Source organism: Catenuloplanes japonicus (genome assembly GCF_000717135.1).
In the GTDB taxonomy this organism is placed as follows: Bacteria; Actinomycetota; Actinomycetes; order Mycobacteriales; family Micromonosporaceae; genus Catenuloplanes; species Catenuloplanes japonicus.
Window position 1 is genome coordinate 56,640 of the sequence record NZ_JNXY01000022.1, and the last position, 106,975, is coordinate 163,614.

The following is a 106,975-nucleotide window of genomic DNA, read 5'->3' on the forward strand; positions in this document are numbered from 1 at the left end:
TGCCGCGTACGGATACCCCGGGTACGGCTGACCACCGGCAGGCTGCCCCGGCGCGGGCGGATAGTCCGCCGGCCCGGCCACGTGCTGCGGCGCCGCCGGAGGCGTCCCGCCCGGTCCGTCCACAGGCGGTGTCACGCCCGGTCCGTCCACGGGCGGCTCGGACCCGGGCCGCTGCCACACGGAGTCGTAGCCCCCGCCCTGCGGCTGTTCGGTCACGCCTCTGTTCTCCTCCCACTGTCCCCGCGATCGCCGCGGGGCCACCCGTGCGTCGAGGGCGCCCGCCGAGCATGGCACAGCGGACCGCGCTCGTGTCAGTCGATGCCCGGCCCGAAGTCCTGCAGCGGCGCGGTGGCCACGTTGAAGATCGCGATGACCAGCGCCGCGACCAGCGCGCAGATCGCGAACGTGATGCCGATCCAGGCGAGCGCGGTGCCGCGGCGGATCCACAGTGCCCCGGTCAGGTAGCCGCCGGACGCATACGCCTCACGCTCCGCCTCCCGGGCCAGCATCAGCGCGATCACGCCCGGCACCAGGCCGCCGACCAGCGGGCCGGTGAACAGCGCGATCAGCCCGAGCGCGAACACGGTCGGCGCCTTGGTGGAGCGCACCGGCTCCGGGTCGAGCGGATGCCGCCCGGGGCCGACCGTCAACGGCTGAGGAAAGCTCATGGGTCCCATCATCCCTCGCGATCACCGTGCAAAACACCGAAGGCGGGGACGCGTGGTGCGTCCCCGCCTTCGGCGGTAGTTCAACTGACTAGATCAGCAGCTCAGCGGTACGACCCGAAGTCGAAGTCGTCGAGCGGCACGGCCTGCCCGCTGGCCGGCCCGAAACCGTAGTCGGTCTCCGGGTAACCGGTCATCGAGTAGACCTTGGCCTTCGCCTCCTCGGTCGGCTCGACCCGGACCGCGCGGTACTTGGAGATACCGGTACCGGCCGGGATGAGCTTACCGATGATCACGTTCTCCTTCAGGCCCACGAGCGAGTCGCTGCGCGAGTTGATCGCCGCGTCGGTGAGGACGCGGGTCGTCTCCTGGAAGGAGGCCGCCGACAGCCACGAGTCCGTGGCCAGCGACGCCTTCGTGATGCCCATGAGCTGGGGACGGCCGGCGGCCGGCTCCCCGCCCTCGGCGACCAGGCGGCGGTTCTCCGACTCGAAGAGCGCGCGGTCGACCAGCAGGCCCGGCAGGAACTCGGTGGAGCCCGAGTCGATGACGGTGACCCGCTTGAGCATCTGGCGAATGATGATCTCGATGTGCTTGTCGTGGATCAGCACACCCTGCGAGCGGTAGACCTCTTGGACCTCGGAGGTCAGGTGGACCTGGACCGCGCGCGGGCCGAGGATGCGGAGCAGCTCGTGCGGGTCGATGGTGCCCTCGGTGAGCTTCTCGCCGACCATCACGTGCTCGCCGTCCTGGCGACGGAGCTTCGACCGCTTCGAGATCTTGTCGTAGACGATCTCTTCGCTGCCGTCGTCCGGCACCACGATGATCTTGCGAACGCGCTCGCCGTCCTCGATCCGGACGCGACCGGGAGTGTCCGCGATCGGCGCCTTGCCCTTGGGCACGCGCGCCTCGAAGATCTCCTGGACACGCGGCAGACCCTGGGTGATGTCCTCACCCGCGACACCACCGGTGTGGAAGGTACGCATCGTCAGCTGCGTGCCGGGCTCACCGATGGACTGGGCCGCGATGATGCCGACGGCCTCGCCGACGTCCACGGTCTTGCCGGTCGGCAGCGAACGGCCGTAGCAGGCCGCGCAGACGCCCAGCTTCGACTCGCAGGTCAGCACGGAGCGCACCCGGACCGACTCGACGCCGGCCGCGTGCAGCTTGTCGACCATGATCGAGTTGATGTCCTCGCCGCGCGTGGCCACCACGGCGCCGTCCGGGCCGGTGATCGTGTCGGCCAGCGTACGGGCGTGCACACCGGTCTCGGCGTGCTCGTGGATGACCAGCGAGCCGTCCGGGAGCCGGTCGGAGACCTGCATCGGGATGGCGCGCTCGGTGCCGCAGTCCTCCTCGCGGATGATCACGTCCTGCGAGACGTCCACCAGACGACGGGTCAGGTAACCCGAGTCGGCGGTACGCAGGGCCGTGTCGGCGAGACCCTTGCGGGCACCGTGCGTGGAGATGAAGTACTCCAGCACGGACAGACCCTCACGGTACGAGGCCTTGATCGGGCGCGGGATGATCTCGCCCTTGGGGTTGGCCACCAGACCACGGATCGCGGCGATCTGCCGGAGCTGGAGCAGGTTACCGCGGGCACCCGAGTTGATCATGACCCAGAGCGGGTTGTCCTGCGGGAGTGCGGTGTCCATCTCCTTGGCGACCTCGTTGGTCGCCTTGGTCCAGATCTCGATCAGCTCGCCGCGGCGCTCCTCGGCGGTCATGAGACCACGCTGGTACTGCTTGTCGATCTGCGCGGCCTCCTTCTCGTACCGCTCCAGGATCGCCGGCTTGCCGGGCGGCGGGACGACGTCGCCCATACCGATGGTCACGCCGGACCAGGTCGCCCAGTGGAAACCGGACTCCTTCAGCGCGTCCAGCGTCGCCGCCAGCGTCACCTTCGGGAAGCGCTCGGCGAGGTCGTTGACGATCGCCGAGAGCTGACCCTTGCGGATCTCGTAGTTGACGTAGCGGTACCCCACCGGCAGCGTCTCGTTGAAGAGGACGCGGCCCAGCGTGGTCTCGACCAGCAGCTGCTGACCGGGCTCCCAGTCCTCCGGCGCGACCCACTTCTCGGCCTTGGCACCGTTGTCCACGCTGATCACGTCGTGCAGACGGATCCGGACCGGAGCGCCGAGCCCGAGCTCGCCGTTGTCGAAGGCCATCCGCGCCTCGGCGTCCGAGCTGAACACCCGGCCCGCACCCTTGCCCTCGGGGCGCAGGTGGGTCAGGTGGTACAGACCGATGACCATGTCCTGGGTGGGCATGGTGACCGGCTTGCCGTCGGACGGCTTGAGGATGTTGTTCGAGGACAGCATCAGGATCCGCGCCTCGGCCTGGGCCTCGGCGGACAGCGGCACGTGGACCGCCATCTGGTCACCGTCGAAGTCCGCGTTGAACGCGGTGCAGACGAGCGGGTGGATCTGGATGGCCTTGCCCTCGACCAGCCGCGGCTCGAAGGCCTGGATGCCGAGACGGTGCAGCGTCGGCGCACGGTTCAGCAGAACCGGGTGCTCCGTGATGACCTCGTCCAGCACGTCCCACACGACCGGGCGCTGACGCTCGACCATGCGCTTGGCCGACTTGATGTTCTGCGCGTGGTTCAGGTCCACCAGGCGCTTCATCACGAACGGCTTGAACAGCTCCAGCGCCATCATGCGCGGCAGGCCACACTGGTGCAGCTTGAGCTGCGGGCCCACGACGATGACGGAACGACCGGAGTAGTCCACGCGCTTGCCGAGCAGGTTCTGGCGGAACCGGCCCTGCTTGCCCTTGAGCATGTCGGACAGCGACTTCAGCGGGCGGTTACCCGGGCCGGTGACCGGCCGGCCGCGGCGGCCGTTGTCGAACAGCGCGTCGACGGCCTCCTGCAGCATCCGCTTCTCGTTGTTCACGATGATCTCGGGAGCGCCCAGGTCGATCAGGCGCTTGAGCCGGTTGTTCCGGTTGATCACGCGGCGGTACAGGTCGTTCAGGTCGGAGGTCGCGAAACGGCCACCGTCCAGCTGCACCATCGGACGCAGGTCCGGCGGAATGACCGGGACGCAGTCCAGCACCATGCCGAGCGGCGAGTTGCGGGTGTTCAGGAACGCCGCCACGACCTTGAGCCGCTTGAGCGCCCGGATCTTCCGCTGGCCCTTGCCGCTGCGGATGATCTCCCGCAGGTTCTCCGCCTCGGCGTCGAGGTCGAGACCCTCGAGGAGGGCCTTGATCGCCTCGGCGCCCATGCCGCCGGTGAAGTACTCACCGAAGCGGTCACGCAGCTCGCGGTAGAGCAGCTCGTCCGTGACCAGCTGCTTCTTGTCCAGCTTGCGGAAGGTGTCGAGCACCTCGTCCAGCCGGTCGATCTCACGCTGCGCACGGTCGCGGATCTGGCGCATCTCGCGCTCGCCGGACTCCTTGACCTTGCGGCGCACGTCGGCCTTGGCGCCCTCGGCCTCCAGCTCGGCCAGGTCCTGCTCGAGCTTGGCGGCGCGCTTCTCGATCTCCGAGTCGCGGCTGTTCTCCGACTGGCGCTTCTCCGCGAAGATCTCGTTCTCGATCGTCGAGAGGTCACGGTGACGCGCCTCGGTGTCGACGCTCGTGATCACGTACGACGCGAAGTAAATGATCTTCTCAAGGTCCTTCGGCGCCAGGTCCAGAAGGTAACCGAGCCGGCTCGGGACGCCCTTGAAGTACCAGATGTGGGTCACCGAAGCGGCCAGCTCGATGTGACCCATGCGCTCACGACGGACCTTGGACCGGGTCACCTCGACGCCGCAGCGCTCACAGATGATGCCCTTGAACCGGACCCGCTTGTACTTGCCGCAGTAGCACTCCCAGTCCCGCTGAGGACCGAAGATCTTCTCGCAGAAGAGTCCGTCCTTCTCGGGCTTCAGAGTGCGGTAGTTGATCGTCTCAGGCTTCTTGACCTCACCGTGCGACCACTGCCGGATGTCGTCGGCGGTGGCCAGCCCGATGCGGAGCTCGTCGAAGAAGTTGACGTCGAGCACGTTATATATCCCTCGTGTCGTGTCTTTAAGGCTAGTTGGGCTCCGGCCTGGGCCTCGGTTCGGCCGAGAGCGGTAGCTGAGTGGACCGGGGGCGGCGAACCGCCCCCGGTCCGGAACCTCAGACTTCCTCGACGCTGCTCGGCTCGCGCCGGGACAGGTCGATACCTAGCTCCTCCGCAGCGCGGAACACCTCGTCGTCCGTCTCACGCATCTCCAGGGCCACGCCATCGCTGGAGAGCACCTCGACGTTCAGGCACAGCGACTGCAGTTCCTTGAGAAGCACCTTGAAGGACTCCGGGATACCGGGCTCCGGGATGTTCTCGCCCTTGACGATGGCCTCGTAGACCTTCACGCGGCCGAGCACGTCGTCGGACTTGATCGTCAGCAGCTCCTGCAGGGCGTAAGCGGCCCCGTAGGCCTGCATGGCCCAGCACTCCATCTCGCCGAAACGCTGGCCACCGAACTGCGCCTTACCACCCAGCGGCTGCTGCGTGATCATCGAGTACGGGCCGGTCGAACGAGCGTGGATCTTGTCGTCGACCAGGTGGTTCAGCTTCAGGATGTAGACGTAGCCCACCGAGATGGCGTCCGGGATCGGCTCGCCGGAGCGGCCGTCGAACAGCTTCGCCTTGCCGGAGCTGCCGATCAGCTGCGTGCCGTCGCGGTTCGGCAGCGTGCTGGCGAGGAGACCGTGGATCTCGTCCTCGCGGGCACCGTCGAAGACCGGCGTCGCCACGTTCGTGTTCGGCTCGCTGACGTGCGCGTCGATCGAGCGCAGCTGGCGCTTCCACTCCGCGTCGTCGCCCTCGACCTTCCACCCGGTCTTGGCCACCCACCCGAGGTGGGTCTCCAGGACCTGGCCGATGTTCATACGCGACGGCACACCCAGCGGGTTGAGCACGATGTCGACCGGCGTGCCGTCCTCAAGGAACGGCATGTCCTCGACGGGCAGGATCTTGGAGATGACGCCCTTGTTGCCGTGCCGGCCCGCGAGCTTGTCACCGTCCTGGATCTTGCGCTTCTGGGCCACGTACACCCGGACCAGCTCGTTCACGCCCGGGGGCAGCTCGTCGCCGTCCTCACGCGAGAACGTGCGGACGCCGATGACCGTGCCGGTCTCGCCGTGCGGCACCTTCAGCGAGGTGTCCCGGACCTCCCGGGCCTTCTCACCGAAGATCGCACGGAGCAGGCGCTCCTCCGGCGTCAGCTCCGTCTCGCCCTTCGGCGTGACCTTGCCGACCAGGATGTCGCCGGGGACGACCTCGGCACCGATCCGGATGATGCCCCGCTCGTCCAGGTCCGCCAGCATTTCCTCGCTGACGTTCGGGATGTCGCGGGTGATCTCCTCCGGGCCGAGCTTGGTGTCCCGCGCGTCGACCTCGTGCTCCTCGATGTGGATCGAGGTGAGCACGTCCTGCTGCACGAGGCGCTGCGACAGGATGATCGCGTCCTCGTAGTTGTGACCCTCCCAGGTCATGAACGCGACCAGGAGGTTCCGGCCGAGGGCCATCTCGCCCTCGTCCGTGCACGGACCGTCCGCGATGACCTGGCCGGCCTCGACCCGGTCACCCTCGAACACGGTCGGCTTCTGGTTGACGCAGGAGCCGGCGTTCGAGCGACGGAACTTGTGCAGCAGGTAGGTGCGACGGTGACCGTCGTCCTGGTGGACCGTGATGTAGTCGGCGCACAGGTCCTCGACCAGACCGCCGACCTCGGCCACGACCACGTCGCCGGCGTCGACGGCGGCACGGAACTCCATGCCGGTGCCGACCAGCGGCGCCTCCGCCTTGACCAGCGGCACGGCCTGACGCTGCATGTTCGCACCCATGAGAGCGCGGTTCGCGTCGTCGTGCTCGAGGAACGGGATCATCGCGGTGGCGACCGAGGTCATCTGCCGCGGCGACACGTCCATGTAGTCGACGGCGGTGCCGATGACGTAGTCGACCTCACCGCCCTTACGACGGACGAGGACGCGCTCCTCGGCGAAGGTGCCGTCGCTGGAGAGCGGTGCGTTGGCCTGCGCCTTGACGTACCGGTCCTCCTCGTCGGCGGTCAGGTAGTCGATCTCGTCGGTGACGACGCCCTCGACAACCTTCCGGTACGGCGTCTCGATGAAGCCGAACGGGTTGACCCGCGCGAACGTGGAGAGCGCGCCGATCAGGCCGATGTTCGGGCCTTCCGGCGTCTCGATCGGGCACATCCGGCCGTAGTGGGACGGGTGCACGTCACGGACCTCGAAGCCGGCCCGCTCACGGGACAGACCACCCGGGCCCAGCGCCGAGAGGCGCCGGCGGTGGGTCAGACCCGCCAGGGGGTTGGTCTGGTCCATGAACTGGGACAGCTGCGACGTACCGAAGAACTCCTTGATCGCGGCCACCACGGGGCGGATGTTGATCAGGGTCTGCGGCGTGATCGCCTCGACGTCCTGGGTCGTCATCCGCTCGCGGACGACGCGCTCCATCCGGGACAGGCCCACGCGGACCTGGTTCTGGATAAGCTCGCCGACCGTGCGCAGACGCCGGTTGCCGAAGTGGTCGATGTCGTCGGCCTCGTAGCCGTCCTCACCCGCGTGCAGGCGGGCCAGGTATTCCACGGTGGAGACGATGTCGTCCTCGGTCAGCGTGCCCTTGATGATCGGGACGTCGATCTCGAGCTTCTTGTTGAACTTGTAACGGCCGACCTTTGCCACGTCGTACCTCTTCGGGTTGAAGAAGAGGTTGTCGAGCAGGGTCTGCGCGTTCTCCCGGGTCGGCGGCTCGCCGGGACGGAGCTTGCGGTAGATGTCGAGCAGGGCCTCGTCCTGCCCGGCGATGTGGTCCTTCTCCAGCGTCGTCATGAGCAGCTCGGACCAGCCGAACTTCTCACGGATCTGGTCGGCGGACCACCCGATCGCCTTGAGCAGGACCGTGACGGCCTGCCGGCGCTTGCGGTCGATGCGGACACCGACGGTGTCGCGCTTGTCGATGTCGAACTCCAGCCAGGCACCCCGGGACGGGATGACCTTGACGCTGGTGAGGTCGCGGTCGGACGTCTTGTCCGGCTGCTTGTCGAAGTAGACGCCGGGCGAACGGACCAGCTGGCTGACCACGACGCGCTCGGTGCCGTTGATGATGAACGTGCCCTTGGGGGTCATCATCGGGAAGTCACCCATGAACACCGTCTGGCTCTTGATCTCGCCAGTGGTGTTGTTGGTGAACTCCGCGGTCACGAACAGCGGGGCACAGTACGTGAGGTCCTTCTCCTTGCACTCCTCGATCGAGGCCTTGACCTCGTCGAAGCGCGGGGCGGAGAAGGAAAGGGACATGGTGCCGGAGAAGTCCTCGATGGGACTGATCTCGTCGAGAATCTCCGCAAGGCCCGAACGGGCGTTCGGGTCGTCAGCCGATCGGTTCTGCCAAGCGTCGTTGCCGACAAGCCAGTCAAAGGACTCGTTCTGGATTGCCAGGAGGTTCGGGACCTCAAGATGCTCGGTGATCCTGCCGAAAGAGATTCGGCGGGGCGCGAATGCGCTCGACGTACGACTGGTCTTCGCAGGGCGGGAAGCTGCCAAGATGCGTCCTTCCGAGGACCGGTGCTGCAAAACGGCCGTTATGCGCGCACCCCAACTGACCCCGCAATGGTGGAATGACCGGTCTGAGCATTCCAGGGCAGGGCTGTAGTGAGAAGGCAGCGCAAACTAGCAGTGTAGCCGCACGGCTAACCGCTGTCCAGTCCCCCACCACAGGTCGCTGCGGAACGCGCCCGGCACACCTGAACGGTGCTCGCCAGGCCGCTCGGAACGCGGCTGAACTCTGTCGGTTGATCCCCGGTGTTACCCGGGTCGGGGCCGTCGCAAGCGCGGAAGGTCTTGCTGCCGTTTAGCGTGCCTGCCCCCACAGCTCACGTCAAGAGTTGCGAGGCGGGTCGGAGCCCTGCGATCGGTCTCAGGTGTCCAAAACAGGCCCCAAAAGCCGTAATTCGGTCAATCAGCCCAGCAGATCGCACGCTTTGGTGATCACCTGACACGGTCCGCAATCGGACGATGCCGGACGGCATTCCCCCGGCGGCGGTACGGCCGAGCTGGAACGCCACCCCGGCGGAGCCTCGGAGACCCGGGCGGAAGCGCCGGACGAGCCCCACGGAGGCGTGACACCCGCCACAGGCCCCGGCATACAAGAAGGCGGGCGCCTCGACCGAGACGCCCGCCTTCTGGAAAAGCAGGAGATTACTTGAGGGAGACCTTGGCGCCTTCGCCCTCGAGCTTGGTCTTCGCCTTCTCGGCGGTCTCCTTGTTGACCTTCTCCAGGATGGCCTTCGGCGCCGCCTCGACGACGTCCTTGGCCTCCTTCAGGCCCAGGCCGGTCAGCTCACGCACGACCTTGATGACCTGGATCTTCTTGCCACCGTCAGCCTCGAGGACGACGTCGAACTCGTCCTGCTCCTCGACGGCCTCGGCGGCGGCGGCCGGGCCGGCCGGGCCGGCGATCGCAACCGGGGCGGCCGCGGTCACGTCGAACGTGGTCTCGAACTCCTTCACGAACTCAGAGAGCTCGATCAGGGTCATCTCCTTGAACGCGTCAAGCAGCTCGGCGGTGCTGAGCTTCGCCATGTTGGCGGTCCTTCCTTCTACTTCTGCAACACGCGAGCGTGCCCGCGGGTCAGGTCTGGGTGGGTATTACGAGCGCAGAGGGCCTCAGGCGGCCTCCGCGCCCTCCTTCTCACGCTTCTCCTGCAGCGCGGCCGCCGTGCGGGCGACCTTCGACAGCGGCGCCTGGAAGAGCGCAGCGGCCTTGCTGAGGTTGGCCTTCATGCCGCCGGCCAGCTTGGCCAGCAGCACCTCACGGGACTCGAGGTCGGCGAGCTTGTTGACCTCGGCGGCCGAGATGGCCTTGCCCTCGAAAACGCCGCCCTTGATGACGAGCGCGGGGTTGGCCTTCGCGAACTCACGAAGGCTCTTCGCCGCCTCGACGGGGTCGCCGGTAACGAAGGCGAGCGCGGTAGGACCGGTGAACAGCGTGTCGAGGCCCGAAATGCCCGCGTCCGTCGCAGCACGCTTCGCGAGCGTGTTCTTCGCGACCGCGTAGGTGGTCTCCCGACCCAGCGAGCGCCGCAGCTTGGTCAGCTGTGCGACCGTCAGGCCCCGGTACTCGGTGAGCACGGTGGCGCCCGAGCTCCGGAAGTGCTCGGTGAGCTCGGCGACGGCAGTGGCCTTGTCAGCCCGAACCGGCTTGTCCGCCATGTCCCTCCTCTCTCGATGCTTGCGGCTGGTCCGGCCCGCACAACGAGAAAGCCCCGGCGCAGGTAAGCGCACGGGGCTCGGACGCAACCTCGGGAGGTCACGGCGGAAGCGACGTTCAACGCTCGCCCTACGCGGGATGCCCGTCTAACGGGACCTTCGGCTGTGCCTTGGAGGGCACGGCAACCAGCGGTCTATGGGTGAAACTCAGCCCAGAGTAACGGTTTGAAGCGACATCGCCAAATCGCGCACGGACCAGATAAATTGCCGCCGTGCCCGCAAAGACTCCCACCGAACGCCCGGTCGCCGCCGACAAGGCCGACGTGCCGACGGCCGAGACGTCGCAGACCGACACGGCCTCGAAGAAACCGTCGTCCTGGCTGCCCGCGCTCCGCACCGGCGTCGCGGTCTGGGCCTCGTCGTACCTGGCCTGGGCCGTCGTCACGCTCTTCACCCAGTTCGGCCGACCGCCCGGCAAGCCGGTCGGGGTCGTCGACCTGCTGCGCACCAGCTGGTGGCAGTACGACGCGAAGATCTTCACCCGGATCGCGCAGGACGGCTACGCCACCAACCCGGTCGACCCCGCGTTCTTCCCGCTCTACCCGATGCTGGTCCGCGCGGCCGACCTGGTCCTGCCACTGGGGCCGAAGTTCACGCCGGTGTTCGTCTCCGCGGCCACGATGCTGCTGATGTACGTGCTGCTCTACCGCCTCACGGAGGTGGAGTTCGGCCGCGCGGTGGCGATCCGGACCAGTTGGGCGCTCGCGGCCTGGCCGGTCGCGTTCTTCCTCGGCATCGGCTACAACGCCTCGCTGTTCATCGCGCTGATGATCGGCGCGATCTACGCCATGCGCCGCGGCAACTGGTGGGTGGCCGGCGCGCTCGGCGGGCTCGCCTCCGCGACCCGCTCGGTCGGCGTGCTGCTGGCGATCGCGTTCGCCTACGAGTACCTGCGCCAGAACGGCTTCAAGTGGCGCTGGAACGTGCTGGCGGTCGGTCTGGTGCCGTCCGGCCTGGTCGCCTACATGGGCTACCTCTGGTGGAAGCTCGGCGACCCGCTGCTGTTCATGAGCGCGCAGGCGCCGTGGGGCCGCGAGCTGAGCCCGCCGTGGACCGGCTTCATCAAGGTCGCGAAGGTGCTGGCCACGCAGAACCTGGCGGAGAACAGCACGCTGCACAACCTGCTCGACCTGGTGTCCGTGATCGCCATGATCGTGCTGCTGACGCTCTGCTTCGTCGGCCCCTGGAAGATGCGCCGCGACCAGTGGGTGATGCCGCTGCTCGGCGTCGCGCTGCTGCTGTTCACGATCTCGTTCCCGGCCGGCGCGCACCGCAACCAGGCGCTGATGTCCGCGCCGCGGTTCGCGCTGGAGATCTTCCCGGCCTTCATGCTGCTCGGCCACCTGAAGCAGCTGCCGGTCCAGATCTACGCGGTGGTCGCGCTGATGCTCCAGGGCGTGCTGCTGGCCCACATGTCCGGCGGCGGCTGGGTCGGTTAAGACCGGAGCCGCCCAGGAGCCCGTCCCCGCCGGGGGCGGGCTTCTCTGCTTCAGGCGAGAGCACCGCCGGACCCGGCACCGCGGCTGAGCGGCCAGAGGGAGCACGGAGGAGCGCCACAGGGCTTCCGGGAAGCGCCACGGGGTCTTGGAGGGTGCCGGCCCCATTGGCCGGCGCCGGTTTTCGCGCTGAGGTGACCACCCACGGATCCCCAGGCCGCGGGAGCGCGCGGACGGTGACCACGCCGGAAGCGGGACATCTGCTTTGCGGGTTTCGCTCTGGGTATGAAAAACGCCCCCGGCCGCGTGGGCCGGGGGCGTTCGGAGCGTGCGAGTTACTCGGCGGCCGCGTCCAGGTTCTTCACCACGTTCGGGTCGACCGGGATGCCCGGACCCATGGTGGTGGTGAAGGTGACCTTCTTGAGGAACTTGCCCTTCGCGGCGGACGGCTTGCCCCGGAGGACCTCGTCCAGCGCCGCGGCGTAGTTCTCCACCAGCTGGGCCTCGGTGAAGGAGGCCTTGCCGATGATCAGGTGGAGGTTCGAGTGCTTGTCCACCCTGAAGGTGATCTTGCCGCCCTTGATCTCCGAGACCGCCTTGGTGACGTCCATGGTCACGGTGCCGGTCTTCGGGTTCGGCATCAGGCCGCGCGGGCCCAGGATCCGCGCGATGCGGCCGATCTTCGCCATCTGGTCGGGCGTCGCGATAGCGGCGTCGAAGTCCAGCCAACCACCCTGGATGCGCGCGACGAGCTCGTCGCTGCCCACGGCGTCGGCGCCGGCGGCCTCGGCCTCCTCGGCCTTCGGGCCGGTCGCGAAGACGATGACGCGGACCGTCTTGCCGGTGCCGTGCGGGAGGTTGACCGTGCCGCGGACCATCTGGTCCGCCTTGCGCGGGTCGACGCCGAGGCGCATCGCGACCTCGACGGTGGGGTCGAACTTCGTGGCGGTCGTCGACTTCGCGAGCTTGACCGCCTCGGCCGGCGTGTAGAGCTTCGACTGGTCGATCTGCTCTGCGGCCTTCTTGTATGCCTTGCTCAGTGCCATGTCCGGCGTACTCCTGTGGTTGTTGGCGGGTCACACCGTGGTGGTGCGCCCTCCCACGAATCGGGCCTGCTTAACGAGGGTGGAACGTCAGTCCTTGACCGTGATGCCCATCGAACGGGCGGTGCCCGCGATGATCTTCGCGGCCTGCTCGACGTCGTTCGCGTTCAGGTCGGACATCTTCTTCTCGGCGATCTCGAGCAGCTGCGCGCGGCTGACCGAACCGACCTTGGTCGCCTGCGGGACGCCCGAACCCTTCGGGACACCGGCGGCCTTGAGCAGCAGGCGCGCGGCCGGCGGCGTCTTGAGGATGAAGGTGAACGACCGGTCCTCGTACACGCTGATCTCGGCCGGGACGATGTCGCCACGGCTCGACTCGGTCTGCGCGTTGTAGGCCTTGACGAACTCCATGATGTTCACACCGTGCTGACCCAGCGCGGGGCCGACCGGCGGCGCCGGGGTGGCCTGGCCCGCCGGCAGCTGCAGCGTGAACGTCTTGACCAGCTTCTTCTTGGGAGGCATGTCTCTTCCTGGGCTTCGAATTGCGGCTCTGCTTCGTGATTTCGGCGCATCTGCCGCCGGGAATGCGCCGCTGCCGCCTCGCCTAAGGCGGCGCACCGATCCGCGGACACGCCGAAGCGCGCCCGCAGGCCGACGTTCAAGACTAGCGCAGACCGCTCCGCGCCAGTGCGGGGAGGCTAGATCTTCGAGACCTGGTTGAAGTTGAGCTCGACCGGCGTCTCACGACCGAAGATCGAAACCAGCACCTTGAGCTTCTGCTGGTCGGCGTTGATCTCACTGATCGTCGCGGGCAGCGAGGCGAACGCACCGTCGGTGACGGTGACGGAGTCGCCCTCCTCGAAGTCGAGGACCCGGATCTCGACCTTGGCCTTCTTCTCTTCCTTCTCCACCGCCGGGACGAGCCACTTCAGCACCTCGTCGAGGGAGAGCGGCGCGGGGCGGTCGACCCGGTCGGTCGCGCCGACGAAGCCGGTCACGCCCGGCGTGTTCCGGACACAGGAGTAGGACTCCGGCGAGAGGTCCATGCGGACCAGGATGTAGCCGGGGAAGACCTTGGCACTGATCTGCTGGCGCTTGCCGTTCTTGACCTCGACCTCCTCGCGGACCGGGACCTCCACCTGGTAGATGAAGTCCTCCATGTCCAGCGAGGTGATGCGGGTCTCGAGGTTCGTCTTGACCTTGTTCTCGTAGCCGGCGTACGAGTGCACGACGTACCAGTCGCCGGGCGCGTAACGCAGTTTCTGGCGCAGCTCGGCAACCGGGTCGTACTCTTCGTCGTCCTCGGCCGGGGCGGCCGCGACCGGCGCGGACTCGTCCTCCGGCTCGCTGGCGGCCTCGGCCGACTCGTCGTTGGCCGTGGCAACCGACGACTGCTCGTCGACGCCGTCGGCGGTCTCGTCGTACTCAGGCACGCTTGCTCACTTCCATAAACAATCGAACTGGCTCCGGCATCGGCCGGCGCAGGGCCAGGATCAGCCGAAGATGGCCAGGACGCCCTTGGCGAAGCCGAAGTCCAGCAGCGCCACGACCGTCATCATGACCGCGACGAACACGATCACGACCGCGGTGTACGTCAGCAGCTCGTTCCGCGTCGGCCAGATGACCTTACGAAGCTCGGCCACCACCTCGCGGAAGAAACGGCCGATGCGCGCGAACGGACCGCGACCCGGCTTCTTCTCCTTGGCGGGACTGTCGGCCGCCTCGGCCTTGGCCTTGGACAGCGTGGCGGTGCCGCCACGCGAGACCGGCTCATCCGCGACGTCATCGTCCTCAGCGTCGACGGTGTCCTCGAACGTCTCGTCGTTCAGGTTGTCGTCAGCGGGGTCCTCGCCGCGTCGCTTGCGCTCGGCCACTTCGCCCTCTTCCATCGCGGGGTCGTTGGTCAGACGTGAACGTGTGAACGTCGACGCCCTTTCACGCCCGCCGCCCGACGGTCCGGGTGCTGGCGGCGTACCGGCTACCACCGCGGCCGTCCCTCGGCGAATCTGCCGCAAACACCACCAGCGGGGCTGCCGCCGTCGAACGGCGCAACCCCCCGGGCCGGTTAGGCCTTAGGCGCAGGGGTGACAGGACTTGAACCTGCAGCCTGCGGTTTTGGAGACCGCTGCTCTGCCAATTGAGCTACACCCCTCGGAGGGAGTCGTTTCCTGTGCGTGAAGCGCCTGCACAGGGCGTTACTACCCCACGGCGCACCAGTGTACGGGTAGCCAGCGGACTTTCCCAACCGGCCACCCCCATAACTCGTCAGGGTCGCTTGATAATGGCCTTGGCCTGCGCCAACACCTTCACACCGAGGCAGGTCGCGGTGAGGTCGAGCCGGACCAGGGCCGGGTCGTCCGTGTCCTTGGCGACGGCGGAGACCTCGATCTCCGTCCCCTCCTCGGTGTCCGGGACCTCGACCGGGCGGGTGAAGCGGACGCCGTACTCCACCACCGCGTCCGGCCGGCCCGCCCATGTGGTGACCGCGCGGCCGACCAGCGCCATCGTGAACATGCCGTGCGCGATCACGCCCGGGAGGCCGACCTTGACCGCGGTGCTCTCGCTCCAGTGGATCGGGTTGAAGTCGCCGGAGGCGCCCGCGTAGCGGACCAGGTCCGCCCGGGTCACCCGGTAACGCTGCACCGGAAGCTCCATGGCGCTCATCCCTCCTCGCCGCGGACCACGTACATCGTCCAGACCTTCACGACGGGCTCGCCCGCGCTGGTGCCGATCTCGCTGCGGATCGTCAGGAAGTCGTTCCCGACCCGCGCGTTGATGCTCTCGATCGTGCTCACGCACACCAGCTCGTCGCCGGCGACCACGGGACGGGTGTAGACGAACTTCTGGTCGCCGTGCACCACCCGGCTGTAGTCGACGCCGAGCGCCGGGTCCCCGACGATCTGGGCGCTGTCCGCCATGCTCAGCGCGATCGGGAAGGTCGGCGGCGCGATCACGTCCGCGTGGCCGAGCGCCCGCGCGGCCTCCGGATCGTGGCTGGCCGCGTCCGTGGCACCGATCGCCCTCGCGAACTCACGAATCTTCTCGCGCCCCACCTGGTAGGGCGCGCTGGGCGGGTAACTGCGTCCCGCAAACGACTGGTCCAACCCCATGGGGGCACACCCTACAGAGACGCACGAAAGGCGCCCCCGGAGTGTCCGGGAGGCGCCTTTCGGGAAGCTGTGACCGCGGTCAGCGGGTCTCGCGGTGGAGCGTGTGCTTGCCGTCCCGGGGGCAGAACTTCTTGAACTCGATGCGGTCCGGGTCGTTACGACGGTTCTTACGCGTGATGTAGTTGCGCTCCTTGCACTCCACACACGCCAAGGTGATCTTGGGACGGACGTCGGTCGCCTTAGCCACGGCGGGGTGCCTTCCTCGAAACGCGGGGTGAAATCCCTACGACCTGAATACTACGACGTACCAGCGTAGGAGACTGACCACGCGGTACGCAAAGTGGGGGTCATGTTCGTGGTGCAACCCCCGGTGCCGGGGATCAGGACCCCGGACGAAAAGTAGCGGTGGCCGGACTTGAACCGGCGACACAGCGATTATGAGCCGCTTGCTCTGCCATCTGAGCTACACCGCCGCGAGTCAGGCCGCGCGCCCTGCATCGGCAGGGTGGCGCCTGAAGGGTCGGTTGTCACTCCGACCGAAGAGCCCCCTTACGGAATCGAACCGTAGACCTTCTCCTTACCATGGAGACGCTCTGCCGACTGAGCTAAGGGGGCCTTGCTCATCTTGCTTAAGATCGCTTCTTGCGATCCCTCGCTCGACGTGCAGGCATAAGCGTACACGGCCCCTTTCCCCAGGCGAAATCGGATACCCCCTGGCGGGTCGCGTGTCGTGTCGGCGCTGCTCACGGCACGGCGCGGAGCCTCCGGAACTCGCCCGAGGCGGTCGCCTCCACCTCGGTCTGGGCCCAGTACCAGGTCTCCAGCCGCTCGTACGGCAACGGCCGGCTGAACAGGAAACCCTGCCCGATCTCGCACCCCATGTCGGTGAGCAGATCCAGCGTGAGCTCGCTCTCCACGCCCTCGGCCACCGCGGTCAGTCCGAACTGGCGGGCCAGCATCACGGCGGAGCGCACCACCGCCAGGTCGCCCGGGTCCGTCGCCATTCCCTGCACGAACCGGCGGTCCACCTTCAGCTCCACGATGGGCAGCCGCTGCAGGTACGCGAAGGACGACGCGCCCACGCCGAAGTCGTCCATCGAGATCCGCACGCCGAGGTCCCGCAGCCGGCGCAGCACCGGCAGCGGCCGTTCGTTCTCCGTCACCAGCGCGGGCTGAGCGACCTCCAGCGTGAGCCGGTCCGCCGCCACGCCGTAGTGCTCCAGCAGCTGCCTCACCTGGGTGGGGAAGGCCGGCTCGTCGAGCAGGCGGGCGGAGACGTTCACCGCGATGGAGAGCGGGTCCTCCCGGTCCGGCCAGTCCCGGCAGCGCTGCAGTCCGGCCCGGAGCACGGCCTCGGTGAGCGCGCCGATCTGCCCCGTGTTCTCCGCCACGGCCACGAAGTCCTCGGGCGTGACGGAGCCGAGCACCGGATGGTCCCACCGGGCCAGGCACTCCACACCGATCAGGCGCCGATCGGCCAGTGTGACCTTGGGCTGGAAGTAGACCTCGATCTCGCCCCGCTCCAGCGCCTGCCGGAGGTCGTCCGCGAGCCCGAGCCGCCGGGTCACCCTGGACTCCAGGCCCTGGTGGAACAGCTGCACGCCGGACGGGGAGACCCGGTCCGCCGCCGCGGCCGCGAGCCGGGCGCGGCGCAACAGCCGGTCCGCCTTCTCCTCATGGGTGAAGACGCCGCGGCTGTCCTCCGGGTGCACCGCGATGCCCACGGCCACGTCCAGCACCGGCGTCAGGTTGTCGAGGACTATCGGGCCGCGGATGGCGTCGCGCATCGAGGTGGCCAGCCGGACCGCCTCTTCCGCGGTCGGCAGCCGCAGCGTGACCACGAACTCGTCACCGCCGGCGCGGCCGACCAGCGCGGCGGGCGGCGCGGCGGCGCGCAGCCGGTCGGCCACCTCGACCAGCAGCCGGTCGCCCGCGCTGTGGCCGAGCGACTCGTTCACCTCGTGCAGGTGGTCGACGTCGAAGAGCAGGACCGCGATCACCTCGTCCGGCGGGTTGACCGTGACCGACTCCGCGATCGCCTCGGAGAGCCGTCGCCGGTTCGGCAGTTTGGTCATGCCGTCGTGGTACGCATCGTGGCGCAGCCGGTCGACCAGCCGCGAATTCTCCACCGCGACCGCGGCGTGCGCGGCCACGGCCTCCAGCAGCGCGACCGCGGCCGCGTCGAAGTGGGCGTGCCGGTTACGCTCGCCGGCCACCTCCAGCGTGCCGATCGGCACCGAGCCGGAGAAGAGCGGCACCACCATCGCCTCGCGCGGGCCCTGCGGCGGGAGCAGCTCGCGCAACTCCGGGCCGCCGGACCGGCCGGTGACCAGCACGCTCTGACCGGTCTCCAGCGCGCGGCGGCGCAGCACCTCCGGCGTGATGACCATGTCGATCAGGCCGCGCTCGCCGTGCCGCGCGCTGAGCAGCACCTCCAGATGCCGGGGCGTGGCCGGCAGCCAGAGCGTGGCCCACTGCGCGTGGCTGAGCGCCAGCACGCGCTGGAGCAGCACGTCCGGCAGGGCGCGGTCCTGGACCGTGCCCTTGAGGTCCCGCACCAGGTCGTAGAGTTCCGCGAGCTTGCGGTGCTGCTCGGTGAACTGTGAATAGGACCGGTACGCCAGCGTGAGGCAGAGCACCAGCGCGCCGATGATCGTCAGGCCCCACGCCGTCTGCTCGACGATCAGCAGGATCGCCAGGCCGAGCATGATGTTGACGATCGCCAGGAAGAAGCCGGGCACCGCGGTCTGCACCAGCGTGCGGGTCGAGACGTTCCCCTCGACCAGGATCAGCACCATGACCACCGCGATCAGGCTGACCACGACCGCGCCCATCACGGCGACGATCAGCACGAGCCAGGTGCGGGGGCCGACGTCGCCCCGCAGGCCGCCCAGCGCGCGCATGAGCGCGTAGGCGAACGCGGCCTGCGCGACCGCGACCGCGACGTTGAACCAGAGGCGGGCCGGCATCTCGCGCCGGTAGAGACCCACCACGATGCGTTCGCCCGCGCGCAACGCGACCAGGACGAGCGGTGAGACGTAGAAGAGCGCGAGCAGCAGGACGACGTCGGTGAGCGTGACGTTGAAGCCCTGACGGCGCGAGGTGAACCACAGCGTGGTCGAGTCGGCGAGGAAGTAGAGCGCCAGGAACGCCGGGGCCAGGTAGAGGCTGCTCGCCGAAATCTCTTGATCGATCTGTGCGACGATCGTGAGAATCACGGCGAGCGCCGCTAGGGGGCCGGTGACGTACCAGGCTCGCTGCGGAGAGGGCTTCCCAGCGGTCAACGACCGCAGCACGGCGCCCTCCCTTGCGGGCTGGTTACATCACAGAGCTAGAGCTGAGGGTTGGTTACTGCCTGCCGCCGGCTGCGCGCCGGCGACTCACCACTCGTAGCTGCCGTCGGCGACGACGACATCACCGGAGTTGCTCTCGCCGCTCGCAGAGGAACCACCGAAGGCGGTGCTCTGCATGCCGGCTGCGAGGAACAGACCCACGGCGATCGCCGCGACAATCAGGGCCATTGTGGCAAAACGCTGCTGAAGCTTGCCACCAACAAAGCCTGCTGGCATCGAGGGACTCCATTCACGCCAATTGAGCACCCCATCGCGGTTGGGGCGTTTAGATCGTCCCACACCGGATGGGGGCGTCAAAACCCGCAACCATTGGTCGTACGCAAGTACCACCGAAGTCTGTCCGTAAGTATGAGCATCCGCAACCGAATGGCGCTATCACACCGCGACGTCGTCCGGCTCGTCCACCATGCGTGCGCTCCACCCGCATTGTCCGTTGCCAAGTCGCGCTTCATGGCCATAATGCCTCCAAGTCGCACGGCATCGGGCCAAAGCGACAAAGGTCAGCAGTAGGAGGAAAAAGCGAATGAAGCTCACTTTCATCCGCAAAACGGTACTGTCGGGCAACACGAACTGCCCGTCGCTCTACCGGACGGACCGCGACACGTTCATCGTGCAGGGCTGGCGCGTCACGGACACCGAGGCGCTCGGCCAGCTGGAGATCCCGTCACACGAGACGGTGGTCGAAGTTCCGGTGGACGTTCTCGCGGAGATGCTGACGGCGAACGCCGCCTGACCCGCCCGCTTCTCTCCCCCACGGCCCTGCCGCTAGCCGGTACGCCCTGCGGCCGCTAACCCAGCGAGCCGGGCCGTTCACGCCGAGGAAACATCGGAAGAACACCTCGGCCCCTGACCGGTACATTTCGGTCAGGGGCCGGCGAGCTTTCTCGTACCGCCGGTTGTGCATTTGCACGTGCATTTTAATTTGCTGACTTTCCGATCAGCCTCGGGCCGAGGAATGCAAGCGCGAAAGCGGCGCACATAAGGTGAACGGGCCCTCCCCGCCCCCGCACTGGAGCCCGTGTTGACCGACAAGCCGCTGCGCGCCGACGCCGCCCGCAACCGCGCCCGCATCCTCGCGACCGCCACGGAGGTCTTCGCCGCCAAGGGCCCCGCGGCCAGCACCGAGGAGATCGCGGCCCGCGCCGGCGTCGCCATCGGCACCGTCTTCCGCCACTTCCCCACCAAGGACGCGCTGCTCGCGGCCATCATGAAGGACGTCCGCGACCGCCTCGCCGCCCGCGCCGCCACCGCGGAGACGCTGGAGGCGTTCTTCACCGCCGTCGTCGCCGAGGCCGCCGCCGTCCACACCGTCGTCACACTGCTCTCCGTCGACGTCAGCGGCGCGCTCGAAACGCTCACCGGCGCGATCGCCACGCTCCTAGAGCAAGATCAAGAGCATCAGCGGGTACGCCGTGACGTGCGCATCGACGAGGTCATGGCACTGCTCACCGCCGCCAGCCGGGGCGCGCTCGCCGCCGCCTGGCCCCCCGACCTCCAGGCCCGCACGCTCGCCGTCATCTTCGCCGGCCTGCGCCCGTGACCCCGGTCCGCCGCCGCCTGCGCACGCTCGCCACGCTGGAACTGATCAACATCCCGCTCTTCGCGTGGGTCATCTTCGGCGTGCTCGACCGGCCCCCGGCCGTACCCACGCTGCTCGGTTTCGGGATGTTCGCGCTGCTGCTGGTGGAAGGCGCCGCATACTGGACGGCAAAGCTGCGCCGGACCGGCCGGCCTCTCCCCGGCCTCGGGCTCTTCCGCGCCGCCCGCCTCCTCAACCCGGTGCTGCTGGCGGCGACGCTGATCGTCACGGTCGGGACGGGCGCCTGGCTCGGCGCGGGGCTGACGGTGTTCGCCGTCCTGGAATACGTGAACTACTTCCACGTCCAGCTCATGCACGACACCCGCGCCGACCTCCACCGCCTCTTCACCCGCGGCTTCCGCCGCTCCCACCTCGCCCGCGATCTCGCCAGATGGACGGTTCGCTCCCGCGCGGCGTGATCAACCCTGTGATCAACACCGGCGCAGGGTCCGAAGATGTGCGGAGTGTGCTCGCATGAGGACGGTGGAGAGGGCAGGATGACGGGCATGGCTGTGCCCGGTGAGGGGTTGGCGAAGGGGCTTGCCGTCACCCTCAAGACGATGACCCGACGCGCGACGACGCAGCAGTACCCGGATGTGCCGCCGGAGCTGCCGCCCAGGTCGCGGGGGGTGATCGCGCTCCTGGAGGAGAACTGCACGGTCTGCATGCTGTGCGCTCGGGAGTGTCCTGACTGGTGCATCTACATCGATTCGCACAAGGAGGAGGTGGTGGTGCCGGGCGCGGCCCGGCCCCGGCAGCGGAACGTGCTGGACCGGTTCGACATCGACTTCTCGCTGTGCATGTACTGCGGGATCTGCATCGAGGTGTGCCCGTTCGACGCGCTGCACTGGACGCCCGAGTTCGAGTACGCCGAGTACGACCTCAAGGATCTGCTGCACGACAAGGGCCGGCTCGGCGAGTGGATGGAGACGGTCCCGCCGCCGCCCGCGCACGATCCGAACGGCGAGCCGTCCAAGGAGGAGTCGACCGTCGCGAAGAAGGCCGGGGCGTGACCGGGGCGGACGTGCTGCTGCTCGCGCTCGGCGCGGTCGCGGTGGGCTCGGGCGCGCTGGTGGTGCTGACCGATCATCTGGTGCGGGCCGGCCTCTACCTGGTGGTCTGCCTGGGCGCGGTCGCCGGGCTCTACCTGGTGCTCGCGGCCGAGCTGGTCGCCTGGGTGCAGGTGCTGATCTACGTGGGCGCGGTCGTGGTGCTGCTGCTCTTCGCCGTGATGCTGACGCGCGCGCCGATCGGCCGCTCCGAGGATCTGAACCGTCCCGCCTGGCCGGCCGCGATCATCGGCGGCGGCGCGGGAGTGGGCCTGGCGGTGCTGCTGGCCGACGCGTATCGCTGGGTAGAAGTCGCACAGGGGCCCCCGGGCACCGCGGAGCTGATCGGCGAGGCCGTCTTCCGGACCTGGGTGCTGCCGTTCGAGGTGCTGTCGATCCTGCTGCTGTCCGCGCTGGTCGGCGCGATCGTGGTAAGCCGGGGGCAGCGCTGATGCACCCCACGATTCCGTACGTGATCGCCGCCCTCCTGTTCGGCCTGGGCGTCTTCGGTGTGCTCCGCCGTCGCAACGCGATCCTGCTGCTGATGGCCGTCGAGCTGATGCTGAACGCGGTCAACCTGGTCCTGATCACAGCCGGAGGCACCCACGGCCAGACGTTCGCGCTGTTCGTGATCGTGCTGGCCGCGGCCGAGGTCGGCGTGGGACTGGCGCTGATCCTGCAGCTCTACCGCGTGAAAACGTCGGTCGCGGTGGACGAGATCGACCTGGCGGAGAAGAGCTGATGGCGCTGGTCACGTTCATGATCGCGGCCCCGCTGCTGGTCGGGCTGGGCGGACTGCTGCTGCCGTCGACCAGCAAAGCACGCTTCCCGGCCGCCGCGTTCGGCATCGCCGCGGCCGCGATCTCGCTGCTCTGTGCGCTCACGCTGCTGGCCACCACGAGCCGGCCGATCTCGGTGGGGACCACGTGGATCAGCTTCGGCGACCTGACCGTGACGCTGGGCCTGCGCGCGGATCTGACCGCGATCCAGGTGGCCGTGGCCGTGACCGCGGTGGCGCTGGCCGTGCAGGTCTACTCGGTCGGCTACCTGCACCGCGACGAGCGGTACGCGCCGTACGCTGCCCAGGTCAGCCTGTTCACGGCCGCGATGCTGCTGGTGGTGTGCGCGGACGACCTGATCCTGCTGCTGATCGGCTGGGAGGTGATGGGCGCCTGCTCGTACCTGCTGATCGGGCACGACCGCTCGCTTCCCGAGGCGCCGGCCGCCGCGGTGAAGGCGTTCCTGGTCACCCGCGCCGGCGACGTGGGCTTCCTGCTCGGCATCGCGTTCCTGGCCGTGCACGCCGGTTCGTTCGAGATCGGGACGGTGCTCGCCGGGTCGTACCCCTCCTGGATCGCACTGCTTCTGCTGGCCGGGGTCGCGGGCAAGAGCGCGCAGTTCCCGCTGCACACCTGGCTGCCGGACGCGATGGCCGGTCCGACGCCGGTCTCCGCGCTGATCCACGCCGCGACCATGGTGGCGTCCGGCATCTACGTGGTGGCTCGCCTCTACCCGGTGTTCGTGCAGTCGCCGCTCGCGCTGAGCGTGCTGGGCCTGGTCGCGGCCGTGACGCTGCTGCTCGGCGCGCTGGCCGCGACCGCGCAGGACGACATCAAGCGCGTGCTGGCCTGGTCGACCGTGTCGCAGATCGGCTACATGGCGGCCGCGCTGGCGATCGGCGCGCCCGGCGCCGCGATCTTCCACCTGCTCACGCACGCCGCGTTCAAGGCGCTGCTCTTCCTGGCCGCCGGCTGTGTGATCCACGCGGTCGGCAGCAACCTGATGTCGCGGATGGGCGGCCTGCGGCGGAACATGCCGGACGTCTTCTGGTGCACCGTGATCGGCCTGGGCGCGCTGGCCGGTCTGCCGCCGCTGTCCGGTTTCTGGAGCAAGGAGGGCGTGATCGCGGCCGCGGCCGAGGCACGCGACGGGCACGGGCAGGTGCCGTCCTGGATCGCGCTGGTCGTCTGGGTCGCGGCGCTGCTCGGCGTGGCGCTGACCGCCTGGTACTCGACGCGTCTGCTGCTGCGCGTGTTCTTCGGCCCGGTCCCGGCGGTCCGCGCGCACGAGCCGGATGCCGTGCCGGAGAAGCCCGCGCCGGTCGGTCCCGCGTTCGTCGGCAAGCCCACCTACCTGGAGCTGGAGGCCGCGCGCAGGGCGAAGGCGCTGGCCAAGACCGCAGTCGCGGACGAACCGGACACGCAGTCGGAGCTTCCCGCGCCGCGCCCGCTCGATCCGCCCGCGTTGATGCACTGGCCGGTGATGGCGCTGGCGGTGCCGAGCGCGCTGCTGGGCCTGGTCGCGCTGCTGCCGGACGCGCGGGCGGACCTCGCGCTCGCGGCGCCGCACGTGTCGCTGTCCTTGATCCTGGCGATCGCGCTGCTGGTCGCGGGCGCGGTGCCGGCCTGGTGGCTGTGGCGGCGCCGGCCGGATTCGGACCCGGCGGGCGCGCTCGGCCGGTTCCGCCCACTGCTGGCCAACGCGTTCTATCTAGATCAAATTCAAGATCATTTGACGGTACGCCCCGTCCGCGCGATCGCCGCGGCCGTGCGCCGCCTCGACGAGTCGGTGGTGGACGGCGCGGTGGAGGGCACCGGGCGCGGCGCCACCGGACTCGGCGCGCTGCTCGCCCGCGCCCACCGCGCCCCACTCCCGCGCGCCGCGACCGCACTCCTGGCCGGCGCGCTCCTGCTCGGCCTCGCGGCCGCGATCCTGGGCGGTGCCGCATGATCTCCCGATCTCCCCTCCGCCCGCCACTCGGTCCCTGGCGGCGCACCGCGCGTACTCGCGATCGGCGTCACCGCGACCCGGGCGGTCGTCCTCGCCACCCTGACCTCTCCTCCGGGATCTGCAGCAGGTGCGGCACGCGTGCCGCCCCCTTCTCCCGGCCGTGCGGCACGCGTGCTGACCTGTTCTCCGCGATCCGCGGTGGTGTGGCATGAGCGCCGATCTCTCCTCCGCGCTGCTCGTCGCCGTGCTCGCGCTGCCCGTGCTCGGCGCGCTCGCGGTCGCGCTGCTGCCGGCCGCCCGCGACCGGCAGGCCCGCGTGCTCGCCACCGTGATCGCCGCGTTGACGCTGGTCGTGGCCGTGCCGCTGCGCTGGGGGACCGCGGAGTCCGGCTGGTTCGGCGACGGTCCGCCGGTGGCCGGGCCGTGGGCGCTGCTGGACCTGCCGTGGGTGCCCGCGCTGGATCTGCGCTTTCAGCTGGGTGTGGACTCCATCTCGTACCCACTGGTGGTCCTGACCTCGCTCTTGACGTTGTTGTGCTGCGGTTACACGATCTGGCGGGTGCCGCCGGGCGGGCCAGGACGACTGCTGAGCGCGCTGCTGCTGGTGATCGAGTTCGGGATCCTCGGCACGTTCCTCGCGTTCGATCTGGTGCTGTTCTTCGTGTTCTTCGAGGTCGTGCTGCTCCCGATGTACGCGGTGATCGCGGTCTGGGGCGGCACCCACTACGGCCCGGACTCCGCCGAGCGGGAGCCGCAACGGGCGGCCGCGCGGAAGTTCGCGCTCTACACGCTCTTCGGCTCCGTGCTGCTGCTGGTCGGCGTGCTGGTGCTGGTGACCGCGGCCGGCACGTCGTCCATGATCGGGTTCCCGCGGCTCGACCGCGGCACCCAGGTTTTCGCGTTCACGCTGCTCCTGGTCGCGTTCGCGGTGAAGAGCCCGCTCTGGCCGCTGCACACCTGGCTGCCGGACGCGCACACCCAGGCCCCGACCGTGGGCAGCGTGATCCTGGCCGGCGTACTGCTCAAGATGGGCACGTACGGGCTGGTCAGGGTCGGTCTCGGCGCGGCGCCGCAGGGGGCGGAGGTGCTGTCCGGCGCGCTCGGCGTGCTGGCCGTCGCCGCGATCCTGATCGGCTCGCTGGTCTGCCTGGCCCAGACCGAGCTGAAGCGGCTGATCGCGTACTCCTCCGTCGGCCACATGGGCTTCGTCCTGCTCGGCATCGCCACGATGACCGCGACCGGCATCCAGGCCGCGCTGCTCGGCAACATCGCGCACGGCGTCATCACCGGACTCCTGTTCTTCCTGGCCGGCGCCGTGAAGGACCGTGCGCACACCGGCAGCCTGGACGAACTCGGCGGGCTCCGGGAGAACGCGCCCCGGCTGGCCGGTCTGCTCGGCTTCGCCGCGATCGCGTCGCTCGGGCTGCCCGGTCTGGCCGGGTTCTGGGGTGAGGCGTTCGCGGTGGTCGCGTCCGTGCAGCGCGGGGGCGGGCTGTGGACCACGCTGGGCGCGCTGGCCGCGTTCGGCGGGGCGCTGACCGCGGCCTACCTGCTGCGATTGCTGCGGCGGGTGACGCACGGGCCGGCGAGCCCGGCGGTGTCGCTGCTGGTGCCGTCGTGGTCGGTGGCAGGGGCGCTGTCCGCGGCAGTGACGGCTTCTCAGCCCGGGTCCGGTGCGGGTTCCGACAGCGGCGCGGAGAAGCCGGCGGTGGCCGGGCTGCCGGAGCGGCTGGTGCCCGGCTGGCCGACCGCGGCCGAGCTGCTGGCCTGGTCGCCGCTGGTGATCCTGGCGCTGCTGCTCGGCGTGTGGCCCGCGCTGGTGCTGTCCGGCACCGACGCCCCGATCAACGACCTCCTGGAGATGGTGCGCCCGTGATCATCGACCGGACCGGGGTGCGTCCGTGATCATTGACCAGATGGCGCTGCTCCCGGCGTACGTCGCCGCCGCGTTCGCCGTGATCGTGCTGCTCACCGACCTGTTCGCCGGCCCGCGCGCGGTCGTCGTGGCCACCGCGGGCGGTGCCGTGCTCACCGCGGTCGCGGCCGTGCTCGTCGGTGCGGGCCCGGACCGCCGGTCGTTCTGCGCCGGGGACGCCTGCTCGTACCTGGCCACCGACCGGTCCGCGCTGGTCGCCGTGCTGTTCGCGCTGCTCGCGCTGGCCGTGCTGGCACTCTCCGCGCCGATGCTGCACGCGGGCGCGGTCCCGGCCGGGGAGTACTGCTTCCTGCTCGCCTGCTCGATGACCGGCGGCGTGGTGCTCGGCGCGGCCGGCGACCTGATCACGCTGATCGTGGCGCTGGAGACGCTGACGCTGCCGCTCTACCTGCTGGTCGGGCTGCGCCGCGTCGCCTCGCCGCGCGCGGTCTTCACCGGCGTGGGCGCGCCGCGCTACCCCGAGCCGCCCCCGGAGGACGGCGACGTCCGGCTGCACGCGGAGCAGGACGTCGCGGCCGAGCAGGTGCGGATGGAGCGCACCGGTGCGGAGTCCGCGGTGACGTTCTTCGTGGTCAGCGTGGTGGCGACCTCGGTGACGCTGCTCGGCGCCGCGCTCCTCTACGCCGCCACCGGCGCGCTTCACCTGACCGCGCTGGCGGGCGTGCTCGACCAGGGCGGTGCCGCCGGCAACCTCGCGCCGCTGATCGGGGCGGGGTGCGCGCTGCTGGTCGGCGGGCTCGCGTTCAAGGTCGCGGCCGTGCCGTTCCACGCGTGGGCCCCGGCCACCTACGACGGCGCGCCGCTCCCGGTCGCCGCCTACCTCTCCACCGCGTCCAAGCTCGGCGGCGTGGTGGCGCTGCTCGCGGTCGTGCACGACGTGCTGCCGGCCGGGGAGACGAGCGGGGTGCTGGCCGTGCTCGCGGTGCTGACCATGACGGTCGGCAACGTGGTGGCGCTGCGGCAGACCCGTACCGTCCGGCTGCTGGCCTGGTCGTCCGTGGCCCAGGCCGGCTACATCCTGGCCCCGCTCGGCGCGTCCGCGTTCACGTCCTCACCCCGGGACCCGCTGGTCGCCGCCACGCTCGCCTACGCCGCGTTCTTCGTGCTGCTGGAGCTGGCCGCGTTCGCCGCCGTGGTGGCACTGCGCCCGGTCGCCGCGGACGGCGGCGAGCTGGCCGACTACCGGGGCGTGGCACGGCGGGCGCCGTGGGTCGGCGGCATGCTGGCGTTCGCGCTGATCGGCCTGGCCGGACTGCCGCCCGCGCTGGCCGGACTGTTCGCGAAGGTGACCGTGGTCCGTGCGCTGGTCGACGGCGGCGCGAGCTGGCTGGCCCTGATCGTCGCCCTGAACGCCGTCATCGGCCTGGCGTACTACGTGCGCGTCGTCGCACTGCTCTACGGCCCGCCGACGCGGGACGGTTCGGCCGGCACCGGCTGGACACACGTGCCCTGGCCGGTCGGCACGGTCCTGGTGGCGGCGACGGTGCTGGCCGTGGTGCTCGGCTTCGCTCCGGAACCGCTGCTGCGACTGACCGCGCTCTAGCGTTCCCGGCACCTGCCGGTGATCGGGGCGCCCCGGATCACGAAGCGAAAGCATCCTGACTTTCGGTGACGACAGCGAAACCGGCGGCGATCCGCGAAGCGGAAGCGTCCTGGTTCTCGGTAACCATGGCGGAACCGGCTCCGATCGGCGGACCGAAGCGGAGCGCCAGCGGAGTCTTCGGGTAGCCGGAGGTTTGCCCGCGGGAGCATGCGGGCCGCACCACGCTGGAAGCGGGAAGATGAACTGGATCTTGATCTTGTGCCTCTCTGCCTGCAGGGCGGCGTTCGTTCAGGTCAGGGGCGTGCGGACGTGAAGCGGCCCCCGCCACGGGGAAGGCGGGGGCCGCGAGAGGAAAGATCAGTACGCGCGGGCGGCCATCTCCTCGAGCCGCCGGACCCGCTCCGCCATCGGCGGGTGCGTCGAGAAGAGTGCGGACAGTCCGCCACCGCTCAGCGGGTTCGCGATCATGAGGTGCGCGGACGACGCGACCTTCGCGTCCGCCGGCAGCGGCACGCGCTGTGCGCCGTAGGAGATCTTGCGTAGTGCCTCGGCCAGCGCCAGCGGATCACGGGTCAGTCGCGCGCCGGACGCGTCCGCCTCGAACTCGCGGTTCCGGCTGATCGCCAGCTGCACCACGCTCGCCGCGATCGGGCCGAGGATGAGCATGAGCAGCAGTACCGCGGGGTTGGGCGCGTCATCGTCGTCCCCGCCGCCCAGCGGCAGGAACAGCGCCAGGTTCGCCAGCATCGTGATAATTCCGGCGAGCCCGGCAGCGACGCTGGAGATCAGGATGTCGCGGTTGTAGACGTGCGAGAGCTCGTGGCCGATCACGGCGCGCAGCTCGCGGTAGTCGAGCAGCCGGGTGATCCCGACCGTGACCGCCACGGCCGCGTGCTGCGGGTTCCGGCCGGTCGCGAACGCGTTCGGCTGCATGGCCGGGCTCACGTAGAGCCGCGGCATCGGCTGCCCCGCCTCGACCGACAACTCCCGGACCATCCGGTAGAGCGCCGGGAACTCCGCCTCGCCGACCGGCCGCGCGTTCATCGAGCGGAGCGCGATCCGGTCGCTCCAGAAATAGCCGGCCGCGTTCATCCCGAGCGAGAGCAGGACGGCGACGACCAGTCCGGTACTGCCGCCGAACCAGTACCCCACGCCCAGGATCATGGCCGTGAGCAGGCCCAGAAGGGCGGCCGTCTTGAGACCGTTGTGGTGGCTGTGCACGGTGACTCCTTCATCGAGTGGGCTCGCGGCCCACAGAAGGTCAAACACGCTCCCTTCCCCGAATCATCCGCGCCCACCTGTGACATCACTGAGCACTCACTCAGCACACGCTGAAAACCTCAAGGTCAAACCCTTGATCTTCCCGCTTCCAGCGCGGTCCAGCCCGTTTGCTCCCGCGGGCGAACTCCGCGACGTGCTCCGCCGGCGCTCCGCTCGCCGCTCCGAGCCGGTTGCGCCGCCGGTCCCGGAACACCCGCACGGATCTTCGGTGCGTGGGTGGGGTGCGGTGCCCATTGGTGGTGGGCGAGCTGCGCGGGAGGCGCGAGCTGCGCGGGCCGGGTGGCCCGCGCAGCTCGTCGGTTGGGCGCTCCGCGCCCGAAATTTCGGCCTATTCCACTATTCGCGCCTTGGGATCGGCGGCAGACTCGCGGGGCGAGATCTAGCGGTAGTTCGTGAACTGCAGCGCCACGCCGAAGTCCTCGCCCTTGAGCAGCGTGATCACGGCCTGCAGATCGTCCTTCTTCTTGCCGGTGACCCGCAGCGAGTCGCCCTGGATCTGCGCCTGGACGCCCTTCGGGCCCTCGTCGCGGATCTTCTTGCTGATCTGCTTCGCCTTGTCCGACTCGATGCCCTGAATGATCTTGCAGTCGATCTTGTGCGTCTTGCCCGACTGCCGCGGCTCACCGGCGTCCAGCGACTTCAGCGAGATGTTCCGCTTGATCAGCTTCTCCTTGAAGACCTCCAGGGCCGCACTCACCCGGGCCTCGGTCTCCGCCGTGAGCGTGATGCCCTCCTCGCCGACCCAGGCGATCTCCGCCCCCGTGCCCCGGAAGTCGAACCGCGTACCCAGCTCCTTCTCGGTCTGACGGAGTGCGTTGTCCACCTCCTGGTGCTCCACCTTGCTGACGATGTCGAACGACGGGTTGGCTGCCATGCCTCTGCTCCTGCTGTTCCTGCTGGGACGTATGAAGATGTCTCGGTCGGGCCCGCTTCCGGCCCCGCCCACCTGCCGACCGTACCCGGTTGCAAGCCCCCCGAGGGCTACGGCTATTCTGGCTTCCGCCAGCGCGTCACCACGCGGTGGCACGCCTTGGCGGGTTGCCCGAGCGGCCAATGGGAGCGGACTGTAAATCCGTCGCGAAAGCTACAGAGGTTCGAATCCTCTACCCGCCACCAGGCAGTAGCGAAGCCCTCGAACTGCGGAAACGTAGGTCGGGGGCTTTTCTCTTGTGGCGTTCGGTAGATCTGGCCTAAAAAAAAATACAGGTGCGTCATGATTTCTGCCGGGCGCGGGCTTCGAGCACTACAGAGCCGGCTGGCCCTGCGGCACGGCTTTCTTGTCGGAGGGTGTTTCTAGGCTGTCCTGGTGACCCTGGTCGAGGTAACCCGCGACGCTGTTCTGGCTGCCATCAAGGAGTACGACGACGGTGGCAGACGGACATTTCTCCACAAGTACGGCTTCGGTGAGGCGCGGGAATACGAGCTGCTGCATGACGGCCGCCGCTACGACTCGAAGGCGATCGTCGGGGTGGCGCATCGCTATGCCACCGGTGTCGCCCTCCGGTCCGGGGAGTTCACCGGCGGCGTGCAGAGCGTGGTACGGCTACTCGAGCGGCTTGGGTTTGAGGTCGTTCAGCGCTCCAGCGATCTGACGGACCTCGGTGATGGACGCCTCAGCGCGTCCTTGGAGCGTGTACTCCAGGCCGCGTCGGCCTACAGCAGCACAGACACCCCGGCGATGACGGCCCGGACGGCGGCTGCCCGGGACTGCGCCGAGGTGATCCGTGAGTCCCTGTCGGCACTGACGGGGCCGCTGGACAAGCCCGACCTGTACTGGCGGACCGAAGTTGGCGGGCGGCGCGCGGACTACAGCCCGGTGCCCTGGATCCGGATCTCCTCGCCCGATCACTCGCCCCATGCCACCGAAGGCTTCTACCTGGTGTACCTGTTCGCCGCGGACGGGAGCCGGGTCTACCTGTCACTCAATCAGGGGACAAGCGAGTTCCGGGCCGGCAAAATGCGCCCGGTCAATGATGCCCGGCGTCTGGAGGGCAAGGCGGCACAGGCCCGCCGCAGCCTGGACGACATGGACCTCGGCGTGGTGGCGGCCGGGCACATCGCGATTGACCTGCACGGCCCGAGTCAGCCGGTCGGCGCGGAGAGTCTCAGGCGGATCAGGAACTATCAACACGCCAACGTCTGGTCGCTTGAGTACCTCGCCGGAACAATCCCCGACGACGCACGGCTCCTCGCGGACCTGTCGGCGATGCTGCCCCTGTTGAGCCGGCTCTACGGCAACCCGCCCCCGACCGGTAAGGACGCTCAGCCGACCGGAGATCCACGACAGCCGGCGGCCGGGAACCCGCCACGTGGGGGCGGCAACCGCCAGGGTCGCCAGCTCGACGCGGCGACACGGACCGCCATCGAGAAGTTCGCCGAGGACCAGGCCGAGGCGTACTGGCGCGGCCGCGGATGGGAGGTGACGCGCGTCGGTCACCTCAAGCGCGGATATGACCTGGAGTGCGGGCACCCCGAGCACGGCGAACTGCATGTCGAGGTGAAGGGCACCCAGACCGCCGGCGAGGAGGTGGTGCTGACGCCGAACGAGGTACGCCACAACCAGCCAGAGAACGACTGCCCCGCTCAGCACGCGCTGTTCGTGGTCACCCATATCGCGGTGGAGCGGGAAGATGTCCCGCGATGTTCCGGAGGGCGGCGACAGGTTTTCTGGCCTTGGACGATCGCCGCGGAGGCACTGACGCCGACGGAGTACGCCTACCGGCTACCAACCCCCTCTGACACCAGGTAGTGCACCAGCCCTCGATCCACAACACGCGGATCGGGGGCTTCTCGTTATCGACGCCCGTAACCGCAGGGCTTGACTGTGCCCTAAGGGCATGGGGTCGCATGGGGTGGGAGCGGAGAAAACGGACGAAAGACGGGAGGCTGGGGCGTGGACTGGAAGCGGAGTGTGGTGCTGGGGCTGGCGGGGGTGCTGGTCTCGGGGGTGCCGGCGGTGGCGCGGGAGGAGACGGCGTGGGGAGCCTGTCCGGCGGATGTCGTCGTGGACGCGGCGCTGGGGGTGCAGTGCGCAACCGTCGAGGTGCCGCTGGACTACCGGGAACCCGATAAGGCGCAGATCGAGATCATGGTGTCGCGGCTGGCCAGTGCGAAGCCGGAGAAGCGGCGCGGGGTGCTGCTGCTGAATCCGGGCGGGCCGGGTGGGACGGGGCTGGATCAGGGGGCGTTCCTGGTCGGGAAAGGGTTGCCGGCGAGCGTGCGGGACGCCTATGACCTGATCGGGATGGATACGCGCGGGGTGGGGCATTCGACGCCGGTGGGGTGCGGGTTCACGACGGACGATGCGTACTGGGCGAACGTGCCGCCGTACGCGGTGGACGACGCGGCGGTGGTCCGGCAGGCGGGGATCGTGGAGGAGGTCGCGCAGCGGTGTGCGGCCAGCAACACGGACGGGCGGCTGCAGCACCTGACGACGGCGAACATGGCGCGGGACCTGGACCGGATCCGGGTGGCGCTCGGGGAGGAGAAGGCGTCCTTCTACGGCGCGTCGTACGGGTCGGCGCTGGGGGCGGCGTACGTGTCGATGTTCCCGGAGACCGCGGACCGGGTCGTGGTGGACAGCAACGTGGGTGACACGCATCTGGACCGGGACGGGCTGCGGCGGTACGCCGAGGGGGTCGAGGACACGTTCCCCGGCTTCGCCGGGTGGGCGGCCCGGCGGCACGAGTCGTACGGGCTGGGTCGGACGCCGGAGCAGGTGCGGAAGACCTACTTCACGATCGCGGAGAAGTTGGACCGGACGCCGGCGGCGGACGGGACGGACGGGGCGATGTTCCGGTTCCTGACGTTCTTCACGCTCTACAACGAGGGCAGCTACGGGCGGACGGCCGGGTACTGGCAGATGTACCTGAACGCGACGAGCGCAGCACCCCGGAAGAAAGAACAGGCACCCAACCCCGCCGACAACGCGCTGACCGTCTATCTCGCCGTCACCTGCAATGACATCGACTGGCCCGAGGACGTCGACACCTACCGGCGGGCGGTCGCGGAGGATCGGAAGCGTCATCCGCTGTTCGGCGCGGCGGCGGCCAACATCATCCCGTGCGCGTTCTGGGCGTACGAGCCGTACGAACCGCCGGCGAAGATCACCAAGGACGGGCCGGAGGTGCTGATCCTGCAGAACCGGTACGACCCGGTCACGCCGTACGCGGGCGGGAAGCTGCTGCGCGAGAAGTTCGGCGACCGGGCCCGGCTGGTGACGGCGGAGGGCAGCGGCCACGGCGTCTACGTGCTCGGCGGGAACGCCTGCGCGCTCAACCTCACCACGTCCTACCTGGTCGACGGCGTGCTGCCGGCCGAGGACACGACCTGTCGGGCCTGAAAGCGACAATGAATCCATGACGGTCGGCTGGAGCACGCGTGAGCTGGCGGAGATCGCCGGCACGACGTTGAAGACGGTGCGGCACTACCATCGGGTCGGGCTGCTGGACGAGCCGGAGCGCGCGCCGAACGGGTACAAGCGGTACCGGATCGCGCACCTGGTCCGGCTGCTGCGGATCCGCCGCCTGGCCGACCTGGGCATGCCGCTGGCCGACATCGCCGCCATGGAGGAGTCGGACGAGGGCGCGGAGGAGATCCTCCGCGCCCTCGACGCCGAGCTGGCCGACAGCATCGCGCGTCAGCAGCGCATCCGGGAGGATCTGGCCGCGATCCTGCAGCATCGCAGGCTCGCGGAGCTGCCGCCGGGGTTCGCCGCGATCGCGGGTGACCTGTCCGAGGCGGACCGCGCGTTCCTGCTGCTGTCGTCGCGGATCTTCGACCCGGCGCTGATGGACGTGCTGCGGCGGCAGCACACGACGCCGCGCTCCGCGGCCGGGCTGGAGTTCGACGCGCTGACCGATGACTCCACCGACGAGGAACGGCAGAGCCTGGCCGAGCGATATGCCCCGGAGATGCGCCGCGAGCTGCAGGAACCCCGTTTGCAGGAATTCACGGACCAGGTCGTCGCGGGTACGGTCGAGCCGCGCGCCTGGTCGGTCCTGCTGCAGGGCATCGCGGAGCTGCACAACGCCGCCCAGATCGACGTGCTCCAGCGCGCGAACGCCCTTCTGGGTCTGTGATCTGGACGCGACCACCCGCGGCACCGGCAGGAAGGAGCGCCGGCGACGACCGGTGCCCGCGGGAGCAACGCTGCCGGACCACGGCGTAAGCGGGAAGATGAATTTGATCTTGATGGGTGTTCAGAGAACCAGCCTGACCGCCGCCGTCAGCACCAACTGCCCCAGTGAGACCGGCACCAGGATCAGCCAGCAGAGGCGTTGCAGCTGGTCCTCGCGCAGGCGGGGGTAGGAGACGCGGAGCCAGATGATGACGAACGCGACCGCGAAAACCTTGATCAGCGTCCAGAGCCAGCCGAGCGTGTCGTCCGCGAACGGGCCGTGCCAGCCGCCGAGGAAGAGCACGGTGGTGAGCGCGGAGATGACGACGATACCGACGTACTCGGCGAGCAGGAAGAACGCGAACCGCAGACCGGTGTATTCGGTCAGGTAGCCGAAGACCAGCTCGGAGTCGGCGATCGGCATGTCGAACGGCGGGCGGCGGATCTCGGCGAGCGCGGCGATGAAGAAGACCGCGAGCGCGGGCGCCTGCCAGAGCAGCCACCAGGGACGCCAGGCCTCGACGATGCCGGGCAGCGAGAGCGTGCCGGCGGCCATGGCCACGCTGGCGGCGGACAGGACCAGCGGGAGCTCGTATCCGAGCAGCTGGGCGGCGCCGCGCAGGCCGCCGAGCAGCGCGTACTTGTTGGCGGAGGCCCAGGCGGACATCAGGACCGCGACCACGCCGACGCCGACCACGGCGAGCACGAAGAACAGGCCGATGTCGAGCGGCTGCGCGACCAGGTTGTCCCCGGGGCCGATCGGGATGACCAGGAGCACCAGGAGGTACGGCAGAAGTGCGATGATCGGCGCAAGTTTGAAGACCGGGCCGTCGGCGGCGCGCGGCGTGACGTCCTCCTTCTGCACGAACTTGACGCCGTCCGCGACGAGCTGCGCCCAGCCGTGGAACGCGCCGGCGTACATCGGACCGAGCCGGCCCTGCATGTGCGCCATGACCTTGTGCTCGACCTGCCCGACGATGAGCGGCAGCGTGAGGAACGCGACGGCGACGGCCACGATGCGGACGAGGAGTTCCAGCCAGAGCGGCATCAGGCACCGTCCCCATCGGGCTCGGGCTCGGGCACCGGCATGGTGCCGGTGGCGCCCGGGGCGGGGCGAGGTGGCCGCGCCGGCCGTTCCACGCGCGGAGCCGGCGCCTGCCCCGCCTGCGGCCCCCACTCGTTCGGGTCCGGCACGCCCGGCGGCCGCGCCGGCGCACGCTTCCCGGTCCCGGCCGCGGCCTCGCCCGGTTCCTTCGCGCCCGGCCACGGCTTCGCCACCCGGGACGCCAGCACGAAGTCCTTCCGCAGCGGATGCCCCTCGAACTCCGGCGGCAGCAGCAGCGGTTTCAGGTCGTCGTGCCCGGTGAACCCGATCCCGAACATCTCGAACGTCTCGCGCTCGTGCCACGCCGCGCCCGGGTAGAGCCCGACGATCGACTCCAGCTCCGGCGCGTCGCGCGGCACCCGCGTGCGGATCAGCACGCCCTCGCGGCGGCGCGTCGACCACAGGTGCGCGACGACCGCGAACCCACCGTCGAGCTCGTCCACCGCGGAGAGCCAGTCGAAGAAGTCGCAGGCCAGCCCGGCCTGGGTCTGTGCGGCCTGCATCGCGGCCCACCAGCGGCCGGGCGGCACGTCCACGGTGGCGCGCGCGAACCCGTCACCGCCCGCGGACACGCTCGCCTGCACGTCGTCGCCGCTGAGCTGACTGACCAGCCGGGTACCGACCTCTTCGGGCGTCATAAGGACAGATCCTAGAGATTCCGGGGGTACGCGTCAGAGCGTCAGCGACCAGGTTTCCTCAACGAGGTCGCGGCCGTGGGCCCGGACCGGCGCGGCGGAGTCCAGCACGAACCCGGCCCGCGTGTAGATGCGGCGGGCCGCCTCCATCGCGCTGTACGTGCCGAGCACCATCCGGGTGTAGCCGGCCGCGCGCGCGAACCGAAGGCATTCGCCGACCAGCCGTCCGCCGACGCCGAGCCCGCGCGCGGACGACTCGACGAGCAGCACGCGCAGCTTGGCCGTGGTGTCGTCGGCCCGCACACACATGATCGACCCGGCGGGCGCGCCGTCCACCTCCGCGATCCACACCGCCTCGCGTGCCGGATCGTGCGCGGTCGCGTAGTCCGCGATGATCCGGGCCACCCAGGCCTCGAACGTGTCGTCGAAGCCGTGCTCCGTCGCGTAGACCGCGCCGTGCCGCTGCACGATCCAGCCGAGCTCGCCGGGGAGCGGCCCCCGGATCACCACATCGGACATGTCTCGAAGGCTACAGACCAGGGAGTTTGCCGTTGCGGAAGAGGTCGACGAATTCCTGGTGGTCCTCGCGGGCGCGGTCGCCGTACGCGTGGGCGAACTCGACCAGGTGGCGGATGAAGCCGGCCTCGTCCCGGTCGACCTCCTCGACGATCGACTCCTCGGTGGAGAAGTCGACCAGGTCGTGGGCGGACTCGTCGTCCGCGACCGAGTGCATGCGCGCCACGGCCCGGCCCAGGTCCGCGACCACGCCGGTCAGCTCGTCGTGCTCGTTGACGTCGGACCAGTCGAGGTCCGCGGCGTACGGCGAGACCTCGGCCACCAGCTGGCCCACGCCGTCGATCTCGGTGAAGCCCAGCCACGGGTCCGCGTGCGCCTGGAGCGCGCGCTGCGACTCGGAGGTCCGGTGCCCCTGGTGCCGGAAGTAGCCGCGCACGTTCGCGTCGTCGATGTGCCGCGCGACGGCCGGGACCTGCGCCTGCTTCATGTAGATGACGACGTCGTTCTCCAGCGCCTGCGTGTGGCCCTCCAGCAGGATGTTGTACGACGGCAGCCCCGCCGACCCGATCCCCACGCCCTTGCGCAGCACGATGTCCTTGATGTGCTGCGCCACCGTGGGCTGCTTCGGGAGGGTGGTCAGGTATTTCTCGAAGGCCGCGGTGACCGTCGCCCGCGCCTCGTCGTCGATCTCGTAGACGCCGTCCGCGAGCGTGAACCGCCGCTCGTAGTTGTCGATCGTGGTCTGCTCCGCGAGCAGGTCGACGCGCGTGTTGAGCCGGGCCTGCTGCAGCACCTTGAGCAGCACGCCGGTCGCGTTGGACAGCGTGATCGAGCCGATCGCGTCGTCGCCGCCGTGCGCGATGGCCCGGAGCTCGGTCAGGTACGCCCGCGCGAACACCGTGACCAGGTCGCCGATCACGTCGTCGGAGAGCGCCTTGGCGTACCCGAGGAGCGCGACGCTGGCGGAGAAGCGCTTGAGGTCCCAGGAGAACGGCCCCACGTACGCCTCGTCGAAGTCGTTGACGTTGAAGACCAGCTCGCCGGAGGAGTTCATGTACGTCCCGAAGTTCTCCGCGTGCAGGTCACCGTGTATCCACACCCGGCTGGTCCGGTCGTTCAGGAACCGGTCGTCCGCGAAGTCCCCGGTCATGTCCGCGTAGAACAGCGAGGCGCTGCCCCGGTAGAACGCGAACGGCGACGCCGCCATCTTCCGGAACTTGCGGCGGAACGCGGCCGGGTCGATGGCGATCAGCTCGCCGAACTCCCGCATCAGAACGTCGACGATATGACTCGCACGCTGCTCACTTCCCATGGTCGCGAGGCTATCCCCGCCGCGCCAACTACAAGCTGTAATGCTCGCTATTGCTGTGGGGGCGCCACGATCGGGGCGGTGAGTGCGCGCGGGTCGGGGCGGGAGACGCCGCCGAGGCCGGACTCCTCGGCCGCGATCTTCTCCTGGAGGCGGAGGATCGCGTGCAGCAGCGCCTCGGGCCGGGGCGGGCAGCCGGGCACGTAGACGTCGACCGGGATGAGCTGGTCGACGCCCTTGGTGACGGAGTAGGAGTCCCAGTACGGCCCGCCGCAGTTGGAGCAGGAGCCGAACGAGATCACGTACTTCGGCTCGGGCATCTGGTCGTAGAGGCGCTTGATCGCGGGCGCCATCTTGTCCGTGACCGTGCCCGAGACGACCATCAGGTCGGCCTGTCTCGGGCTGTGCGCGAACGGGATGACGCCGAGCCGCATGAAGTCGTGCCGGCCCATGCTGGCCGCGATGAACTCGATGGCGCAGCAGGCCAGGCCGAAGTTGAACACCCAGAGCGAGTAACGCCGCCCCCAGTTCAGCACGAACTTGATGGGCTCGCCGAGAACCTGCGGAAGACCGGCCACACTGGCACTCTAGCCCGCGACGACCGCCGCTTCCTCCTCCTCGACGCGCCGGTTCCACTCAGCCTTGGACGACTGCCAGCCGTCCTCGTCGGTGCCGCGGCGCCAGTAGCCGGAGATGGAGAGGCGCTCCATCGGCACGCCCAGCTCCACCTTGAGCAGCCGGCGGAACTCCTTCACGAACGTGGCCTCGCCGTGCACGAACGCCTGCAGCTCACCGGCAGGGAAGGCCGGGACGGCCGCACGCACGGCCTCCAGCAGCTTCTCGCCGACGACGGCCTCGCCGCGGTGGATCCAGACGATCTCGGCGAGCGAGTCCGTGGCCAGCTTCTGCTCCTCTTCGGGGCCGCTGACCTCGATGAACACGCGGGCCTGGGCGCCGAGCGGAATGCGCTCCAGCGACGCGCCGATGGCCGGCAGCGCGCTCTCGTCGCCGATCAGCAGGTGCCAGCCCGCGGCCGGGTCGGGCAGGTAGCCGCCGCCGGGGCCGAGCATGGTGAGCGTGTCGCCGGGCCGGGCCGCGTCGGCCCACGGGCCCGCGATGCCCTCGTCTCCGTGGTGCACGAAGTCGATGGCCAGCTCGAGCGTCTCCGGATTCCACGACCGGACCGTGTAGGTCCGCACCCGCGGCCACAGCTCGCGCGGCATGGTCTGCCGGACGGCGCCCATGTCGAGCGGCTCGGGATATTCCACACCGGCCTGGGGGAAGCAGAGCTTCACGTAGTGGTCGGAGAACTCGCCCGCCCCGAAGCCGGCGAGTTCGTCGCCGGTCAGCCAGACACGGATCATGTGCGGGGTGATCCGCTCGGTGCGGGTCACGGTCGCGGTCCGCGCCTGGGGCGTGCGCCGGGGTCCAGGCATTCCGGTCCTCCCAAATAAAAGATGGCTAACTAAGGCTAGCCTAACCACAAGGCGCCCTTGCTTGGCTACCTCTGACCGGCGCAATTTTCCGCACACCGGTTCCCCACCCGTGTTCCCTGGTCAGGCCCTGGTTCCCCGCCTCGCCCGCAATACACGTCACAAAGGCAAGATCAATTCCGCGGGGGTACGGATGGGCGCTGCAACAGACCGAGGAATTCGATCAGGAACTGTTCCCGGAGTCGCGGTGGCGCCACGTTCAGCAACGCGTTCACGGTCGCGCCCGGCACGCCCCCACCGGCCACGCCCAGCGACTCGGCCAGGCCCGCGACCAGCTCCGGGGTCAGCGCGTCCGGCGTCAGCGTACGGGTCAGCGCGACCAGCTCGTCCGGGAGCACGACCGGGCCGCGTGCGCGGGCCGCGGCCACGGCGTCGGTGAGCGCGGGCGCGAAGTCCGCGGCCGTGGCGGCCACCGCGGCGGTGACGGTCAGGTGGATGGTCGGCGGGATGTCGCCGTACGCCAGCTGCGGCTGCGTGTGCCACCCGCGCGCTGCCAGCGCCTCCGCCAGCACGAACACGTCCAGCCCGGCATCGTCCGAGGTCAGGCACACCACGGTGGTCTCCGGCGGGACCAGCAGCCGCAGGCCGTCCACGGACCGGACCGCCTCGGCCAGCGCCCGGACCGCGCCGAGCGTACGGGCCGCCAGCCGCCGGTAGCCCGACTCGCCGAGGTGCCGCAGCGTGGCGTAGGCGGCCGCGATCGGGCCGCCGGACCGCGTGGACGCGATTCCCGGGTTGAGCATGGTGTAGCCGGGCCAGTCCGCGGACGCGAAGTACTGCGGGCGGCGCAGCGCCGCGGACGCGTGCAGCAGCACGGAGACGCCCTTCGGCGCGTACGCGTACTTGTGCAGGTCCACCGAGATCGACGTGACGCCCGGCACTGCCAGGTCGAACGCGGGGATCGGCAGGCCGAGCCGCCGCAGGTAGGGCAGCGTCCAGCCGCCGAAGCAGGCGTCCACGTGGCAGCGCACGCCGGCCTCCGCCGCGACGGCGGCGATCTCCTCCACCGGGTCGATCACGCCGTGCGCGTAGGAGGGCGCGGAGCAGGCGACCAGCACGGTGTCCTTCGTGACCGCCGCCTTGATCTTCTTGGGCGAGGCCTTCAGCGTGACCGGGTCGACCGGCACGCGGTCCACCTCGACCCGCAGGTAGTGCGCCGCCTTCAGGAACGCGGCGTGCGCGGTCTCCGGGATCACCAGCCGGGGCGCGGCGATCTCCGGGTGCGCGTCGCGGGCCGCCTTCACGGCCAGGATCAGCGACTCGGTGCCGCCGCCGGTGACCGTGCCGACCGTGTCCGGCCCGCCGCCGAGCAGCCGCGCGGCGGCGCCGACCAGCGCGTTCTCCGTGGCCAGCAGCGACGGGAACGCGGTCGGGTCGAGGCCGTTGACGTGCGCGGCCAGCGCGTGCGCGCTCGCGGTCAGCGCGTCCAGGCCCTCGACCGCCGGGTCGTAGACGTAGGCGAAGAGCCGGCCGCCGTGCGTCGGCAGGTCGGCGTCCCGCAACGCGCCCAGCTCGGCGAGAATCTCGGCGGCCGGGACGCCCTCCTCCGGCAATGCTTCGATCACCACGCGATCAGCTTCGCAGACGCACCCTGCCCATCAGGAGCGCAAATGCGCATCGCCGGTGACGACATACTTGGTCGACGTCAGCTCCGGCAGCCCCATCGGGCCGCGCGCGTGCAGCTTCTGGGTGGAGATGCCGATCTCCGCGCCGAACCCGAACTCGCCGCCGTCCGTGAACCGGGTGGAGGCGTTGATCATGATGGCCGCCGCGTCGACCCGCGCGGTGAACTCCCGCGACGCGACCACGGAGTCCGTCACGATCGCCTCGGTGTGGCCGGTGGAGTAGCGCGCGATGTGCGCGATCGCGGCGTCCAGCGAGTCGACCACGGCCACCGAGATGTCCGCGGACAGGTACTCGGTGGCGAAGTCCTCCTCGGTCGCTTTCACCGCCCGCGAGTCGTAGGAGCAGGTCCGGTCGTCGCCGTGCACGGTCACGCCCGCCTCCGCGAACGCGGCCAGCACGGACGGCAGGAACGCGTCCGCCACGTCCGCGTGCACCAGCAGCGACTCGGCCGTGTTGCAGGTGGAGAGCCGCTGGGTCTTCGAGTTCAGCGTGATCGCGAGCGCCTTGGCCAGGTCCGCGTGCTTGTCCACGTAGACGTGGCAGTTGCCGACGCCGGTCTCGATCACCGGCACCGTGGACTCCTCGACCACGGCCTTGATCAGCGAGGCGCCACCGCGCGGGATCAGCACATCGACCAGGCCGCGCGCCCGCATCAGCGCCTTCACGGAGTCGCGGGTGGCGGAGTCCAGCAGCTGCACCGCGTCCGCCGGCAGCCCCTGCGACTCGACCGCGTCCCGCAGCACCGCCACGATCGCGGCGTTCGAGTGCGCCGCCGAGCCGGACCCGCGCAGCAGCGCCGCGTTCCCCGACTTCAGGCAGATGCCCGCGGCGTCCGCGGTCACGTTCGGCCGCCCCTCGTAGATGATGCCGACCACGCCGAACGGCACCCGGATCTGCCGCAGCTCCAGCCCGTTCGGCAACGTGGACCCGCGCACCACCTCACCGACCGGATCCGGCAGCCCCGCCATCTGCCGCAGCCCGGCCGCCATCCCCTCGACGCGCTTCCCGTCCAGCGCAAGCCGATCGATGATCGCGTCGCTGAGGCCGGCCGCACGCCCCGCCTCGACATCCTTCACATTCGCCGCGACGATCTCGCCGGCGCGCGCCACCAGCGCATCCGCCATCGCGACGAGCGCCGCATCCTTCACCTTGCGCGACGCCGTGGCCAGCGCCGCAGCAGCCGCCCGCGCCCGTCCCGCCTGCTCGTTCACGGTCGACATCACAGAACCCCTTCTCGAAAACCTGAAATCTTTCTTCCCGCCTCCGGCGCGGCCCGGCAGCGCTGCTCCCGCGGGCGCTGGAACCAACCTGGGGACGACCCCAGACCCCGAGCCCGCTCACGCGACAGCCCCGCCCGCGCTCCACCGCCGGAATCCGCTCCAGCCAAGAGGCGACAACCCAGATCAAAACCTTGCTTGCCCACTTCCGGCGTGGTCCGGCGGCGCTGCTCCCGCGGGCAAACCTCGCGTCGGGCTCCGCCGGCGCTCCGCACGACGCGAGGAGCCGGTCCCGTCGTGGTCCGGCAAACCCTGTCGGGCCGGGGTAAGCGGCTGCTTCCACACGAGCGGCGCAGCGCTGGTGGATGCGGTGCGGTGCGATGTGCGCGGGCACTTTGTGCCCAAAATTTCGGTATTTAGCGGTCGGGCGGGTTTTCCGGCCCCGCGCGGAACCGGCAGGGAGGAGCGCCAGCGACGACCGGTGCCCGCGGGAGCAGCGCTGCCGGACCACGCCGGAAGCGGGAAAATGAACTGGATCTTGATCTTGGTCTTCGGGCATGGCCTAGAGGAGCACCAGGTCGTCGCGGTGGACGACCTCGCGCTGGTGGGAAGGGCCGAGGGATCGGGTGGAGCGGCCGAGGAGGTCGGGGAGTTCGACGGCGTCGTAGTTGCAGAGGCCGCGGGCCACGGAGACGCCGGAGGTGGCGTCGATGAGGTCGACGGGGTCGCCGGCGGCGAAGGAGCCGTCGACGGCGGTGATGCCGGCCGGGAGCAGGGACTTGCGGCGGACCACGATGGCCTGGACGGCGCCGGGGTCCAGGTGGAGGCGGCCGCGAGGGGCGGTCGCGTGCGCCAGCCAATGCAGGCGGGCGGCGGGTTTGTGCAGGTCGCGGTGGAAGAGCGTGCCGATCGGCTCGCCGGCCAGCGCCTGGGCGGCCAGCGGGGCGGCGGTGAGCACGACGGGGATGCCGGCGCCGGTGGCGATGCGGGCGGCCTCGACCTTGGTGACCATGCCGCCGGTGCCCACCCCCGCCTTGCCGGCCTTGCCGATCGTGACGCCGGCCAGGTCCTCCTCGCCGCGCACCTCGTCGATGCGGCGTGACTCGGGGTTGGCGGGGTCGCCGGTGTAGAGCGCGTCCACGTCGGAGAGCAGGACCAGCAGGTCGGCCTCGACGAGCGCGGCGACCAGCGCGGCCAGGCGGTCGTTGTCGCCGAAGCGGATCTCGTCCGTGGCGACGGTGTCGTTCTCGTTCACGATCGGGACGGCGTGCAGGTCCAGGAGTTTGCGGAGCGTCCGGTACGCGTTCCGGTAGTGGACGCGGCGGGTCACGTCGTCCGCGGTGAGCAGCACCTGGCCGACCGTGCGGCCGAACCGGGCGAAGCTGGTCGCGTAGTGCCCGATCAGCAGGCCCTGGCCCACGCTCGCGGCCGCCTGCTGGGTGGCCAGGTCACGCGGTCGCCGGCGCAGGCCGAGCGGCGCGAGCCCGGCCGCGATCGCGCCGGACGAGACGAGCACCACCTCGCGGCCGTCCTCGATCAGCTTGGCCAGCGCGTCGACCAGCGACGACACCCGCTCCCCGTCGATCCCGCCGGCGGCGGTGGTCAGTGAGGAGGAGCCGACCTTGACCACGATCCGCTTCGCTCCGGTTACCGCTTCACGCACCCGACCATTCTGCGCGCCCTCACTCGCCGGGCCCGTCCCAGATCCCATATCGTGGCGTGCCATGACACCGGAGGAGTACGTCGAGGCCGTGCTCAGCCTGGTCGAGCGGATCCCGCCGGGCCGGGTGATGTCGTACGGCGCGATCGCGGACGCGCTCTACGACCGGTCCGGGCGCGCGTCCGCCCGGCTGGTCGGCACGATCATGGCGCGGCACGGCGGCGCGGTCCCGTGGTACCGCGTGGTGAACAGCGTCGGGCGGCTCCCACCCGGCCACGAGCAGCGCGCCCGGGAATCGCTCGCGGCCGAGGGGCTGATCTTCACGGGAGAGCGGGTGCCGCTCCGGGAGTTCGCGTGGAATCCGCCGGACTGAGCTGCCAGCCGCGCATCAGCAGCAGCGGGAGCGCCACGATCGCGGCGGGCAGCACGGTGAAGCCGAGCAGCACGCCCAGCTTCGCGGAATCGGTCTGCGCGGCGGCGTGGCCGGTGTCCGACGAGACGTACCCGAACAGCTGCAGGACCAGCGCGAACACGCCCGGTCCGAGCGCGAGGCCGAGCGTCTCGCCGGCGGTCCAGAGGCCGGTGAACACGCCCGCCTGACGCCGGCCGGTGCGCGCCTCGTCGTCCGCGATGCAGTCCGGCAGCAGCGCCATCGCGAAGACCTGCTCGCCCGCGTACCCGACGCCGATCACGGCCACGATCAGGTAGACCACGACCGGCGGCAGTACCGGCGCCGCGACCAGCGCCAGCGCCCCGGCCGCGAACAGCAGCGATGCGACGACGAACGCGCGCGGCTTGCCGACCCGGGCGCCCACCCGCCGCCAGATCGGCATCACCAGCAGCGCCGGGCCGACGAAGCAGGCGAACAGCAGCGTGGGCCCGTCGTCCGGGCGTTCCAGGATCTGGTCCGCGAAGTAGTTGACGCCGGCCAGCACCGTGGCGATGCCCGCGGCCTGCACCACGAAACAGATCAGGAGCAGCAGGAACGGCCGGTTCGCGGTGGCCACGCGCAGCTGTGCGCGCAGGCTCGGCTCGCTCTCCCGCACGTGCCCGGTGGGCGCGCCCGCGGTGCCGAGGAACGCGCCGACCGCGCCGGCCACGATCAGCGCGCCGACGAACACGCCCATCCAGCGATGCCCGGGAATGCCGCCGCCGGTCGCGGACACCACCAGCGGCGCGACCGCGCCGGAGACCAGGATGGCCAGCGCCAGCACCGCGATCCGCCAGGTCATCAGCCGGGTCCGCTCCGCGTGGTCCTCGGTCAGCTCGGCCGGCATCGCCACGTAGGGGACCTGGAAGAACGCGTACGCGGTCGCGGTCGCCAGGAACGCCACCGCGGTGTAGGCGCCGTTCCCTTCCGGGAACGGCGCGGCGAAGATCGACGCGAAGAGCAGAGCCACCCCCAGACCCGCGATCAGGAGGTACGGCCGGCGCGCCCCCCACCGCGACACGGTGCGATCCGAGATCCGCCCGGCCAGCGGGTTGATCAGCACGTCCCACGCCTTGGGCAACAGCACCAGCAGGCCCGCCAGACCCGCGGCCACGCCCAGCGTGTTCGTCAGGTACGGCAGAAGCAGCAGGCCGGGAACGGTGCCGAACGCGCCGGTCGCCAGCGACCCCAGCGCATAACCCGCGTGCACCCTGCGGGGTAATGGACCATCCGTTGCCTGCCTCATGTGGGCGGATGTTAACCATCACCACCCGATCTCGGATAGAGCGGTTTACGCTGCCGCCGGTGACGACTACGCAACGCACCACCATTCCGCCCGGAGTCGCCGCCGGGCACCCCGCCACCGCCGAGGCCGGGCTGCGCGCGCTCGCCGCCGGAGGCACCGCCGCGGACGCCGCCGTCGCCGCGGTGCTGGCGAGCGCCGCATCGGAGAGCATCTTCACCGGGCTGGGCGGTGGCGGCTTCGCCGTCTATTACGACGCCGCCACCCGCGAGGTGACCTGCCTGGACTTCTTCTGCGCGGCCCCCGGCCTGGACGGCGACGTCACGGCCGGCGAGATGGTGCCGATAGAGGTCGCGTTCGGCGAGGTGCCGGTGACGTACTCGATCGGCGGCGCCAGCGTGGCCGTCCCCGGCGTACCCGCCGGCTGCGGCGAGGTCCACCGGCGCTGGGGCGCACTGCCGTGGGAGCGCGTGGTCGAGCCCGCGATGCTGCTCGCACGCACCGGCGTGGTGCTGCCCGCCGAGCACGCGCGCACGCTCGGCGGTGTCGGCCCCGCACTGGCCTACGGCGACGGCGACGTGGTCTACCGGACACAGGGCCGCTACCTGACCGGCGGCGAGCGCCTGTTCCACCCCGGCCTGGAGAACGCGATGGCCGGCCTCGCCGAGGAAGGCCCGTCCGTGTTCTACACCGGACGGTTCGGCAAAATGACGGTCGACGCGGTCCGCGCCACCGGCGGCACGCTCGGACCCGCCGACCTCGCCGCCTACCGGGTGATCGAACTCCCGCTCGCCGAGGCCACGCTGGCCGGCCACCGGGTCCTGGCCCGCCACGACCTCAACGCCCTGATCACCACGATCGCCGCACTCCCGCCCACGCTGGCCACGATGCCCCGCCCCGCGCGCGCCGTGGCCGTGGCCCGCACGCTCGCCGACCCCCACGCCCAGCGCCTCGGCGACACCACGAACGTCTCCGCCGTCGACGCCCACGGCAACGCCTGCGTCATCACCACCACCCTCGGCCTCAGCGCCGGCGTCTGGCTCCCCGGCCTCGGCGTCAACCTCAACTCCATGCTCGGCGAAACCGAACTGATCACGGACGACCTCGCCCCCGGCCGCCGCGTGTCATCGATGATGTGCCCGCTGGTCGTGCTGGACCCCGACCACTCCCTGGTCCTGGCCGCCGGTTCCGCCGGCGCGAGCCGCATCCGGACCGCGCTCGTCCACACGCTGATCGCCACCCTGATCGACAACCTGGACATGCCCGCCGCGATCGCGCGCCCCCGCTTCCACCTGGTCGGCGACGACGTGCACGCGGAAGACGGCGTACCCGAGGACGAGTTGGAGGCCCTGACCGCCGCCGGTTTCGCGGTGAACCGCTGGGACCACACCAGCCACTACTTCGGCGGCGTCTCCGCGGTCGGCCGTTCCGGCGTCGCCGCCGACCCCCGCCGAGGCGGCGGTGCCGCACTGCTCTGACCGCAGTCCACCCTGGGCATGCTTTGAACGGAAATATCCACTATTAGTGGACATGCGTAGCGAGCTCAAGAAGCGGCGGCGCCCCGAGGGCGGAAGGAAGTGGCGACACCCGACCTAACCTGCGGGGTTCGGACGCGCAGCCTCCGCACCATTCCGACATCCGGGACCCAAGATCCTTGCGTCTCCGGTGGCTCTTTCACGGGCCGGGAAAGGGCCACCGGAGACGCAAGGATCTTGACCCGCGCTTCCGGCGGCTCTTTGCCTCTTATGCGCAAGCAGCCACAGAGGTGACCGCCTGGCTGCCCCGTATGCCGTCGACCCGCCCGCAGGGGTGCAGATCATCGGCAGGGCCGCCACCAGCACAACCGGCAGCAAACAGCGCGGCTCACGCCTGAACCCGACCACGACGCCGACCGGCAGCAGCCGCCCGGCGCAACCATCAAAGACCGACCAGCCACGGACCCGCCACCGGGCAGCGGAAAGGCCCACCCAAACGCGAGAACCGGCCAGCCGCCGCACGACAGACCAAAGCCGGCGGCCCTGCCGATGATCTGCTCGGCTTGCCCCGGGTCGATGGCATACGGGGCGGACAGGCCGCACGCAAACCCAGCCACCCGGGATCTTGGGCATCGCAGTTGACGTTGCCTTTCCGCTGCACCGGTGTCGGAGGCTCCCGCCGGAGGCAAGAGCCGCAGCCAGGCCGACCAGACCGTTACTGACTCTTTCGGCGTAGAGGTTCGGACCCGCCGTGATCAAGCGGGCACTCTGTGCCCGAAATTTCGTGAAATAGCGTCCTAAAGGCCCGCTGCATCCTCGCTCTGACGCCGGAAGCTGACCGGAGATAGGCACCGCCGCGGACCAAGGCCGAAAGACTTTCACGCCCGCGAGGCGTCATACAAGGGTGCCAGATGGACTCAGTAAAGGTGCCGCCACAGACGCCTACTGCCGAACCGGCACCCTGCCCAGGCGACCGCCATAGCTAAAGGATCATTGGGCGCCGCAAAAACCAGGTCAACAGCCCGAGTTGATCTGGTTTTTGCGGCACCGAATGATCCTTTCCGGCCGGGCGTCGACGCGGTGCCGGATCCAGGCTGGCCGCGGGGTGCTCTGCGCCCGAAATTTCATGACATAGCGGCGGCGGGCCCGGCCATCTCACGACCTCGACAGCGCCGGTCAGCTATGAGAACGGCCAATCACGACCCGGGGGCGGCCGCCGGGCCCGGCGCAGGCCGCCTCCGAGCGCATTGCACCCGAAATTTCGGCATATCGTCGACAGGGAGGGACGGGCAGAGATCGTTGTTGCGCTCACTGCTCTTTCCGGCGGGTTAAAAGAGCAGTGAGCGCAACAACGATCTTTTACCCACCGCACGAGCGGCACGGACCACCGACCTCGGCCAGCTATTTCATGAAATTTCGGGCGCGGCCTGGACCCTGCGGAGCGTGCACGCGATCGCGCTGAGCCGACCCCTGACGGCGAAAGGTCAGTAAAGCATGAAATTTCGGGCCCGGAGCGCCCGGACCACTCTGATCGTGGCCGAGCCGCGGGTTACCGCCGCACGGCAGATCACGACCAACCGGACAGGCCGCAGACGGACTCCAGGCGCCCAGACCACGGCCCATCGCCGCCGGTTCATAAAATGGCCCGCCCACCACCGTCCGGTTTTCTCCGGCGCCACCGCGAAACCGGCAGGGAGGAGCGCCAGCGACGACCGGTGCCCGCGGGAGCAACGCTGCCGGACCACGCCGGAAGCGGGAATATCCAGATTTTGATCTTCACTGAGGCCCCGGCCGAGAGCACCACAACGTCAGGGCCGCGCCGCCCGTAACGCCAGCAGCGTCGTGTGCACGTCGAACGCATCCCCGTCATCGCTGGGCCAGCCGCCGTCCGTGCGCTGGGTCTCCGCCAGACGTGCACGCGCTGCCTGCGGAAGCGCATCGTCGTCCGGCACTCCCGCGCGGCGCAGCGTCGCCGCCAGCGAGGCAGTGTCCCCGGCGCTGAGCTTGGGCAGCCGGTCCGCCAGCACCAGTTGCATGCGCGCCGATTCGTAGAACATGTCCTGCCGGTACAGAACCGCGGCTCCTAGCCAGCCGGCGATCAGGAAGGACGGCCAGGAGCCGTCCGGGCGCAGCGCGCCGGCGATCGCCTGGGCGGCGGACCGTGCGACCCCGGCGTAGACCCCGCCGTGGCGGGGGTCGAAGTGGCCGGACCGCACGGAGTCCTGCCCGCCGCCGATGATCAGCCAGTACGACGCGAGCGCGGTCAGGTACAGCCGCGCCTCCGGGTCGCCGGGCCGGGCCCAGGGTGGCGCGTCCTGGGCGTAGGAGGCGTCCTCCTCCCAGGTGCCGTCCGGGCGCTGGCGACCGGCAAGCCAGTCGAGTGCCTTGTGGGCGGCGGGGCGGCCGAGTGCGCCCAGGTCGTCGAGCTCGGCGAGGCGGAAGCAGGTGGCGTCGATCGACGCGACCTCGCCGCCCCAGGTGGCGGGCCAGCCGCCCTCGGGTGCCTGCCCCATCTCGGTGCGGGCGATCGCGTCCTCGGGTGCGGGTGCACCGGTGCGCAGGTAGGAGAGCCGGGCTCGATCCACTTGATCACCCCGGGCGACCACGAAACCTATCGCCGCATCCATGTCGACCACCGCGCAAGGCTACCGCCGGTGTGGGGAATTCGCTCTCGTCGAGTCAGCCAGGGACGACCATCCGTGAGGGGGATCTCTGCTTTTGGAAAAGCAAAATGCCCGCCTCCGGGAGGAAGCGGGCATTTCGGAAGGGCCTAGTACTCCGGCAGCGACGGGTCGATGTTCTTGACCCAGGAGACCACGCCGCCCTGCACGTGGACCGCGTCCTTGAACCCGGCCGCCTTGAGCGCGGCCAGCGCCTCGGCCGAGCGCACACCGGACTTGCAGTGCAGCACGATCTGCTTGTCCTGCGGCAGCGTCGCGAGCGCCTCGCCGTTCAGGATGTCGCCCTTGGGGATGAGCGTGGAGCCGGGGATGCGAACGATCTCGTACTCCGCGGGCTCGCGCACGTCGACCAGGAAGAAGTCCTTGCCGGCGTCCTGCCACTCCTTGAGCTCGTGGACCGTGATGGTCGAGCCCAGCGTCGCCTCCTGCGCCTCCTCGGAGACCGCGCCGCAGAAGTCGTCGTAGTCGATGAGGCCGGTGATCGGCTCCGCGTTCGGGTCCTTGCGAATCTTGATGGTGCGGTACGACATCTCCAGCGCGTCGTAGACCATCAGGCGGCCGAGCAGCGAGTCGCCGATGCCGGTGATCAGCTTGATCGCCTCGGTGACCTGCACGGCGCCGATCGACGCGCACAGCACGCCGAGCACGCCGCCCTCGGCGCAGGACGGGACCATGCCGGGCGGCGGGGGCTCCGGGTAGAGGTCGCGGTAGTTCGGTCCGTACTGGTCCCAGAACACGCTGACCTGGCCGTCGAAGCGGTAGATCGAGCCCCACACGTACGGCTTGCCGAGCAGCACGCAGGCGTCGTTCACCAGGTAGCGCGTGGCGAAGTTGTCGGTGCCGTCGACGATCAGGTCGTACTGCCCGAAGATCTCGAACACGTTGTCGTTGTCCAGCGACGTGTTGTGGATCTGAACCTTCACGTACGGGTTGATCTCGCGCACGGACGCGGCCGCGGACTCCGCCTTCGGCTTTCCGATGTCGGACTGGCCGTGGATGATCTGACGCTGCAGGTTGGACTCGTCCACCGTGTCGAAGTCGACGATGCCGAGCGTGCCGACGCCGGCCGCCGCGAGATACATCAGCGCGGGAGAACCGAGGCCGCCGGCCCCCACACACAGCACCCTGGCGTTCTTGAGGCGCTTCTGCCCCTCCACCCCGACGTCCGGGATGATCAGGTGGCGCGAATAGCGACGGATCTCGTCAACGGTGAGCTCGGCGGCGGGCTCGACGAGCGGGGGTAGGGCCACGATTGACTCCCCGGATCGATTGGGTTTGCAGAGGCCATTGTTGCGCGCGTGTCCGCGACGCTGCCATGAGTAGCGACACGCGCCCGCACTGCGGGACGGGGAATAGATTCACTCGACGGCCTTGCCCTCGTAACGGCGTCCGGTGAGGTAGGGCCACGCGTTGGCGAGGCATCCACGGAGGCCGTACGTCTGCTGCTGCATCACGGGCGCGGGCGATCCGGCGCCGGGACAGGCCTCGTGCCCGTGTCCGAACTGGTGGCCGACCTCATGGTTGATGGCGTAGGCCCGGTACGCGGACAGCGGCGCGCCGTAGTCCGGGATCGCGGTCTGCCAGCGTGCAACGTTGATGATGACCTTGCCGACCAGTCGGCAGGAGGTGTAACCGGAGGTGGCGAGGCCGCCCTCCGCGCACATTCGCTCCGACGTCTTCGGCGTCGCCAGGTAGACGGTGAACTCCGCGCCCTGCCCCTGCGCCACCCGCTGCAGGCGCACCTGGCCGGACGCGATCCAGCTGCGCTGATCCCCGAGGATCCGGTCCACCTCGGCCGCGAACGGGTCCGCGCCCACCCCGGCGCCCGCCTCGGTGACCACGTGGAAACGCCGCAGCGTGCCGGCGCGGCCGAGGATCGGTCCGGGGCCGGCGGCGTAGGCGAAGCGGCCGCTGCCCTGAGTGGCGAAGGTGCTGGTCGCCTCCGGGGTGGCCGGTGCCGGCGCCGCTTCGCCGCCGGGCGGGGGCGGGGCCGGGGCCGCGGTCGTGGGCACCGGGGCCGGAGGCGTCTGCGCCGGTGCCGGGCCGGCACGGTGGCGGCCTTCCGCCGATCTGGTGGGGGGCTCGTGAGAGACGACCGCGGCGGATTCCACGCCCGGCGCGCTGACCGGGCGATAGTCCGCGCCCCTGACCAGGTCCACTCCGACCAGAGCGGCTGCGGAGAGCAGAAGAGCGATCACGCCGGTACGCCGTCGGCGGCGCCGCATCCGGTGGATCGGCTCGGGTGGAGGTGACACCGGGCGGGGCGGTCGGACAGGACCGGCCATCCGCGCCGAACCGGCGTCGCTCCCCCGGCGCGTCCTGGATCCGGCCTCCGCACGGGCCGACCCGCTCTCGCCGCGGGCCGATCTGCCCTCGACACGGGCCGATTTTCCCTCGGCACGCGTCGCGGCCAGGGCGCGGGACATCGGCGCGCCCGGTAGCCCGAAGTTCTCCCGCCGTTCGCGACGGCGTTCCTCCGGGTCGAGGCGGACACGCCGGATGGCGGCAGCGGCGGCCGCCCTCTCCTCGAAGGTGCGGTCGCGGGCGGACGTTCGGTTACCCGGAGTAGCCATTGCCTATCCAGATTGCCACCAAAAACGGCGTAAAACGGCTTAACCCGCCCGAGAGGCCACGGACGCCTCGTCCATCAGCCCCAGAATCGCGCGAGCGCAGGTCTCCGGCATCTCCATCATCGGCACGTGCCCGACGCCCTCCAGCATCAGCAGCCGGGCGTCCGGGATGGCCCGCGCCACCTGCGCCGGGACCCGTGTGTCCACCAGCCGGTCCCGGTCGCCGCCGATCACCAGCGTGGGCACGGTGATCGCGCGGGCCAGCCGCCAGAGCGAGTTCGCGCCCGGCAGGTAGGCCCGGACGAAACTGGAGACCAGCCCGCGCATCGTGCCCACCCACGCGCTGGCGTAGTGCGGGGAGAAGCGCAGCTCCGACTCGGCCACCGCCTCCAGCCAGCGCTGCTCCGACATCCGGTTCGGGTCGCCGTAGCAGGTGCGCAGGATGTGCCGGGCCATCGCGGTCGGCCGCAGCCGGGCGAACCGGCGCGCGGCCAGCAGGTCCGCCCTGGGCAGTGCCAGGAACGGCACGACCGGCGCCTGCAGCGTGCGGCGCGGGTCCAGGAACGGCATCGCGGGCGTGATCAGCGTCAGTGTGCGGACCAGGTCCGGCCGGAGCGCGGCGGCCCGCACCGAGATGACGCCGCCGAGCGAGTTGCCGATCAGGTGCACCGGGCCGCGGCCGGTCTCCGCGATCAGCCGGATCAGCAGGTCGGCGAGCGCGGTGATCGAGTAGCGCGGCGCCGGGTCGCTGTAGCCGAAGCCGGGCAGGTCCAGCGCCAGGCCGTCGAGCCGGTCGGCGAGCAGGCCGGCCAGATCCGTGAAGTTCTGCGCCGAGCCGCCGAGGCCGTGGACGTAGAGCGCGGGCTCGGCGCGGCCCGACGTGCCGGGCGTGGCCCTGACCTGCACGGACCGCCCGCCCAGGCGAATCTGCCGGGCGGGCCAGGGTGGTGGGGGTTCCGTGCGGGACAGCGCGGACTCGTCCGCGAGCAACGCAGCCTTCATGAACAGCAGTCTGCCCGCACACCAGGCCGATGTGCGGGCAGATCGATCATCAGGAGGGCAGCAGACCTTCCAGCCGCCGGTTGACGGCCGCGAGCGTGGCACGCACGACGGCCTGCCGGCGGTCGCTTCCCACCACGGCCGAGCCACTGAGCTGCTCCACCCAGCCGTCGCAGGCCAGCAGCAGCACGACCACCGCGACCTCGGTGGTGCCGAACGGGACCACGGCCGCGTGCTCCACATAGCAGCGGCCGGGCTCCTCGCCCTTCTCGTCGGAGCGCAGCAGCTCGTCGACGGCGGACGCGGCCGCGACCGAGCAGAGGCGCAGCACGTAACCGTCGACGGCCGGGCCGGTGGCGACGCCGGTGGCGACCTGCTCGCCCACGGCCAGCTCCACCTCGACCGTGACGTCCAGGCCGAACGTGCGCGTCTGCACGTGCTCTATCAGCACGCGCGGGCCGGGACGGCCGCCCGGGTCGAGCGCGGGCGGGCCGACCACCGCGGCGGTCGGCTGGCCCGGGAGGTAGCCGGTGCTCGCCGGGTCGCCGGACTCGTCGGCCGCGGGCGCGACCGGCAGGGTCTCGGCGGGTGGCTGCGGACGGCGGCGGCGCGGCTCGTCACCGGGCGCGGGCGGCGCGGGCAGGGACGGCACCGCGGGCACGGTCGGCAGCACCGCGGGCGGCGCGGACGACACCGGCGCCGGCGGGGCGGACGACACGGACTGGCCGGGACGCACGCCCGGCTGGATCGGCACGTGCGCGGACGCGGCGGACGGCTCCGGTTTCGGCGCGACGCCGGGCCGGGGCAGGTAGCTGACGCCGCTGCGGGTCTGCGGGCGGGACGGCTGCTCGGTCACCGGCGGCGCGGTCTCGACGCCCGGCCGGATCGGCGTGACCGAGGCCGGGGTCAGCGCCTCCGCGCCGATCAGGCCCTCGTGCGAGGACGCGGCCAGACCCATCCGCTCCTGCAGCAGGCGGGCCACCATGCGGGAGACCTCGGCCGGGTCGGCGCCGTCCGTCAGGTCGAGCCGCAGCTTGTGCGCGCCGCTCTCGGTGATGTGCACGGTCGCGTGCCGCACGCCGGCGACCTCGCGCACGGCGAGCTGGATCGCGTCCACGTCGAACCCGTCCGGGCGCTGCTCCGGCGGCGAGTCCTCGCGGCGCAGGCCCTCGCGGATCCGGGCCAGGTCCGGCACCTCGGCGGCCGGCGGACCGGCGACCGGGGCCGCGGGTATCAGCGGCACGTCGTCGGACGGGACCCGCTTCGGCAGCACGCCGGAACCCCGGCGGGGCTCGGGCTCGGGGCGTGGCTCCGGCGCGCGGCGGAAGTCGTCGAACTCGTCGCGGCCCGGGGGCAGCAGGCCGGGCGGCGGCGGGTACGCCGGATAACCGCCGGAGTACGACGGCTGCTGACGGAACGTGGGCTCGTCCAAGGGGTCGGGCACGGACGGGAAGCCAGGCGGCTGCTCGTGGCGGTTGTCCGCCTCCAGCGGCCGGAACTCACGGCGACCGGCCGAGCGCGGCGCGGCGGCCGGCGGCGCGATCGGCTCCCCGCCGGACTCCTCCGGGCGGGCGGACCGGCGCGGCGGCAGCTCGTCGGCCTGGTCGCGGCCCTCGCTGGACCGGCGCGGCTCGTAGGCCAGGCGGCCCGGACGGACCGGCTCGTCCGCCGGCGGCTCGGGGGCGGCGGGCACCTCCGGCGTGTCCGCACGGTCGCGGCCGAAGCCGCGGCCGAACTCCGGCGAGCGGCGGCGCATGCCCTCCAGCAGACGACCGCCGGACTCGCCCTTCTCCCGGCCCTGGCGCAGCGGCAGGCCCTCCGGGGTGTCGATCAGGCGCGGGCCGTTGACCTCGGTGTCGGCCGGCTCGGCCCGGGGCTGCTCGCGGCCCTCGCGGGACAGACCGCCGTCGATCGCGCGCAGGCCGCCGGTCGGGCTGTCGCCCCGGCGGCCGAAGCGCGGCTCCTCACGCACCGGCTCGGGCTGGCGCGAGCCGACCGGGCGCAGCGGCTCGACCACGCGCGGGCCGCTGACCGGCCGCGGGGTCACGGAGCGCTGATTGCCGATCGGGCGCGGGCCACCGAACCGGTCGGCACCGTCCGGATCCTCGGCGTACCCCCAACCGGTGTCACCCGCCGAGTGCCGGGAGTCACGAAGGTCACCCCGGGGTGTGATCTCGGACTCGGCATCTCCCGGGTAGGACGAGCGCGGAAGCAGGCCCGCGTCCTCCAGGTCACCTTCGTACGGGTACGGGGGCGCGCTGGCCGGCACCTGAGCGGCTGGCAGCGGAGATTGCGGCTCTACCGGGTGCTCCTCGTGATCATGGCCGTTGACCGGCCGACGCTGATTACGGCCGTTCGTGGCCTGCGGGGACGGGGACAGCTGCGCCATCAGGTCCGCGTAACGGGCCTGCGGATCTATCCACGCGGCCGCATCCCGGTCCCTCGACTGACGCCAGGCCGGCGGCATCGGCTCCGGCTCGAGGGAGGGACCCGCATTCGACCATGCGGAATCGACCGGCGCCCAGCCGTTCGGCCGGGCGCGGTCGTCACGCGGAACCGCACCGTTAAGGTTTTCACCCGGCGTGGCGTCGTCCGCTTCCCTCGATTCGTCCACCGTGCGCTCCTCCGTCGCCCCCGCTGAGGCTACCGTGTGCTGACAGCAGCGATAAGTTGTCACGTCGGGCTAATTCGGCGACCGGGCGGGTGACGGTGGTATGGCACACGTCGCGCCGGATACTTGAGCCCATGGCGCGAGCGGCGCGAATGTCCGCTCGCCAGCGAGGAGGTAATGCGATGACCGCAGCGTCGGGGGGCGCCCAAACGGCGGGACGGCCGACGCGTCTGCCGCGCTCCGCGCGCCGCAAGCAGTTGCTCGCCGCCGCGCAGGAGGTCTTCGTCGCGCAGGGTTACCACTCGGCCGCGATGGACGACATCGCGGAACGGGCCGGGGTCTCCAAGCCGGTGCTCTATCAGCACTTCCCGGGCAAGCTCGAGCTCTATCTCGCACTGCTCGACACGCACTGCGAGGCGATCGTCGCCAAGGTCCAGGCCGCCATGCGCGCGACGCCGGACAACAAGGAGCGGGTCCGGGGCGCCGTGACCGCGTACTTCGACTTCGTCGACCACGAGAGCGAGGCGTTCCGCCTGGTCTTCGCGTCGGACCTGCGCAACGAGCCGGCCGTGCGGGAGCGGGTGGACCGGGTCGAGAAGGGCTGCATCGCGGCGCTGACCGACACCATCATCTCGGACACCGGCGTGAACCGGGCCAACGCGGAGCTGCTCGCGTCCGGCCTGGTCGGCGCCGCGGAGACCGCCGCGCAGTTCTGGCTGGCCAACGGCCGCCAGGTGCCGAAGACCGATGCCGAGTCGCTGCTGACCACGCTGCTCTGGCGCGGCATCGCGAGCTTCCCGCTGCAGGGAGACCCCACGCCGTAGCGCCGGCACAAATTCAGCTCTGCGCGAGCACGGCGGTTGAGCTGCCGATCCGGCCTCCGGATCGGCTAGCCTTCGAAACGGAACATCTTCGTCCCATGAGGAGGACCCGTGGAGGTCAAGATCGGCGTCCAGTACGCGCCGCGCGAGCTCGTGCTGGAGAGCGGACAGACGCCGGACGAGGTCGAAAAGGTCGTGACCGAGGCGATCAACGGCGACGGCGTCCTGACCCTCACCGACGAGAAGGGCCGCAAGGTCATTGTCCCGGTGACGAAGGTCGCCTACGTGGAGATCGCAGAGGCCACCCAGCGTTCGGTCGGCTTCACCGGCTTCACCGCCCGCTGAGTCACATTTTTCCCAGCTGAGCCGCCGGCTCCCCGCACAGGGGGGCCGGCGGCTCAGTTGTTCAGGTCGAGCGCGTTCATCCGGGCCGCGTGCGCGGTGGTGAGCCGCTGGAAGAGCTTCTGCACGCCGTTGTCGGCCACGACCAGCGCGGTCAGCGGTGCCCGCTCGGCGGCCACGCGCTGCGCGTGCGAGAGCGTCTCGCCGACCAGGCGTCGCGCCCACATGGAGAGCCGGTTCGCCACCTTCGGGTCCTCCGCGATCGCGTCCCGCAGCTCCGCCTCGGCGAACGAGGCGTACCGGCTGTCGTGCAGCACGCGCCGGACCAGGTCGCCGTCGGGCGCGTCGAGCAGCGCCGCCACCTCGGCCAGGAAGTCGTCCGCGATCCGGTCGCCGACGTAGACCTTGGTCAGCGCCTCCAGCCAGTCCTTCGGCTCGGTGGCGTCGTGGTACTCCTCGACCGGTCCCACGTACGGCGCCATCGCGTCCTGCGGGTCCACGCCGAGTTCGGCGAGCCGGGCCGCGACCCGGCGGTACCCGTCCACCTCCACCGCGGCCAGCTCGCCCAGCATGGCGCGTCGTCGCAGGTCGGGTGCGAGCGCGGCGTCACGGGCCATCCGCTCGAACGCGAGCATCTCGCCGAACGCCACCAGGCCGAGCAGCTCCACCACGGGCGCGTGAAGATCTTGCGGTCGTGAATCGTCTCCGGACACGAGCGCAGGCTACCGCTCCTGATCGCGCGCGGCAGCGAACGGCCGTGACCAGCATGACAAAACCGCACTGTGACGCACGCCACTTCCGAGCACCCCTCCCGAATCGAGATATTCCACCTGAGGTGCCGTTCATGCTGGTCGGGTATGCTGGCTGCAGATCAGGCGCAGGTATCGATTTCATAGCGAAACGTTGAGCAGTGCGGCTTCAAAGCTGTGCGACGCATCAGACCGACGTTCGCCGATGGACCCAAGCCCTGCGACGGCGTGCGGGCCCGCGGCCGTCTTCTCGACGACCGCGCGCGGCCCGCGCCTCACCCACACGCGCCCTCGAACGAAGCGGGGCGCACCACGAGAGGGCACCCCCAAAACTTTATGAGCGACATCGACGAGCAGGAGAACGCTCCCACCCGAGCACCCGTCATCAACGACAAGCCCACCTTCGCCGAGCTCGGCGTCCGCGACGAGACCGTCGCCGCGCTGGCCGCCGCCGGCATCGAGCGCGCCTTCGCCATCCAGGAATATGCGCTGCCCATCGCGCTGCGCGGCTCCGACATGATCGGCCAGGCCCCCACCGGCACCGGCAAGACGTTCGCGTTCGGCCTGCCGCTCGTCGACCGGGTGTTCGCGCCGGCCGAGGGCGGCGACGGCGTGCCGCAGGCGCTGGTCGTGGTCCCGACCCGTGAGCTCGGCCTCCAGGTCGCGAAGGACCTCGCGCTGGCCGGCAAGGGCCGCGGCGTGCGGGTGCTGCCGATCTACGGCGGCGTCGCCTACGAGCAGCAGACGGACGCGTTGAAGGCCGGCGTCGAGATCCTGGTCGGCACGCCCGGCCGTCTGATGGACCTGGCGAAGCAGAAGAAGCTGCGTCTCGACCGGGTCCGCGCGCTGGTGCTGGACGAGGCCGACCGCATGCTCGACCTCGGCTTCCTGGACGACGTGGAGAAGATCCTCGCCATGCTGCCGGAGGACCGGCAGACCATGCTGTTCTCCGCCACCATGCCGGACCCGATCGTCACGCTGGCCCGCCGCTTCCTGCGGCACCCGGTGACCGTGCACGCGGGTCACACCGTGGAGACCGGCCCGTCGCCGCAGACGCTCCAGGTGGCGTACCGGACGCATCCGATGAACAAGATCGAGATGGTGGCCCGCATCCTGCAGGCGCGCGGTCGCGGTCTGACCATGATCTTCACGCGGACCAAGCGGGCCGCGGACCGGCTCTCCGAGGATCTCGACTTCCGCGGCTTCGCGGTCGCGGCGGTCCACGGCGACCTCGGGCAGGGCGCGCGCGAGCGGGCGCTGCGCGCGTTCCGGGCCGGCAAGATCGACGTGCTGGTCGCCACCGACGTCGCGGCCCGTGGTCTGGACGTCTCCGGCGTCACCCACGTGATCAACTACGACTGTCCCGAGGACCCGGACACGTACACGCACCGCATCGGCCGCACCGGCCGGGCCGGCGCCACCGGCGTCGCGGTCACGTTCGTGGACTGGGAGGACATGCCGCGCTGGCACCTGATCGACAAGTCGATCGGGCTGGACATGCGGGAGCCTCCGGAGACCTACCACACCTCGCCCTACCTCTTCACCGACCTGGACATCCCGACCGACGTGGCCGCGGCGCTCCCGTCCGCGGACCGCACCCGGGCCGGGCTCTCCGCCGAGGTGGAGGAGGACCTGGGCGGCCGTCCCCGGCGCACCGGCGGGCGTCGTGGCGACAGCCGTGGCGCCGACCGGGCCGCGGCCCCGGCGCAGCGCACGCCGCGCACCCGGAAGCGGACCCGGCGCACCGAGCCGGCCGTCGGCGACGACGCTCCGGCCACCACTGCTCCGGCCGCGGTCGACGACGACACCGTGGTCAAGCCGCGGCGCCGTCGCCGCCGTGCCGGTGAGGCCGGCACCGGTGACGTGGTGACCACGGAGATCACGGCGGAGCCGACGCAGGCCCGGGACGATGACGGCGACGGCAGCGGCCTCGCCGAGGCGGCGGACGGGCCCAAGCGGCGTCGTCGTCGCCGTGGCGGTCGCGGTGGCCGTGGCACGGGCGACGGTGCCGAGGGCGGCGACGGCGGCGGCGACAGCACCGACGACTGACCTCGACGACAAGGTCAAGGGCGGATTCCCCGGGTACGGGGGTCCGCCCTTCCTCGTGCCCGGCCGCGCGCACGGCGTACCCCCGTGGCCTGGGTTGTGATCTGGTTTTTGCCTCAGGGCCGGGGGCGTCCCGCCGAATTCGTGTTCCTGCGAGCCACGGACGGCTTCGCACTCGCGAGAAACGGAATTCTCGCGTGCGCCACGGACGGTGAAGGGCGGGTGTACCGATGGATCGGCAGGCGATGGGGCTCACCCTCACCGCCAACGGCTTCGTGCCCGCGGTACGTCCGGGAGCGCTCGCCACGGCGACCGCGCGTCCGGCGATCCGCGGGCACGTCGCGCTCACCTTCGACGACGGGCCGAGCGCGGGGACCGGGGTGGTGCTCAGCATCCTGGCCGAAGCCCAGGCGCGGGCCACGTTCTTCTTCGTGGGCGGCGGCGTGGAGGCGGACTGGCGCTTTGCGAGCCGGGCCGCGCTGGCCGGGCACGCGATCGGCAACCACAGTTACAGCCATCCGGACCTGTCCGCGGTCCCGCTCAAGGACGCGGCCGTGGAGCTGGGGCGGACCCAGGCGGCGATCACCCGGTACACCGGGGCCGTGCCGACCATCGGGCGGCCGCCGTTCGGCAGCGCGAACGCGGACGTGGTGACGCTGTTCCGGGAGTACGGCATGGAGCCCGTGCTGTGGGCCTTCAACCCGGAGGACAGCGCCGGTCAGGCCGCGGCCGCGATCGGCGCCGCGATCCTCGGCGCGGTGCGGGACGGCGACATCGTGCTGCTGCACTGCGCGCAGCGGGAGACGCAGCGGATGCTGCCGGAACTGATCAGCGGGCTGCGCGCCCGGGGGCTGGAACCGGGCCGGATCGAGATCACCGGCGAGTACCAGGAGCGGAACCACAGTTACGCGCGTGCCGTGTCCTGGTGATTCGGAAGACGAAGAGCCGCCCTCCCCGCGCGCTGCAATTCGCGGGAAGGGCGGCTCTGGCTGTGTGGGCGATCAGGCCACGGTGCAGGGTGCCAGGTTCGCGACGTCCAGCTGGGGCTTGTCGGCGTTGCGGCCGATCGCGGTCGCGATCCGGTTGATCGCGGCGACGCGCTTGTCCTCCAGCGGGCCGTTGATCGCGTTCTGCACGAAGTTCGCGCCGCCCTGACCGGCCGAGTTCGCCAGACGGGTCTCCGCCTCCTGGATCTGCTTCTCCAGCAGCGCCAGGTTGCTCTCCACCTCGGCGAGCTGCTGGTTCGGGATGGCCGGGAGCTGGTCCGCGACGGTCGGGCAGATGAACGCGCCGTTCGAGCCGCCGTCGTTCGCCTCGTTGATCACCAGCTGGGTGAAGCCGGCGCCGGCGTTGTTGTTGCCGCCCTCGTTGTTGCCGCCCTCGGCCGGGTCCGCGACCGGGATCTCGGACTCGTTCAGCTCGCACGGGGCCAGCGTCGCGACGTCCAGGTCGGGGCGCTCCGCGTTACGGCCGATCGCGGTGGCGATGCGGTTGATCGTGGCGACGCGCTTGTCCTCCAGCGGGCCGAGGATCGCGTTCTGCACGAAGTTCGCACCACCCTGGCCGACGGTGTCGACCAGGCGCTGGTTGGCCTCGGCGATCTGCGTGTCGAGCAGCTCCAGGTTCCGGGTCACCTCGGCCTGGGCCTGCGCCGGGATCGTGGGCAGCTCACCGGCCACGTCGGGGCAGGAGATGGCGCCGGTCCCGCCCGCCTGGTTGTCGTCGCCGCCGGCCTCCTCGCCGCCGTCCTGCTCACCACCGCCGGCCTGCTCACCGCCGCCCCCGCCTGCGCTGAGCGAGCACTGGTCGAGGCCGCCGAGGTTCGTCGGCTTCTCCGCGGTGCGCCCGATCGCGATCGCGATCCGGTCGATCGTGGAGGCCCGCTTGCCGGCCAGCGGGCCGAGGATCGCGTTCTGCACGAAGTTCGCCCCGCCCTCACCGGCGGACGTGGCGAGGCGGTTGTTCGCCTCCTGGATCTGCGTCTCCAGCAGCGCCAGGTTGCGATCCACCTCCGCCTGGGCGCTGGCCGGGATGGCGGGCAGTTTGTCGGCCACGGTCGGGCACACGATGGTCTGCCCGCTCGCGCTCGACGACCCGGTGCCGGCCAGCGCCACGCCGAGGCCGCCACCGATCAGGGTGAGCGTGCCCACCGCGATCATGCCCGGCACCTTGTAGCGACGCCAGTCACGCCATCCGGTCTTCTCTTCGTCCCAGCTCGGTGCCATCGCGCCTAACCCAACCCTTCGGGATCTGTGGCCGATAGCCTGCGTCGCTCGTCGCGGGCGTACCGGTGAGCCTTGTGCGCTCCAGCCCCGCCGTTCCGTCCGAGCGAGGACGGTCCGGCAGGGCTCCGGAAGTAGTCGAGGCTTACCGCCTCGCCCGGTCCTACGGTGCCGGGAGGCGCTGGGGTTCAACGGTTTTCAGCTATTCGGAGAGGAGTTCGGACCGATCTTTAGGGAACCTTTAAGGGAGCATGGGGCATCGATTAGATTCGCCGTTTCGACGCCGATTTCGACAGTTTTCCGGCTCAGGCGCGCGGTGTGACGCCCAGCACAGCGCAGGCCTCGTGGTACATCCGCGCGGCCTCGCCGCGGACCTGACGGCGCTCGGTCAGCCGCTCCGAGAACGGGACCCGCACCGGCACCTCGGCGCCGTCCACGACCGCGACGAAGTCCATGCCGTCCTCGTCCATTCCGGACATGCGTGCCGCGGTGGTGCCGGGCTGCCCGCCGAGGCCGCGCGCGATGAGGACGTTGTCGTCCGCGTGGTCGTCGTTCATGTGGCGCATGATCTGCGCCACCACGTCCGGGGTGAAGACGGTGTCAGCCATGCCAGGCAGCGTAGGTGATGGCCGGCGCGCGAATCGATGTTCGCGCGATCACTGCCGTCCCGGCCCGGTCCCGGCCGTGCGGGTCTCTACGCTGGAGGAATGCCCGAATCACTTTCCGACGCCCTCGCCGAGGTGCGCTCGCTGCTGCTCCGCCCCGACCTGACCCGGGCGGTGGCCGCCGGTCGCCGCAAGGGGCAGACACCCTCCGTGGTCCGGGCCGAGCTGCGCACGGTCTCGCTCAAGAGCGGGCCGAAGCTGCAGATCGTCACGAACGACGGCGCGCGGCCGTTCACCCGCAACGTCGCGGCCGGCGACGAGGCCGCGGCGGCGGTGGACGCGCTGCTGGCCGAGCCGTTCGGGAACTGGCACGTGGAGTCCGCGTCCGGGACCGTCCAGCTGCGGGTGACGAAGAAGGGCGACGCGCAGATCCATCGCGCCGCTGCTGAGGCTCCGGCCCCGGCACCGGACGCGCACGACCGCGTCAAGGAGCACCTGCTCGACCCCGGGGACCCGCTCTTCGCGGAGATCGGCGGCGGCGCGGCCAAGCGCCGGCAGGTCGACGCGTTCCTCCGCGCGCTCGCGGCCACGCTGCCGGACGAGCTGCCCGCGTCGCTGCGCGTGGTGGACCTGGGCTGCGGCAACGCCTACCTGACGTTCGCGGCGTACCGGTACCTCGCGTCCCGGGGCGTGGCGCTGGACGTGGTCGGGGTGGACGTGCGCGAGGACCAGCGGGTACGCAACACCGCGCTCGCCGAGCGGCTGGGCTGCGCCGACGAGGTCCGGTTCGTGGCCGGCACCATCCTGGACGCGGACGTCGACCGCGCCGACGTGGTGCTCGCGCTGCACGCCTGCGACACCGCCACCGACGAGGCGCTGGCCCGCGCCGTGCAGTGGGAGGCGCGCTGGGTGCTGGCCGCGCCCTGCTGCCACCACGACCTCGCGGCCCAGCTCCGCAAGCAGCAGGTCCCGTCGCCGTTCGAGGGGCTCGGCCGGCACGGCATCCTGCGTGAGCGGTTCGCGGACGTGCTCACCGACACGGTCCGGGCCTCGCTGCTGCGCCTGCACGGTTACCGCGTCGAGGTGGTCGAGTTCATCGACTCCGCGCACACGCCGCGCAACCTGCTGATCCGCGCGCGGCACACCGGCGCGGCGCCGACGCCGGCCGCGCGGGACGAGTACACGGCGCTGACCGGCGGATTCCACATCGAGCCCGCGCTGGAGAAGCTGCTCAGCCGATCGTGACCGTGTACGCCGCGGTGTGCACCGCACCGTCCACCTGGAAGTCGAAGAACGCCCGGTAGCGCCCCTTGCTCGGCGCGGCCAGCCAGAACTTCACCGCGCCGTCCACGGTGAGCTGGTCCTCCGGGTGGACGTGCACGTAACCGAGGTCGCCCTCGCGCAGCACCACCAGGTGACCGTAGGCGCCCAGGTATCGCTCCGGCGTGACGACCGCACCACCGCGCCGGATCGTGAAGATCATCGGCTGGACCGATCCGAGCGCGGGTGTGCCGGCCAGCTCCACGCCGAAGCCACCGGCCTGGACCGTGGACACCGGCACGGGCAGTGCCTCGGCCGCGTAGGCGCCGCCGACCGACAGGTCCACGCCGAGCGTGGTCGCGGACTGGGTGCCGGCCGCGGTGGTGGCGGTGAAGTCCGCGTAGGCGCGCCAGGTGCCCGCGGCCGGCAGCGCCAGGTCGGTGCTCCAGGTGCCGTCCGGCGCGAGCTCCGGATGCACGTGCTGGTAGCCGGAGAGATCACGCCGGACCACGATCAGGTGCAGGCGTTTGTCGTGCACCACGGCGAAGTCGGTCACCGGCGCGCCGTCCGCGGCCTGGATCGTGAACCGGAACGGCACGCGGGCGGACGGCGCCGGGAACGCGGTCTCGGCCGGGACCAGCCGGAAGTCGGCGGAGCTGACCACCAGGCCGCCGACGTCACCCGCGGCCGGGTTGCCCCCGACCGTGACTCCGGTCCCGCCGCCGCTGGAGCCGCCGCTCGTGCCGCCGTGGACGTGGGCGGCGACGCCGGGCGCGTCCGTGTGCACCGCGTTCGCGCCGGTCGCGGCCGGGAGCGGGGCAGCCCCGTCCGGCCCGCCGGAGGTGATCCGGCCCAGGCCGAAGCCGGCCAGCACGGCCAGCACGATGCCGCCGACCACGCCGAGCAGGCGCATGGAGGCCCGCTCGTGCGTCGTCGCTATCTCGGAGTCGGACGTGTCAGGCATCGGCCGCGGCCAGCGCGTAGCCGGCCTCGTCCACTGCCGTGCGAACCTCGTCGATGGGGAGCGGGCCGTCGCTGGTGACGGTCACGGTGCCGGTCGGCAGGTCCACGCTCACGTCGTGCACGCCGGGCAGCTGGGTCAGCTCACCGGTGACCGCCTGCACGCAGTGCCCGCAGGTCATCCCGGTGACGGCGTAGGTATTGGTGACGGACATGGCGCACCCTCCCTGTGGTTCGACGGCACCGACTATACCCCCGGGTGGTATACGAGCCTCCGTGCCGGGGACGGTCGTTGATCCGGTGTGTCCTCCTCCGCCGTCTCGCGTGCCGCTGTCCGGGGTGCCGCTGTCCCGGGTGCCGCCGTCTCGGGTGCCGCCCGGATCACGCTGGCCGTCGCGGTCCTGATCGGCGCGCTCGCGGTCACCTTCGCGGCACCGGCACCGGCCTCGGCCGATCCGGACGCGCCACCGTCGATGCAGGAACTGCGGCAACGGCTCGCGGCCGCGGCGCACCAGCTGGAGGTGGTCATCGAGGAGCACAACGCGCTCCGCGAGGACGTCGCCGCCACGGAACGCCGGCGGCGGGAGATCGGCGTGCGGAAGGCGCCGGTCGAGTTCGCCGTGACGGAGCGGCGGGAGCGGATCGGGATCCTGGCCGCGTCCGCGTACCGCTCGTCCGGCAACGCCCGCGCGCTCATGATCGCGGCCGGTGGCGGCTCCGACATGGTGGAACGGCTGCTCACCCTGGACGTGCTGGCCCGTGAGCAGAACCAGGAGCTGCACGCGCTGACCGAGTCGCAGGCCCGGTTCGCCGCGATGGAACGCGAGGCCGACGAGCTCGCCGAGAAGCAGCGCGAGCAGCAGGTGGAGCTGGCGGTCCGCAAGGCCGGGATCGAGAAGGAGATCGAGCGGCTGCGGCGGATGCGGCTCGCCTCCGGTGACCGGGTGCGCCCGCTCGACCTCGCTCCCCCGCCGCCACCGTCCGGCCTGGCCGGCAACGCGATCCGGTTCGCCTACGAGCAGCTGGGCAAGCCGTACCGCTGGGGCGCGGACGGCCCCGGATCATTCGACTGCTCCGGCCTGACCATGGCCGCCTGGGAACACGCCGGCACGCCGCTGCCGCACAACGCGGCCCGCCAGTGGCAGACCGTGCAGCGCATCGGCCGCGACGACCTGCGCCCCGGCGACCTGGTCTTCTACTACGGCGGCATCAGCCACGTCGCCCTCTACGTCGGCGACGGCAAGATGATCCACGCCCCCACCATCGGCGAGAACGTCCGCATCGACTCGGTCGCCTACCAGCCCGTCCACGGCTACGGCCGCGTCGTGGACGGCCACTGACCGAAGATCAAATTCAAGTTCCAGTTCCTTTTCCCACTTCGCGGTGGTTGCGGTCCGCACGCTCCCGCGGGCACCGGTCGTCGCTGGCGCTCCTCCCTTCCGCTGCCGCGGGTGGCTGAGCTCACACCCTCGATCGACGCAAGCACGGCGAGAGCCGCGTACTCTTCCCGTGGCGCGGCACCGGCTCCGACGACGCGACCCGGGCCCGCTCCACCGACTCCCGTCATCCGCAGCAGCGTGCCACCGCCCGCCGGGAGGCGAGCGAAGCACCACCAGCGGAGACGTGGTGCACGGCAAGGTTGCCCGCGGGAGCGGCTCCGCTGCCCATAGGAGCGACCCTGTTCCCCACTCGCGACGAGCACTGGTGAACGGTGAGGTCCGCATGGTCGCCGCGCGAGGCCCCGAGCGCCTGATGCCGGATATTTCATCTCATGGCACCCAGACACGGAACGCAACCGGCCTTGATCAACGGTCGTCTGTACGTTTTCCACGGTCTCAGGCAGCCAAAGCGTAGAAAACGGACAGACGACCGTTGATCACGATCGGAAGCCACTGCCGACCCGTGGCCCAAAAGCGACAAGACGGACTCCCCACCCGCGGGAACACCCGAAGAGTGCATCAGGAAGCCTCGTCCTCGGCCAGAAGCCGCAGCGGTCTCGGATTAGCGACTTACATACCGAAATTTCGGGCGCGAAGCGCCCGGCCTCCCGTCCGGACGGACTGGGCGTCGCGACGGCGCCGGCCTCGCCGCCATGCGCGCACCGCACAGCCTGGGCGTGCCGCGCAACCTGGGCACACCGCACAGCCTGGACGCGCCGCGCAACCTGGACGCGCCGCACAGCCTGGACGCGCCGCGCAACCTGGACGCGCCGCACAGCCTGGACGCGCCGCGCAACCTGGACGCGCCGCACAGCCTGGACGCGCCGCACAGCCTGGACGCGCCGCGCAACCTGGACGCGCCGCACAACCATCGCGATCAATCGCACCGAACGGGAATGGGCCACGGAGCCCGGAGCGTGCGGAACCGCAACCCGCTGGAAGCAAGAAAATCGGGGCCTGGGTCCGTCCTTGTGGGCCGCCCCCGGGCCCACCCTCCGGTGATCCAGGCGTCCTTCACCTCGTTAGAACGACGTGAAGGACGCCTGGATCACGGTCGTGGTCCGGGTGAATGTTGGTGGACACCGCAATAGGCAAGCTCAAGCGCCCGCAAGAGCACATGGACCGCCACCACGCCGGGACTTGATCTTTGCGAGCCGGGGCGAAGCGCGGCCAAGGGTGGCTCAGCCCGCGACCGCCAGGGCGAGGGGCAGGACCGCGGGGGCGCCGGCGCGGCGGAGGAGGCGGGCGGCGAGGGTCATGGTCCAGCCGGAGTCGAGCAGGTCGTCGACGAGGAGGACCGGGCCGTCCAGCGGGGCGGTGGCGTCGAGGGTGAAGGCGTCGTGGAGGAGGCGGACGCGCTGAGCGCTGTTGGTGCGGGACGGCTCGGGGCCGCCGTCGTCGCGGCGGGTGATCGTGCCGAGGACGGGGAGGCGGCCGACGGTGGCGATGCGGTCGGCCAGGCTGCGGGTGAGCTGCGGGCGGCGACGGGACAGGATCGGGACCACGCCGACCGGGCGGGACGCCCACTGCTCCGGGCCGTGCGACCAGTCCTTCAGCACCTCGACCACGGCGGCGAGCAGATCGTCCGGCAACGGGCGGTCGGGGGCGTCGTCGGCCAGCAGCGCGCGCAGGCGGTCGCCCCAGCCGAGGTCGGAGAGGCGGCCCACGGCGCGGCCGGCCGCGGCCTGCTCGCCGGCGGGAATGCGGCCCTTGAGCGGGACGCCGACCGACTCCAGACCGGTCGGCCACATCGCCTTCGGCGGGAGGTCGAGGCCGGGGCGGCCGAGAAACGCGTGCGCCGCGGCCAGCGCGGGGCCGGAGACGTCGGACGGCAGCACCGGGCCGGCGCACAGGTCGCAGCGGCCGCAGGGGGCGGCCTCGGGATCGTCCAGCCGCTCGCGCAGGAACATCAGGCGGCAGCCGGTGGTCAACGCCGCGTATTCGCGCATGGAGCGCTGCTCGGCCTCGCGGGCCTCGGCGACGCGGCGCAGGCGGGGAGCGTCGTAGGCCCACGGCTCGCCGGTGGAGATCCAGCCGCCCTTGACCCGGCGGACCGCACCGTCCACATCCAGCACCTTGAGCATCAGCTCCAGTCGGCTGCGGCGCAGGTCGACGAGCGGCTCCAGCGCGGGCACCGAGATCGGCCGGTCGGAGAGCGCGGCCAGCACGGACCGGACCTGCTCCTCCGGCGGGAACGCCAGCGACGCGAAGTATCGCCAGATGGCCGCATCCTCCGGGCCGGGGAGCAGCAGCACCTCGGCGTGGTCGACGCCGCGGCCGGCGCGGCCGACCTGCTGGTAGTACGCAATAGGGGACGGGGGCGCGCCCAGGTGCACCACGAAGCCGAGGTCGGGTTTGTCGAAGCCCATGCCGAGCGCGGACGTGGCGATCAACGCCTTGATCTTGTTGTCCAGCAGGTCCTGCTCGGCGGCGCGGCGATCCGCGTCCTCGGTCTGGCCGGAGTAGGACGCGACGGCGAAGCCCCGCGAGCGCAGGAACTCCGTCGCCTCGGTCGCGGCCGCCACGGTCAGCGTGTAGACGATGCCGGAGCCGGGCAACGCGTCCAGATGGTCGGCGAGCCAGGCCAGCCGGTGCGCGGCGGACGGCAGCTGGTGCACGGCCATCCGCAGCGACTCACGGTCCAGCGAGCCGCGCAGCACCAGCGCACCGGCGCCCAGCTGCTCCGCCACGTCTGCGGTGACGCGCGCGTTGGCGGTGGCGGTGGTGGCGAGCACGGGCGTGTGGTCGGGCAGGCCGGCCAGGAACGTGCGCAGCCGCCGATAGTCCGGCCGGAAGTCGTGGCCCCAGTCGGAGACACAGTGTGCCTCGTCCACCACGAGCAGGCCGGTGGTGGCCGCGAGCTCGGGCAGCACGTTGTCACGGAAATCCGGATTGTTCAGCCGCTCGGGGCTGATCAGCAGCACGTCGACCGCGCCGGACGCGACCTCAGCCGTGATCTTGCCCCACTCCTCCAGGTTGGCCGAATTGATCGTGCGGGCGGTGATGCCGGCCCGCGCCGCGGCCTCGACCTGGTTGCGCATCAGCGCCAGCAGCGGCGAGACGATCACGGTCGGGCCGGCGCCCTGCTCGCGGAGCAGCGCGGTCGCCACGAAGTAGACCGCGGACTTGCCCCAGCCGGTGCGCTGGACGCAGAGCACCCGCTGGAACGTGACGACCAGCGCCTCGATCGCCCGCCACTGGTCCTCACGGAGGCGGGCCTGATCGCCCGCCAGCCGCCGTAGGACCGCTTCCGCCTGCTCCCGCACCTGTGCCACCCGACCTGTCTACCACCGGGCACCGACAGACGCGGCCAAGCCTGTGGATAACTGTGGACAGCGAGGTCACAGACCCGTGCGCGCCGCCACCGCCGTGTCCGGGTGGTCGGAGAACACGCCGTCCAGCCCGAGCGAGTAGAACAGCTCGTACTCGGCCGTGATGTCGCCGCGCGCGTTCGGGTCCGCGCCGATCCGGAAGTCCGTCGGCAGGAACTGGTTCTCCGCCCGGAACGTCCACGCGTGCACCACCATGCCGAGCCGGTGCGCGTCCCGGACCAGGTTCGTCGGCGTCAGCAGCTTCCCGGCGGCGTCCCGCGGCACGATCAGGTTCTTGTTCGCACCCACCCCGTCCGCATACCGCGCGACCCAGGTGAGCCCATCACAAGTGGCCAGATCCGCATAAGTCCGTGTGTCGCCCGCGGCGGTGAAGTCGTACGGACGCCCGGCGGCGTCCATCAGCTGTGCCAGTCGCACCTCGGTCTTACCGCGCAGCGCCCGCAGATTCGCTGTCTCGAACGACTGGATGATCACCGGGTCCCGCTGCGACCGCCACCCGGCCGCACGCAGCGTCCGCACCAGCGGCTCCTCCAGCGCCAGCCCGATCGACTGGAAATACGTCGGGTGCTTCGTCTCCGGATACACCCCGACGGTCCGCCCGCGCCGCCGCGACTCCGCCTTCGCCAGGTCGATGACCTCCTGGAACGTCGGGATCTCGAACGTGCCGTCGAACGCCGTGTTCGCCACCCGGACCAGCGGCAGCCGCTCCTTCGCGCGCAGCGTCTTCAGCTCCGCCAGCGTGAAGTCCTCGGTGAACCAGCCGCTCACGGCCGTACCGTCGATGGTCTTCGTGGTCTTTCGCGAAGCGAACTCCGGGTGGGCGGCCACGTCGGTCGTCCCGGAGATCTCGTTCTCGTGCCGGGCGACGAGCACGCCGTCGCGCGTCGACACCAGGTCCGGCTCGATGAAGTCGGCCCCGAGCCGGATGGCCAGCCGGTACGCCTCCAGCGTGTGCTCCGGCCGGTAGCCGCTGGCGCCGCGGTGCGCGATCACCAGCGGCGCGCCGCGGGGCGGGGAGGAGGCGGAGGCGGGCGTCGCCGGAGCGGCCGCGATCGCCAGACCCGCCAGGCCCATGGAAGTGGTCACGGTACGTCGTCGCATCCCGTCATCCAATCGACACCAGACGAAGTCCATCAGACCATGAGATGAACCGCGTAAGAGTGTCAAGTGGCCCGCATTGCACACGGGTGATAGACAAACCCCCGTCATGCGTCGTCAACTTCAGCATCCCGCCCGCATCGTGCCCGCCGCGTTCCTCGCCCTGGTCGTGATCGGGACGGTGCTCATGATGCTGCCCGTCTCGCGTGCCGAGCCGGGCTTCGCGCCGTTCGTCACGGCCCTGTTCACCGCCACCTCCGCCGTCTGCGTCACCGGGCTGGCCGTGGTCGACACCGGCACCTACTGGTCGCCGTTCGGCCAGGCGATGCTCACCGTGCTGACCCAGATCGGCGGACTCGGCATCATGGTGATGGCCACGCTGCTCGGCGTGCTCATCTCCCAGCGCCTGGGGCTGCGCGGCCGTCTGATGGCCCAGACCGAGAGCCGGGGCCTGGAGACCGCGGACATCCGCCGGATGGTGCTGCGCATCGCGGCCGTCTCGTTCGTCTGCGAGGCCGTGATCACGGTCGCGGTCGCGCTGCGCCTCTGGCTCGGCTACGGCTACTCGTTCCGCCGGTCGGTGTGGGAGGGCGTCTTCCACTCGATCCAGGCGTTCAACAACGGCGGTTTCGCGCTCTACCCGGACAGTCTGATCCGGTTCGTCGGCGACCCGTGGATCTGCACGCCGCTGGCGCTCGGCGTGATGCTGGGCAGCATCGGCTTCCCGGTCATCTTCGAGCTGGCCCGCAACTGGCGGAAGCCGGACGGCTGGTCCACGCACACCCGGCTCACCGTGTGGGGCACGATCGTGCTGGGCGTGTTCGGCTTCTTCTTCGTGCTGGTCTTCGAGTGGGGCAACCCGCACACGTTCGGGCCGCTCAGCGTGGCCGACAAGATCCTGGCCGCGTTCACCCAGGACGTGATGACCCGGTCCGGCGGCTTCAACAGCGTGGACTTCGGTCAGATGAACCAGGAGACGCTGACCATCAGCACCGCGCTGATGTTCATCGGCGGCGGCAGCGCGTCCACCTCCGGCGGCATCAAGCTGACCACGTTCTTCCTGCTCGGCTTCGTGATCCTGGCGGAGATCCGCGGTGAGCCGGACGTGGTGATCGGCCGCCGCCGGATCGCGGAGACCACCCAGCGGCAGGCGATGACGGTGGCGCTGCTCGGCGTGGCGCTGGTCGGCACCGGCACGCTGGCACTGCTCGCCATCGACCGGGACATCACGCTGGACCGGGCGATCTTCGAGGCCACGTCCGCGTTCGCCACGGTCGGGCTGTCCACCGGCATCACGCCGACCCTGCCGGAGAGCGGGCAGATCGTCCTCGTCATCCTGATGTACGTGGGACGCGTCGGCACCATAGCCGTCGGCTCCGCGATCGCCCTGAACAGCCGGCAGCGGCTCTACCGGTACCCCGAGGAAAGGCCCATCGTTGGCTAGCAACGGCAGAACGAACCTCGACGACAACGTGGTGGTGATCGGCCTCGGCCGGTTCGGCGGCCAGGTCGCCGATTCGCTGCTGCGCCTGGGTCACGAGGTGCTCGGCATCGACGAGAGCCCGAAGATCGTCCAGCAGTGGGGCGACCGGCTCACGCACGTCGCGCAGGCCGACTCCACGGACAACGACGCGCTGCGCCAGCTGGGCGTGCACGAGTTCAAGCGCGCGGTGGTCGGCATCGGCACCGACATCGAGGCCAGCGTGCTCACCGTGCTGGCGCTGACCGAGCTCGGCATCACCGAGATCTGGGCCAAGGCGATCTCCGCGAAGCACGGCAAGATCCTGTCCTCGGTCGGCGCGAACCACGTGATCTATCCCGAGGCGGTCATGGGCGACCGCGTCGCCCACCTGATCACCAGCAAGATGATCGACTTCATCGAGTTCGACGAGGGTTTCGCGATCGCGAAGGTCCGCGCGCCGAAGGAGACCGCCGGCCGCTCGCTCGCCGACATCGGGCTGCGCAAACGGCACGGCATCACGGTCATCGCGGTCCGGCCGCCGGACGGCAGTTTCATCTTCGCCGAGGCGCAGACGCTGGTGCCGGCCGGCAGCAAACTGATCGTGGCCGGCACCCCGAAGCAGGTCCAGGCGTTCGCGGCCACAACCTGAAAAATCCCGATATGGTACGGGTCCCCGCCCGACCTATCGGGAGAGCAATTGGTCGACCGGCGCGTAATCGTCGGTCAGTACCCTCGTCCTCCCCACGAACGCGGCCAGCTCCGCGCCGTCCAGCATGGTCACCGGGCCGGGCACGCTCTGCGCCATCCGTGCCCGGATCTCCGCCAGCGGGAGCGGCGCGGCCGACGCCACGATCACGAAGTTCGCGCCCTCCTCCCCCGCCAGCCCGGACGGCGGGCCGATCAGCGCCACGTGCGGGAACACATCCTGCACGGTCGCGGTCTCGGCGCGGATGAACATCAGCGGCGGATAGTCGATGACGTTCTGCGCGTAGATCGCGGTGCCGGTCATCGCGTCCCGCACCTGCACGGCCATCTCGCGCGTGGCCAGGTGCCACGGCACCACCAGGTCGCCGAACGCGTCGCCGATCACGAGGTCCGCACGCCCGGCCGGCTGCTCGGCCAGGGACACACGCGCGTCGCCGACCACCACCTCCAGCTCCGGGCCGGTCTCCAGGCCCAGCTCCGCGCGATCCAGGTCGACCAGCTGCCCGTCCAGCTCAAGCACGGTCTGTGAGCTGCCCGGACGCGTCGCGGCCAGGTACTTCGGCAGCGTGAAGCCGCCGCCGCCCAGGTGCAGCGCGGTCATCGGCTGCCCGGCCGGGGCCGCCACGTCCGCGACCGCGGCGATCCACTGCACGTACTCGAACTCCAGGTGCCGGGGGTCGTCCAGATCCACGTAGGAGTGGTCGCCCGCGTTGAGCACCAGCGTGCGCCCGCCCGGCCGGTTCTCGTCCGCGACCACGGAGGCGCAGCTGTACGCGGTCTCCACGTCGCACGGCGTCGGCGCGATCGCGGTCAGCCCTGCCCCGACCAGCCCGGTCACCGCGGCCGCGACCTTCACCCGCCGCGAACCGGCCGAGTCCAGCCGGCGCAGGTGCCAGCCGAGCGCGAGACCGCCCACGCCCAGCAGCACCGCCAGGCTCAGCATGATCACGCGGCTCGGCAGCGTCGCGACCAGCACGAACCCGGTGCCGAGCGTGGCCGTGATGCCGCCCAGCGTGCCGAGTCCGGAGAGCCTGCCGACCACCTGCCCGGTCCGGCGCAGATCGGACAGCTGCAGCTTCACCACCATCGGCGAGATCGCGGAGAGCAGCCCGGCCGGGACCACCACGGCCAGCGCGGTCAGCAGCAGCACCCCGACCGCGGCCTCACCGCGCAGGATCTCGCCGGCGTACCGGATCAGCGGGAACGTCAGCGCGGTTGCGATGCCGGCCAGGACCAGCGCCGGGGCCAGCATGGTGCGCGGGTCACGGCGGTCGGCCAGCCAGCCGCCGGCCCAGGCGCCGTAGGCGATCGCGGCCAGCGCCATCGCGATCACGGAGCTGGTGGTCTGCAGCGTGAGCCCGACGTACGGCCCGATCAGCCGCTGGGCCACGATCTCCAGCACCAGCACCGCACCGGACGATCCGAAGACGAGCGTGGCGGCGAGCCAGTTGGGCAGGGCCTGAGGCCGGTCTTGGGGTTGATCTTCGGGTTGATCTTCGGGTTGGTCTTCCACCCGGCAAGTAAACACGGGCGGTCAGTACATCGACACGTGCACGTGGTTCGTGTGGGTCGCGGCCGGGGAGCCGCGTCCGCTGTAGGAGCGCCAGCCGGCGCCGGGCATCCAGATCTGCCGGTACCAGATCACGTAGAGCACGCCGAGCGCGTCCGCGTTGTGCACCAGGTAGGCGGCCAGGCCGTCGCCGTACGCGCGGTCGCCGCCGGCCGCGTTCACGTCCTCGAAGCCGTCCGGTGCGGCCGCGAAGTCGCAGGCCCGGCCGCGCGGGTGCTCGCCGCCGCCACCGCCGCGATAGCAGGAGACGTACCGGCGGTAGCCGTCCGCGCGCGCCTGGCGCATCACGTGCAGCGTGCGGGGCGTGACGCAGCCGCGCGTGGTCGGGTCCTCGACCGTGCAGGACTCCTGGGGCCACTCGCCGTCCGCGCGGCGGGGTGCGGGTTCGGCCGCGGCCGAGTCCGGGTCGGTGAAGCCGCCGGGCGCGCCGCCGCCCGCGGCCGCCAGCGCCTGCTCCGCGTCCTTGCGCCGCTTGGCCTGGATCTCGACCTGTTTCGCCTGCTCCCGGATCTCGTCGTCGATCGCGGTCCGCGCGCGGCGGACCTCGGTGCGCGCGGCCCGCAGGTCCCGCAGACGCGCGTCGTCCAGCGCGGCGATCGTCTCCAGGCCGGTCGTCCGCTCCAGGAACTCCAGCCGGCTGCGCGCCGCGAGCAGCAGCATCGGGCCGGAGATGCGCCCTCGCCGGTACGCCTCGCCCGCGACCACGCCGACCCGTCTGGTCAGCGACGCGATCTCCGCCTCCGCCCGCGTGAGCCGTACCGCCAGCGCGGACTGCCGCTTCTTCGACGCCTCCAGCCGCGCCTGCGCGTCGATGTGCGCCTTCGCCGCCTCCTCCAGCGCGGTCCGCAGCGTCCGCGTGCCGCCCTCGTCGTCGGTCCGGTCCGGCGTCCGGGCCTTGGCCGCCGCAGCGGCCACAGCGGACGCCGGAGCGGCCACAGCGAGAACCGGAGCGGTCACAGCGGAGGCCGGGCCGCCCGCAGTGAGAACCGGCGCGGCCGCGACGGCCGCCGCGAAAGCCGGGGCAGTCACGGCGGAAATCGGCGCGGTCACGGCGGAAGCCGCGGAGGCCGGGACAGTCACCGCGGAAGCCGGAATCGCCGCGAAAGCCGAAGGCGCCGCGGAAGCCGGGATCGCGGGGAGTCCGCCGAGGAGGATCGTGCCCGCCACCAGGACCGGAAGGATGGACCTCATGGCACGCGCACGCCTCTCCCTTTAGACGGAATCGCGCAAGATTATCCGAATTGTCCACTCGGGAGACCCGGACGGCCGCGTGTCCGGCAGATCCACCCGATCCGACGACCGCACGGGTTTTCTTCGGCACCACCCACGGGCGGTGAGCCCGCGGGAGCATGCGGATCGCAACCACCCGCGAAGTGGGAAAATCCAGAATTTGATCTAGAAACGTTCGCCGAGGAGAGCCTGGCGGACCGCGGCCCAGATGTCCGCGTTCGCGGCGACCAGCAGGCCCTTCTGGCGGCTGGTGACCTGGTATTCCGTGCCGTCGAGGCGGCGGGCGACGCCGCCGGCCTCGCGGGTGAACAGGACGCCCGGCGCGTGGTCCCAGGGGAGCGTCTTCCAGAAGAAGACGAAGTCCTGCTTGCCGCTGACGACGTCGGGATATTCCGCGCCGGAGCAGTGCTGGCTGTCGAGGATCTTGGCGACGTTGGTGGCGCGCAGGCCGACCTCGGCGGCCATCTCCTCGGGCAGGTAGCGGGTCATCACGGCGCCGCGCAGCGTGCTGGCCGGCGGCAGGTCGGCGCGGGCGTGGACGCGCACGCCGTCGATCCAGGCGCCGCCGCCGCGCTCGGCGACGGCCATCCGGTCCAGGATGACGTCGAAGATCCAGCCGGCCCGGAGGTCGCCGTCCTCGATGAGCGCGACCATTATCGCGAACGGCGTGCGGCCGAACGCGAAGTTGCCGGTGCCGTCGATCGGGTCGACCAGCCAGACCGGGCCCTGCGCGCAGATGCGGGACAGCACGTCCGGGTCGGCGGCGACGGACTCCTCGCCGACCACGGCGGAGCCGGGCAGCAGCCGGAGCAGGCCCTCGATCAGGCGCTCCTCGGCGAGCTCGTCCGCGACCGTGACCAGGTCGCCGGGCGCCTTCTGCCGCACGTCGGCCTTGCCGAGCTTCTGGTAGTACGGGAGCACGACGGTGCGTGCGACCTCGCGGATGAGGTCGCCGACCTGAGCGATCAGCGGGCTCAAGAGCGCGGCGGCAGCTTCACGACGCTGACGAAGAACTCGTCGATCTGCCGGACCACCGCGATGAAGCGGTCGAAGTCGACAGGCTTCGTCACATACGCATTCGCGTGGAGCTGGTAGCTGCGGAGGATGTCCTCGTCGGCCTGGGAGGTGGTGAGCACCACGACCGGGATGCGGCGCAGCTTCTCGTCCCGCTTGATCTCCTCCAGCACCTCGCGGCCGTCCCGCCGGGGGAGGTTGAGGTCGAGCAGGATCAGGTCGGGCAGGATCGAGTTCTCGTACTTGCCCTCCTGGCGGAGGTAGGCGAGCGCCTCCGCGCCGTCGGACACGACCGTGAGCCGGTTCCGGAGCTTGTGCTCCTCGAACGCCTCCTGGGTCATCAGGACGTCGCCGGGATCGTCCTCGACCAGCAGCACCTCGATCGGGCTCTTACCATCGGCTGGCGCGGTCATGCCTTCTCCTCCTGGAGCTGCGGGGAGCCCTGGTCAGAGGGCAGCTCGGTCGCTGCGGCGATGGCCGGGAACATGAACCTGATGGCCGTGCCCCCGGTGTAGTCCGAATCGATCCAAATTCGGCCACCATGGTACTCGACGATCTTCTTGGCGATGGCCAGTCCGATTCCGGTGCCCGGGTACGCGTCCTTCGCGTGCAGCCGCTGGAAGATCACGAAGACCTTGTCCACGAACTCGGCCTCGATGCCGATGCCGTTGTCCTCGCAGCTGATCTCCCACTGGTCGCCGACCCGGCGGGACTTGATCTCGACGCGCGGCGGCACCTCGGGCTTGCGGAACTTCAGCGCGTTGTTGACCAGGTTGGCCAGCAGGTTGGTGAGCAGCGGTTCCTCGCCGCGGATGACGGGCAGATCGTGGTAGATGATCTCACCGTCCGCGTACTCCCGGGCCGCGTCGAGCTGGCCGCTGACCTCGTCCATCACCTTCTGCAGGTTGACCTCGGTGAAGCCGGCCGTGATCCGGCCGATCCGGGAGAACGCCAGCAGGTCGTTGATCAGGCGCTGCATGCGCTGCGCGCCGTCGACCGCGAAGTAGATGTACTGGTCGGCGCGCTCGTCGAGCTTGCCGCCGTAGCGCCGTTGCAGCAGCTGGCAGAAGCTGGCCACCTTGCGCAGCGGCTCCTGCAGGTCGTGCGAGGCGACGTAGGCGAACTGCTCCAGGTCGCGGTTGGACCGGGTGAGCTCCTCGGTCTGCTCCTCCAGCCGCTTGTTGGTCGCCTCTATCGCGGCGCGTGCCCGGGTGACCTCGGCCAGATCGTCGGCGATCTTGCGGCGCATCCCGTCCACGTCCGCGGCGAGCGCGGCCAGCTCGGGCGCGCCGGACCCGGTGATCCGGTGCTGGTAGTCGCCGGACGCGACCAGTCGCACCTCGGCCGCGAGGTCGGTGACCGGGCGGACCACGAACCGCTCCAGCAGGACCAGCAGCGCCGCACCGGCCACTATGATCACGGCGGCGGCCAGGACCAGCAGGAACACCAGCAGGTTGCTGGCGGTCACGGTCTGGTCCGCGAAGACGTTCCGCAGCGTGAGAATGTCGTCCTGGAGCTTGGACACGTCCGCGCGGAGCACGTCGAACCGCTGGCGGCTGCCCTGGTCGATGATCTGCTGCGCCCGCGGGCGGTCACCGGCCTGGACGGCCGCGATCACCGGCTCCGCGATGACGGCGCGCCACTCCTGGGCGCCGGACTCGACGGCCTCCAGCTGCTCGCGCACCCGGTTGTCCTCGGCGCTGTCACCGAGCAAATCGTTCATCTGCCGGAAGATGTTCTGCTCGGTGTCGGACCCGCTGCGGTAAGGCGTCAGGTCCTCCACGTCCCCGGTGAGCGCGTAGCCGCGGACGGCGGTCTCCTGGTCGAGCAGCGCGCTCTGCAGGCTCTCACCGGCGACCCGCATCGGTCCGGTCTTGTCCAGCAGGACGGTCAGGCCCTCCCGGCTCTCGGCGGCGGTGAACGCGGCGACGCCGGCCAGACCGGCGAAGATCACCCCCACCACGACGGTCAGCGCGACCGCCCGCTGCCGCAGCGTCCAACCCTGCACGGCCGCCATCAGCGACCCCTCCCCCGCGAGATCAACAGCATGGCCACGTCGTCGGCGAGCGCGCCGCCGTTCAGCTCCTCCGCGCGACCGACCAGCCAGGGCGGCAGCTCGGCGAGCGGGATGTCCGTCGCCGGCGGCACGGAGAGCAGCCGGCAGAGGCCGGAGACGTCGAGCCGCTCCGCGCCCTGGCCGATGTGCCCCTCGATCAGGCCGTCCGTATACATCAGGATCGACCAGTCCTCGGACGGGAACTGCACGTCGAACGAGCGGACCGGGCGCGGGCTGACGCCGAGCAGCAGCCCGTTCGGCGCCGGGATCGGTTTCACCTCGCCGCCGGTGAGCAGCAGCGGTTGCGGGTGGCCGGCCAGACGTACGGTGGCGCGGTTGCCGTCCAGGTCCAGCTTGATCGCGGCGACCGTCGTGAAGATCTCCGGCAGCCGGCGCTCGCTGATCAGCACCTGCTCCAGCGCGGGCAGGATCTCGTCGTCCGGCACGCCCGCGATGACCAGCGCCCGCCAGGCGACCCGGAGCTCGACGCCGAGCGCGGCCTCGTCCACGCCGTGCCCGCAGACGTCGCCCACGATCAGCTGCAGGTGCCCCTCCGCGGTCTGCACCACGTCGTAGAAGTCGCCGCCGATCAGGCCCCGGCTGCGGCCGGGACGGTAGAACATGTGCACCGCCGCCTGCTTGGTGTCGCGCAGCAGCGGCTGGGGCAGCAGGCCGCGCTCCAGACGGGCGGACTCGGCCTGGCGCAGCTCGGCCTCGCGCAGCCGGAGCGCGTTCTCGTCGGCGCGCTTGCGCTCGACCGCGTACCGCAGCGCCCGGGTCAGCAGCACGCCGTCGACCTGGCCCTTGACCAGGTAGTCCTGTGCGCCCTCGGCCACGGCGTCGACGCCGAGGTGCTCGTCCTGCCGGCCGGTGAGCACGCAGACCGCGGCGCGGCCGGCCATGGTCAGCACGCGGCGGAGCCCGTCCAGGCCCTGCGCGTCGGGCAGTCCGAGGTCCAGCAGGATGCAGTCGACGCCGTTGATGCGGCTCTGTGCCTCGGTCAGGCTGCGTGCCACGGTGAGCTCCACGGCCGCGTTCGCCTCGGCGAGCAGCTCCTCGACCAGGAACGCGTCCCCTTCGTCGTCCTCGATCAGAAGGACGTGGAGGCGCCCGCCGAGGGAGGGCGCGACACTGTCGCGGGGCAGACCCCGCGTAGCGGGCGGGACGTTCATCTATGGGTCACCGCTACTCGTTCCGGATGGTCGGCGGGCGAAGCATCGCTGATCGTGGCCGAAACGGCGCGCACGCACAACACGGAACGCAGGCTGCCGTCTATTTGGTACGAAGCTGAGCTCATGACGTGGGTGACGTCCCCCAGCTCTGGATCTGCTCGGCCCGCGCCGCCAGCGTCTCGCCGAAGATGCCGCCCACGCGGCCGCAGTCCTGGCAGGCCAGCGAGGTGTCGAGCCGGCGGGAGCCGCACGAGGCGCATCGTCCGCGGTCGTCGGGGTCGGTGTACGCGTCGAGGGCGGCGATCAGCGCGCGGGCGGTGCGGTCGGTCAGGTCCGCACGCCGTCGCCCCAGCTGGACCGTCGCCGCCACGGCACCGTCGGGCGCGGTGTCGTACGGCTCGACCCGCTCGAGGAAACGCTCGAGCGCGGCCGCGAGGTCGGGGATACGCGACATGTGTCCACGCTAGGGCACCGGCCCCCGCATTCCCCAGCGGGGCGTCCCGGGAGTGGTCGGCATACCACCCCCGGGACGCGTACCTCACCCGCAGGTCGTGCCGTTGAGCCGGAACAACGCCGGCGCCGGGTCCGTCGCGGATGCGCTCCTGCCGGTGAAACCGAAGGTCACGGCCGTGCCCGGCCGGATGAGCCGATTCCAGGGGTACGCCCCGGCGACCACGCTCGACCCCTTCTGGGTGAAGTTCGCACTCCACCCCTGCGCGATGCTCTGACCGGCCGGAAGGTCCCAGCGCAGCGCCCAGCCGTCGATCGCCTCCGGGCCGGTGTTCGCCACCGTGACCTGCGCGGTGAAGCCGCCCGGCCACCGCCCGTGCGTGGTGTACGTGACCGCGCAGCTCCCCGTCGGCACGGACGCGGCGAACGACGCCATCCAGGCCAGCGGCGCGTTCCAGTTGATGGTCAGCTCGTTCGTGGACCAGCTCTCGATGTCGTCCACGTAGCAGAACTGCGCGGCGCACCCGGAGAGCAGCCGCTGCGCGACCGGGTCCTGGATGTCCGAGTTCGGCCCGCCGGCGAGCGTGCCGGCCGGCGGGTGCGGCAGGTCCGGGTTGAGCTGGTGGGCGTACCAGCGGCTGTGCTGGTTCTCCGAGTCCTGCTCGCCGTAGCCGGTCACGTAGGACTGGCCGAGCGCGTTGCGGCCCAGCACGTAGTCGAGCCCCTGCAGCGCGCCGGCCCGGAAGCGCGGGTCGCCGCTCAGGTCGTACGCCGTGGCCAGCACGATCGCGTTGTTGAGCACGCCGCTGTTGGAGCCCCAGTCGAAGCGGTGGTTCGCCGGGTCGTAGGTCAGGCCGAACGCGGAGCCCCCCTGGATCGTCAGGTACCTCTCGGCGCCGTCCAGCACGGACTGCCGTACGCGGGCGCGGTCCGGCAGCGTGTTCGGCACGGTGGCCAGGTCGAGGCGGCCGAGTTGCGCCGTGCTCCCCCAGCTGAAGCCGCGCTCGTCCCAGATGTCGGCCGTGTGCAGCGGCGAGCCTTCGAGATGGTCCTGGAACGCCTGCTCACCGGTGGTCAGGTAGAGCTCGGCCGCGGCCCAGTAGAACTCGTCCGTGACGGTGCCGTCGTTGTAGGCGCCGCCGCCGATGCCGTCGTCCGCGGAAGCGTAGATCGCGGGGTGTGCCACGGCCGCGGTCCAGGCGGTGCGGGCGGCTTCCAGGTTGCGCGCCGCGAACGCGGCGTCATAGGGGGCGAAGAGGCGGGCCGCCTGCGCCGCGGTCGCGGCCAGGTTGAGCGTGGCCGCGGTCGACGGCGCGTGCAGCTCACGGGGCTGCGGGTCCAGGTGCGGCAGCAGCGGGAGGCCGGTCCAGGCCGCGTCGTGGATCTTGTGGTGGGCCATGCCGGCCAGTTCCTCACCGGCCGGGACCTGCATGCTGAGCAGGAACTCCTGCTCCCAGCGGGCCTCGTCGAGCAGGTCCGGCACGCCGTTGCCGCTCTCCGGCAGGCTCAGCGCGCCGTCGGGGTGCAGCGCGGGTGCGCGCTCGAACTCGCTCATCAGCTGGTGGACGGAGATGCCGCCGTTCACCACGTACTTGCCGTGGTCGCCGGCGTCGTACCAGCCGCCGGAGACGTCCAGCGTGTAGTCGCAGACGCCGGGCCGGCAGGGCACCTCGAGGTCGCCGCGGTTCGGCGCGACCTGCACGTGCCCGGCCGGGCGGCCGTAGCCGGGGCGCAGCCCGTCGTCGATGGCGATGCCGCTGCGCTGCGTGTAGTAGAACTTCAGCGCGTCCGCGCTCAGCGTGGTGTAGAGCCCGGCGGCGATGTCGAACGGGTGGCTGGTCTCACCGTCCGCGACCAGCGTGAATCCCTGGCCGCTGCCGGTGAACGCGCCGAGGTCGATGCTGTGGACGGTCAGGCCGGAGCTGCCGTCCGTACCCCGTGGGCGGCTCTGTCCTTGGGCTTTCTCTGCTCCGGCGGCGTCTCGCAGCACCCAGTCCACCGGTGTGAGCGTGTCCGTGACCAGCGTGGCGTTCTTCGGGCCGTCCGGCAGGTAACCGACCTGGTTGACCTTGAGGCGCGGGCCGGTCTCCGGCTCCCAGGGCTCCTCCTCCGCGCCGCCGGTCAGCGACACGTCGTCCAGGCAGAGCCGCCACGGGTTCGTGCTGCCGCCGATCTGGAACGCGACCTGCGCGGCCGGCAGATCGACCGGCGAGGTGAACACGTACGTGTAGACGTCGCCGGACACGTTCACCACCGGCACCTCGGCCAGGTACGTGGTCCACGGGTCGACCGGCAGCTGGATCAGCGCGCGGACCGGCGTGGCGGGCGTGGCGATGCCGAAGAACGAGAACTCGTACGTCTCGCCGGCCGTCAGCGGCACCCCGTCCTGGCCGATGATCGCGTCCCACGGGTTGGTCGTGCCGCCGGGCACGTCCACGCAGAGCCGCCCGTCCGTGACGGCCGGCGTCAGGTTCGCGGTGGTCCACCAGGGTGCGGTGAGCCCGTTGTCGAAGGTGCCGTTGACGATCTGCTCGGGTCCGGCCGCGTGCGCGGGCACCGCCCCGGCCACGGCCACGGCGGTCGTCACGGCAACGAGTGCCGCCGCTGCTCTCGGTCTGCTCACTCGCGGAGTCCCTTCAGAGGTGGGAGCGCTCCCAGGTTTCCGGTATCGTGACAACTCGTTTCGGATATGTCAATGAATCGATGCCGCCGCGACCGCCGCCGCCAATCGCACCACACCCTCGGCCAGTTGGGCAGGCGCGGCCAGCGCGAACGTGAGCCGCAGATGCGGGCCGTCCGGCTCGGCCGCGTACCAGGGCCGGCCCGGCGAGACCACCACGTCGCGCGCGAGCGCCTCGGCCGCCACCGCCACGTCGTCCACCCCGTCCGGCAGCCGCCACCACAGATGCAGACCCCCCGCGGGTACGGCCAGCGTGCGCGCCTCCTCCGGCAGCTCCCGGTGCAGCGCCGCGACCAGCGCGTCCCGCCGTTGCCGCAGGTGCGACCGCAGCGTGCGCCGATGCCGCACCCAGGCCGGCGACGTGACGAAGTCCAGCGCGGCCTCCTGCAGCGGGCCGGCCACGAAGAAGTCGTCCAGCACCCGGACCGCGCGCAGCCGGGCGCCGGCCGCCCCGCGCGCGCCGATCGCGGCCACCCGTAGCCCGGCCGCGGCCGCCTTGGTGAGCGAGCGTAGGTAGACCACGTGCCCGCCCGCGTCCATCGCGGCCAGCGGGGGCGGTGGATCGCCGTCGATCACCAGGTCGCGAGCGTAGTCGTCCTCGATCAGGAACGCGCCGGCCCGGCGGACCGCCGCCAGCACCTCCGCGCGCCGCCGCGGTCCGAGCGTGGCGCCGTGCGGGTTCGCGTAGAGCGGCTGACAGTAGTAGAGCCGCGCGCCGGTCCGGGCGAACGCGGCCTCCAGCAGCTCCGGGCGCACCCCCTGCGCGTCGGACGGCACCGGCACCACCCGCAGCCCGGCCGCGCGGGCCGCCGCGATCGCGCCCAGGTAGGTGGGCGCGTCCACCAGCACGGTGTCGCCCGGCGACGCGAGCGCGCGGAACGCGGTGGCCAGCGCGGACTGACCGCCGGGGCAGATGCTCATGTCCTCGGCGCGCAGCGCGGACCCGGTCTCCCGGGCGAACCAGGCGCGCAGGTCCAGACGGCCCTCCACCGGCCCGCGATCCCAGGACGCGGGGCGGCGGGCCGCACGGGCCAGCGCGGCACCGAGCGCGGCGGTCGGCGCCAGCTCCGCGTCCAGGTAACCACCGGACAGTGGTATCGCGCCCGGCCGTGGAAGCGATAACAGTTCCTGCATCGCGCCCTCGCCGTCCGCGCGCGGGCCGAGCGCGACGGCCTGCCAGCCGAGATCGTCCGCATCCACCTCGACCGGCCGGCTCAGCACGAACGTGCCGCTGCCCGGCCGCGACTCCACCAGACCTTCCACGGTCAGGCGCCGGATCGCGGCCTGCACGGTGAACGGGGAGACGTGGTGCCGGGCGATCAGCTCGCGGACCGAGGGCAGCCGCGCGCCGGGCACCGAGGCGGCCACGGCAGCGCGCAGCGCTTGGATAACACTCTCGCCTGCGTTATCGTCTCCCATGACGGTCAAGAGTAACGGTATCGCGCGAAACCCGATAACGGGTCTCGGGCTCGGACTGCTCGGCGTGCTCTGCTTCAGCTTCACGCTGCCGGCCACCGCGCTCGCGCTCCGCGGCTTCGATCCGTGGCTGATCGGCGTCGGGCGCGCCACCGGCGCCGGGTTGCTCGCGATCGCCTACCTGGTCGTGGTGCGCGCGCCGCGGCCGTCCGGACCCCAGTGGCGGCGGCTCGCGCTGGTCGCGCTCGGCGTCGTCTTCGGCTTCCCGGTCTGCACCACGCTCGCGCTGATCACCTCCACCTCCGCGCACGGCGCCGTGGTGATCGCGCTGCTCCCGGCCATGACCGCGGTCTTCGCGGTGCTGCGCGGCGGCGAGCGCCCGCCGCGCGCGTTCTGGGGCGCGAGCACGGCAGGTCTCGTCGCGGTGCTCGGATTCCTGCTGGTCAGCGGCGGGGTCAGCGGCGGGCTGCACGCGGCCGACCTGCTGCTGCTCGGCGCGGTGCTGCTGGCCGCGCTCGGATACGCCGAGGGCGGCGCGCTCGCCCGTGAGCTGGGCGGTGCGCGCACGATCTGCTGGGCGCTGGTGCTCTCGCTGCCGGTCACGGCGCCGGTCACCGGCCTGTCGCTGATGCTGCACCCGCCGCAGCACCCGTCCGCCACGGCCTGGGCCGGGCTGGTCTACGTCACCGCGATCTCGATGTTCCTCGGGTTCTTCGCCTGGTACGCCGGCCTGGCCGCCGGTGGTGTCGCCCGGGTCGGCCAGGTCCAGCTGATCCAGCCCGTGCTCACGCTGGGCTGGTCCGCGCTGCTGCTCGGCGAGCGGATCTCGGTGCCGACCATGGCCGCGGCCGCGCTGGTGCTGGTCTGCGTGCTGCTGACCCAGCGCACCCGCGCGGCCGCGACCGCTCAACCGGCGGCGCGCCTGTCCGCGCGCTCGTGAATGTTGACCAGGCCCTCCACACGGCGCAGCGCGTCCTCGTACTCCGGCCGGTGGTGCATGGCCAGCGCCAGCCGGAGGAACGGGAGCGCCTCGGCCAACCGGCCGCCGCGCTCCAGCGTGCGCCCCAGCACGTGGTGGGCGTAATGATCGGTCGGGTCGAGCTCGATGAGCGCCCGCAACTGCTTCTCGGCGCCCTTGAGCTGGGCGGACATGAAATAGGAACGGGCCAGCAGCTGCCGCACGGATGCGTTGTGCGGCTCCGCCTCCACGATCGGCTCCAACAGCCGGGAGGCCCCGAGGGGGTCGCCCGTCTCGAAGTACATCGTCGCCCGCCGGTACTCAGCCAGAAGATCCACAGCCGCCTCCTCCAACCGGGTTTCACGAACCCCGCGCCAACGGTTTCACAACAACGCGAATACGGCGACTGTTCCGCCTCAGGTTTCCGCGGCCCCGGCCGATAGGCCGATCGAATCAGCTCGGAGGAGGACGACTTGGGTCTGCCCGCGACGCCCTCGCCCGAGACGAGACGCCTGCGCGCCATCGTCGCCATCGCGCGGGCCGTGAACGACGCCGTGATCGACGAGCGCCGCTTCGGCGACCTGGTGGCCCGCACGGTCGCCACCCACGTGGGCGACGGCGCCACGCTCTGGCTCTACTCCCTGGACAACTCCTCGCTGGTACGCGTGGGCGCCAGCCACCGCGACGCGATCTCCGCCATGCTGCTGCGCGAGGGCGCGGCCAGCGTGCTGCGCGGGCGCGGCGACGCCGTGGTGGACGCGGTGCTCGACAGCGGCGCCGCGGCCGTGCTGAACCAGGAGGAGATGGGCCGGCACATCGCGGAGTTCGACCCGCAGCTCGCGCCCTGGCTGGCCGTGTGCGGCGTGAGCAGCGTGGCCGTGCTCCCGCTGGGCGACGGCGCGTGGCCGTGCGGCGTGCTGATCGCCACCCGGGACGCGGGCCGGGACGCGTACACGGACGAGGAATTCTCTTTTCTCCAGGCGATCGCGGAGACCGCGGCCTCGACCGTGAACACCGCGTCGCTGCTCACCGGCTCCGCCGCCGCGGTCGAGGAGCTGCGCCGCCAGGCGACCGCGTTCGACCAGCTCTCCGACGTGGTCGTGGCCTGGGACAACGACGGCAAGGTGATCGGCTGGAACGCGTCCGCGGAGCGCGTCTACGGCTACAGCGCCAGCGAGGCGCTCGGCTGCGACGTGCTGACGCTGATGGACACGTACGAGGTCGATCCGGAGACCGGCGAGGGCACCCCGGCCGTGCGCGCGTACGGCGAACTGCTGGAGACGCTGTCCGGCGCCGGGTCCGTGACCCTGGACCTCACGCAGCGGCGCGCGGACGGCGAGCGGGTCGCGGTCACCCGCACGCTCACCGGGCTCGCCGACAAGCAGGGCCGGATCATCGGCGTGATCGCCATCGACCACGACCTCGGCACCCGTGGCCTGCTCGAACGCACCGTGCTGCACGACTCGGTCACCGGCCTGCCCAACGCCCGCTTCCTGCGCGACCACCTGGAGCGCGTGCTGACGTCCTGGGCCGGCGGCGCCGGGCTCGCCGCCGCGCTCGTCATCCAGCTCGGCGACCTGAACGCGCTGCTCAAGGGCCTGTCCGCGGACGTGGCCGGGCAGCTGGTGAAGGTGCTGTCCGGCCGGCTCGCCGCCTCGCTGCGCCGCGGCGACGTGATCGCCCGGACCGGCACGGACGAGTTCGTGGTGATCGCGGAGAGCGTCGGCGACACCGCGAACGTGGAACGCCTGGCGAAACGCCTGGTCACCGCCGCCCGGCAGCCGCTGGCCTCGGCCGGTCAGACCGTGCTGCTGCACCCCGCGGTCGGCGTCTCGATGCTCGACGACCGCCAGCCCGTGCAGATCACGCCGGAGGAGCTGATCGCCCAGGCGGCCGACGCACTGCCGGCCGCCCGAGCCGATCCGGCCCACATCTCGTTCACGCCGTAGCGGCGGCTTCGGCGAGTTGCTCGGCGTCCGGGGTGGTCTGCGGGGCGCTGAGCGCGACCGCGATGTTGACCACGGCGAAGGCGGCCGCGACCAGGATGCCCCGGTGGAAGCCGTCGACCAGCGCCTGCTGCGGTGCGACGCCGGCGGTCAGCTGGTCCGTGACGTGGGTGAGCGACAGCGTGGTCACGACCGCGAGGCCGAGCGCGCCGCCGATCTGGTAGACCGCGGAGACCAGGCCGGACGCGGCTCCGGCCTCGTGGTTCGCCACCTCGGAGACCGCGTTGATCTGGCCGGGCACGCTGACCGCGATGATCCCGGCGCCGAACAGCACCAGGCCCGGGAGCAGGCCGGTGGCGTAGGAGTCGTCCGTGCCCACCAGCGTCAGCACCAGCAGGCCGGCCACGCTGAGCACGGCGCCGCCGAGCTGCACGGGACGGGTGCCGAGGCGCGTGACGAGCTGACTGGCCACCACGGCCGCGACGATCGCCGCGCCGCCCATCGGCAGGAAGTGCAGGCCGGCTTCGAGCGCGGTGTCGCCGCGCACCTGCTGCAGATAGATCGCGGTCAGGAAGAACATGGACAGGAAGCCGGCCCCGTTCAGCCCCAGCGTGATGCTGGACGTGGTCAACGACCGAGAACCGAACAGCCGCATGGGTACGAGCGGGTCCGCCGAACGCCGCTCCACCAGCACGAACGCGACGAGCAACGCCACGCCGCCGGCCAGGAAGCCGATCACCTCGGCTGAGCCCCAGCCGCTGTGCTCCGCGCGCACCACGCCGTAGACCACCGCGAGCAGCCCGGACGTGCTGAGCACGGCGCCGGCCAGGTCGAACGTGCGCGGACCGGGTGCGGTGTGCCGGACGTCGCGCACGAAGAACGGCGTGATCGCGACCAGCGCCACCACCAGCGGCACGTTGACCAGGAAGACCCAGCGCCAGTCCAGCGTGTCGACCAGCAGGCCGCCCGCGACCACGCCGAGCGTGCCGCCGAGACCGGCCAGGCCGCCCCACACGCCCATCGCGATGTTGCGCTCGCGGCCGGGCGGGAACGTGACGGTGAGCAGCGCGAGCGCGGCCGGGGAGAGCAGCGCGCCACCGAGGCCCTGCGCCGCGCGGGCCGCGATGAGTGACTCCGAGTTCGGCGCCAGGCCCGCGATCAGCGACGTCACGCCGAAGAGCAGCAGGCCGCCGATGAAGAGCCGGCGTGGGCCGAGCAGGTCGGCCGCGCGGCCGCCGAGCAGCAGGAAGCCGCCGAAGAGCAGCGTGTACGCACTGATCACCCATTGCAGGCCATCCGGCGTGAAGTCCAGGTCGGACTGGATGTTCGGCAGCGCCACATTCACGATCGTCACGTCGAGGACGACGATGAACTGCGCCAGGGCCAGCACGACGAGCGTGGCCCAGGGACTCCGTCGCATTCGGGAAGCCTTTCGGGATTCGGTTGTATACGGCGTAGGTGTACGTCGTATACGTATGGCGTAGACGCTAGGTCTACGTCGTAGACTTGTCAACGTGACGCCCCCCAACGCCCCCGCCCGGGAGCGCCTCGACCAGGAGAAGCTCGTGGTCAGCGCGCTCGCCATCGCCGACGCCGAAGGACTGGCCGCCATCACGATCCGGCGGCTGGCCACCGAGCACGGCGTCACGCCGATGGCGCTCTACCGGCACTTCCGCGACAAGGACGAGCTGATCCACGCGCTCGCGGACCATCTGCTCGAGTCCGTGCCACTGCCCGAGCCCACGGACGAGCCGTGGGACGTCCAGCTCCGCGCGCTCTTCGCCGCGCTGGCCGAGGTGCTGACGCCGCACGCCGAGGTCGCGCCGCTGATCCCGCGGCGCATCCTGATCGCGCCCGGCGGCCTCGCCATCGCCGAGCGCGCGCTGGACCTGCTGGCCAGGGCCGGCTTCGACACGGACCGGGCCGCGGCCGTCGGCAACCAGGCGCTCTGCTCCGTGGTCAACCTGATCCCGTTCGACCCGGCCACGCTCAACATCCAGGACCTGGAGCTCCGCGAGGACCGCATCCGCGCCAAGCGCGCCGCGCTCGCCCGCCTCTCCCCGCGCCGCTACCCGCGGATCACGGCCGCCGCCGACGCGCTCACCGGCTGCGTCATCAAGGAGAACTTCCTCGACCTCGGCCTCGACCTGATCATCTCCGGCCTCCGCGGCCTGCCCGCCTCGGCCCCGGCACGCGACTGACCTGCGGTTACTCGGCCTTGCGGCGGGCGGCGGCCTTGCGGCGTCTGCCCTCGTGCATGGCGGCGACGCGGGCGACCGGGATGGTGCGGCCCTCGTCGATCAGGTCGGCGGGCAGCGGCTGGGGGTCCGGGAGCGCGTCGGCCCACGGGTCGGTGGTGGCCAGGAGCGCGGGCGCGGTACGGATGGTGAAGTCGGACGGCGTGATGTCGCCGAGCGCGGACCAGGCGACCGGGAACGAGACCGGGACGCCAGGACGCAGGCGGGGACTGTAGGCCGCGGCCACGGTGGCGCCGCCGGCGCGGGTCGCGTCCAGGAAGACCTTGCCGTGCCGGTCCTCGCGGATGAACGCGGTGGTGGCCAGCGCGGGATCGACGCGTTCGGCGCGGGCCGCGAGCGCGCGGGTGGCGGCCGCGACCTGCTCGGTGTCCCCGTCCCGGATCGGCACGAAGATGTGCAGGCCCTTGGCGCCGCTGGTCTTCACGGCGCCGGCCAGGCCGGACGCGGTCAGCGCCTCCTGGACCAGCGCCGCGGCGCGGACGGCCAGGCCGAACGAGCCGTCCTCCTCGGGCGGGTCCAGGTCCATGATCAGGTGCGTCTGGCGGTCCGGGGTCTCCGCGGTCGCGAGCGCGGGGTGGTACTCCACCGCGCGCTGATTGCCGAACCAGAGCAGCGTGCGGCGGTCGTCGCAGAGCGCGTAGCGGACCGTGCGGTGCGAGGCCTCGGCCCAGACCTCCGCGGTGCGTACCCACCCGGGGGTGTATTTCGGGACGTTCTTCTGCATGAACGCGTCCTGGCCGCGCAGCACCCGGATCACGGAGAGCGGACGGCCGGCGAGCTGCGGCAGGAAGCGCGCGGACACCGCGTCCAGATAGTCGATCAGGTCACGCTTGGTCGCGCCGGCGCCGTCGAAGAGCTCGGCGTCGAGGTTGGTCAGGTCCACCCCGTCCCGCGTCTCACCCATCGTGACACCTTCGCACGTCAGAGGTCATCCGGCGAGGCTCCGCGATCATCCGGCGAGGCGGAGCGCGGCCCAGACCGCCTTTCCCTGCGGCAGCACGGCGAAGCCCCAGCGGTGCGTCTCGGCCTCCACCACCTGCAGGCCGCGACCCCGTTCGGCCAGCGGCGCGCGCGGGTCGGACGCGCTGACCGGACCGAGGCGGGGCAGCTCCGGGTTGCCGTCCGCGACGACCAGGTAGAGGTACGGCCGGCGCAGCGTCACGGTCACGTCGATCGGCGTGCCACCGTGCTCGACCGCGTTGTTGACCAGCTCGGACACCACCGTGCGGGCCGGGTGCAGCAGGTCGTGCACCTCCCAGCCGGCACAGGCGTCGCCGACGATCGACCGTGCGAACGACGCGGCCAGCGGGCCCGCGTCCAGGCGCAGGTGCTCCCACCGGCTGGCCTCCCGCAGGTCCCGCGCCGCGACCAGCGCCCGGTCCAGCGTGGAGTGCACGCGGACGCCGCGGTTGAGCACGCGCAGCCGGGACGCCACCGAGGGCCGGGCCACGAGCAGCAGCGGCGCCTCGGGTGAGTGCCCGGCCCGCCAGCGCGGCGCCACGAAGACCGCGAGCGCGCCGTCGTGCGCGATCCGCACCCGGTCGAGCGACACGATGACCACCACCGGGCACTCCGCGAGGGCCTTGGTGATCACCGATCGGGCGCGGGCGGCGCTGCGCAGCGTCAGCTCACCCTCGAAGGCGATGAGGACGGCTCCGCGGCTGTCGTCGCGCGCGACGATCGCGGACAGTTGTCGTGTGCCGCTGCTCACTGCCGGGCCACCCCGTCCGGTCGAGAACGTAACCGAGTTCGTCATCGGACCGAGTGTCAGGGCACTCTACCTGGGACAACACACCGGCAGTGCGTCGTGACGCCAAAGAGGCGACGGAGGCGCGGGGGCGACCGGGCCGACCGGACAGTCAGATCTGCCCGGCCGAATCCGTCGTTGTACCGCGGAGCGGGGGATTCTCCGGTACGAGGCTGGGTCAGGACGCGGGCTTGAGCGGGGCGCAGGCCTCGACCGCCTTCGCGACCGTGGCGTCCGCGGTGTTCAGCGCGGCCGTGTCGGTCACGCCGTTCTCGGTGAGGCAGTTGTCGTACGCGGCCGAGGCCCCGTTGTCGCCCTGACCGCCGCCCGGACCGCCCTGGCCACCGCCGGGACCGCCCTGACCGCCACCGTTCTGGCCGCCGTTGCCCATCTGCGGCAGCGAGTCCGCGCAGGCCTCGGTCGCGGCGGTCCAGGCCGCCTCGTCGACGCCGTCCGGCTTGAGCTGGTTCGCGAAGCCGCCGCCACCGCCGCGCTGGCCGCCACCGCCCGGACCGCCGGACGGGAACGCGGTCGGCCGTCCGGACCCCTGCGGAAACGCGCCGCCCGAAGGGAACGCGCCGCCGGACGGGAACGCGCCGCCGGAAGGACGGGCGCCGCGGGACGGGTTCGCGGTCGGGATCGTCACCTCGATGCCCTGCTCCTTGAGGCAGGCCGCGTAGGCGGCGAGCGCGTTCTGCCCGTCCCCGCCGGAGCCGTCCGTGCTGTCGGACGAGCTACCGCAGCCCGCGGCCAGCATCAGCGCCGCGGAACCGGCCAGCGCGACGGCTGCGAACCGGCGACGGGCGTGTGCACTTGCACTTACAGGCACGACTGCCTCCTCGATCGACCGGCCGCGGCCCGGCAGGGCCACGGCGCCGCACCATGCAAGCGGTCGCACCTTCAAGACCGGTCAGACCTTGCTCGGAGAGCGCTCGGAACCCGTACCCCCTGATGATCGTGATTTGGGTCCTGACCAGCCTCACAGGTGTTACACAGGGTCGGTAAAGGCCCTGCCTAGATGGCGGGCGAACCATCGGGAGCATGACGACGACGATGCACTCCGACTTTCGCGACACCACCGCCGGATCCCGCCCGGAACTTCGCCGCGCCGACGGCAGTCCGGTCCGGGTGCTGGTGGTCGACGACGAGTCCACGCTGGCCGAGCTGCTGTCCATGGCGCTGCGCTACGAGGGCTGGGAGGTGCGTTCGGCCGGCGACGGCGGTGGCGCGGTGCGGGCCGCGCGCGAGTTCCGGCCGGACGCGGTGATCCTGGACGTGATGCTGCCGGACATGGACGGGCTGGAGGTGCTGCGCCGGCTGCGCGGCGAGGCGCCGGAGATGCCGGTGCTGTTCCTGACCGCGAAGGACTCGGTGGAGGACCGGATCGCGGGCCTGACCGCGGGCGGCGACGACTACGTGACGAAGCCGTTCAGCCTGGAGGAGGTCGTCGCGCGGCTGCGCGGGCTGATGCGCCGGGCCGGCCGGGCCGCGATGCGCTCGGACGCGGAGCTGATCGTCGGCGACCTGACGCTGGACGAGGACAGCCACGAGGTGAGCCGCGGCGGCGACCAGATCACGCTCACCGCGACCGAGTTCGAGCTGCTGCGGTACCTGATGCGCAACCCGCGCCGGGTGCTGTCCAAGGCGCAGATCCTGGACCGGGTGTGGAACTACGACTTCGGCGGCCAGGCGAACGTGGTCGAGCTCTACATCTCCTACCTGCGCAAGAAGATCGACGCAGGCCGGAAGCCGATGATCCACACGATGCGCGGTGCCGGCTATGTCCTCAAGCCCGCGGACTGAGCGGAGGCGGCCACGAGGGCCGAAGGGCTGGCCGCTGCGGACCCGCCTGGTCGCCACCATGCTGGCGCTGCTGGCCGCGGCCTGCCTGCTGATCTCCGCGGTCACCGAGGTCGCGCTGCACAACAACCTCCAGGCCCAACTCGACCGGCAGCTGGAGACCGCGGTGCAGAACACCGGGAAGTACGACCGCCCGGAGGAGCTCTCCAACGGCGGCAGCGGGCCGGACCGGGACAAATGGATCGGCCCCGGGCAGCCGCCCGGCACTCTCGTCGCCTACCTCGACGGCAGCCGCCCCGGCGTGCGCATCCTCGGCATGGACCTGCAGGAAATCGACGGCGGCAGTGCGCTCTTCGCCATGCTGGCCACGATCCCGGCCGACGGCCGTCCGAGAACCTACTACCTGGAGGGGTACGGGAACTACCGCCTCAAAGCCGCGCTGCGGGGCCCGACGAAAGACCTGGTCATCACCGGGCTGCCCACCAGGGAGATCGAGCAGACCCAGGTCGGCGTGGCCGTGATCCTCGCCGTGGTCACCATCGGCGCGCTGATCGTGGCGGGCTTCGCCGGAATCGTGATCATCCGCCGGATGCTGCGCCCGCTCCGGCGCGTCGCCGCGACCGCGGGCCGGGTCGCCGAGCTGCCGCTGGACCGCGGCGAGGTCGCGCTCGCGGAGCGGCTGCCGGAGGAGTTCACCGATCCGCGCACCGAGGTCGGGCAGGTCGGCGCCGCGCTCAACCGCATGCTCGGCAACGTGGAGGCCGCGCTCGCGGCCCGGCACGCCAGCGAGACCCAGGTGCGTCAGTTCGTCGCCGATGCCAGCCATGAGCTGCGCACGCCGCTGGCCGCGATCCGGGGGTACGCCGAGCTGACCCGCCGGAGCCGCCAGCAGGTGCCGGACGAGGTCGCGCACGTGCTGAACCGCGTCGAGTCCGAGGCGAAACGCATGACGCTGCTGGTCGAGGACATGCTGCTGCTGGCCCGGCTGGACGCCGGGCGGCCGCTGGAGAACGAGCCGGTCGACCTGGCGATGCTCGCGGTGGACACGGTCAGCGACGCGCACGCGGCCGGGCCGCAGCACGTCTGGCGGCTGGACCTGCCGCCGGAGGGCGTGGAGGTGCTCGGCGACCGGGCCCGGCTGCACCAGGTGGTGGCGAACCTGCTGGCGAACGCGCGCACGCACACGCCGCCCGGTACCGAGGTCACCGTGTCCGTGGGCGTGCGGAACGGGCTGGCCGCGATCATGGTGGCCGATGCCGGGCCGGGCATCCCGCCGGACCTGCTGCCGCACATCTTCGAACGGTTCGCGCGCGGAGACAGCTCCCGGTCGCGCGCCGCGGGCAGCACCGGGCTAGGGCTGGCGATCGTGCACGCGGTGGTGACCGCGCACGGCGGGCGCATCGACGTGCGCAGCCGGCCGGGGCGTACCGAGTTCCTGGTATCGATGCCGCTGGTCGCGGACCGGGTGCCGGTCGGGGCGTAATCTCGCCGTCGCAGGTCGCTCACGTATTCACAGCCTCTCCACAGCCTCGCCAGAGCGGACAGTGAGATGTCCGGTCGATCCTGGTCATCGAGCATGGGCTTTCGGCCGTAAAGCCTGGCTTGTCGTCAATGCCGCAATCCAGTTCGCTGAGCGAAGGACGAAGTCCCATGACCTCGACGTTGCCCACGCCACCCCCGGCGGGCACACCGGCCCCGGCCGGGTCGCCGGCCGATCCGGAGCCGGAGACGGCATCGCCGTCCGCCGCTCCGGCGGGAGAGGCCGCACCGCCGACCGCTCCGGCCCCGGCACCGGCCTCACCCGCCCCGCTCTCCGAGACGGCCGCGCCTTCCGGGAGCACCGTGCCTTCCGGGAGCACCGTGCCTTCCGGAACCACCGTGCCTTCCGAGGTTGCCGCCGCGCCGGCCGAGGCCGCTGCGTCCTCCGAGGCCGACGCGCCGGCCGGAGCGGACGTTCCCGTGGCGGCCGCGCCGACGCGGACGCGCTGGCAGCGGATCCTCCGCGGGCCCGAGGACGACCCGGTGTGGGCGCGGCCCGCGCTCTACGCGCTGCTGGTCGCGACCGGTGTGCTCTACATCTGGGGGCTCGGCGAGTCCGGCTGGGCGAACTCGTTCTACGCGGCCGCGGTGCAGGCCGGCTCCGAGAGCTGGAAGGCGTTCTTCTTCGGCTCCTCCGACGCGGCGAACTTCATCACGGTCGACAAGACGCCGGCCTCGCTCTGGCCGATGGAGATCGCGGCCCGGATCTTCGGCATGAACTCGTGGAGCATGCTGGTCCCGCAGGCGCTGATGGGCGTCGGCTCGGTCGCGCTGCTCTACGCCACGGTCCGCCGCTGGTTCTCGCCGGCCGCGGGCCTGCTGGCCGGTGCGGTGCTGGCCACCACGCCGGTCGCCGCGCTGATGTTCCGCTTCAACAACCCGGACGCGCTGCTGGTGCTGCTGATGGTCGCGGCCTGCTGGGCGATGGTCCGGGCGCTGGAGCGCGGCGCGACCACGTGGCTGCTGATCTGCGGCGTCTTCATGGGCTTCGGATACCTGGCCAAGATGCTCCAGGTGCTGCTGATCCTGCCCGCGCTCGGCCTGGTCTACCTGATCGCCGGCCCGCCGCGGCTCGGCAAGCGGTTCCTGCAGCTCCTGGCCGCGGCCGGCGCCATGATCGTCTCGGCCGGCTGGTGGATCCTCGCGGTCGAGCTGTGGCCGGAGGGCTCGCGGCCCTACATCGGCGGCTCGCAGAACAACAGCATCCTGGAGCTCACGCTCGGCTACAACGGGCTCGGCCGGCTCAACGGCAACGAGACCGGCAGCGTCGGCGGTGGTGGCATGGGCGGTCCGGCCGGTGGCACGGCTCCCGGTGGCGGGGGCGGTCCGGGCGGCGGGGGCGGCGGCACGATGTGGGGCGAGACCGGCGTCCTGCGGATGTTCGACTCGTCGCAGGGCGGTCAGATCGCCTGGCTGCTGCCGGCCGCGCTCGCGCTGCTGGTCGTCGGCCTGGTGCTCACGGCACGGCGGCCGCGCACGGACCGTACCCGTGCGGCGTTCGTGATCTGGGGTGGTTGGCTCCTGGTCACCACGTTGACGTTCAGCTTCATGCAGGGCATCTTCCACGCCTACTACACGGTGGCGCTGGCCCCGGCGATCGGCGCGACGGTCGGCATGGGCGCGCAGCTGCTCTGGGAACGGCGGCGCGCACCGTGGGCGGCGGCGCTGCTGGCCCTGGTCGTCTCCGGTACCGCGGTCTGGGCCTGGGCGCTGCTCGGACGCAGCGCGGACTGGCTCCCGTGGCTGCGCTGGACCGTGCTGATCGGCGGCATCGTCGCGGCGGTGGCGCTGCTGGGCACGAGCCGGCTGGGTGCACGGTTCGCGATCCCGGTGGGCGTGGTCGCGGCCGCGGTGACGCTGGCCGCACCGGCCGCCTACGCGATCAACACCGCGGGTACGCCGCACGTCGGCTCGATCCCGTCGGCCGGTCCGGCCACGGCGGGCGGCTTCGGGCCTGGTGGCGGCGGTGGCCGGGGCGGTCCCGGAGGCGGACGTAACGGGCAGGGCGGCTTTCCCGGCGGCACCTTCCCGGGCGGCGGTTTCCCCGGCGGCGGTCAGGGCGACGGTCAGGGCAACGGCCAGGGCTTCCCGGGCGGCGCTCTTCCCGGCGGAGGCCAAGGGCAACAGGGCCAGGGTCAGCAGAGGCCGAACGGTGGCGGCGGACGGGGCATGAACGGCGGCGGCATGGGCGGGCTGCTCAGCGGCTCCGAGCCGAGCGCCGAGATGGTCGCGCTGCTGGAGAAGGACGCGGACGGCTACACCTGGATCGCGGCCGCGGTCGGCTCCAACCGCGCGTCCGGCTACCAGCTGGCCACCGGCGACCCGGTGATGGCGATCGGCGGCTTCAACGGCACCGACCCGTCGCCGTCGCTCGCACAGTTCCAGGAGTACGTCGAGCAGGGGAAGATCCACTACTTCATCGGCGACGGCGGCTTCGGCGGTGGTGGCCGGGACGGCAGCAGCCAGGTCAGCGCCGAGATCGCGACCTGGGTCCAGGCCAACTTCGCCTCGCAGACCGTGGACGACACCACCATCTACGACCTGACCGCGCCGGCGACGCAGGGGAGCTGATCCGCCATGTCGATCACCGCAGGAGTAACCGACACGCCCGGCACGACACCTGCCACGGCCGCGCTCGACGTGGTCATCCCGGTCTTCAACGAGGAGCGTGACCTGGAGCCGTGCGTGCGGCGGCTGCACGCGCACCTCAGCGAGACGTTCCCGTACCCCTTCCAGATCACCATCGCGGACAACGCCAGCACGGACGGGACGCTCGAGGTCGGACGCCGGCTCGCCGCGGACCTGGCCGGCGTGTCCGTCACGCACCTGCCGCGCAAGGGCCGCGGGCACGCCCTGAAGGAGGTGTGGTCCGCGTCCCGGGCGCCGGTGCTGGCGTACATGGACGTGGACCTCTCCACCGACCTCGCCGCACTGCTGCCGCTGGTCGCGCCGCTCTTCTCCGGGCACAGCGACCTGGCGATCGGGTCCCGGCTGTCGCGCAGCTCGCGGGTGATCCGGGGCGCCAAGCGGGAGTTCATCTCGCGCGGCTACAACCTGATCCTGCGCGGCACGCTGCAGGCACGGTTCTCCGACGCGCAGTGCGGGTTCAAGGCGATCCGCAAGGACGTGGCGAACCGGCTGCTGCCACTGGTCGAGGACTCCGGCTGGTTCTTCGACACGGAGCTGCTGGTGCTGGCCGAGCGGGCCGGGCTGCGCATCCACGAGGTGCCGGTGGACTGGATCGACGATCCGGACAGCCGTGTCGACATCGTGCGGACCGCGGTCGCGGACCTCCGGGGCATCGCGCGCCTCGGCCGCGCGCTCGGCACCGGTCGCCTGCCGATCACCGAGCTGCGCGCGCAGCTCGGCCGGGCCCCGCTCGCGCCGGTCGACGGCGTGCCGCCGGGGATGACCGGGCAACTGCTCAAGTTCGGCGCGATCGGTGTGGTCAGCACGCTGGCCTACCTGGCGATCTACGCGGGGCTCCGGCTCGGCGTCGGCGCACAGCTCGCCAACCTGCTGGCGCTGCTGATCACCGCGGTCGGCAACACGGCCGCGAACCGGCGCATCACGTTCGGCGTGCAGGGCACGGACGGCGCGGCCCGCCACCACCTCCAGGGCCTGGTCATCTTCGGTCTCGGGCTGGGCCTGACCAGCGGCTCGCTGGCGCTGCTGCACGTCGTCACGGACACGCCGCACCGCCTGATCGAGCTGGCCGTGCTGATCGTGGCGAACGCGACGGCCACGCTGCTGCGCTTCGTCATGCTCCGCGTCTGGGTCTTCCGCCGCGCCTGACCCCGGCGGTAACCGAGGGGCGTCCCGTGATGCGGGGCGCCCCTCGCGGCCGTCCGGGTCCGAAAACGACTCTCTCGCGCCCGGTCAGCCCATGGTCCACAATCGGTGATGAGGCCGTCGTGGACGACACAGCGTCGAGATCCGCGACGGTCGTTGCGCCTCCCGTGGAGGCAGCACGGCAGGAGGATTCGAGATGGCGGAGAACTCGGACCCGACCGCGCAGCGCGAGGGCATCGGTGAGCTGCGAAAACTGCGACGACAGGTCGGATTGGAGGCAGAAGAGGCCGCGGCATCGATAGGAGTCACTCCGGGCGCGCTCTGGTCGCTGGAGGCCGGGCTCGGCGGCGTACCGCCGAAGAAGGTGCGTGAACTGCTCGCACGGTACGGCGCCGACGGCTCCCACGCGCACGGGATGACCGACGCGGTGGGCTCGGTGGTCAACGCGCGGCTGGACGGCGCCCGGAGCGCCGGCGTCCGCACGCTCATCCACGCGGAGCAGACCGCACGGGTGCTCCGGAGCTTCGAGCTGACGCTGATCCCTGGCCTGCTGCAGACGCCGGAGTACGCGGCGCTGGCCTGCCGGCGGCACCGGACGACCACGGACGACGACGCCGCGATCGCGCGACGGATCGCCGGCCGGATCGCCCGGCAGGGGCTGCTGGACGGCCCGCACGCGCCCCGGGCGCACTTCCTGATCGACGAGGCGGCACTGCGGCGCGGCGACCCCGGCGACCCCGGCGACGCGGTCCTGCGCGGCCAGATCCAGCGGCTGATCGAGGTCCGCGACCGGCCGCACGTGACGATCCAGGTGGTGCCGGCCGGCGCGCACGCGGGGACCGGGCCGTTCCTGCTGCTGGAGGCCGCATCGGGCGCGGGCGACCTGCTCTACCTGGAGCAGGCGGACGCGGACCGGGTCAGCGGCGACCCCGCGGAGATCGCGGACTACCTGAACCGGTTCGCGTCGTTGCGGGCACTCGCGGCGACCGGCCCGGACCTGGCCGACTTCCGGTAACGCGCGGGGTCCGGTGCCGTGCGCGGCGTGGCAGCCCGGTGGGTTGCCCACGGCCGTCCGCCGGGCCATCGAAGATCGGGGCGTCCCTGAGGGGCGCCCCGATCACCAGCGGGTGCCGGGCAGGACGCTGCTGCGTCGCGCCACGGCCATGATCCAGGCGTCGTCCACGTCGTCAAGAACGACCTGAGGGACGCCTGGATCACCAGAGGGCCGGGTGTGCCGGGCGGCTAGCGCGTGAAGTCGCCGCTCCGGGCGCCGCGCGTGAAGGCGGCCCAGGCCGCGCCCGTGTAGTGGAGCACCGGCCCGCCGCGGTCCTTCGAGTCACGCACTCCCATGCCGCCGGCCACGCGTGCCACCTCCACGCAGTTGCCGCCGCCGCTCCGGCTCGCGGTGCGCCACTCGGGCCGGTCTTCTGCTGCAGACATCGTCGTCTCCATAAATGAAAAGCTTAAGCCTGATTTATCGTAGTTTTTGCACGTAATCGCTTATGAAGACGGTGGTATCGGCCGGGCTCAGTGCGGCGTTCCGCAACCATTGGAAGACCTCGCGATATCGCGCCAGCTGCTCGGGCTTCTCCAGATAGAGATAGCCGACCAGCCCTTCCACGAATACGACGCCGCCCGCGGTGACATCGAGGTCGAGCAGCGCGAAGGGGCTGTTCACCGCCTCGTGCAGCCCCACCTCGTAGGGCAGGATCTGGATCGACACCGTCGGCAGCTCCGACAGCGCCAGCAGGTGCTCCAGCTGCCCCCGGGCGATGCCGGACCCGTTCATCCGGCGCAGCACCGACTCGTCGAGGATCGCCCGGACCGTCAGCGGGTCGTCGCCCGTCAGCCGCTCCTGGCGCCGCCGTCGCGCCCGCGCCGCCTGCTCGACCTGGTCCGGCGTGAGTCGCCGGTCCCAGGAGAGCAGCGCCCACTCCGCGTACGCCGGGGTCTGCAGCAAGCCCGGCACCAGGGCCGTCTCCCAGTTTCCGAGTTGTGTGGCGGCACCCTCCAGGTCCACGTAGGCCGAGGTGGGCAGGTCCATCTCCTGCCACCAGCCGAGCTTGCGGGCCTCGGCGACGAGGCTCATGAGCGCGTCCCGCTCGGCCGGGTCCGAGATCCCGTACAGGTCACACAGGTCCCGGATGTCGCGCTGCTGGGGCGCACGCTGCCCAGTCTCCAAACGACTGATCTTGGCAGGCGAGACGAGCAGCCGTTCGGCCACTTCCTGCGCGCTGAGGCCGAGCGCCTCGCGACGGCGGCGGAGCAGGCCGCCGAGCTGGCGCCGGCGAACCGTCGGGCTGCCGCTGTCCCCCGCCACCCGCTCCCCCTCGTCCGCGCGCGTGCACGGTCGTGAATGAACCGCGGAGCGCGTCATGCATTCTGGCAATTGCCAGAGGCATGTGTCACGATAATTGAACGAAGGATAAGGGTGTCGTTCCCCGCGGGCGACACGGTGAGGATAGTGCCTCCGGCACGACACCAGTAGATACACCGGGCCGAGGTCCGGCGAACGACCGATCCCGGGCTCAGCGCGCCTCAAGGATGGTTACCGTGTCCCACCGTTTCAGTGGGAGCACCAGTCGGCTCCACGTCACATTCCACGACCTCTGCCGGATTGCCGGCGATCTCCTCTTCGCCCGGGACGACGAGCTCGCCCGGCGCTGCGGCTGGTCCGTCGCGCGGACACGGCACGGGCTCGGGCGGACCTACCGCGATCCGCGGATCGACCGCCTCGCGCTGCTGGCCCGTGCACAGCGCGAGCCGGGCCCCGCGCCGGACGTTCCCGCGGTCGCGCGCGGACGACAACGCCGCAGGGTGCACCCTGTGCGCTGCGTGGTCGAGCGCTCACCGCGTACCCCCGATGGGTGGTGAATTTTGATCGTGTCGAGACCTTTGCCGGGGTGCCGCGGGCGACCATGGCATGACCTGCACGGGAGGCGCGTCGGACGCGCCACACCGGGGCGAGGGGACGGCACGGACGGCGAGCGGCGGGGCTAGGGTGGGTGCTCCGCCGCAGTCGTGATCGAATCGGGGTGAGCCTGCCGTGGGCGATTCGTTCGTGCACCTCCACGTGCACACGGAATATTCGATGCTCGATGGTGCGGCGCGGTTGAAAGACCTCTTCAAGGAGGCGAAGCGGCTCGAGATGCCGGCGGTGGCGATCAGCGACCACGGCAACATGCACGGCGCCTACGACTTCTACAAGCAGGCCAAGGCCGCGGACATCACGCCGATCATCGGCGTCGAGGCGTACGTCGCGCCGGAGTCCCGCTTCCACAAGGCGCGCGTGAAGTGGGGCCGGCCGGAGCAGAAGTCGGACGACGTCTCCGGTAACGGCGCGATCACGCACATGACCATGTGGGCGCAGTCCGCCGAGGGCCTGAAGAACCTCTTCCGGCTGAACTCGCTCGCCTCGTTCGAGGGCCACTACGTGAAGTGGCCGCGGATGGACATGGAGCTGATCTCCCAGCACGCCAAGGGGATCATGGCGACCACCGGGTGCCCGTCCGGCGCGGTGCAGACCCGCCTGCGGCTGGGCCAGCCCGAGGAGGCGCTCAAGGTCGCCGGGCAATATCAGGACATCTTCGGCAAGGACAACTACTTCCTGGAGATCATGGATCACGGCCTCTCCATCGAGAGCCGGGTCCGCGAGGGCCTGCTGGAGATCAGCCGGAAGCTGAACATCAAGCCGGTGGTCACCAACGACTCGCACTACACCTACGAGGAGCAGGCCGCCGCGCACGACGTGCTGCTCTGCGTGCAGACCGGCGCGAACGTGGACGACCCGAACCGGTTCCGGTTCGACGGCAACGGCTACTTCGTGAAGTCCGCGGACCAGATGCGGGCGATCGACTCCTCCGACGCCTGGCAGGAAGGCTGCCGGAACACGCTGCTGGTGGCCGAGAAGGTCGACACCACCGGCATGTTCACGTTCAAGAACCTGATGCCGCGTTTCCCGGTGCCGGAGGGGCACACGGAGGAGTCCTGGTTCCGGCACGAGGCGTTCGAGGGGCTCAAGCGGCGGTTCCCGGGCGGCATCCCGGACACGCACGTCACGCAGGCGGAGTACGAGCTCGGGATCATCATCCAGATGGGCTTCCCGTCCTACTTCCTCGTGGTCGCCGACTTCATCCAGTGGTCGAAGCGCAACGGCATCGCGGTCGGACCGGGGCGTGGCTCCGCGGCCGGCTCGCTGGTGGCGTACGCGATGGGCATCACCGACCTCGACCCGCTGCCGCACGGCCTGATCTTCGAGCGGTTCCTGAACCCGGACCGCGTCTCGATGCCCGACGTCGACATCGACTTCGACGAGCGCCGGCGCGCCGAGGTCATCCGCTACGTGACGGACCGGTGGGGCGAGGACCGGGTCGCCCAGATCGCCACGTTCGGCACGATCAAGGCGAAGGCCGCGATCAAGGACTCCGCCCGCGTATTGGGATACCCGTACGCGGTCGGCGACCGGATCACCAAGGCCATGCCGCCGGCCGTGATGGGCAAGGACATCCCGCTCTCCGGCATCTTCGACTCGAACCACCCGCGGTACTCCGAGGCCAACGAGCTCCGGTCGATGTACGAGTCGGAGATGGACGTCAAGAAGGTCATCGACACCGCGCGCGGCATCGAGGGCCTGATCCGGCAGACCGGCGTGCACGCCGCCGGCGTCATCATGTCCGCCGAGCCGATCATCGACCACATCCCGCTCATGCGCCGCGACGCGGACGGCTCGATCATCACGCAGTTCGACTACCCGACCTGCGAGACGCTCGGCCTGCTGAAGATGGACTTCCTGGGCCTGCGCAACCTGACGATCATCGATGACGCGGTCAAGAACATCGAGATCAACCACGGCCTCAAGCTGGACCTGCTCGCGCTGGAGCTGACCGACGTCCCGACGTACGAGCTGCTGGCCCGCGGCGACACGCTGGGCGTCTTCCAGCTCGACGGCGGCCCGATGCGCTCGCTGCTGCGCCTGATGAAGCCGGACAACTTCGAGGACATCTCCGCGGTGCTGGCGCTCTACCGGCCCGGCCCGATGGGTGCGGACTCGCACACGAACTACGCGCTCCGCAAGAACGGCCTGCAGGACATCATCCCGATCCACCCGGAGCTGGAGGAGCCGCTCAAGGAGATCCTCGGCCCGACGCACGGGCTGATCGTCTACCAGGAGCAGGTGCAGCGCGCCGCGCAGAAGCTGGCCGGCTACTCGCTCGGCCAGGCCGACCTGCTGCGACGCGCGATGGGCAAGAAGAAGAAAGAGGTCCTGGAGAAGGAGTTCGTGCCGTTCCGCGACGGCATGCGGGGCAACGGTTACTCCGACGAGGCGATCAAGGCGATCTGGGACGTGCTGGTCCCGTTCGCGGACTACGCGTTCAACAAGGCCCACACCGCGGGGTACGGCCTGGTCTCCTACTGGACCGGCTACCTGAAGGCGAACTACCCCGCGGAGTACATGGCCGGGCTGCTCACGTCCGTCGGTGACGACAAGGACAAGATGGCGCTCTACCTCGCGGAGTGCCGCCGGATGGGCATCAGCGTGCTCCCGCCGGACGTCAACGAGTCCGCCGGCCCGTTCACGCCTATCGGCAAGGACATCCGCTTCGGTCTGGCCGCGGTCCGCAACGTCGGCGCGAACGTGGTGGAGGCGATCCGCCGCTGCCGCGACGACAAGGGCAAGTACACCGACTTCTACGACTTCCTCTCCAAGGTCGACGCGGTCGCCTGCAACAAGAAGACGATCGAATCGCTGATCAAGGCCGGCGCGTTCGACTCGATGGGCCACACCCGCAAGGGCCTGCTCGCGGTGCACGCCGAGGCCATCGACGCGTACTCCGGCGTCAAGAAGAACGAGGCCGTCGGCCAGTTCGACCTGTTCGGCGCCGGGTTCGGCGACGCCGCGCCGTCCGCCACCGTGGCCATGCCGACGATCCCGGACTCCGAGTGGGACAAGCGCGACAAGCTGGCGTTCGAACGGGAGATGCTCGGCCTCTACGTCTCCGACCACCCGCTCTTCGGCCTGGAGCACGTGCTCTCCCAGCACGCGGACACCAGCATCGCCGCGCTCGCCGAGGAGGGCACGGTCCCGGACGGCGCGGTCGTCACGCTGGCCGGCATCCTCTCCGGCGTCCAGCGCCGCGTCACCAAGCAGGGCAAGGCCTGGGCGTCCGCCACGCTGGAAGGCCTGGCCGGCGGCGTCGAGGCGCTGTTCTTCCCGAACACCTACGAGCTGGTCGGCCAGTACATCGCGGAGGACGCGATCGTGGTCGTCAAGGGCCGCATCGACCGCCGCGACGACACCCCGCGCATCATGGCGATGGACATGATGATGCCGGACGTCACCCACAACCCGGACTCGAAGCCGGTCATCCTGACCATGCCGATCACGCGCTGCACGCCGCCGCTGGTCGAGCGGCTCAAGGAGGTGCTGATGCTGCACCCCGGCGACAACGAGATCCACGTCAAGCTGGTGAACGGCGGCCGCACCACGGTCCTCCGTCTCGGCACCCGCGTCGCGCCGACGACCGCGCTGATGGGTGATCTGAAGAGCGTCCTCGGGCCTGCGGCCGTCGGATAGAGCTTCATTTTCCCACTTCGCGGTGGTCCGGCAGCGTTGCTCCCGCGGGCACCGGTGCCGTGGGTGGTCGCGCTTCACCCGAAAACCGATCAACAGGTGGAGATCCACCAGTCGACGGCGACCGGGAGGAGCGTGAAGATGACGGCGAGGAGCAGCGCGGCGAGGACGATCGGGCCGAGGACGGCGAGGGCGGACGGGCGGAACGGCGCCTCGGACGCAGCCCCTTCGCCGTGCCCGGCCCCGCTCGGCACGGCCCCGGCCGTACCCCCGCGGCCTTGATCTTCAAGATCTTGATCGTCGGTGGCCCGCGCGGCGGCGAACGACGGCGGGTCCGGGAGCGTGAGCGCGGCACGCCACTCCTGCCAGCGGGCGTGCTCGTCGACCGGCAGATCCAGGCCGGCGAGGATGCGGTCGACGAATTCCGGGGACGGGACGCGGGTCGCGTTGAGTGCGGCGCTGACCGTGCTGGGTGAGTAGTTCGCGCGTGCGGCCACCGCGCGCTGGGTGCCGCGCCCGCGGATCAGTTCGCGCAGTCGCAGGTTGAAGTCGGTCGGGCCGGCCGGCGCGTCGTCCGCGCCCGCGGACGAGCGCTGCCGGTCGAGCGCGTCCCGGGCCTGTTCCCAGACGACGCGCAGCGCGGGCTCGTCCGCGCCGCAGGCGGTGCCGTAGGCGAGCGCCACCTGCCAGGTCGGCAGCGCGTCCCCGGAGGCGGCGCGGCTGAACACGGACGCGGAGTAGCCGCCGGCGCGCTCCAGCTCGGGGTAGGTCTTACCGGACACGGCCCGGAGCCGGCGCAGGTGCTCGGCCAGCGCGGCCAGCTCCCGTACCCCGGTGGTGATCGTCTTCTCCGGTCTGCCCATACCGGATGAAATTACCAAAAATCAGACAAGGCCCGCGTCGTGCACCAGGATCGCGATCTGCACGCGGTTGTTCAGGTCGAGCTTGGTGAGCAGGCGGGACACGTGCGCCTTGACCGTGGCCACGCTCATGAACAGCTCGGTGGCGATCTCCGCGTTGGACTTGCCCTGGCCGACCGCGACCGCCACCTCGCGCTCGCGCTCGCTGAGCCGCTCCAGCAGCTCCTGCGGCCGGTTGCGCACCGGCTCCGGCGCGGCGACGTGCGCGATCAGCTGGCGGGTGACCGTGGGCGAGAGCGTGGCCTCACCGGACGCGACCCGCCGGACCGCGTGGATGATCTCGGTCGGCGGCGTGTCCTTCAGCAGGAAGCCGCTGGCGCCGGCGCGGAGCGCACGCAGCACGTACTCGTCCAGGTCGAACGTGGTCAGCACGATCACCTCGGGCGCGTCCGGCCGGGCGCGGACCGCCTCGGTGGCGGCCAGGCCGTCCACCTTCGGCATCCGGATGTCCATCAGCACCACGTCCGGCCGGTGGGTCTCGATCGCGGCCGCGACCTCGGCGCCGTCCGCGGCCTCGCCGACCACGGTGATCTCCGGGGCCGCGCCGAGGATCATCGACAAACCGGTCCGGACCAGCGCATCGTCGTCCACGATCAGCACGCGTACCGGCGGGTTCAGGTCGTCGGCCACGGCAGCCATGCCTCCAGGGTGAAGCCGCCGCCCGGCTCGCGACGGTGATCAAGTCGTCCACCGGCCAGTGTGGCACGTTCCGCGAGGCCGATCAGCCCGGTGCCGGTGCCGGGGATGACGGACGCGCCGGGCTCGACCGGGCCCGGGTTGCGGACCGTGATCGACAGGCCCTCGCCCGGCGCGCCGGTGACGTCGACCGTCACCCGCGCGCCCGGCGCGTGCTTGCGCGCGTTGGTCAAACCCTCCTGCACCAGGCGGTACGCGGTGCGCCCGACCACGTCCGGCGGTGTCCCGCCGTCGGCCGGCAGCGACAGCGCGACCCGGGCACCGGCCGCGCGCGACTCCTCGACCAGCGTGGTCAGGTCCGCCAGCGTCGGCTGCGGGCGCTCCGGATCTCCCTCGCGGGCCGGCTCGCGCAGCACGCCGATCACCTCGCGCAGGTCCTGCAACGCCTGATGCGCACTGGCCCGGATCACCCCCGCCGCCTTCGCCACCTCCGCC

Annotated in this window: 91 protein-coding genes, 4 tRNA genes and 1 pseudogene (1 of these 96 running past the window's edge); 35 read left to right on the top strand and 61 right to left on the bottom strand. The window is 71.1% G+C overall.

All coding sequences use genetic code 11. From position 1 onward, the window contains the following. From OP04_RS55845 to rplJ, 6 genes are all read right to left on the bottom strand, one after another. Positions 1 to 216, bottom strand: the 5' portion of a protein-coding gene (locus OP04_RS55845; RefSeq protein WP_232323763.1) for a phage holin family protein. It extends 813 nt beyond the left edge of the window; 216 of the gene's 1,029 nt are visible here — the first part of the coding sequence; it begins with the start codon at positions 214 to 216; its stop codon lies beyond the left edge, outside the window. Positions 217 to 311: 95 nt separating this feature from the next. Then, positions 312 to 677, bottom strand: coding sequence for a hypothetical protein (locus OP04_RS28055; RefSeq protein WP_033342867.1), 366 nt, complete (start codon positions 675 to 677; stop codon positions 312 to 314). 92 nt (positions 678 to 769) lie between these two features. Beyond that, a complete protein-coding gene (locus tag OP04_RS28060) occupies positions 770 to 4,660 on the bottom strand; it encodes a DNA-directed RNA polymerase subunit beta' (RefSeq protein ID WP_033342868.1) in 3,891 nt (1,296 codons plus the stop codon). Positions 4,661 to 4,778: 118 nt separating this feature from the next. Further along, on the bottom strand, positions 4,779 to 8,210 hold the full coding sequence (gene rpoB, locus OP04_RS28065) for a DNA-directed RNA polymerase subunit beta (RefSeq protein ID WP_033342869.1): 3,432 nt from the start codon (positions 8,208 to 8,210) through the stop codon (positions 4,779 to 4,781). Between the two features lie 654 nt (positions 8,211 to 8,864). Continuing rightward, on the bottom strand, positions 8,865 to 9,248 hold the full coding sequence (gene rplL / locus OP04_RS28070; RefSeq protein WP_033342870.1) for a 50S ribosomal protein L7/L12: 384 nt from the start codon (positions 9,246 to 9,248) through the stop codon (positions 8,865 to 8,867). Positions 9,249 to 9,332: 84 nt separating this feature from the next. Further along, a complete protein-coding gene (gene rplJ / locus OP04_RS28075) occupies positions 9,333 to 9,878 on the bottom strand; it encodes a 50S ribosomal protein L10 (RefSeq protein WP_033342871.1) in 546 nt (181 codons plus the stop codon). A 269-nt stretch (positions 9,879 to 10,147) separates the two neighbouring features. Here rplJ and OP04_RS28080 point away from each other — a divergent pair, with 269 nt between their 5' ends. Beyond that, positions 10,148 to 11,374, top strand: coding sequence for a mannosyltransferase family protein (locus tag OP04_RS28080; protein WP_033342872.1), 1,227 nt, complete (start codon positions 10,148 to 10,150; stop codon positions 11,372 to 11,374). 332 nt (positions 11,375 to 11,706) lie between these two features. On the opposite strand, the gene rplA is transcribed toward OP04_RS28080, so the two are convergent. The 12 genes from rplA to OP04_RS53650 form a co-directional block, all read right to left on the bottom strand. Then, entirely contained in the window at positions 11,707 to 12,417 is a 711-nt protein-coding gene (gene rplA, locus OP04_RS28085) for a 50S ribosomal protein L1 (protein WP_033342873.1), read from the bottom strand. Positions 12,418 to 12,504: 87 nt separating this feature from the next. Further along, positions 12,505 to 12,936 carry a 50S ribosomal protein L11 gene (gene rplK, locus OP04_RS28090; RefSeq protein ID WP_033342874.1) on the bottom strand — a complete coding sequence of 144 codons (432 nt, stop codon included), beginning with the start codon at positions 12,934 to 12,936 and terminating at the stop codon, positions 12,505 to 12,507. Positions 12,937 to 13,112: 176 nt separating this feature from the next. Further along, the gene (nusG, locus tag OP04_RS28095; protein ID WP_033342875.1) at positions 13,113 to 13,847 is read right to left on the bottom strand and encodes a transcription termination/antitermination protein NusG; all 735 of its coding nucleotides are present in this window, start codon (positions 13,845 to 13,847) and stop codon (positions 13,113 to 13,115) included. 60 nt (positions 13,848 to 13,907) lie between these two features. Next, on the bottom strand, positions 13,908 to 14,288 hold the full coding sequence (secE, locus tag OP04_RS28100; RefSeq protein WP_033342876.1) for a preprotein translocase subunit SecE: 381 nt from the start codon (positions 14,286 to 14,288) through the stop codon (positions 13,908 to 13,910). 205 nt (positions 14,289 to 14,493) lie between these two features. Next, positions 14,494 to 14,566, bottom strand: a tRNA-Trp gene (locus tag OP04_RS28105). Positions 14,567 to 14,679: 113 nt separating this feature from the next. Beyond that, positions 14,680 to 15,069 carry a MaoC family dehydratase gene (locus tag OP04_RS28110; protein WP_033342877.1) on the bottom strand — a complete coding sequence of 130 codons (390 nt, stop codon included), beginning with the start codon at positions 15,067 to 15,069 and terminating at the stop codon, positions 14,680 to 14,682. Between the two features lie 5 nt (positions 15,070 to 15,074). Next, entirely contained in the window at positions 15,075 to 15,524 is a 450-nt protein-coding gene (locus OP04_RS28115) for a MaoC family dehydratase N-terminal domain-containing protein (RefSeq protein WP_033342878.1), read from the bottom strand. A gap of 79 nt (positions 15,525 to 15,603) precedes the next feature. Further along, positions 15,604 to 15,771, bottom strand: a complete 168-nt coding sequence (gene rpmG, locus OP04_RS28120) for a 50S ribosomal protein L33 (protein WP_033342879.1) — start codon at positions 15,769 to 15,771, stop codon at positions 15,604 to 15,606. Between the two features lie 153 nt (positions 15,772 to 15,924). Then, positions 15,925 to 15,997, bottom strand: a tRNA-Met gene (locus OP04_RS28125). 69 nt (positions 15,998 to 16,066) lie between these two features. Next, positions 16,067 to 16,139, bottom strand: a tRNA-Thr gene (locus tag OP04_RS28130). 128 nt (positions 16,140 to 16,267) lie between these two features. Next, complete coding sequence (locus tag OP04_RS28135) at positions 16,268 to 18,820, bottom strand: putative bifunctional diguanylate cyclase/phosphodiesterase (RefSeq protein WP_232323764.1); 2,553 nt, start codon at positions 18,818 to 18,820, stop codon at positions 16,268 to 16,270. An 84-nt stretch (positions 18,821 to 18,904) separates the two neighbouring features. Next, complete coding sequence (locus OP04_RS53650) at positions 18,905 to 19,093, bottom strand: hypothetical protein (RefSeq protein WP_157240448.1); 189 nt, start codon at positions 19,091 to 19,093, stop codon at positions 18,905 to 18,907. A gap of 307 nt (positions 19,094 to 19,400) precedes the next feature. Between OP04_RS53650 and OP04_RS28140 the strand changes: the two genes are divergently transcribed. The 9 genes and pseudogenes from OP04_RS28140 to OP04_RS52080 all read left to right on the top strand — a co-directional run bounded on the left by OP04_RS28140 (position 19,401) and on the right by OP04_RS52080 (position 27,714). Then, positions 19,401 to 19,610, top strand: a complete 210-nt coding sequence (locus tag OP04_RS28140; RefSeq protein ID WP_033342880.1) for a hypothetical protein — start codon at positions 19,401 to 19,403, stop codon at positions 19,608 to 19,610. A gap of 285 nt (positions 19,611 to 19,895) precedes the next feature. Further along, positions 19,896 to 20,417: a helix-turn-helix domain-containing protein gene (locus tag OP04_RS28145; RefSeq protein WP_232323765.1), complete on the top strand. Its 522-nt coding sequence runs from the start codon at positions 19,896 to 19,898 to the stop codon at positions 20,415 to 20,417. Then, the gene (locus OP04_RS28150; RefSeq protein ID WP_033342882.1) at positions 20,414 to 20,875 is read left to right on the top strand and encodes a hypothetical protein; all 462 of its coding nucleotides are present in this window, start codon (positions 20,414 to 20,416) and stop codon (positions 20,873 to 20,875) included. The genes OP04_RS28145 and OP04_RS28150 overlap by 4 nt, the downstream gene beginning before the upstream one ends. 78 nt (positions 20,876 to 20,953) lie before the next feature. After that, complete coding sequence (locus OP04_RS28155) at positions 20,954 to 21,469, top strand: NuoI/complex I 23 kDa subunit family protein (RefSeq protein ID WP_033342944.1); 516 nt, start codon at positions 20,954 to 20,956, stop codon at positions 21,467 to 21,469. Continuing rightward, positions 21,466 to 21,945 (top strand): annotated as a pseudogene (locus OP04_RS28160) (NADH-quinone oxidoreductase subunit J family protein); the annotation flags it as partial. The gene OP04_RS28155 and the pseudogene OP04_RS28160, both read left to right, overlap by 4 nt. An 11-nt stretch (positions 21,946 to 21,956) precedes the next feature. Beyond that, the gene (nuoK, locus tag OP04_RS28165) at positions 21,957 to 22,247 is read left to right on the top strand and encodes an NADH-quinone oxidoreductase subunit NuoK (protein ID WP_051799215.1); all 291 of its coding nucleotides are present in this window, start codon (positions 21,957 to 21,959) and stop codon (positions 22,245 to 22,247) included. After that, positions 22,247 to 24,235 carry an NADH-quinone oxidoreductase subunit 5 family protein gene (locus OP04_RS28170; protein WP_033342883.1) on the top strand — a complete coding sequence of 663 codons (1,989 nt, stop codon included), beginning with the start codon at positions 22,247 to 22,249 and terminating at the stop codon, positions 24,233 to 24,235. Before nuoK ends, OP04_RS28170 begins: the two co-directional genes overlap by 1 nt. Before the next feature lie 208 nt (positions 24,236 to 24,443). Next, positions 24,444 to 26,111, top strand: coding sequence for a complex I subunit 4 family protein (locus OP04_RS28175; protein ID WP_033342884.1), 1,668 nt, complete (start codon positions 24,444 to 24,446; stop codon positions 26,109 to 26,111). A gap of 40 nt (positions 26,112 to 26,151) precedes the next feature. Then, positions 26,152 to 27,714 (top strand): NADH-quinone oxidoreductase subunit N, encoded by a 1,563-nt coding sequence (locus OP04_RS52080; RefSeq protein WP_035086829.1) that lies wholly within the window; start codon positions 26,152 to 26,154, stop codon positions 27,712 to 27,714. A gap of 357 nt (positions 27,715 to 28,071) precedes the next feature. Here OP04_RS52080 and htpX read toward each other — a convergent pair whose 3' ends face one another. Further along, the gene (htpX, locus tag OP04_RS28185) at positions 28,072 to 28,935 is read right to left on the bottom strand and encodes a zinc metalloprotease HtpX (protein WP_033342885.1); all 864 of its coding nucleotides are present in this window, start codon (positions 28,933 to 28,935) and stop codon (positions 28,072 to 28,074) included. Positions 28,936 to 29,374: 439 nt separating this feature from the next. Next, on the bottom strand, positions 29,375 to 29,869 hold the full coding sequence (locus OP04_RS28190; protein ID WP_033342886.1) for a YajQ family cyclic di-GMP-binding protein: 495 nt from the start codon (positions 29,867 to 29,869) through the stop codon (positions 29,375 to 29,377). A gap of 158 nt (positions 29,870 to 30,027) precedes the next feature. Between OP04_RS28190 and OP04_RS28195 the strand changes: the two genes are divergently transcribed. From OP04_RS28195 to OP04_RS28210, 4 genes are all read left to right on the top strand, one after another. Then, positions 30,028 to 30,111, top strand: a tRNA-Tyr gene (locus OP04_RS28195). A 190-nt stretch (positions 30,112 to 30,301) separates the two neighbouring features. Beyond that, positions 30,302 to 31,744, top strand: coding sequence for an MrcB family domain-containing protein (locus OP04_RS51185; RefSeq protein ID WP_063746701.1), 1,443 nt, complete (start codon positions 30,302 to 30,304; stop codon positions 31,742 to 31,744). Positions 31,745 to 31,888: 144 nt separating this feature from the next. Beyond that, positions 31,889 to 33,337: an alpha/beta hydrolase gene (locus OP04_RS28205; protein WP_033342887.1), complete on the top strand. Its 1,449-nt coding sequence runs from the start codon at positions 31,889 to 31,891 to the stop codon at positions 33,335 to 33,337. Positions 33,338 to 33,353: 16 nt separating this feature from the next. After that, positions 33,354 to 34,076 (top strand): helix-turn-helix domain-containing protein, encoded by a 723-nt coding sequence (locus OP04_RS28210; RefSeq protein WP_033342888.1) that lies wholly within the window; start codon positions 33,354 to 33,356, stop codon positions 34,074 to 34,076. A 120-nt stretch (positions 34,077 to 34,196) separates the two neighbouring features. On the opposite strand, the gene OP04_RS28215 is transcribed toward OP04_RS28210, so the two are convergent. The 9 genes from OP04_RS28215 to proB all read right to left on the bottom strand — a co-directional run bounded on the left by OP04_RS28215 (position 34,197) and on the right by proB (position 43,678). Then, positions 34,197 to 35,162, bottom strand: coding sequence for a complex I subunit 1/NuoH family protein (locus OP04_RS28215; protein WP_033342889.1), 966 nt, complete (start codon positions 35,160 to 35,162; stop codon positions 34,197 to 34,199). Next, positions 35,162 to 35,857 carry an NADH-quinone oxidoreductase subunit C gene (locus OP04_RS28220; RefSeq protein WP_033342890.1) on the bottom strand — a complete coding sequence of 232 codons (696 nt, stop codon included), beginning with the start codon at positions 35,855 to 35,857 and terminating at the stop codon, positions 35,162 to 35,164. Before OP04_RS28220 ends, OP04_RS28215 begins: the two co-directional genes overlap by 1 nt. 33 nt (positions 35,858 to 35,890) lie before the next feature. Beyond that, a complete protein-coding gene (locus OP04_RS28225; RefSeq protein WP_033342891.1) occupies positions 35,891 to 36,373 on the bottom strand; it encodes a GNAT family N-acetyltransferase in 483 nt (160 codons plus the stop codon). 10 nt (positions 36,374 to 36,383) lie between these two features. After that, positions 36,384 to 37,682: a DUF2252 domain-containing protein gene (locus tag OP04_RS28230; protein WP_033342892.1), complete on the bottom strand. Its 1,299-nt coding sequence runs from the start codon at positions 37,680 to 37,682 to the stop codon at positions 36,384 to 36,386. 47 nt (positions 37,683 to 37,729) lie between these two features. Beyond that, positions 37,730 to 38,257: an NADH-quinone oxidoreductase subunit B gene (locus tag OP04_RS28235; RefSeq protein ID WP_033342893.1), complete on the bottom strand. Its 528-nt coding sequence runs from the start codon at positions 38,255 to 38,257 to the stop codon at positions 37,730 to 37,732. A gap of 9 nt (positions 38,258 to 38,266) precedes the next feature. Beyond that, on the bottom strand, positions 38,267 to 39,115 hold the full coding sequence (locus OP04_RS28240; protein ID WP_033342894.1) for a siderophore-interacting protein: 849 nt from the start codon (positions 39,113 to 39,115) through the stop codon (positions 38,267 to 38,269). Positions 39,116 to 39,285: 170 nt separating this feature from the next. Further along, positions 39,286 to 40,740, bottom strand: coding sequence for a pyridoxal phosphate-dependent decarboxylase family protein (locus OP04_RS28245; protein ID WP_033342895.1), 1,455 nt, complete (start codon positions 40,738 to 40,740; stop codon positions 39,286 to 39,288). A gap of 30 nt (positions 40,741 to 40,770) precedes the next feature. Further along, positions 40,771 to 42,018 carry a glutamate-5-semialdehyde dehydrogenase gene (locus OP04_RS28250; RefSeq protein WP_033342896.1) on the bottom strand — a complete coding sequence of 416 codons (1,248 nt, stop codon included), beginning with the start codon at positions 42,016 to 42,018 and terminating at the stop codon, positions 40,771 to 40,773. Between the two features lie 559 nt (positions 42,019 to 42,577). Beyond that, positions 42,578 to 43,678, bottom strand: a complete 1,101-nt coding sequence (gene proB, locus OP04_RS28255; RefSeq protein ID WP_033342897.1) for a glutamate 5-kinase — start codon at positions 43,676 to 43,678, stop codon at positions 42,578 to 42,580. Positions 43,679 to 43,739: 61 nt separating this feature from the next. Between proB and OP04_RS28260 the strand changes: the two genes are divergently transcribed. Further along, positions 43,740 to 44,048: an MGMT family protein gene (locus tag OP04_RS28260; protein WP_033342898.1), complete on the top strand. Its 309-nt coding sequence runs from the start codon at positions 43,740 to 43,742 to the stop codon at positions 44,046 to 44,048. Here OP04_RS28260 and OP04_RS28265 read toward each other — a convergent pair. After that, complete coding sequence (locus tag OP04_RS28265; protein WP_051799219.1) at positions 43,996 to 45,351, bottom strand: MFS transporter; 1,356 nt, start codon at positions 45,349 to 45,351, stop codon at positions 43,996 to 43,998. The genes OP04_RS28260 and OP04_RS28265 overlap by 53 nt on opposite strands. A 59-nt stretch (positions 45,352 to 45,410) precedes the next feature. On the opposite strand from OP04_RS28265, the gene OP04_RS28270 reads away from it, so the two are divergent. Beyond that, the gene (locus OP04_RS28270; protein ID WP_232323766.1) at positions 45,411 to 46,826 is read left to right on the top strand and encodes a gamma-glutamyltransferase; all 1,416 of its coding nucleotides are present in this window, start codon (positions 45,411 to 45,413) and stop codon (positions 46,824 to 46,826) included. A gap of 1,805 nt (positions 46,827 to 48,631) precedes the next feature. Here the strand turns inward: OP04_RS28270 and OP04_RS28275 are convergent. The 5 genes from OP04_RS28275 to OP04_RS50185 all read right to left on the bottom strand — a co-directional run bounded on the left by OP04_RS28275 (position 48,632) and on the right by OP04_RS50185 (position 55,540). Continuing rightward, on the bottom strand, positions 48,632 to 49,450 hold the full coding sequence (locus OP04_RS28275; RefSeq protein WP_033342951.1) for a prenyltransferase/squalene oxidase repeat-containing protein: 819 nt from the start codon (positions 49,448 to 49,450) through the stop codon (positions 48,632 to 48,634). Between the two features lie 143 nt (positions 49,451 to 49,593). Then, on the bottom strand, positions 49,594 to 50,754 hold the full coding sequence (moeZ, locus tag OP04_RS28280) for an adenylyltransferase/sulfurtransferase MoeZ (protein WP_033342899.1): 1,161 nt from the start codon (positions 50,752 to 50,754) through the stop codon (positions 49,594 to 49,596). A gap of 108 nt (positions 50,755 to 50,862) precedes the next feature. After that, positions 50,863 to 51,702: a DUF3152 domain-containing protein gene (locus OP04_RS28285; protein WP_232323767.1), complete on the bottom strand. Its 840-nt coding sequence runs from the start codon at positions 51,700 to 51,702 to the stop codon at positions 50,863 to 50,865. A gap of 414 nt (positions 51,703 to 52,116) precedes the next feature. Continuing rightward, positions 52,117 to 53,076 (bottom strand): alpha/beta fold hydrolase, encoded by a 960-nt coding sequence (locus OP04_RS28290; protein WP_033342901.1) that lies wholly within the window; start codon positions 53,074 to 53,076, stop codon positions 52,117 to 52,119. 49 nt (positions 53,077 to 53,125) lie between these two features. Then, positions 53,126 to 55,540 carry a hypothetical protein gene (locus OP04_RS50185; protein WP_198154005.1) on the bottom strand — a complete coding sequence of 805 codons (2,415 nt, stop codon included), beginning with the start codon at positions 55,538 to 55,540 and terminating at the stop codon, positions 53,126 to 53,128. Positions 55,541 to 55,866: 326 nt separating this feature from the next. Between OP04_RS50185 and OP04_RS28300 the strand changes: the two genes are divergently transcribed. Then, positions 55,867 to 56,508 (top strand): TetR/AcrR family transcriptional regulator, encoded by a 642-nt coding sequence (locus tag OP04_RS28300; protein ID WP_033342902.1) that lies wholly within the window; start codon positions 55,867 to 55,869, stop codon positions 56,506 to 56,508. Between the two features lie 108 nt (positions 56,509 to 56,616). Beyond that, positions 56,617 to 56,850, top strand: a complete 234-nt coding sequence (locus OP04_RS28305; protein ID WP_033342903.1) for a DUF3107 domain-containing protein — start codon at positions 56,617 to 56,619, stop codon at positions 56,848 to 56,850. 53 nt (positions 56,851 to 56,903) lie between these two features. Here the strand turns inward: OP04_RS28305 and OP04_RS28310 are convergent, their stop codons facing one another. Continuing rightward, positions 56,904 to 57,560 carry a ferritin-like fold-containing protein gene (locus OP04_RS28310; protein WP_051799223.1) on the bottom strand — a complete coding sequence of 219 codons (657 nt, stop codon included), beginning with the start codon at positions 57,558 to 57,560 and terminating at the stop codon, positions 56,904 to 56,906. Between the two features lie 372 nt (positions 57,561 to 57,932). Between OP04_RS28310 and OP04_RS28315 the strand changes: the two genes are divergently transcribed. Beyond that, positions 57,933 to 59,645, top strand: a complete 1,713-nt coding sequence (locus tag OP04_RS28315) for a DEAD/DEAH box helicase (RefSeq protein ID WP_033342905.1) — start codon at positions 57,933 to 57,935, stop codon at positions 59,643 to 59,645. 242 nt (positions 59,646 to 59,887) lie between these two features. Next, positions 59,888 to 60,571, top strand: a complete 684-nt coding sequence (locus OP04_RS28320) for a polysaccharide deacetylase family protein (protein ID WP_051799225.1) — start codon at positions 59,888 to 59,890, stop codon at positions 60,569 to 60,571. Positions 60,572 to 60,643: 72 nt separating this feature from the next. Here the strand turns inward: OP04_RS28320 and OP04_RS52085 are convergent, their stop codons facing one another. Beyond that, positions 60,644 to 61,867 (bottom strand): hypothetical protein, encoded by a 1,224-nt coding sequence (locus OP04_RS52085; RefSeq protein ID WP_085066828.1) that lies wholly within the window; start codon positions 61,865 to 61,867, stop codon positions 60,644 to 60,646. 302 nt (positions 61,868 to 62,169) lie between these two features. Next, complete coding sequence (locus OP04_RS28330; RefSeq protein WP_033342906.1) at positions 62,170 to 62,472, bottom strand: DUF2470 domain-containing protein; 303 nt, start codon at positions 62,470 to 62,472, stop codon at positions 62,170 to 62,172. A 99-nt stretch (positions 62,473 to 62,571) separates the two neighbouring features. Here OP04_RS28330 and OP04_RS28335 point away from each other — a divergent pair, with 99 nt between their 5' ends. After that, entirely contained in the window at positions 62,572 to 63,714 is a 1,143-nt protein-coding gene (locus tag OP04_RS28335; RefSeq protein WP_033342907.1) for a class I SAM-dependent methyltransferase, read from the top strand. Here OP04_RS28335 and OP04_RS28340 read toward each other — a convergent pair. Both OP04_RS28340 and OP04_RS28345 read right to left on the bottom strand, forming a co-directional pair. Beyond that, entirely contained in the window at positions 63,701 to 64,693 is a 993-nt protein-coding gene (locus OP04_RS28340) for a hypothetical protein (RefSeq protein ID WP_033342908.1), read from the bottom strand. The two genes, OP04_RS28335 and OP04_RS28340, sit on opposite strands and share 14 nt — an antisense overlap. Further along, complete coding sequence (locus tag OP04_RS28345) at positions 64,686 to 64,904, bottom strand: heavy-metal-associated domain-containing protein (protein ID WP_033342909.1); 219 nt, start codon at positions 64,902 to 64,904, stop codon at positions 64,686 to 64,688. The genes OP04_RS28340 and OP04_RS28345 overlap by 8 nt, the downstream gene beginning before the upstream one ends. Before the next feature lie 87 nt (positions 64,905 to 64,991). Here OP04_RS28345 and OP04_RS28350 point away from each other — a divergent pair, with 87 nt between their 5' ends. Together OP04_RS28350 and OP04_RS53655 are read left to right on the top strand one after the other, a co-directional pair. After that, positions 64,992 to 66,029, top strand: coding sequence for a C40 family peptidase (locus OP04_RS28350; RefSeq protein WP_051799226.1), 1,038 nt, complete (start codon positions 64,992 to 64,994; stop codon positions 66,027 to 66,029). 752 nt (positions 66,030 to 66,781) lie between these two features. Next, entirely contained in the window at positions 66,782 to 67,219 is a 438-nt protein-coding gene (locus tag OP04_RS53655; protein WP_157240452.1) for a hypothetical protein, read from the top strand. 90 nt (positions 67,220 to 67,309) lie between these two features. Here OP04_RS53655 and OP04_RS28355 read toward each other — a convergent pair whose 3' ends face one another. Next, complete coding sequence (locus tag OP04_RS28355) at positions 67,310 to 69,403, bottom strand: RecQ family ATP-dependent DNA helicase (RefSeq protein ID WP_033342910.1); 2,094 nt, start codon at positions 69,401 to 69,403, stop codon at positions 67,310 to 67,312. Positions 69,404 to 69,469: 66 nt separating this feature from the next. Next, entirely contained in the window at positions 69,470 to 70,561 is a 1,092-nt protein-coding gene (locus tag OP04_RS28360) for a glycerophosphodiester phosphodiesterase (protein ID WP_033342911.1), read from the bottom strand. Between the two features lie 106 nt (positions 70,562 to 70,667). Between OP04_RS28360 and OP04_RS28365 the strand changes: the two genes are divergently transcribed. Both OP04_RS28365 and OP04_RS28370 read left to right on the top strand, forming a co-directional pair. Further along, positions 70,668 to 72,002: a TrkH family potassium uptake protein gene (locus OP04_RS28365; protein WP_033342912.1), complete on the top strand. Its 1,335-nt coding sequence runs from the start codon at positions 70,668 to 70,670 to the stop codon at positions 72,000 to 72,002. Next, positions 71,995 to 72,669, top strand: coding sequence for a potassium channel family protein (locus OP04_RS28370; protein WP_033342913.1), 675 nt, complete (start codon positions 71,995 to 71,997; stop codon positions 72,667 to 72,669). The genes OP04_RS28365 and OP04_RS28370 overlap by 8 nt, the downstream gene beginning before the upstream one ends. A 33-nt stretch (positions 72,670 to 72,702) precedes the next feature. Here the strand turns inward: OP04_RS28370 and OP04_RS28375 are convergent, their stop codons facing one another. The 9 genes from OP04_RS28375 to OP04_RS28415 all read right to left on the bottom strand — a co-directional run bounded on the left by OP04_RS28375 (position 72,703) and on the right by OP04_RS28415 (position 84,316). After that, positions 72,703 to 74,238, bottom strand: a complete 1,536-nt coding sequence (locus tag OP04_RS28375) for a fused MFS/spermidine synthase (RefSeq protein ID WP_051799228.1) — start codon at positions 74,236 to 74,238, stop codon at positions 72,703 to 72,705. A 21-nt stretch (positions 74,239 to 74,259) separates the two neighbouring features. Beyond that, the gene (locus OP04_RS28380; protein ID WP_051799230.1) at positions 74,260 to 75,231 is read right to left on the bottom strand and encodes a coiled-coil domain-containing protein; all 972 of its coding nucleotides are present in this window, start codon (positions 75,229 to 75,231) and stop codon (positions 74,260 to 74,262) included. A 459-nt stretch (positions 75,232 to 75,690) separates the two neighbouring features. Then, positions 75,691 to 76,494: an inositol monophosphatase family protein gene (locus OP04_RS28385; protein ID WP_033342958.1), complete on the bottom strand. Its 804-nt coding sequence runs from the start codon at positions 76,492 to 76,494 to the stop codon at positions 75,691 to 75,693. A 5-nt stretch (positions 76,495 to 76,499) separates the two neighbouring features. Continuing rightward, the gene (locus OP04_RS28390; RefSeq protein WP_033342914.1) at positions 76,500 to 76,952 is read right to left on the bottom strand and encodes a response regulator; all 453 of its coding nucleotides are present in this window, start codon (positions 76,950 to 76,952) and stop codon (positions 76,500 to 76,502) included. After that, positions 76,949 to 78,556, bottom strand: coding sequence for a sensor histidine kinase (locus tag OP04_RS28395; RefSeq protein ID WP_051799234.1), 1,608 nt, complete (start codon positions 78,554 to 78,556; stop codon positions 76,949 to 76,951). The genes OP04_RS28390 and OP04_RS28395 overlap by 4 nt, the downstream gene beginning before the upstream one ends. Next, on the bottom strand, positions 78,556 to 79,767 hold the full coding sequence (locus OP04_RS28400; protein WP_033342915.1) for a PP2C family protein-serine/threonine phosphatase: 1,212 nt from the start codon (positions 79,765 to 79,767) through the stop codon (positions 78,556 to 78,558). The genes OP04_RS28395 and OP04_RS28400 overlap by 1 nt, the downstream gene beginning before the upstream one ends. Positions 79,768 to 79,888: 121 nt before the next feature. Further along, the gene (locus tag OP04_RS28405; RefSeq protein WP_033342916.1) at positions 79,889 to 80,221 is read right to left on the bottom strand and encodes a hypothetical protein; all 333 of its coding nucleotides are present in this window, start codon (positions 80,219 to 80,221) and stop codon (positions 79,889 to 79,891) included. Between the two features lie 84 nt (positions 80,222 to 80,305). Beyond that, a complete protein-coding gene (locus tag OP04_RS28410; protein ID WP_033342917.1) occupies positions 80,306 to 82,840 on the bottom strand; it encodes a glycoside hydrolase family 9 protein in 2,535 nt (844 codons plus the stop codon). 69 nt (positions 82,841 to 82,909) lie between these two features. After that, positions 82,910 to 84,316: an aminotransferase-like domain-containing protein gene (locus tag OP04_RS28415; protein WP_033342918.1), complete on the bottom strand. Its 1,407-nt coding sequence runs from the start codon at positions 84,314 to 84,316 to the stop codon at positions 82,910 to 82,912. On the opposite strand from OP04_RS28415, the gene OP04_RS28420 reads away from it, so the two are divergent. Then, positions 84,315 to 85,253: a DMT family transporter gene (locus tag OP04_RS28420; RefSeq protein ID WP_085066829.1), complete on the top strand. Its 939-nt coding sequence runs from the start codon at positions 84,315 to 84,317 to the stop codon at positions 85,251 to 85,253. The genes OP04_RS28415 and OP04_RS28420 overlap by 2 nt on opposite strands. Here the strand turns inward: OP04_RS28420 and OP04_RS28425 are convergent. After that, entirely contained in the window at positions 85,220 to 85,609 is a 390-nt protein-coding gene (locus tag OP04_RS28425; protein ID WP_033342961.1) for a tetratricopeptide repeat protein, read from the bottom strand. The genes OP04_RS28420 and OP04_RS28425 overlap by 34 nt on opposite strands. Positions 85,610 to 85,744: 135 nt before the next feature. Between OP04_RS28425 and OP04_RS28430 the strand changes: the two genes are divergently transcribed. Continuing rightward, positions 85,745 to 87,220: a GGDEF domain-containing protein gene (locus OP04_RS28430; protein WP_033342919.1), complete on the top strand. Its 1,476-nt coding sequence runs from the start codon at positions 85,745 to 85,747 to the stop codon at positions 87,218 to 87,220. Here OP04_RS28430 and OP04_RS28435 read toward each other — a convergent pair. Next, positions 87,210 to 88,637: a DHA2 family efflux MFS transporter permease subunit gene (locus tag OP04_RS28435; protein WP_033342920.1), complete on the bottom strand. Its 1,428-nt coding sequence runs from the start codon at positions 88,635 to 88,637 to the stop codon at positions 87,210 to 87,212. The two genes, OP04_RS28430 and OP04_RS28435, sit on opposite strands and share 11 nt — an antisense overlap. Before the next feature lie 94 nt (positions 88,638 to 88,731). Here OP04_RS28435 and OP04_RS28440 point away from each other — a divergent pair, with 94 nt between their 5' ends. Then, on the top strand, positions 88,732 to 89,418 hold the full coding sequence (locus OP04_RS28440) for a TetR/AcrR family transcriptional regulator (protein ID WP_033342921.1): 687 nt from the start codon (positions 88,732 to 88,734) through the stop codon (positions 89,416 to 89,418). A gap of 7 nt (positions 89,419 to 89,425) precedes the next feature. Here the strand turns inward: OP04_RS28440 and OP04_RS28445 are convergent, their stop codons facing one another. The 3 genes from OP04_RS28445 to OP04_RS28455 form a co-directional block, all read right to left on the bottom strand. Beyond that, positions 89,426 to 90,379 carry a DNA polymerase domain-containing protein gene (locus OP04_RS28445; RefSeq protein ID WP_033342922.1) on the bottom strand — a complete coding sequence of 318 codons (954 nt, stop codon included), beginning with the start codon at positions 90,377 to 90,379 and terminating at the stop codon, positions 89,426 to 89,428. Between the two features lie 45 nt (positions 90,380 to 90,424). Next, the gene (locus OP04_RS50205; protein WP_157240457.1) at positions 90,425 to 91,231 is read right to left on the bottom strand and encodes an ATP-binding protein; all 807 of its coding nucleotides are present in this window, start codon (positions 91,229 to 91,231) and stop codon (positions 90,425 to 90,427) included. Positions 91,232 to 91,400: 169 nt separating this feature from the next. Further along, positions 91,401 to 92,051: a hypothetical protein gene (locus OP04_RS28455; RefSeq protein ID WP_033342963.1), complete on the bottom strand. Its 651-nt coding sequence runs from the start codon at positions 92,049 to 92,051 to the stop codon at positions 91,401 to 91,403. 212 nt (positions 92,052 to 92,263) lie between these two features. On the opposite strand from OP04_RS28455, the gene OP04_RS28460 reads away from it, so the two are divergent. The 5 genes from OP04_RS28460 (at position 92,264) to OP04_RS28480 (ending at position 99,368) form a co-directional block, all read left to right on the top strand. Next, the gene (locus OP04_RS28460; RefSeq protein WP_051799237.1) at positions 92,264 to 93,025 is read left to right on the top strand and encodes a response regulator transcription factor; all 762 of its coding nucleotides are present in this window, start codon (positions 92,264 to 92,266) and stop codon (positions 93,023 to 93,025) included. Continuing rightward, the gene (locus OP04_RS28465; protein ID WP_033342923.1) at positions 93,003 to 94,505 is read left to right on the top strand and encodes a sensor histidine kinase; all 1,503 of its coding nucleotides are present in this window, start codon (positions 93,003 to 93,005) and stop codon (positions 94,503 to 94,505) included. Before OP04_RS28460 ends, OP04_RS28465 begins: the two co-directional genes overlap by 23 nt. A 395-nt stretch (positions 94,506 to 94,900) precedes the next feature. After that, on the top strand, positions 94,901 to 97,132 hold the full coding sequence (locus tag OP04_RS28470) for an ArnT family glycosyltransferase (protein ID WP_408606788.1): 2,232 nt from the start codon (positions 94,901 to 94,903) through the stop codon (positions 97,130 to 97,132). A 6-nt stretch (positions 97,133 to 97,138) separates the two neighbouring features. Continuing rightward, positions 97,139 to 98,356 (top strand): bifunctional glycosyltransferase family 2/GtrA family protein, encoded by a 1,218-nt coding sequence (locus tag OP04_RS28475; RefSeq protein ID WP_051799239.1) that lies wholly within the window; start codon positions 97,139 to 97,141, stop codon positions 98,354 to 98,356. A gap of 193 nt (positions 98,357 to 98,549) precedes the next feature. Continuing rightward, on the top strand, positions 98,550 to 99,368 hold the full coding sequence (locus OP04_RS28480) for a helix-turn-helix domain-containing protein (protein WP_033342924.1): 819 nt from the start codon (positions 98,550 to 98,552) through the stop codon (positions 99,366 to 99,368). Positions 99,369 to 99,595: 227 nt separating this feature from the next. Here the strand turns inward: OP04_RS28480 and OP04_RS28485 are convergent, their stop codons facing one another. Both OP04_RS28485 and OP04_RS28490 read right to left on the bottom strand, forming a co-directional pair. Beyond that, the gene (locus OP04_RS28485; RefSeq protein ID WP_033342967.1) at positions 99,596 to 99,793 is read right to left on the bottom strand and encodes a DUF397 domain-containing protein; all 198 of its coding nucleotides are present in this window, start codon (positions 99,791 to 99,793) and stop codon (positions 99,596 to 99,598) included. 34 nt (positions 99,794 to 99,827) lie between these two features. Further along, positions 99,828 to 100,673: a helix-turn-helix domain-containing protein gene (locus OP04_RS28490; protein WP_033342925.1), complete on the bottom strand. Its 846-nt coding sequence runs from the start codon at positions 100,671 to 100,673 to the stop codon at positions 99,828 to 99,830. Between the two features lie 233 nt (positions 100,674 to 100,906). On the opposite strand from OP04_RS28490, the gene OP04_RS53660 reads away from it, so the two are divergent. Together OP04_RS53660 and dnaE are read left to right on the top strand one after the other, a co-directional pair. Next, positions 100,907 to 101,227 carry a hypothetical protein gene (locus OP04_RS53660; protein WP_157240459.1) on the top strand — a complete coding sequence of 107 codons (321 nt, stop codon included), beginning with the start codon at positions 100,907 to 100,909 and terminating at the stop codon, positions 101,225 to 101,227. A gap of 172 nt (positions 101,228 to 101,399) precedes the next feature. Then, a complete protein-coding gene (dnaE, locus tag OP04_RS28495; protein ID WP_033342926.1) occupies positions 101,400 to 104,927 on the top strand; it encodes a DNA polymerase III subunit alpha in 3,528 nt (1,175 codons plus the stop codon). Between the two features lie 89 nt (positions 104,928 to 105,016). On the opposite strand, the gene OP04_RS28500 is transcribed toward dnaE, so the two are convergent. The 3 genes from OP04_RS28500 to OP04_RS28510 all read right to left on the bottom strand — a co-directional run. Then, positions 105,017 to 105,787, bottom strand: a complete 771-nt coding sequence (locus OP04_RS28500) for a helix-turn-helix transcriptional regulator (RefSeq protein WP_033342927.1) — start codon at positions 105,785 to 105,787, stop codon at positions 105,017 to 105,019. Positions 105,788 to 105,808: 21 nt separating this feature from the next. Beyond that, positions 105,809 to 106,483, bottom strand: a complete 675-nt coding sequence (locus tag OP04_RS28505) for a response regulator (RefSeq protein WP_085066832.1) — start codon at positions 106,481 to 106,483, stop codon at positions 105,809 to 105,811. Beyond that, the coding region (locus OP04_RS28510; RefSeq protein ID WP_033342969.1) for a sensor histidine kinase at positions 106,459 to 106,975 on the bottom strand (517 nt) is incomplete at its 5' end. The genes OP04_RS28510 and OP04_RS28505, both read right to left, overlap by 25 nt.

Coding starts and splice junctions, on each gene's coding strand:
- OP04_RS28055 (WP_033342867.1), bottom strand. CDS start 677: ATGGGACCCATGAGCTTTCCTCAGCCGTTGACGGTCGGCCCCGGGCGG.
- rplL (WP_033342870.1), bottom strand. CDS start 9,248: ATGGCGAAGCTCAGCACCGCCGAGCTGCTTGACGCGTTCAAGGAGATG.
- rplJ (WP_033342871.1), bottom strand. CDS start 9,878: ATGGCGGACAAGCCGGTTCGGGCTGACAAGGCCACTGCCGTCGCCGAG.
- rplA (WP_033342873.1), bottom strand. CDS start 12,417: ATGGCACTGAGCAAGGCATACAAGAAGGCCGCAGAGCAGATCGACCAG.
- rplK (WP_033342874.1), bottom strand. CDS start 12,936: ATGCCTCCCAAGAAGAAGCTGGTCAAGACGTTCACGCTGCAGCTGCCG.
- OP04_RS28110 (WP_033342877.1), bottom strand. CDS start 15,069: ATGGAGCTTCCGGTGCAGCGTTACCGGGTGACCCGGGCGGACCTGGTC.
- OP04_RS28115 (WP_033342878.1), bottom strand. CDS start 15,524: ATGGGGTTGGACCAGTCGTTTGCGGGACGCAGTTACCCGCCCAGCGCG.
- OP04_RS53650 (WP_157240448.1), bottom strand. CDS start 19,093: ATGCCAGCAGGCTTTGTTGGTGGCAAGCTTCAGCAGCGTTTTGCCACA.
- OP04_RS28140 (WP_033342880.1), top strand. CDS start 19,401: ATGAAGCTCACTTTCATCCGCAAAACGGTACTGTCGGGCAACACGAAC.
- OP04_RS28155 (WP_033342944.1), top strand. CDS start 20,954: ATGACGGGCATGGCTGTGCCCGGTGAGGGGTTGGCGAAGGGGCTTGCC.
- nuoK (WP_051799215.1), top strand. CDS start 21,957: ATGCACCCCACGATTCCGTACGTGATCGCCGCCCTCCTGTTCGGCCTG.
- OP04_RS28170 (WP_033342883.1), top strand. CDS start 22,247: ATGGCGCTGGTCACGTTCATGATCGCGGCCCCGCTGCTGGTCGGGCTG.
- OP04_RS28175 (WP_033342884.1), top strand. CDS start 24,444: ATGAGCGCCGATCTCTCCTCCGCGCTGCTCGTCGCCGTGCTCGCGCTG.
- OP04_RS52080 (WP_035086829.1), top strand. CDS start 26,152: ATGGCGCTGCTCCCGGCGTACGTCGCCGCCGCGTTCGCCGTGATCGTG.
- OP04_RS28190 (WP_033342886.1), bottom strand. CDS start 29,869: ATGGCAGCCAACCCGTCGTTCGACATCGTCAGCAAGGTGGAGCACCAG.
- OP04_RS28210 (WP_033342888.1), top strand. CDS start 33,354: ATGACGGTCGGCTGGAGCACGCGTGAGCTGGCGGAGATCGCCGGCACG.
- OP04_RS28215 (WP_033342889.1), bottom strand. CDS start 35,162: ATGCCGCTCTGGCTGGAACTCCTCGTCCGCATCGTGGCCGTCGCCGTC.
- OP04_RS28220 (WP_033342890.1), bottom strand. CDS start 35,857: ATGACGCCCGAAGAGGTCGGTACCCGGCTGGTCAGTCAGCTCAGCGGC.
- OP04_RS28225 (WP_033342891.1), bottom strand. CDS start 36,373: ATGTCCGATGTGGTGATCCGGGGGCCGCTCCCCGGCGAGCTCGGCTGG.
- OP04_RS28230 (WP_033342892.1), bottom strand. CDS start 37,682: ATGGGAAGTGAGCAGCGTGCGAGTCATATCGTCGACGTTCTGATGCGG.
- OP04_RS28240 (WP_033342894.1), bottom strand. CDS start 39,115: ATGCCTGGACCCCGGCGCACGCCCCAGGCGCGGACCGCGACCGTGACC.
- OP04_RS28250 (WP_033342896.1), bottom strand. CDS start 42,018: ATGTCGACCGTGAACGAGCAGGCGGGACGGGCGCGGGCGGCTGCTGCG.
- OP04_RS28260 (WP_033342898.1), top strand. CDS start 43,740: ATGACACCGGAGGAGTACGTCGAGGCCGTGCTCAGCCTGGTCGAGCGG.
- OP04_RS28265 (WP_051799219.1), bottom strand. CDS start 45,351: ATGAGGCAGGCAACGGATGGTCCATTACCCCGCAGGGTGCACGCGGGT.
- OP04_RS28275 (WP_033342951.1), bottom strand. CDS start 49,450: ATGGATGCGGCGATAGGTTTCGTGGTCGCCCGGGGTGATCAAGTGGAT.
- OP04_RS28290 (WP_033342901.1), bottom strand. CDS start 53,076: ATGAAGGCTGCGTTGCTCGCGGACGAGTCCGCGCTGTCCCGCACGGAA.
- OP04_RS50185 (WP_198154005.1), bottom strand. CDS start 55,540: ATGCCGCCGGCCTGGCGTCAGTCGAGGGACCGGGATGCGGCCGCGTGG.
- OP04_RS28300 (WP_033342902.1), top strand. CDS start 55,867: ATGACCGCAGCGTCGGGGGGCGCCCAAACGGCGGGACGGCCGACGCGT.
- OP04_RS28315 (WP_033342905.1), top strand. CDS start 57,933: ATGAGCGACATCGACGAGCAGGAGAACGCTCCCACCCGAGCACCCGTC.
- OP04_RS28320 (WP_051799225.1), top strand. CDS start 59,888: ATGGGGCTCACCCTCACCGCCAACGGCTTCGTGCCCGCGGTACGTCCG.
- OP04_RS52085 (WP_085066828.1), bottom strand. CDS start 61,867: ATGGCACCGAGCTGGGACGAAGAGAAGACCGGATGGCGTGACTGGCGT.
- OP04_RS28330 (WP_033342906.1), bottom strand. CDS start 62,472: ATGGCTGACACCGTCTTCACCCCGGACGTGGTGGCGCAGATCATGCGC.
- OP04_RS28335 (WP_033342907.1), top strand. CDS start 62,572: ATGCCCGAATCACTTTCCGACGCCCTCGCCGAGGTGCGCTCGCTGCTG.
- OP04_RS28340 (WP_033342908.1), bottom strand. CDS start 64,693: ATGCCTGACACGTCCGACTCCGAGATAGCGACGACGCACGAGCGGGCC.
- OP04_RS28345 (WP_033342909.1), bottom strand. CDS start 64,904: ATGTCCGTCACCAATACCTACGCCGTCACCGGGATGACCTGCGGGCAC.
- OP04_RS53655 (WP_157240452.1), top strand. CDS start 66,782: ATGCGCGCACCGCACAGCCTGGGCGTGCCGCGCAACCTGGGCACACCG.
- OP04_RS28360 (WP_033342911.1), bottom strand. CDS start 70,561: ATGCGACGACGTACCGTGACCACTTCCATGGGCCTGGCGGGTCTGGCG.
- OP04_RS28365 (WP_033342912.1), top strand. CDS start 70,668: ATGCGTCGTCAACTTCAGCATCCCGCCCGCATCGTGCCCGCCGCGTTC.
- OP04_RS28390 (WP_033342914.1), bottom strand. CDS start 76,952: ATGACCGCGCCAGCCGATGGTAAGAGCCCGATCGAGGTGCTGCTGGTC.
- OP04_RS28395 (WP_051799234.1), bottom strand. CDS start 78,556: ATGGCGGCCGTGCAGGGTTGGACGCTGCGGCAGCGGGCGGTCGCGCTG.
- OP04_RS28400 (WP_033342915.1), bottom strand. CDS start 79,767: ATGAACGTCCCGCCCGCTACGCGGGGTCTGCCCCGCGACAGTGTCGCG.
- OP04_RS28405 (WP_033342916.1), bottom strand. CDS start 80,221: ATGTCGCGTATCCCCGACCTCGCGGCCGCGCTCGAGCGTTTCCTCGAG.
- OP04_RS28420 (WP_085066829.1), top strand. CDS start 84,315: ATGACGGTCAAGAGTAACGGTATCGCGCGAAACCCGATAACGGGTCTC.
- OP04_RS28415 (WP_033342918.1), bottom strand. CDS start 84,316: ATGGGAGACGATAACGCAGGCGAGAGTGTTATCCAAGCGCTGCGCGCT.
- OP04_RS28435 (WP_033342920.1), bottom strand. CDS start 88,637: ATGCGACGGAGTCCCTGGGCCACGCTCGTCGTGCTGGCCCTGGCGCAG.
- OP04_RS28445 (WP_033342922.1), bottom strand. CDS start 90,379: ATGGGTGAGACGCGGGACGGGGTGGACCTGACCAACCTCGACGCCGAG.
- OP04_RS50205 (WP_157240457.1), bottom strand. CDS start 91,231: ATGACGAACTCGGTTACGTTCTCGACCGGACGGGGTGGCCCGGCAGTG.
- OP04_RS28460 (WP_051799237.1), top strand. CDS start 92,264: ATGACGACGACGATGCACTCCGACTTTCGCGACACCACCGCCGGATCC.
- OP04_RS28465 (WP_033342923.1), top strand. CDS start 93,003: ATGTCCTCAAGCCCGCGGACTGAGCGGAGGCGGCCACGAGGGCCGAAG.
- OP04_RS28475 (WP_051799239.1), top strand. CDS start 97,139: ATGTCGATCACCGCAGGAGTAACCGACACGCCCGGCACGACACCTGCC.
- OP04_RS28480 (WP_033342924.1), top strand. CDS start 98,550: ATGGCGGAGAACTCGGACCCGACCGCGCAGCGCGAGGGCATCGGTGAG.
- OP04_RS28485 (WP_033342967.1), bottom strand. CDS start 99,793: ATGTCTGCAGCAGAAGACCGGCCCGAGTGGCGCACCGCGAGCCGGAGC.
- OP04_RS28500 (WP_033342927.1), bottom strand. CDS start 105,787: ATGGGCAGACCGGAGAAGACGATCACCACCGGGGTACGGGAGCTGGCC.
- OP04_RS28505 (WP_085066832.1), bottom strand. CDS start 106,483: ATGGCTGCCGTGGCCGACGACCTGAACCCGCCGGTACGCGTGCTGATC.